A 115,343-nucleotide genomic window follows, 5' to 3' on the forward strand; every position below is an offset into this window, starting at 1 on the left:
AGGACCCGATGTTGAAAGAGTATAGTGTTGTTTGCAATGCCACTATTTACTCCAGATTGATAGCATTTTTGTATGTGCATAACATTGATGTATGGATTAAGTCAGATATCCCAGTAAATAAAGTGTTGTTCCTTGAAGAAGGACTGGAAGCCCCGAAAGAAGAGGGGAATGTATGGATCATCCTGAAAGATATCGAAATGAAAATGGTCCTTGAAAAGATTGTAAAAGTCTTTTCAAACAAGAAGGAAATCAACATGGATTACTCAAGGAACACATTAATCAGTAATGTAAATCTAAGTAAACATGGATCCACCAGCGAGTGAAATCGACCGTAATGAGTTAGATAAAGTGAAGCAACAGCAAACACTCGTACAAAAAGCACTGGATGAGCTAATCGTAACGAGTCCAACTGTCGCGGAGGTAACCGAGTTTAAAGAAAAACTAAAATTAATACAACAAGCGATCGATGAGCTAATTATTGCTACTATCCAATAAAAAGGAGTAGTTGAAACATGGCAGAATACATGGCGCAACGAATCATAGATACAGTCTTTACGTATGAGTATATCATTTCAAAAATGAAGGCGTACAAAGATAGAATTGATAAATATCTAAGAGACAACGGAAGAGAAGATTTAATCACGGATAGCGCACAATAGTGGGCTTTTTTATTTTTAATAATAAGGATTATTTCATTCTTTTCTGTAAAAGTATTTTACGGGTCATTGATATAGAACATGTACGGGAGTCTGCCAAAAATAAGGGATATATACCCTATATAAGGGTATATGGGGAGTGGAGAAAATGATTGAATTATTACTCGTTCCAGCTGCAGGTTTAACAGTGGCATTATTCGGTGAAAAGTTCAAAAGTAAAAATGATGATAAGCGAAAGATACAAGTGTTTTTTGAGGTAGCTGGTATTGCAATCAAAAGAAATAATGAAGAAAAATTACAATACCCAAAGTTCCAAAAACAAATTGATGATGATCGTAGTAAGACTTATGTATATACCTTGCCATTAGGCATGCCGAGTAAAATTATTCAAAAGGTAGAGGATGTTGTGTCTGAAGGATTAAATAAACCAGTACGTATTCAGTACGATAATTACAAATTGAATATTCGTGTATTTCACAGAGAGATTCCGAAGAAGTGGAATTGGTCAACAGGATTAGTGAAGAAAGGGAAATGGCGTGTTCCGATTGGCCAGAGCTTAGAAACACTTATTTATCACGATTTCGATAAAATCCCTCACATAGTATTAGGTGGTCTTACACGAATGGGGAAAACAGTGTTTTTGAAAGTACTACTTACCACCTTGATTGAAGCAAACCCTGAAAATGCTCACGTATATCTAATTGATTTAAAGGAAAAAGGGCTGGAGTTTAGCGAGTTTAGTAATTTGAAACAAGTGGTTGAGGTAGCAGATTCAGTCGAAAAGGCACATCATGTACTCGGAAAAATCATGGAGAAAATTGAAGAGCGCGGGAAACTCATGAAAGAAGATGGTTATAAGAATATAGTTCAGACAAAAGAAAAAGACCGTTTTTTCATCATTGTTGATGAAGGTGCTGTACTTGCCCCGGCAAAAGGATTGCCGCGTCACGTTAATAAGATTCGAGAAGAGTGTCAATACATGCTTAGTTATATCGCGACTGTATCGGGCGGATTAGGATTTCGTTTGGTTTTGGCTACACAGTACCCAATGGTTACATCAATTCCATCTGTAGTAAAACAAATGTCTGATGCAAAATTAGGATTTCGATTACCAACAAGAGTGGCATCTGAGGTGGTTCTTGATGAATCTGGATTAGAAACATTACCATCCTTACCTGGTAGAGCGATTTATAAATCAGACCGACTCACCGAAATTCAAGTTCCTTATATTAGAGATGAAATGATGTGGAAACATCTAAAAGAATATGAGGTGGAAAAACATGAACATCCAGAGTCACATGAAGATCAACCGTCAGATGGCGATACTTGCGACGATTAGGAAGTTGCAGTTTGCAACAAGAAGACATGTAATGAGTGTGCATGATATGGGTGGTATACGGAATGCAAACAGAATTATGAGTGATTTGAAGCCGTATTTGAGTAAGACAATGCAGGGGAAAGAGTATGTGTACTATCTCAATAAAGAAGGGCATGCTTTGTTTGGGGATGACGGGAAGGTTGTTTCGAGAGGAAAGCTTGCACATGCATTATTACGGAATGAAGCGTGGTTACATTTATTCTGTCCGGATGATTGGCAGATTGAAACGGATATACGTTATATAAAGAATAAGGAAAAAAAGAAAATAGTTCCCGATGTGAAATTTCGTGATGAAGAAGGAATACTTCATGCGGTTGAAGTGGATCGCTCGCAGAAAATGAAAGTGAATGAAGAGAAGTTGAAAAAATATGAAGAACTTACGCAAATTTATAAACAAAAGCATAATGGGAAGATGCCAGTGATTCATTTCTTTACAGTGACCAAATACAGAGAAAAGAAATTAGAAGATTTAGCAGCTAAGTATGATGTTTTTGTGAAGGTGTATAGTATAGAAAAAATATAAAAAAGTATTAGTAAGTTCGCAAACGAACTTACTAACACTTATACGAAAAACTTATAAAATCATTCTTCATATCTAAATTTAACAATATGTATTTCTATGATGCTCCATTCCATCTTGGCAGGAAAAAGATGTGAACGTCTCTGTAGATGCAGGATTAGTTAGAATTTACGATTGATACAAAGGTAACTGTCAATGGTTCACCACAATACAAAGTGCACAACAGTAAAGGGAATATATACTATATAACGGCAAATGAAGCATATGCATATGTGAAATAATGACAAGAAGTAGAAGTAGAAGTAGAAGTAAAGATAGAATATTAAGTTACTTGTCCAAACAATTTTTTTAAAAACACATAAAATGCTATTAGTTAGCCAATATTTTTATATTGCTAATTTTTTAGATTAAAAGGGGTGATTTTATGTGTGAGTGTGAAGTTTGTAGAAGAAAGAGAAACCGGAGTCCATTAAACCGGGATTCTGAACCAAAAAACCAGGACTCTGAACCAAAAAACCGGGATTCTGAACCAAAAAACCAGGACTCTGAACCAAAAAACCAGGACTCTGAACCAAAAAACCGGGATTCTGAACCAAAAAACCAGGACTCTGAACCAAAAAACCGGGATTCTGAACCAAAAAACCAGGACTCTGAACCAAAAAACCGGGATTCTGAACCAAAAAACCAGGACTCTGAACCAAAAAATCGGGATTCTGAACCAAAAAACCAGGATTCTGAACCAAAAAACCGGGATTCTGAATCAATAAATTCTTATTCATTTATTAAAAATGCTAATCTTTTAGAAGAAGCTATACAAACAGATGAAATTAATCAAGTTTCTGAGGAATATATTGAAATAGTTGATTCGGCAGATGTCCAAGTTACTACTACAGATACAAAAGCTGCGCTATCTATCCAAGCAGCATTACAAGCAGCAATTGTGGTTGTAGTAAGTATTTCTATAGCAGATAGTGAAAAAGCCGATAAAATAACACAAGAATTATTTCAAAAATCATCTATTAAACAAATTAATAGACAAAGAACACTTATTAAAAATTCCAGAAATGTATCCGTAACAATTACTGATACAGATATTGCAGTGAATATTCAAATCCTTCTTCAAGTTTTATTAGCTTTATTAGTTAAATTAAACATTTTATAAAGTATTTAATCCTGTTTATATTAACTATAAGAGTTCACTCTAGGTAAATATTTACTTTGGTGTAGTATGTGGTACAAGCTTGGACTCTTCATTATGAATGGATTAATATTCAAGATTAATGTGAAAGTAAGTGTAGATAACCACACAATATCAAAGGTGAAATATACTATGTAGCAGTAAAGGAAACCTATGTATATGTGAAGTAAATGAAAGTTGTCTTCGTATTAGAAGACAACTTTTTGCTTTTATTGGAAAAAAAGAAGTGAAAATAAAAGATTAAGTTACTTGTCCAAGCAATTCTCATCAAAGTACATATAATGCTGGTAGTTATTTAAAATTATTATTGTAAATTTGATTGGAGTGAATATTGTAAATGGATGATTTAAACAAATTTTCTTCCTTTAAATTTGATAAGGATCAAAAGAATATAATTATAGACCTTTTACTCTCAGATATTCTTAATAGGCATGGGATAAATGAAGAAAAGATAAAAAATTTAGCGCCAGAAAAAAAGCAGCAAATTAAAAATATTGTTTCTGAAATACAATCGCAGGTTAATAATTATTTGGATTGAAAGGGGGTGATCTCATGGGCAAAGAAGGCCGGTCAGATGAAAATAAAAAGTGGAGTGCATTAGACTCTTCAAATCCTCATCCGTCTTTTAAAGATGCTAACGTTTCAGAAGGAGCTGCACAAGAAAGTAAAACTTACCAAATCTCAGAAGAATCTATCAGAATTGTTGATTCAGCAGATGTACAGGTTACTACTACAGATACAAAAGCTGCATTATCTATCCAAGCAGCATTACAAGCGGCAATTGTAGTTATTTTAAGTATTTCTATAGCAGACAGTGAGAAAGCTGATCGCGTAGCACAAGATTTGTTTCAAAAATCATCTATTAAACAAATTAATAAACAAGAAACTGTTATTAGAAATTCTAGAAATGTTTCAGTTACGACTACTGATACAGATATAGCGGTAAATGTTCAAATTCTTCTCCAAATTTTATTAGCTTTACTAGTTAAATTGAACATTTTATAAAATGTTTATCCAGTTCTCTAAATGTAATGGTTCTTTATATGTGAATATCCACTGTTTTAATTGTAGTACAAGCTATGGATATTTATCATGACTAGATTAAGAATCACCAATGTCGAAGTATTAAAGTAAATTTCTTTTTAATAAAGATAAATCGCCTTTAGAAGGACGATTTATCTTTATTTTTGTTTTATTTCATTAGAAACAACGGTTTTAAAAATGTTCCGTAATACAGAAAACGGGTTTCTAACGTTCATTTGGAACACCCTAACTACAAGTAATACTTTCTCAATCTCTAATGTACAAATATAAATAATATATTCCTAATACTTTGGGATTGACATTCGAATTACTGAATGCACAAAAAATCCAGTTCATAAAAGAGCTGGATTTTTATCAATAGAAGAAATATAAAAAAGTGCTAACAAGTTTGCAAACAAACTTGCTAACACGTATACAGAATAGACATAAAATATCGCTGATATGTCATTTGATAAAACAGTAATAATTTAGTACTTATAATGAACCACTATATATTATAATAAAAATCGTAAAACATATCGTTTTACAAAAGTAAACGTGTTTGGAGGGGGAAACGGTGAAGGGAACTAAAAAGGAAATACATATAGACGACAAAGTCATTCGTTACACACATATTGAAAAAGGTTCTAATACAATCTGTTTTATGTTTTCAGGTTCCGGTTTACAATTATGATAAACCATTATTTTATTATGCAACGATGCTTATGCTTGAAAATAAAATAGATGTAGTTCATATTCATTATTCCTACGATGGACAATTAATGGAAAAACCAATGGAAGAAATAACGAAAGTAATGATGGATGATATTAATCCTGTCATTATTGAAGTGCTAAAAAGTGGGCAATATAGCAATTCGATGTTTTTAGGAAAATCACTCGGAACAATCCCGATTGCGAATGATTTAATGAAGAGAGAAGAATTTCTACGGTCAAAAATGATATTGCTTACACCATTACTAACTGTTGATTCGATTTTTGATTCGATCTTACATAGTCGTCACGACGGGATTTTAGTAATCGGAGACAAAGATCATCAATACAATGCAAGTCAAATGGAGCGATTAGAGCAATCCAATTTAAAGATTGAGATTGTTAAAAATGCAAACCATTCTTTAAATGTTGGGGAATTTGAAACAGGGAATTCAATTGTAGCTTTATCAAGGTTGATAGAGAAACTTGAAGAAATCGTTATGGAAAATTAACTTGATTTGTAGTGTGCAGGGGGATCTAAAGGATTCTCAACATAATGAAAAAGGTTACGCCTATATATCGTAACCTTTTTTTATTATTACAAATTGTTTTTACCAAGTATCAGCATGACTATATTGAATAACTGGTGCATTTGACTTTGAATCTTTCACATTTTCTGATTGTGCAGAGAATGTGAATCCAAATGATAAGATAGCTGAAAGAGATAATCCCATTAAAATTCCAGTAAGTTTTTTCATTATTTTAACGCTCCCTTTTCAAAAGTTTTTTCTTTCGTTTGATGACTCAAATAAAAATATTCGCTTGCTTTAGAGTGATTATCTTCCTCATAGAATGCAAGTGCTAATTTTTCAGTATATTCTTGAGTGTAATTAAACAATTGTTCGTTATTGAAGAACTTAATAGCATTGATAATACATTCTTCGAGAACTTGTGCAGGACTTCCTTTCACTAACAGGGCTAAAATTGTAAAATGATACAAGTATTCTTGGTTATCTATGTTTTTACAAATAGTTAATCCACGAGTAATTAGTTCTTCAGCAACATGCAATTCTTCTAGTTTAAAGTGCTCTCTTGCTTTAAGAAAAATTGCTTTGAAATGATTTGGAAGTTTGTTCGTAACATCAGTTAATTGACGTATAGCTAATTCAGATAAATTTTGACTTGCATATAGGAATCCTAAATTATTACGTACTCTTAAAAGAAGGGTTTCTTCATGTTGTTTATTGTAAATATTTATTGCAGAATTAAAGCTTTCTTCAGCCTGTGGAAATTGTTTTATATCAATACACGCTGCACCAAATATATTATCGCATCCGGCTACATTATTTTCGTGTCCGACATGTTTAGAAAAAATCTCTTTTGCTTTACTTACATATTGAATAGCTAATAGTGGCTGATATGTATGTAAATAGAAGTTAGCGAAACGGTAGTTAAATTCTGCTTTCTCTAGTTCATCTGATGATGAATTTATATAATTTTCTGCTTTTTCGTAATGCTCTTTTGCTACATTGTTATTTGAGAGAATTGTAGAATGAATGGCTTTGAAAAAGTGATAATAGTAAGATAGTGTTTTTTCTGTTTCAGTATATAATGTTTCAATCTTGTCAAAACTATTTGGAGTGATGCTTAAGTTATCATGTAAAACCTTAAAGCGAAAATCAAGAAGATAATAATAGAGTAGTAAATTTTGATCCTTTTCAATTATGCCAATCATTTCTTCAATCTCATGTTTAATCTTGGTAGCTGTCGATATGTGTTGAGCGCGTATTTCATGGTACCAAGTATGTAAAAGATGAGTGACTTGTTCGTATCCCTGTAGCTGGATGCTCATTTCAAACCCCTTCTTTCATTTATATTCTATATACCGATTATTGTAATAAATATGTTAACGAAAATAAATTGTAAATATGGAAATTAAAAATTTCTCGAGTTAAATTAGAAAATTCAGTTATTTATTTAGACTATTTTTAATAGTAAAACACGCTGAGGAGAACCCAGCGTGTTTTACTTAATAAGCCTTAAGCACATGAAGCAAATAATCCTTACGATTTAGCGGATTATTATCAACACGTTTTCGAATAGGGAAGGGAGCCTTCAGTTTTGTGTAACCAGTTGGATTCACTGTAAATATACCGTCTCCTTCTGTAAATGAATGGAGTATTCGCTTAAAATGCTCTGTTTTCGTAACAGGTAATGAGCCTGTTAACTGGTAAGAATCATTGTGTAATATAGGCTCGCTAAAAGTTGCTGGAATGTTTACATCAAAATTTTTGTTTGTGCTTGCACACCTTCCAAGGCAGAAATAACTAAAATTGCACTGTCTAAAACGTGGAATGATGGCTCCACTTCAGCGATAAAATCAGTATGTCCAGGTGTATCAATGACATTTACTATTAATTCATTGATACAGAAAGAAACGACAGAAGCTTTAATCGTAATTCCGCTTTGTCTCTCTAATTCCATTGAGTCAGTTTGCGTATTCCCACATTACAGCCCTTCCCGAACGAGAAAGTCTATCGTCTTTGGCATGAGATGAAAGTGAGGTTGGATATGGAGTACCACTAAAAATTACAAGGTTCGTGGTACTTAAAGTATCTAAATTATAGGGAGTTTATTCGGGTGTATTTATTGGAATATTCCGAAGATAAATGATATAACTAAAATCAATGATGATAGAAGAATATTTCAAAGTGTTTGAGAGGGAAATTTCTTTGTTTCATGCAGTTGTAAACTTTATAAGCACGTTCTGGTTTTGTTATTATTGCTAGAAATGTATCAAATGAACACGATGTTGAAAATCAAAAAACAAGGGGATGAAACGTATGTCACAGACCCTAACAATGTAAGAAACGTAAGTTTCGGTGTATTCGTAAGAAATTAGGAAAAGCCAAAAAAGTGAATGCGATTCGGCGATTAGATGATAAAGAGCAGAGATGGATGCAAGATAAAGATCACAAAATAAGTCGGGAAATCATTGATTTTGCGATTGATAATCATATTTCTGTCATTCGATTAGAACAACTAACGAATATAAGACAGACGGCAAGAACAAGCCGTAAAAACGAAAAAAATCTACACACTTGGTCATTCTATCGTTTGTCACAATTTATTTCGTATAAAGCAATGCTAGCTGGTATTCAGGTTGAATATGTGAATCCAGCGTATACAAGTCAAAACTGTCCGAAATGTGCTGAAAAGAACAGGGCACAAGACAGAAAGTACAAGTGTCAATGTGGGTTTGAGACACACCGTGATATCGTTGGGGCGATGAATATTCGCTACGCAACTGTGATTGATGGTAATAGTTAATCAGCCTAAGCACCTATATGGTCTGGTTTAGGAGGGGCAATGAGATGCCCTCATCTTGAAGGCTGTTCAAAACAGAAATGGACTGAGAACGCTTAGTCATTCAAGGATCCCACCCGTAAATCTGTCAGGATTCGGGCTTGCGACTTTAGTCGTGGGAGTCTCAAAATCACTCTCCAGTCATTTTAAGTTATTATCGTTATCATGCAATTAACACTTTTTGTAATGTGATAAAGTCCCTTGTTTTGGAAAAATATTAATAGGCGAACATTAAAAAAATAAACAGGAAAAACAAAATGCTTGCATTCTAAATCGATATAGATTATATTAATTGACATATCAACTATTGATACATCAAGCGTTTTTGAATTGGATGTAAAGGAGGGGTAATTTGACAAGTTCATGCTCAAAAGAAGCAATTATTTTATATAAATTACACTTTCTAAATAAAGAAGTAAGTTCGAAATTTGAAGGGTGTACGGGTATGAGTCAATCTAGACTAGAACTTATACTTCAGTTATATGAAGTAGGTGAAATTAGCCAAAAAGCACTTCAGCAAGAAGTGAATATTGATAATGCTGCGATTACGAGGCATTTAAAACAGTTGGAAGCAAACGGGATGATTACAAGACGTAAAAATCCAGATGATAACAGAATTACGTTAGTTTCTCTAACTGAAGAGGGACGAAATAAAATTCAAGTGTATCAGGAGGAAAAAGAACGTTTTGCAGCATCTGCATTTAAAGGATTAAGTGAAGAACAGCGCGATAATCTTTTAACAATGTTAGACCGCATTCAAGAAAATATAAAAGAATTATAAAAAAGGGAGAATACAACTATGACTAACTCAGTAAAAATAAATGATTTTAACGAAATTTTAACAGGACGTCGTTCAATTCGTAAATACGACACATCAGTGAAAATTAGCAAAGAAGAAATGACAGAAATTCTTACAGAAGCAACACTTGCGCCATCTTCTGTAAACATGCAACCATGGAGATTTTTAGTAATTGAAAGTGACGAAGCGAAAGCAACACTTGCACCACTAGCGAAATTTAATCAATCTCAAGTAGAAACATCTTCAGCGATGATTGCTGTATTTGGTGATTTAAACAACTTTGATAACGCAGAAGAAATTTACGGTACAGCAGTAGAGCGCGGTTTAATGCCAGCTGAAGTAAAAGAAGATCAAATGAAAAAACTTTCAGCTTACTTCTCAATGGTTACACCAGAAGTCATGAAAGATACAGTACTAATTGACGGTGGTCTTGTGGCAATGCAATTTATGTTAGCAGCTCGTGCTCACGGTTATGACACTTGCCCAATTGGCGGATTTGAAAAAGACCAAATCGCAGAAGCTTTTGGATTAGATAAAGAACGTCACGTACCAGTTATGTTAATTTCAATCGGAAAAGCTGCTGACAGTGGTTACCAATCAGTTCGTCTTCCAATTGAAAAAGTTGCTGAGTGGAAGTAATTTCAAAGAAATAAGTGGAATATGAGAGGGGAAACACCATGATTATTATTCACGCAATATTTCAAGTAGATCCAGCAAAACAACAATCATTTTTAGAAGACATTCGTCCGCTCATTCATAGTTCAAGAGAAGAAAGTGGAAATGTATCTTATGACCTTTATAAAGATACAGAAAAAGAAGATGTGTATACGATGGTAGAAGTATGGAAAGATGCAGAGGCAGTTGCGAGTCATAATACGAGTGAACACTTCACATCTTTCGTTAGTAAAGTAAAACAGTTTTTAACTGCTCCTCTAGATATAAAAGCTTACAATGGAGATTTAGTAAAATAATTTGATGAAAAAGATACCCTAAGCGATTGCTATGGGTATCTTTTTTATTTTAATAGGAATATATTTACTTCTAACTAAATGTGTTATAATTTGGAAATAAATAATTCTAAATTTTCAGAATAAATAAAGTTAGGAGATACATATATGAGTACATTAAAGAAAATTACGAACAATATTTCGAAAGTTATTATAGGAAAAGATGAATCGATAGAACTTGCAGCTATAGCTCTTATAGCAAGAGGGCATATTTTATTAGAGGATGTACCTGGGACAGGAAAAACAACCTTAGCGAAAAGTTTGGCTAAAAGTGTAGACGCTAAATTTCAAAGAATTCAATTCACAGCGGATACTTTGCCTGGAGATGTTATTGGTCTCGAATATTTTGATGTGAAGGAATCGGAATTTAAAACGAGGTTAGGTCCTATTTTTGCAAATATAGTATTAGTAGATGAAATTAATCGTGCTGTACCGAGAACGCAATCTTCGTTACTCGAAGTTATGGAAGAGCGTACTGTTACAATTGCGAAACAGACACATTTATTACCAGAACCTTTTTTAGTTATTGCAACGCAAAATCCGCTTGAATCTGCTGGCACATTTCCGTTACCAGATGCTCAGTTAGACAGGTTTTTACTCACAATACGCCAAGGTTATCCTACGAGAGAAGCTGAAAAGGAAATGATGAATCGGTTTCAAATGAATGATCCGTTAGAAACATTACACTCTATTATTTCAAGTGAAGAAATTATTATGATGCAAAAACGTGCAAGAGAAGTGTTAGTAGGAAATGATGTGCAAGATTATCTTCTTGAAATTATAGAGGCAACGCGTAAACATGAGTTAATTGAAATTGGTGTAAGCCCGCGGGGGACGTTGGCATTTATGAGAGCGATTCAAGCACGAGCAATATTAAATGAAAGAGATTATTGTACGCCAGATGATATAAAGACGCTCGCAGCATCCATTTGCGCTCATCGTTTAACGTTAACGATTGAAGGTGAGATGAAAACGACGAAAGAACAAATCATGAAAGAAATTCTTCATACGATTAATGTGCCAATGGAGAATGTACGATGAATCAACAACTGGTGTATACACCTTTAGCGGAGCCTTTCGTAATGGGAGTTATGTCAGTTGTAGCCGTTATTTTATGTGTATTCTCAAGTAATCTACTTATATTATCACTCGTATTTTTGTATGTAATTTTAATAGGTGCTATGTATGTATACATACGTAAAGTATCTCGTGTTGAATGGGAATACAGCCAAGGAAATTCAAACGTTTTTATAGGTGAAACGAATGTGTGCAAAATGAAAATTTCCAATAAGTCGATATTTCCTATTTTTAATATCGTATTTCGATTTAAGTGTGAAAATAAGCTAACTTGGAATCATGATGAAATAAATAAAAATCATAGTACAGGTTCAAATTATTATATGAATTTTAATATAAAAGGAAGAGAGTCAGTTTCATTTGATTTGCAAGCTGTAGCTGTAAAAAGAGGAATTGCGAAATGGGAAGAAGTTGAAATTGTCATTACGGATCCCTTTGGATTCATAACGAACCATATAACATATAAACAAGTTGAAACGCCGTCTTATTTAGTTTTACCAGCTGTTCCGAAAATGCAAGTTTCTGAATTGCAAGAATGGTCACGAGGATTTCGAAAAGCGATGTCATCACCCTTATATGATGAAACGAAAGTAATGGGAGTGAAGTCGTATGAAAATGAAGATTTTCGTTCTATCCACTGGAGTGCGACAGCGAAAACAGGGACGATAACTGCGAAAAAATACGAGCGAACACAATCAGATAAATATGCGATTTATCTCAACTTGCAAAATAAAAGCGGTATTTCTTTGAGAAATGATATAGAGGAACTCATTGAATTAACGGCAGGCATATGTAAACAATTGCTCATACAAAACTGTTCATTTGAAGTATGGATTAATAGCGTAAAAGATAATGGATTGTTGCATATAAAGAACGGTCATAACCGGAAACATTTGCAAAATGTATTAAAAGTACTTGCCGCGATATCGGACCAAGATACTCCTGTATCTTCTACTTATTTTTACACAGCAGGTTTTCGTCGTAAAGAATTGGATGCAGTTCCTTTAATTCTTGGTACTTCCCCAAGGAAATACACTAGAACGAATAAATGGGTCGTAATTAAAGAATAAGAAGGGGTTTATGCCATGGCTAATAAAGGGCGACATATGAAAGTAAAGTTGTGGAGTATTAGAGTTTTCATAATACTTTTCTTTACGGTTAGTGCGATAGCGTTATCACAAGGTGTTGTACATGTACAAGACATAGTAAAAGAGCGTTTTTTTAGTAAGACGGAGACAATATTGGAAAGAAATTATGATTTTACTAGTATAGATGAACGGCTTGATGAGGCGGAAAGAATTATAGATGAAGAAACAGGAGATGCAGATATAAGAACGAAAATAGATAGAAAAATTCCACTTTTTGTAAGAAAAAATTATTGGAGTGATGTGTTTTCTGTTCTTTCAAATGCATGGATTAGTGTAGTTTTTTATATAATTATTGCATTGGTTATTCTATATGCTTTTTATAAATTAATGAGGAAAAAGGTAACGAAATCAGAAATACAACAGGATAAACAATCGATAACAAAAGAAAATATGGATAGAACCGAAAAGAACAAGAAAGTGAAGTATCAGTTTGAACAGCCGTTACCTAAAGATACGATAAGGAAAACGTTAGTTGAATGGGAAAGAACATTACCATTTCATGAACAGAGAAGGTCTTATGAAACGATGCAACAATGGTTAACGAGAATTTGTAGAACGAGAGATATTATTCCGATATATGAGTCTGTCCGATATGGAGAAAAGACGTATACGGAGTTAGATGTAGAGAAGACTGTACGATGGATAGAGCGAGACGGAAAAGCGTGACATTAATATAAGTAAATAAAATTAACTGTAAATTAATTTTATTTACTTATATTTAATTACGTGGTAATGTATACTTACTTTTTTATATCTCTACCAATGGAAAAAGGTAGCCTTAGTAGAGTTTTGCTCGTTACATTTTTTGTGAGTTTATCTTCATTTCATCAATATAGAATGAAGCCGGTATTGAAAAACATACTCCTTTCCTTTATTTTTTCTGCAGCAGGGATGTGTTGGTTTCTGTTTATGGTAGTTAGAGGGGGCGGAGACTGGTTATTGTCTTGGGTAGGTGTATTATTGGCATTTTTATCTTTATACACGATAATAGATTTATATTGTAAGTATACATACGATAAAAAAACGAGTAAATTGTTTATCAAAGCAACAGTTACTACTTTTAGTTTTGCGTATTGGGAATCACCTTTGGCATTGTACACGAGCTATTACAGCCATGGAGTCTCAGTTTAATGGTTTGGTATTGGTTGTTAGTGTTACTTTTGTTTGTAACGACTATAATATTATTAGTTTTTGTATTATTTGTTAATCGTAAAAATTATAATATTCCTGGAAAATATAGAATACTTATACTGTTTAATCTATTTCTTACGTTAGTACCAGTACTGTGGCCACTACTTCTTACTATTATAGGAAATGGTATGAACGCTAGTGCAGGATGGTAAAAGTTAATAGAGTGCTTAAAAGAACGTGTTTATAAATGAAAACACGTTCTTTTTTTATTTCCATACATAATTTTTTCTCATCTGGTCGCCAAATTTTGAAAGTAAGTATTTCGTAAGGAATGGATAAGAAAAAAGAGAGTTTTATCATTTAGGATGAAAGTATAACTTGAATCAATACGATATGAATAGAGGAGAGAAGATTATGAAAAAATGTAATTCAATTAAGTTAGCAAGTTTGACAGTTTTATTAGCGGGTACTACTATATTCGCACCTGGTTTTACTTTGAAGGCAGATTCAGCTCAAAATATTTCTAGTCCATCACAAGTGCATGATCAAAAGAATCGAAATAGTTTGAAACGAGTAATGGAGGAAACAGTACAGCTTGGCGCTACAGGGATACTAGCTAAGGCGTATAATAACGGAAAAACTAGTAGTTACACTGCTGGCGTTGCAGATTTAAGTACAAAGAAACCGATGAAATCGGACTATCGCTTTCGGATTGGTAGTGTGACGAAGACTTTTACTGCTACGACTGTTCTTCAATTAGTAGGTGAAAATCGTTTGCAACTTGACGATTCAATTGAAAAGTGGCTGCCAGGCCTCATTCAAGGAAATGGGTATGATGGCAATCAAATTACGATACGTCAACTTTTGAATCATACGAGTGGTATAGCTGAATACTTAAAATCAAAAGACGCTGACATAATGAATTCGAAGAAAACGTATGTAGCAGAAGAAATAGTAAAGATAGGACTCGCTCTACCTCCAGATTTTTCGCCAGGTAAAGGTTGGTCGTATTCAAACACAGGATACGTAATACTAGGAATGCTAATTGAAAAAATAACTGGTAATGGTTACGCAGAAGAAATCGAAAAGCGAATTATTGAGCCTTTGGATCTATCAAATACGTTTTTACCAGGTAATTCACCCGTCATCCCAGGAAAGAATCATGCTCGGGGATATGTGAAAATTGACGGGGAAAGTGAGTTGAAAGACATGACTGATTATAATCCAAGTTTAGCTAATGCAGCTGGAGATATGATTTCTAATGCGGACGATTTAAATAAGTTCTTTGCATCTTTACTCGGTGGTAAGTTACTAAAGCAACACGAGCTAAAAGAAATGCTTACTACAGTTCCTGTAGAAGGAAAAGAGGTTGGTGACGGATATGGTCTTGGAATCTATGAAACTAAACTTCCTAACGGTGTATCAGTTTGGGGGCACGGAGGAGGAATTCCTGGATTTACAACTTTTGCTGGTGGAGTAATTGGAGGCAAACATACATTGGCTATCAGTGTTAACTCTATAGGTGGGATCGATATTGTTCCACAATTTAATAAAATGATGCAAATTGAATTTAAGAAATAGATGAAAAGAAAGCGAATGGCATTCTGTTGTATAGGACAGTATTAGCATTCCTAGTATGACATCAAGTGTAATTCAACAATAAAAAAGGATGTCAGTTACACGACATCCTTTTTTATTGTTGTTCAAAGAGGTGTGTTTTTAATTCTGAAAATTGTTATTTTTAAAATCATTCCATATAATGAAGGGTATAGGGGTTATACAGGGGAGTTATGAATGGATAATACTTTAGTTTGTTAATTGTTTTTATTTTAATAAATAAAAGTAAATTGATGTGGAGTGAAATACATTGGGAGAAAATCAGTTTAGATGGAGTAACAAGCAATTAAGAGAACATGTTGAAGTAATAGATGGCAAAAGAAGTCCGCATATTTTATGTAAGAATGCAACTTATTTAAATTCCTATATGCGCGAGTGGGTGCAAGCAAATATTTGGATCTACGATGACCGGATTGTATATGTAGGCGAAAAATTGCCAGCGCAACTGCATGAATGTGAAGTTATTGATTGTGATGGAAAGTATGTAGTTCCAAGTTACATAGAACCGCATGCACATCCATATCAATTATATAATCCTGAAACTTTAGCGAATTATGCGATGCAGTTTGGGACAACGACTTTTATTAATGATAATTTAACTTTATTTTTCACATTACAACGTGAAGAAGCATTTCGTTTATTAGATGAATTTGAAAAGATTCCATCAAGTATGTATTGGTGGTGTCGTTTTGATGGACAAACTGAATTGCAAAACGGGGAATCTTTATTTAATCGTGAAGAAATAATAGAGTGGCTTAAGCGTGACGCAGTTCTTCAAGGCGGCGAGCTAACAGCGTGGCCAAAGTTATTACATGGCGATGATGAAATGTTACATTGGGTACAGGAAACGAAACGATTACATAAAAAAGTGGAAGGGCATTTTCCAGGAGCATCTGAAACGACTTTAGCAAAGTTAAAGCTTTTAGGTACAGATTGTGATCATGAAGCGATGACAGGGCAGGAAGCTTTTGCCCGTCTTATGCAAGGTTACACAGTTTCTCTTAGGAATTCTTCAATCCGTCCAGATTTAGAAGTGTTACTGAAAGAATTGTTGGAACTAGGAGTAAAGCAGTTTGATAGATTTATTCTTACTACAGACGGCTCACATCCTTCGTTTTATGAAAATGGAATGACAAACGTAATGATAGCTACCGCGATAAAACAAGGAGTGCCAATAATAGATGCTTATCATATGGCAAGTTATAATATCGCTCGTTATTATAATATGGAACATCTACATGGTTCAATTGCGACAGGTAGAATTGCTAATATTAATATTTTGGAAAGTAAAGAAAACCCAGTTCCAATAAGCGTAATTGCAAAAGGGAGATGGGTGAAGCTTGACGGAATAAACAAAAATGAATCATTACAAATAGACTGGAGTAAATTCAAAGTAACTCCATTATTATTAGACTGGTCCATAGAAAAAGAGGATATGATTTTTTCTCATAAAATGGGTATACATTTATTGAATAACGTTATAACTAAACCATACACGAGTGAAATTGATTTAAACTGTGATGAACTTTCTCTAGATCATGATGAGTGTTTTCTTATGATGATTGCTCGTGATGGTACTTGGCGAGTGAATACAGTTGTAAAGGGGTTTGCGAAAGAACTAGGTGGTCTTGCTAGCTCTTATTCTGGTACCGGTGACATCATTCTTATTGGGAAGAATAAAGAAGATATGCTTACAGCTTTTCATAGAGTGAAAGAGATTGGCGGGGGAATGGTAATAGCTGAAAAGAATGAAGTATTACATGAAATCGCATTACCATTGCTCGGGATTATGTCTAATTTGAAAATGAATAAATTAATACAGGAAGAGAAACAGATGGTGAAACTACTCCAAGAGCGTGGTTACGCGTATGACGATCCGGCATTTACCATTTTATTTTTTTCTGCGACACACTTGCCTTTTATACGTATAACGCCTATAGGGCTATATGATGTGAAAAATAGTAAGGTAATGGCTTCACCGGTGAATTTGATAAAGAAATGTTAATATGAAAGGCTCTATAAAAGTCCAATTTATAGGGCCTTTTACATTGTTAGCATAAGAATATTGTGAGCCTCAAATAATATAGTATCTAAATTACTTGAGGTGAAACGTAAGTATGAAAAAAATATTGTATATTTTAAGTGTATTTATATTATGTGTATCTATTCAACAAGTTGTACATTCTCAAACAGATGCACCAGAGCTATCTTCTGATTGTCTTGAAAAAAGGAAAATTCGAGATGATAAGCATGTGAAGAATATAATAAGTGATATTAAATCCACATTTAATTTAAATATTGATGAACATAGTTTTTGGGAAGTTAGTAAAAGAAATTTGGAGGCTGCCCATTTGATGTATGGTGGAAGGGAAAATGATTCTTATTATAATTCGCTAACTAAAATTTATGATAGTGGTGGATTTAGTGAGCAGCCTGGCTTATTTGTGAGTGCGCAAGAAGCATTTTTACTTTATAAAGAAAAAGATAATATTAATGTAATGAAACGCCTAAAACTAGACATTGAAAAAGGGGAATGGATCGTTATAGAAACAAAAAAGAAGAAAGGGAAAAAAGTGAAATTCAAGCCGTTGCAATGTGAAAAAGATTATTTGAAAAAGAGAAATGAGTACCATAATGTAAAATGAAATAACGAAAATCTTACAGGAGACTCTATCTTTAATAATTTATAAACGAGACAATAGATTTTATTAGTAATTTTTCTATAAAAAACGTCATTTTAAACATTAAAATGACGTTTTTTATATGCTTAAATCTTTTGCAACGCACTCTCAATCTTTGCGGCTAAATCAGCAGACACTTTATGAAAATACCCTAAAACGATCTTTCTAATATCATCGGAGATAACTTTCATATCACTAGCTAAGTTTTTAGCAAGATGTTCTTTTTCTATCGGTTTTAACTTCGCATAAAATTCACTAGGTTGCGTAAAGTCATCGTGTTTCGTTATAGAAGTTCTTTCAAGTTTACCTTCAACGTATCTTCCGTCACCACTCGTTATTTGATTAGCAGGCGTCCAATTTTGCTGTTTGTTAATCGCCAATTTGCGAAATTCGGAACCAATTCTTCTTCTTTGAGAATCACTGTAAATGTTAGCACGCCCTTGCAGCATTTTATCATCTGATAGTTCTGCACCGTCTAGTAAATTAGAAGGGGAGAAGGCGATTTTTTCTACTTGCTCCATATAATTTTTAGGATTTTTATTTAATACCATTTTGCCTACTGGTATAAGAGGATACTTCTTTTCATCCCATACTTTTGTATCATCTAAAGGGTCATAAGAAAGGTGTGCTTCATCTTTCGGATCCATGAGCTGGACATATAAACCGTATTCTACTGGTTTACCATTTGCAATTGCATCATATAAATCTTTCCCGCTATAATCAGGGTTTTCAGCAGCCAGTTTATTCGCTTCCTCACTAGTAATGTATTGTACACCTTCAAAGGGGTACCAATGATACTTTACATACTTTCGATTACCTTCTGCATTTCTCCATACATATGTATTAACACTATGTCCTGGGATGTGGCGAAGACTTTTGGCCGTACCAGCATCAGAATATAAATGGACAACGAAATGAATGGATTCAGGTGCTCTAGCGACAAAGCTCCAAAATCTATTAGGGTCTATTAAGTTATTTATAGGTGAAGGTAACAATGCTTGAATCGTTTCAGGGAAACGCATCGGATCACGAACGGAAAAGACAGGGATGTGATTACATAAAAGATCGAAAATGCCTTCTTCTGTATAAAACTTTGTAGAAAAACCGCGTACATTTCTAGAAGTGTCAGGTGTTCCTTTCGTACTAACGGCTAATGAAAATCGCACCGTAACAGGAACTCTCGCATTAGAATTTTGTAAAAAACGTAGTTTAGTATGTTCAGACATTGGATAGATCGTTTGAAAATAACCGAACGCACCAAATCCTTTTACATGAACAGGCCTTTCTAAAATTTTTTCGTGAATAAATTCTTGTAACGTCTCATGAAGTACACTATCTTGCTCTAGAACAGGCCCACGTGAACCAACTGTTTGTGAGTGAAGTATAGCTTGTTCATTACGTTCTCCATTTTCATTAAATCCTTTTCCTAGTAAAGATTGCCCCTGTTTATTATAGTTTTCATCCATCGATATAGCCTCCAAATCTTTTTTGTCCATTGTTACTAAATATGATTTTATACCTTTGATTATGTATGACATGCAAAGGAGCAACAGACCGCTAGATGAAAAAAATGCACATGTAGTGGACCTGTTGAAATAGAAGAAATTATGGAAAAATGAATATCGTGAAGAAAATTACTATTAAAATTTTAATCTTAAAAATGAATTTATACATGACTTTATAGAGAATGAACAGAAATAAACAGGGAAAATAATTAGGAGGAATTTAAAATGTCGGATTGGTTTCAATTAGATAAAGAATATATGATGCCTACTTACTGTCGTACGAAGATTGCGATAGAAAGAGGAGAAGGGTGCAAGCTTTATGATGTGGATGGTAAAGAGTATGTAGACTTATTTTCTGGTGTCGGAGTGAACGTATTAGGATATAATCACCCGAAAATCGTGCAAACGACAATGGAGCAAGTTACGAAATCGTTGCATCTTCCATTTCATTTTTTAAATCCAGTTGCGATTGAGTATGCAAAGAAATTAGTTGATTGCTCTTTAAAAAACGGAAAGGTCTTTTTTACAAACTCTGGTACGGAAGCGACAGAAACGACATTAAAATTAATTGATAAATATAGAGCTAATACGGGTGTAGAACGTGAAGGAATCGTAGTGCTGAAAAATAGTTTCCACGGACGTACGTTAGGAGCACTTCATTTTACGAGACAAGAAAGTGTATATCAAAATTTCCCTAAAACATCGATTCCAGTATATGAAGTAGAGCGCGAGAATATAGAGCAATTAGAAGAAATAATCGTTAAAGAAAATCCAATTGCGATTATGCTAGAGCCTGTATTAGGTAGCGGGGGGATATACCCTTTATCAAGTGAATATTTATATGGTGTTCAAAACTTATGTGATAAATATAATGTCATTCTTATCGTTGATGAAGTTCAAAGTGGAATGGGGAGAACTGGTAAACTATTTGCTTATCAAAATTTCAATATTACACCGGATATTATTCAAATTGGTAAGGGAGCAGGAGGCGGGATACCGCTAGGTGGAATCATTGTTGGTGAGAAGTTATGTGATGTATTTGCACCTGGAGATCACGGAACAACATTTGCTCATTCATCTATGGGAACAGCTTTAGGGTTAACGATATTAAACACATTGATTGAAGATGGTTTAATGCAAGAAGCGTATGAAACGTCACTATATTTAAATGATAAATTGCAAGAAATTCAGAAAGAAAATTCTTATTATATTCAGGAAGTACGTCATGCTGGTATGATGTTTGGAATTAGTATGAATGATACGAATGAAAATGTGAAGAAATTACAGGTAGAGCTAATGAAGAAAGGGATGTTAGTTGATGTTACACAAGGGAACATCATCCGTTTACTTCCTCCATATATAATTACAAAAGAAGAAATTGATACATTTATTACTCAATTTATTACTTGTATGGATAAAGTTGCTGCTGTAGTAAGTGCTTAAAAATGAAAAGCTATATTTAATATAAAGTGCACTCTAATTGTTAGAAATAGTTTTACAATTGGGGTGCATTTTTTATAGTTGAATTTTGTAAAATACAGTTTTTGGTAAATGATAACGGAAAAAATAGAAGGAATTTCATTATATTTGATACATTATTGAATGATATTTGAGTGGTGAAGAGAAGGGAAAGTAAGTATAAAGATAGTAGATAAAGCGGATGGTATAAATAACTAATGATAGAACGTTTTGAAAATAATAGCATACGAATATATATATGATAAGAATGAGGTGATATATTGGAAAATAATGATATTCAATTTACTTCTTTACAAATGCGAACTGATAGATTTGGTTGGGCTGGTATTCAATATACAAATAAAAAGCAAGCCATCTTATATACTCGAAACGGAGGAGTAGAATGGGATGTTGTTAATCCTCTAAATTCAATTGTATTATTTGCATATCCAATAAACGCTCGAAGCTCTTGGGCATATGGTTTAACAAAAACGAATGACGATCTATTGCCAGCTATATTTTATACAGTTAATAGAGGGGAAAGATGGAGTGAGTTTATTTTACCGGTTGAAGAAGATTGGGAGAAATCGACTGATGTTCAAGTGCAATTGCATGCTACGAATATGGATAGTATATGGATTGTATTATCTAGAAAGCTTGCATCAAATAAATTTGAACATAATTTATACTATTTGAAAACAAAAGGAAAAGTATGGAAATTAATAAAAAATATAAGTATTAGTGATAGTATTTCAGGGATAACATTTATAAACGATTTAGTCGGATTTATTTCATTACAAAAACATTATGAAACATCAACGGTATTTAAAACAATAAATGGTGGGGAAAGTTGGCAAGCTATAAAAGATATTCCAAGTTTTGAAGGAATTAATAATGGGACTGCTATGGCTTATAAAGCAATCTATAAAAATAACCTATTAGTAATACCAACTAAAATGAATGATGATATATTTTTGATGAATTACTCATTTGATAAGGGCAATTCGTGGCATATTTCAAATAAAACAATAAATACTAGTAAAGTGGCTGTTTCTTTTTTTAGTTCCTATTATGGCTGGGTTATAAATAGTGAAAATGGAAGTGTATATCAAATAATAAAAAAAGGATCAAAATGGATAAAAGTATCAAGTAATCCATTATTAAAAAATGTATTTTGTTTGCATTTTTTTAATCGGCGTAAAGGTTGGGCGTGTAATAAAAAAGAAATATTTACTACAACAGATCGCGGTATAACATGGAAAAAGGTAGTATATAAAATTAATAATATTGATAAATTTGTTTAATAGAGTCCTAAAGAAATTAGGGCTTTTTTTGTGCTTTTTTATGGTGAGAGTTGTAACAAACAATGATAAGAGGAAGGAGGTAAGTGCAGAACTTATATTTTCAAAAATAGACGGTTGTTTTTACACAGTATAATTCACTTTTGAATATGTTAATAAAGTAGCAAATTCATAGGAAATGGTAATACTTAATATTTTATGTCACATGATGTGTAAAGGGGGCGTGTAATGAAATCGTTAACGGTTATTATTTTGTATAGTGAAAGAGAGCAAATATTAGAAGAGTCAATTCAATCTATATGGAAGCTAAATCCTCTTGAAATTATAATTTTAGTTCCTAACGATAGAAGTAATTTTTATGAAATAGCAAAGAAACATAAATGCCATATTGTTTTGATGGATAAATATAGTACGTATTATGATGGGTATGAAGCTTCTGTAAAGGTAGCAAAAGGAGATGTATTGTTATTTGTAGATAGTAATTCTTTATTATCTTCAAATGAAATGAAGAATTTTATTGAGCCAGTCATTACAAATCAGGCTGATGTAGTATTAAACAAAATAGATAAATTTATAGAAGTTGGTAAATGTCCAAATATGGATATTGTTTGGAGAAAAATGTTAAATGAAATTTTATGTCGACCAGATTTAAAAAGCAATTCAATATTTTCATTACCATATGCACTTAAGAAAGAAGTAGTGGTAAATATCGGCTTTGATTATATAAAAGATATCGTTCTAGCTCATATGAACATAGTGAATCAAGGCTGGCGGATTAGCGATCAATATGCAATAAAAACGTTATCTAGAGATGAGACGTTACAGGAAGAAGGGTATTTAGTTAAAAAAGAATTATCAGAAAATGAAAAAGAGAAAGTGGAAAAATATTTAATCGGAATTTCTAAATGGATAGAGAAAAAGGGAAGAAGAGTAGGGTTTACGGATGCAGGAAAAAGAAGAGATATTATTCAAAGATTAGGTGAGAGCAAGCAGTATCCTTCGTATCATCGAGGTTGGGGAATGCATTCTTCAATTTATGACGGGAAACAACTATCTGTCATTATACCAGTGCAAAATGAAGAAGAGACTATAGAACAAGTAATACTTGAAGCAAGAAAAATAGAACCGCTAGAAATAATTGTCGTTGTAAATGGTTCGACAGATCACACGGCCAGTATCGCTAAAAGACTTGGTGCTACTATTATTGAATATAACGAACGACTTGGTCATAATGTTGGACGTGCTATTGGGGCGCTTGAAGCTACAGGAGATATTCTCTTATTTATTGATGGTGATTTTAGTGTTTCAGGAAGTGATTTGCATCACTTTACAAAAGCAGTTTCAGATGGCGTTGACATAGCATTAAATGATTTGAATCCGATGTTACATCCGCCGTTTTATGTTGTAGACATCGTAAAATATATGCTTAATTTAGCATGTAATCGTCCACAATTAAGTAATGGCTCATTAGTAGCAATTCCACATGCTATGAGTAGATCATGCTTAAATGCAATAGGCTGGGAAAGTTTACTATGCCCTAGTCTTGCACAAGTAAAAGCTATATTACAAGGGTATAGAGTAGAATGTGTACATTATGTTGATGTTGTAAAACCGAATAGAATTCGTTTAATGGAGAATGTAAGTCATAATGGACATCCTCCAGCAGTATTAAGGATAATTGGTGATCACGTTGAAGCTCTCTCTTACTTAATAGAACATCTCGAAATGGATGGAAAGGGTGATTAAACTGTTAGACCAGTACAAAAAAATTAACATTTCATATGAAGAATTATGGCAAATGGATTTTCAAACTACGGAACCATTTATACTCAAGGTTGATTGGGATAAAGTAACGTATGAATTTTTAATTCGTATTAAGCCGGGTGCTTCTAACACTATTGTTTTTGGATCCGGAGCAGGTGGATTTCAAGAACAGCCAATTGGTCCACCTATTTTTCATAGACATTCTTGGATGGAAGAATTTGAAGATACTGTTATATATTATAATGATCCTACATTATATCTTGGAAAATTATCTTTAGGTTGGGGACAAGGGGAGGTAGATAGATTTTACTTACAAGATATAGCAAATATTTTAGAAATATTATTTACAAAGTTAAAAATTGATTCGAAAAATGTGTTGTTTTATGGCAGTTCCGGGGGAGGGTTTATGTCTTTAATTTTAGCTGGATTCGTTAAGGGCTCCACAGTTTTAATTAATAATCCTCAAACAAATTTATTAAAATGGATACCTGTACCAATAAATCTAGTTTTCGATTTGTCTTATCCAGGTTTATCAAGAGAAGAAGTTGAGGAGAAATTTGGCGAAAGAATTAATGTTGTGAAATTTTTTAATCACATTAAATATGTACCGAATATTTATTTTTTGCAAAATTTCGCGTGTGAATTTGATGTGCAAAATCATTTAATACCATTCATTTCTGAATTAGAACAACTGGATAAAGATACAGAAGTAAATCAAATTGTAATAGACTTATATTTCGATAAAAAAGCAGGGCATGCAGCTGTAGGTAAGAGTGAAACAATTGAATATATAAAAAAAGTAAAGCCTAATCAGACTGTAAAAAAAGAACAAAAAGAAGTGACACTGTCAGTCGTTATAGTTTTAGGAGAAGAAAAATCGAAATTGAATCAAATTTTAAACAAAGTGCACCATATAAAACCATTAGAAATTATCATTGTAGCTGATGATAGAATGAGTGCGATACAATCCATACCTACATTTGTTGAGAGTAACGTTGTTGTTATTGAAGAGAAAAATAAATGGAAAGCACCAGTTCATGGGGCGAAAATCGCTAATGGAGATGTAATTTTATTTTTAAATGGAGAAGATGTTATTTTTTCGGTAGAATTAGAACGATTTATAGAACCACTACTGAAAAAGGAACAGGATGTAATCTTGAATAACATAGACTCCGTATGTTTTGAAAAGATGAGAGTAGAATGGCCAAGTATTGCTATGGTGTATAGAAAAATAGTAAATGATGTATTGGGGCGTATGGATTTAAAATATGATTCGATGTTATCTATGCCATATGCTATTACTAAAAAAGCAATTGAAGACATTGGGTATGACACCTTGCAAAATCCAGTTCTTTCCCAAATCACCCTTATTGAGAAAGGGTGGCGACTACAATCCTCGCCAGCCATCACTAACACCTCTTTGAATAATATAACCGCAAAAAAAACCTCTTTCTATAAAAATCAATTAACTAAATTAGAAGTATGTGAGATTAAAGAGAACATAAAAGCTTTGGAAAGTTGGTTACAACGAAAAAATGCTAGAGGTAACTATACAGATGGAAGAAGAAAAAGAGAAATTATAGAGCAACTAAACAAACAAAAGAATTATTCAAGTTTTCATAAAGGATGGGGTATGAATTCATCGATTTATAATGGGAAACAGTTATCAATTATTATACCAGCACAAAATGAAGAAGCGACGATTAAAGAAGTTATTCTTGAGGCAAGAAAAATTGAACCGAAAGAAATAATTGTTGTAATTAATGGGTCAACAGATCAGACAGAAGTAATCGCTAAGCAATTAGGGGCAACGGTAATTGTTTATCGAGAAACATTAGGGCATGATGTAGGACGGGCAATTGGTGCACAAGAAGCCACAGGGGATATACTTCTCTTTATTGATGCTGATTTTGCTATTCCAGCAAAAGATCTTCATCCGTTAACACAGGCTGTTACGGATGGTGTTGATATTGCTTTAAACGATTTAAATTTAAATCTTAGATTTCCTCTATATATTGTAAATTTATATAAATATATGTTGAATATTGCTTGTAACCGTAAAGATTTAGGAGTGGGATCTACAATTGCTGTTCCCCATGCTATTAGTAGAAAATGTTTAGAGGGAATCGGCTGGGATACTCTTCATACATCGTGTGTTGCGCAAGTAAAGGCAATATTAGAAGGATATAAAGTCGAATGCGTTCATTTTGTAGATGTAATGAAACCAAATCGTATTCGTCCAAATGAACACTTTGCAACAGTAGGACATCCACCAGCTGTATTGAGAATTACCGGCGATCATTTAGAAGGACTTTCCTATTTATTAAAGCGTAGGGATTTTAAAGACTTATTTTAATTTGGAAGCTACTTTACTAATAAGCGTGGAATAGTAACGGATAGAGTATGAGTTGAGTATTAGAATGAAAATAAAATTAAAAAAATTACTCTTTTGGTTCAGGTGTAAGTGAAAAGGTAATTGAAAAGTAAAAACTTCTTCAAATACATGAAGAGGTTTTTACTTTTTTTATTTCAATTTATTTTAAGTATATAAAGTAAAGAGTAAATAAAGCAGTAACGATATTTTTATTTTTATATAAATTAATATTAGATACAAGAAAGGAGGAAATACTTTGTCTTGCATCAATAAAAGTTGTTTTAATATTTGTTTAGAAACTAAAGTCAATCCAAATGGTGGCGCAGAAATATTCGTAAGGTGCAATGATGAATGTTCATCTAATTTTAATGCAATACCATTTACCGCATGTATTTCTATTTCAGTAAAAGATGATTTGAGTTTCTTAGTTGATTTAGATAGTTTAATCAAACGTTAATTTCCTATTAAACGAATAGTAAAATAGCATCTAATTTATAAAATTTAGTACGAGAGTCGTGTCCGAATTTGATTAACTGCATATATTGTTAAAAGAAAGGAGGGAGAGTTATGGCATGTATTACGAATAATGTTTGTTTAGATGTATGTCTTAAAATTACAATTACCCCTGGTAGTGGAATTGATGCAGTAGTAGATTGTGGGGGCGAATGTGGGACAAGTCCTACAATTATAATTAATCCTAGTGGATCAATTGTTATTACTTTACCATTAGTTGCATGTTTCTCAATTACACTAAATGATGATTTAAGTGTTGAATCTTCATTAACAAGCCTCTCTTTTCAAACTTCTTAAATTGAAAATACAGAAATAAAAAGCCTGCCTTCTACTTTTCTTTTGAACTGATGTAAAGATAAAAAAGATGGTTACAAACCATCTTTTTTATGCTGTCATATATTTGAAATCTAATAATATATTATTAGATAGATAGGATGTATAATTAAAAGCACTTTTCACCTCATTTTTTGTTCGATCAGGTAAGAAATTGCTTCTATATGATCACCAATGATTTGTTGTGTTGCTAATGAAAGGGAACCTTCCTCAGAGAAGTGTTTTTCAGGTCGAACACGATTCAATTTATCAACGTCGACAGAATGGACATTTTGCACATGAAAGCCTGCTAAAATTGTTTTAACTTGACTTAAGGTTGGTGAAAGAAGGGAATCAAACCCAATTGTATGAATGCATTTTCGACTAAAAGCATGAGGGACAGCAATTGTGGATCCCATACCTAAATCTTTCCGATTACATGCTAAGTTAATAGCATATTTACATGCGGTGACGATAGAATACGGTAGACGATACATATAGTAGTACTCTAGTTTATTTAAAGCTAAGTCCGTGCCATTTTGAATAGATTGTACAAATGGTAATAAATCATAACTAGAAATTAAGAAATCTCCATCTGTAAATAATAATATATCGCCTTTTGCAAAATAGGCACCAACTGCACGTCCCGTATCATTTCCAAGTGCTTCTTCGTAACTAATAACTGTTGCACCGCACTCCTTTGCCAATTCCTCTGTTTTATCTGTTGATCCATTAACAATAACGATAATTTCAAAAGGTTTTAATTTCTGCACCTCAAAAATGACAGATTCTATCGTTTTTTCTTCATTTTGAACAGGGATGATAACTGATAATTGTTTATCTCCATAAGTATTCGAATAAAACTCTTTACCTGTAATTATTTTTGGAATGGATTTTTGTTCTCCGTTTTGAAGCCCTAAAATAATATCCCGCTTTCGATTATTATCGGTATAGTTTCCTCTTGGATCTTGCATTTTACTTATCCAATTTGCAATGGCTTCAAGATGATAATGAATGAGTTGAGTTGAAGGAAAAGAGGGAACTTGAGGGATAGAAATGTTTAATTGATCGCAAATCCGAAATTTATGTTCAATAATTTTCATTTGTGCCAATATTGGATTTGATAAACTATCTGGAGTAATTACCTCAAGCAATTCTTTTGTCATTGCATAGGGAGGAAATAATAAGGAGTTAACATGTAAATCTGGACGATGAAAAAAATGATTCGTAACTTGCTGCCAAATTATTGCTAAATTGGGCTGTTGTTTTTGATAAAAAAAATCATCTAAATTATTTAATACGACGTCAGCAGATCCATTTAGTAATGGTTGAAGAAATTGTATAAGTAAGGAGGGGGGAACCATGTAATTTTCATCTAAAAATAAGAGGTACTGCCCCTTTGCTTTTTTTGCGCCAATTACATAACAATTAGTAGGTTCTATCGGTTCTTCTAGTGTAATAATTTCACAATTGTAGGAATCTGCACTCTCAATTGAATTCTGGATATATCCGTTAATAGTAAGGATAATTTCTAAAGGCTGTAGTTGTTCACATGCTTCCAAAATTCCAGGTAAATTTTTTATTTTATGTTGTATGGGGATAATAATAGAAATTGAATTTTTACACATAAGCGGTCTCCTTTTTAATCAGAGGTAGTTGTTAATAAGATTAGATAAAAGAGGAGATATATTTTCTTCTTGTTATAAGCATAACAATCATTTAGTTTTATCAGACTCACAATTTTCTTTACTTGTTTTAGAACCTTTATTTATTCCAGAAGCGAGTAAATTATTGAGAACGCTAAGGTCTAATTGCAGAGGGATGGAGTTTTCGGATGGAATTTTCTCATTTTCTTTTTTTATAGTTAATATAGTCTTTATATTTTTAATTTCTTTATATTGTTTTAAGGTAATGAAAAATCCAGAAATAATTAAGAGAAAAGAAACAGTAGTAAGTGAAAGTATTATTTCCAACATAAAATAGCCTCCTTTAAAACTATAATAATATTATAGTTGAATGTAATAAAACAGAATTCGAGCTAATGAGTTCACTTTTTAAATATATGCAAATCTTTAGTAAAAGTTACTGGTTTCTAAGTTAGAGGAAGCAATTATAGAAACGTTATAAATATAAATAAATGAAAGGTTCATTTGTAGTGTAAAGGTATATATTATATAGCCTAAACTTCATTTTATAAAAAGTTAAATAGGGTGTAAATTTATACAAAAAGAGCATTTAATTGGACAAATAATTAATTATGTGAAATAATAATAACAGACAAGGAGACGTTGATTTTCCTTAAGTGCTTCGAATTAATTTTATTCAATAAGAGAAGGTGTGCTTAAAGAAGTTAAATTAAAAAAGGAGCTGATTTATTATATGCAACAAAATAATGATTTAAATTTTGAACCTCAAGACGTTAATATTGTCAATCCTAAACAAGCCAGGAAAGCAGTAGTTGCTACTGGTATAGGGAATGCAATGGAGTGGTTTGACTTCGGATTATACGCGTATTTAGCGGTTATTTTAAGTCAATTATTCTTCTCAGGTGTTGATAATAGTGGATTGCAACTTGTACTTACATTTGGTACATTTGCAGCAGCCTTTCTCGTTCGACCAATCGGAGGTGTATTCTTTGGTAGAATAGGAGATAAGTACGGCCGAAAAATCGTGTTAAGTACTACTATTATTTTAATGGCACTTTCTACATTATTCATCGCATTACTACCAACCTATGAACAAATTGGTGTATGGGCACCAATACTACTTTTAGTTGCTCGAATGATTCAAGGCTTCTCTACAGGCGGCGAATATTCAGGAGCAATGGTTTATATCGCAGAATCTTCTCCAGATAAAAAGCGTGGTATACTCGGTAGTGGTCTTGAAATTGGAACACTCTCAGGTTACATTGCTGCATCGGTAATTGTTACCATTTTGACGTTATTGTTAACAGATGAGCAAATGCTCAGCTGGGGCTGGCGTATTCCTTTCTTAGTAGCTGCACCAATTGGTTTGGTCGGTTTATATTTACGCCGTCATTTAGATGAATCTCCCATCTTTGAAGAGATGGAAAAAGCACAAGGGGAATCTGAAGACAACGAACAATTTTCATTTATGGATATATTAAAATATCACAAAAAAGACTTCTTATTAAGCACAGTAATTGTTGCCTTCTTTAACATTACAAACTATATGATTCTTTCGTATATTCCTTCTTATCTAACTCAAGTATTAAAAGTCAAAGAAACAACTGGCTTATTAATTATTTCTATTACGATGGCACTTATGATTCCACTGGCACTTTATTTCGGTAAATTAAGTGATAAAATTGGTAATAAACGTGTTGTGCAAATTGGTTTACTTGGTTTAACAGTATTTGCAATTCCAGCATTTTTACTAATAGGTAACGGACATATTGCTGCTATATTTGCAGGTATTTTCGTATTAGGATTCTTCCTAAGTGTGTATGAGGGAACATTACCTTCATTATTACCATCACTATTTTTCACCGATGTACGTTATCGAGCACTTTCGATCTCATTTAATATTTCTGTATCTATATTCGGTGGAACAACACCGCTCGTATGTTCATACTTAGTTCATGCAACCGGTAACCCGCTTGCACCGGCATTTTATTTAGCAGGTGTAAGTATTATTGGATTAGTCGTATTTAGTGTATTATTCGTTACAACTTCAGGACGTGCGCTTAAAGGTTCATATCCTACAGTTGAAACGAAAAAGGAAGCACACCTAATCGCTAAAGAAGACCCTGAAGAAACACTTTGGTGGCATGAAGAGTCGTTAGAAATTGAAGCAGGGAAAAACGCTTCAATTTAAAAAGTAATGTAGAAGTATAAAAAGACTCCTATGAAAATAGGAGTCTTTTTTGTTATGTTATCTCTTTCTTTTCTTCAAACTCTTCTGATACAAGTAAAGTTTATGAATCTCTTCCTTAAATTCACGTAAAAGTACAGTGTTTTCCTCATTTGAATAACGCACTGTATTATAAGCATTTACAATAATATGACTCTCAATATTTACATCTTCTTCACTATTTATTCTTTCTAACCATGCTTCAACAGTTTCTCCTCGTTTTCTGTTTAAAGGAGGAGTTAATTTACTCTCCAGCTTAAAAATTTCTTTTCGAATTTCGTTATGTGGTGGTTTGTTTCGTTTAAAATGTTTTAAACTCATTCCTTCTTTGTCAGTGATAATAGTAGATTCGAAGGCAGGCATATTTGGTAAACTTAAATATTTTCGTTTTTTTATTATTTTCCAAACGACGTAAATAGCAATGGTTGTACATACTATTATTGTAATGCTATTTATGAGTGTTGGATCAAAAGCACGCTGTCCAAAGTCATCCTTAATTTGAGGATCCTTTAAATTCCCTTTATTCGACCAAAAATCGTCTGTTTCTTTTGATTCAGCTGCCGAAAATAACGGATTAATGGCGTATCCAAATCCTAAAGCAACTACTTGTACGGCATAAGAAAAAAGAAGCCGAATGTATGGGGAAATAGGAATGAGGAAAGCACTAATTATTCCAATCGTAATAAGAGAAGCGAAACGTAATAACTGCTGATTACGATTAGCCCCAGTTAACCAAAATGTAATCATAATGTGTATTACTAACAGCAACAGTTTCCACAAAGGTGGAAAGGGCGCATAAAATATAGCTGAAACACCAAACCAAACAATAACGCTTAATGATTTTTGAACTGGATATCCTGGTCCGACTACATGTACGATAAAGAAGAAAAGTGGTAACATTATTGTGCCAAATAGAGAGAAAGAGAGAAAGAGAGAACAACCGATTATTTGAGTAAGTAACAGTATGACAAAACCTGTTGTTTTTTTCTTCATTAGTTTATGGATAAGAAATACTCCCATATAGCCTGTTGCTAAAAATATAGCAATACCGATGAGTTCATCTCTTTCCGTTAATAACGAAAGGAGCAGCAGAATAAAGTCATTAACGTGATAAAGCCAAGTTTTCAAGCTTTTCCACCATCCCTTCGTTATTAATAAGAAACGTAGGCTGAGAGAGAAGAGGGAGTTCATTTCTCTGTAAACCAATGTATATCATTGTAGACGATCGTTCTCTTTTTCTCGTTACATAATGAAGAAATCCTTGTTTCGGAAGTAACGTACTATCATCTGAAATACGCGCTAATTCCTCTAAAGATATTCCGTAATGGGTTTGCCCTTCGTTTAATGGTAAGTGCAGAGGACCACCTTCAGCTAATACACTAATAAATAGTTCAAACGGTATTTGATGCTTCGTTGCGTATTGACAAATGTATGTTGCAAATGAAATAAGGTCTTCTATATTATCTTTCCAACCAAACCCGCGATCAGCAGCTAATGAAAGACAAATCGTCCAACTATAATTTTTTACAGGCTCATATTGCTTCGCCTGTAATGATTGCATTTTAGCAGATGCTTTCCAATGAATAGAACGGAAAGACTCACGTTCATATCGTTTAACTCCAATAATAGATGTTTCATCATTGTAAAAAGAAAAATTCGTTCGATAAGATCCGTTTAAAAGTTGCTGTAGTTCTTGTAGGCCTGCTACTTCTTTAGGAGAAGGGTACACAATAATTTCAGTCCTTAATTTATCAAAAATGGGCAAATGCACAGTTAAAAGATGAAAAGGATCTTTCAAGACACATTCGAACTGTTCAATTTGAAACACACCACGTTTCGTTGCGGTTAATGTTAAATCCCGCTTTTGCGCCGAATGAGCAGGTTGTGAAAACGGGAAAGAGAATAGTGTTTTTGATATTTGTTCAATTCCTTGATCATTTTGTGGTAGTAGTGACGGATTTAAATGAAAATAACAAACACCGTTAACGAGTGGTATATTTGCTCCATTTTTTAAATGAATAAAAAACTGCCCAGATTCATTAGGAAAAAGCCGAGTAGTTTGTTTCTCATTTACGACTTCAAATGTTTTCTCTATGTAAGCGACATATTTATAAATGAAAATCGCAAATAAATAATAGAAGAAAAAGAGAAACATAATGATTCGTTGTGGCATAAAAAATGTAAATAGTATAGCGCCTGGGACAGTTAGTTGAATAATATGGAGTTGGAAAAATAAAGGTACAGTTACAACGCGCTGTCCATTCATGTTTGTTCAATCTCCACTGGTACGTCAACCTCTTTTAAAATCCTTTGCATAATTTCATTTTTTGTCGTACGTAATGCACCTTCCATTGATAAGACGATACGGTGATTCCAAACAGAAGGAACTAAAAATTGTATATCTTCTGGCGTGCAATATTCTCTGTCGCGTAAAAAGGCTAGTGCTTGAACTGCGCGTACTAAAGCTAATGTGGCACGCGGGCTTACACCATTGGCGATGTAATCATGATTTCTTGTAGCGTGAGCAAGTTTAATAATGTAATGTTCTAACGGTTCTGATACGAAAATTTCTTTTACTCGTTTCTGTGCTTCTAAAATATCATCTAAAGAAATAACAGATGTGACACTTTCTAGTGGTACATCGTTACGAAAACGTCGCATCATTTGTAGTTCATCCTCTGGAGACGGATACCCAATTGAAATTGTCATTAAAAAACGATCAAGCTGTGCATCTGGTAGAGGGAACGTTCCTTGTGATTCAATTGGATTTTGCGTTGCAATAACAAAGAACGGTTTCGGAAGAGGAGTAGATTGCTTTTCAAGCGTTACTTGTCGTTCTTCCATCGATTCTAATAAACTAGACTGTGTTCTAGGCATAGCGCGATTAATTTCATCGGCAAGCAAAATATTGGTCATGACTGGCCCAAGTCTTAACTCGAATTCACTCGTTTTCGGATTGAAATATTCAATACCTGTTACATCACTCGGAAGTACATCAGGGGTAAATTGAACGCGAGAAAAATTACCACCAATACTTTTAGAAAGAGTTTTTGCAAGTAACGTTTTCCCCGTACCAGGCACATCCTCAAGCAGTACATGTCCATCAGCAAGCAATGAAACGAGTAATAGATCAATAACATTTTCTTTACCGACAAAAACGGATCCTATGTTTTCTTTCAATTTATTTATCATATGTATCATTCCTTTCAAAATATAAACGGATATTTCTATATTTTAACAAATTATTCAGAAAATTGATATTATTTTTTAATTTAAAGAAATAGATATTAAGTTATTAAATCACCTTGCATATTTTGGAATATGATTATAAAATATCGATATACGATGTATCGTGAGTCGATATATCAGGTAACGATGTATCGGAGGTAGTTATAATGAATGCGAAAGCGAAAAAATATATTCCGTTAACAGAGGCGACATATTACATATTGTTGTCACTTGTGAAGCCGATGCATGGTTACGGAATTATGCAAATGGTAGAAGAGATGACAAATGGAGAAGTAAAGCTCGGTCCTGGTACTTTATATGGGAATACGACGAAGTTACTAAAAGAGAAGTTAATAGTTGAAGTCGCCTCTACAGATAGAAAGAAGTGTTATGAGTTAACACCAATTGGTAGAGAAGTGTTAGAGCTAGAGTATAACAGGTTGCAGAGGTCGGTAAGAAATGGAAACAGTATATTAGGGGAGTGAATAGAAGATGAAGACAAAGAAGGTATTGAAATTTTTCGCGGCATGGAGTTTAGAAAAAGAAGAAGCTTTTTTACGGAGAATGCATCAAAAAGGATGGGCGCTACAAAATTATAATATGATGTATACGTTTAAGAAAACTGAGCCGAAAGATATAATCTATAAAGCCGATTTCAGAATGGATTATAGAGATTCAAAGGAAAAACAAAAAGAATATATTGAATTATATGAAATGTGTGGTTGGAAACATGTAACAAGTTTCACTAAATGGCACTACTTTTGCAAGGACGTAGCTGATGATAATGAGTTGCCAGATATATATTCGGAAAAAGAGACAAAAATCGAAAAGTTTAAAGACTTATTTAAATTTCTTGTATTTGTTTTTTCATTTGCAATGATATGTATGATTCCTACTTTCTTAAGTTCTTCGGAAGTTAGGATTCCAATTTTGATAAAAGGTTTAATTGGATTTTTAGGTTGTATGTATTTGTATATATTTGTGATGTTATTTTGGAAGATAAAAAAGTTAAAAAAAGAAATCCTTTAAAAATATAGAAAGGGGTATTAACATGATTATTTTGACTATGTTATTTATATATTTAATCTTAGGTGAAGGGGTTCTTGGTAAGTGGCTGTACAGTAGGTTGAAAGAAGATATACAAATAAATAAAAATGCTAGAGTTTCCTTTTATATAAGAACAATGAGTTTACTGTGGATATTAACCATCATTATGTTAATAACATCATACTCAATCAATATTCCATTTGAGGAGTATGGACTTAAACTACCATCTGCTAATTATATGGTGAGTAAGTATTTTGAAAATATGAATATATCATTGTGGATAGGTGTATGTATTGGGTTAATAGTGCCGTTGATTATTTTAAAGAAAAATAAACTTTTTCAAAGGTATACAGAAAGACAAATGAGTGATGCTTCAGAAATGCTCCCTAATAATTATCGAGAAACAATACTATGGATTTTTATTTGCATTACAGCAGGTGTAACAGAAGAGCTATTATTTCGTTCTTTCATGATGAATTACTTATCACAGATATTCCCAGCGCTATCGATAATATGGGTGCTAGTTATCTCGTCAATCATTTTTGGTTTAGCGCATTTTTATCAAGGTTGGAAAGGTATAGTGGGGACAACGATTTTAGGTTTCATGTTAGGAAGAGTATATGTTGCAACTGGATCAATTTATCCGTCTATAATTATACATATGCTTATAGATTTACTTGTACTTGTCCGCTTATTTATATTGAAAGGAAAAGTAATATTACAGAGAGTCTAAAGTAAATGTAGAATGAGATTAAAAAAGTTGCTTGAAACACAAGCAACTTTTTTATTAGAAAGACTGATTTTGCGCAGGTTTAATAAATTGTTCTGGGTTTTCAACAAGTCCGCATACAGCACATTGGACTCTGTATGTTGGTCCTTGATAGGACATATGAAAAGCATTCATCGTTTCATTTGTGTATTCTTCTTCTACTTGACCAGTTTGTGGATTTAACTTGACTGGTTTTACTTGTTGCTCAATAATATTAAAGCGAGTACGGTTCGTTTTACAGCTTGGACATAGCATTGGTTCCATATGTATACACCTCCATTTGTAGCATTTCTTAAACTCATTAATTTTATGCAAGCAAAAAAACTTTCTCAATATAAATGGGTATTTAAAGTATTCAAAATTCAGAAAAAATAAAATATAATAAAAGTACGAACTGGTTATGTCCAAACCAAATCTCCTGTTTTATGCCAATAAGCTGGGGGGCCGAGAAATCGGCCTCATTTTTTTGTGCTCGTTGCTATACGAAACAAGGTTTTTATGAGACATTTGTCGAAATTTTAGGGATGGATATAAAGGAGGATGTAAAATGAATTTAAAAATGAAGTACATCATTTTATATGTAGAAAAGCTTGAAGAATGTTTAAGATTTTATAAAGATATTTTACAGTTACCTATAAAAGCAGAGCATGGTACATATATTGAGTTTAATACTGGTTCTACAATTTTAGCGATGAACACGAGGCAAGATGTGAAAGAATTAACAGGACTACCACTTACAGAAGGCGAGTTACAATCTTCTCATTTTGAATTGGGATTCGTTGTTGATCATGTACAAGAAACAATCGAACAATTTAGAGAGCAAGGTATTAAAATCTTAGTTGAACCAATTGTGAAACCGTGGGGACAAACAATTGCATACATTGCCGATCCAGATGGGAATTATATTGAAATTTGCAGTTCATTAGAATAGAAGGAGAAAAAGTGATGGGGTTTCCGAAACTAGAAACAGAACGTTTACAATTAAGAGAACTAACACTGTTAGATGCAGAAACGATGTTCCATTATTTTTCAAAAGAATCTGTTATACGTTATTTCGGAATGGATTCTTTCGAAAATATTGAGCAAGCGAAAACGACTATTCAAACGTTTAAAAACCGTAATGAGGAGGGAAGTGTATTTCGCTGGGGAATAGAGAAAAAAGGGACGGGCCAATTAATCGGAACGTGCGGATTTCATTTAATAAACAAGCATCATAAGCGAGCTGAAATCGGTTATGAATTAGATGATACATATTGGGGACAAGGGTATGCAACGGAAGCGTTACAGGCGATTTTAGGTTATGGGTTTGAAACGTTACAACTTATAAGAATTGCAGCTGTTGTATATGTAGAAAATAAAGCTTCTCAAAAATTATTAAGTAAAGCAGGGTTTCAAGAAGAAGGATTACTTCGAAAACATATGATTCAAAATGGAGTTGCTCATGATACAATTTTATACTCGTTATTAAAAGAAGAGTGGAAGAAGTAATGAATACAAACGAGCTTATAAATATTATGAAGAAGCATAAAGAAAATAGATTCATTTTAGGTATAGATGGTTTAAGTCGATCGGGAAAGACAACATTTGTAACAAACTTAAAGGAAAATATGAAACAAGAAAGCATCCCGTTTCATATTTTTCATATTGATGATCATATAGTAGAGCGTAATAAACGATATCATACTGGCTATGAAGAATGGTATGAGTATTATTATTTGCAATGGGATATTGAGTCGCTTCGGCAGAAGTTTTTTCAGAAGTTACAAAATGAAACAAAACTGAAATTACCATTCTATAATAATGAGACAGACTCAAGTGAGATGAAAAAAGTACAGATACCCATAGTAGGTGTAATTGTAATTGAAGGTGTTTTTCTACAGCGAAAAGAGTGGAGAGATTTCTTTCATTATATGGTGTATTTAGATTGTCCAAGAGAGACACGTTTTCTTCGGGAGAGTCCGGAAACGCAGAAGGACCTTTCAAAGTTTGAGAATAGGTATTGGAAAGCAGAGGGTTTTTACTTAGAAACGGAATTGCCGAAGGATCGGGCGGATTTAGTCATACAATGATTGGAAAATAGAAGGAGAACAGAATGAATATTTTATGGGATTTTGATGGGACGTTATTTGATACGTATCCAGTTTATACAAAAATTCTTTCTCAAGTTTTAGGGAAGGAAATAAGTGAAGAGGAAATCTATACAAAGTTAAAGGTTTCATTTTCTCACGCAATTGATTATTATAAAATATCTAAAAAACAATTAAGTGAAATTGATGTATTAGAGAGTCGCATTATGATAGAAGATATAAAACCATTTGAAAAAGTGGAAGAGGTATTAAAGTTTGCCGATAAAAATGTCATTATGACTCATAAAGATAGAGCGGGGGTATTATCTATATTAAATCATTACGGCTGGAACAAATACTTCGTAGACATGTTTACAATTGACGATGGTTTCCCCCGAAAACCGAACGCTTTATCTTATGATCATTTGCATAAAAAGCACAATATTGATTTAGCTATTGGTGATAGAGAATTAGATTTATTACCTGCAAAAGAATTAGGTATTTCAACATGTATGTTTCAAGGGAACTGTGATGTAGCGAATTATTCTTTATCGCATTACTCGGAATTTTTTAACGTAGTGATTGATAGAGAGGTTATTTTATAAATAATTCAAATAAAACCTTTACTTTTTGCTTGAAAGTAGAGGTTATTTTCTATGCTTTATAAAAACTATAGAAAATTAATACTTTCTAGTAATTAGGAGGAGATTGGTATAACGATTTGAATTAGATAGTTATAGATAAATCTATAGATGAAAAGATTTCAATAAAGCGAGTGATCACATGAGTATTTTCATTTTAGAAGATGATGTCATACAAGCACAGCAAATGAAGCGGCTAGTTGAAGAGATTTGTGAGGAGTATAGGTTGCCTTTTGATTTTATAGAGGTAACTAGTAAAAGTGAAAACATTATTACGAACATTCCTAAGGCAAAGTATATCCCAATCTATTTTTTAGATATAGAGATAAAAAGAGAAGAGCGTAAAGGGTTACAAGTGGCACAAGAGATACGAAAGTATGATACACAAGGAATTATTGTGTTTGTAACGACGCATTCTGAATTTGCACCTATTTCATATCAATATATGGTATCAGCTTTAACTTTTATTGATAAAGGGGTGCCATACGAGGAGAGGCGTAACATTTTTGAACAATGTTTACTACAGTATGAAGCGCGTAATAAGCAAATTATTCCGTCAGATGACTTTATCGTTGAAAATAGTAATGCGACTGTACGGGTTCCGTTTCATGAAGTTGAATATGTTATGACTGATGAACCGCACCGTTTAGCATTAGTGACGTTAGATCGAATCGTTTCTTTTTACGGGACTTTAAAAGAAATTGAAATAATAGATGAACGTTTATTTCGTTGTCATCAATCATATATCGTGAATACGAAGCAAATGTCTTCTTATGATGCGAAGCAGAAAATGATAGTTTTAAAAAGTGGGAAACGCATTCCAGTATCACGGCGTTTAGTGAGTAAAATACGTAATATGTTAAAGGGTGAGATGTAATGTATATTTATGATTTATTTGCAATACTGCTTACTAGTATGAGCCATACGTTTTTATACATTCAATTAATCCGGTACAATAGGTTGTCATATAGAATGTTAATAGCTTTAAGTTCGGTATTTATTATTTTACTTGCTATTGTCGTAACAGTAACGAGATATCCAGAATTGAATAGTACCATTGTGTTGTTTCTAATAAGTTTAGGACTAATGCAAAATGAATTGAAATTGAAGCATAATGTATATTTTGCACTAGTGAGCATGGTGATTATAACGTTAGTGAAAATGTTGCTTTTCGATTTAGGAATGAAAATCTTTATGTTAACGCCATTGAATTTATATTTATGGACAGGTAGCATTATTCATCTTATCGTATCGACACTTACTTTTATCGGTATTCTATTAGCTCGCAAAAGAATCCAAAAAATTGCTCAATATATAGTAGGTAGTCCGCTTTACTATGTAACTTATATATTATTAATTGCCGGATTTATTATTGAACTAATCTTAACTCAGCCATCTTCTGCATTATTAGCACAATTAAATCAACAATACAGTGAAGTAAGTTATATTTCAGCGATTATTGTATTTTTATTATTACTAATCATTGTGCTAATGAGCGCACACTTATCGAAAGAAAAGTTACGAGAAGAGCACGAAAATCGTTTAGATAAAGAGTTATTAGATTATGTAGAAAAATTAGAGGATATGCACGATGAGCTTGCTAGTTTCCGTCATGATTATATGAATGTATTACTATCGTTAGAAGAGGGCATACGTACAAAAAATGTGAAGGAAATTGAGCAAGTGTATTATGACGTTATAGCTCCTACGTTAAAAACAATAAATGATCATGAACTTGATATTGCGAAATTATCTCGCATACATATTCCTGAAGTGAGAAGTGTATTAAGGGCGAAAGTTGGCACTGCCCAGCAGCAACAAATTAAAGTAATGCTTGATATACCGGAGGACATTGAAAGTGTTTCGATGACGATTATTTCATTTATTCGCATCATTTCAGTTTTAGTAGACAATGCAATTGAAGAAGCGGTGCATAGTGAGGAAAAGATATTGCAAATCGCATTCTTTGAAATGGACGCACGACAATATTTTATCGTGCGTAATAGTTCAAAGAGTGAAGCGATTGATTTGCAAAAAATTTATGAGAAAAACCATTCAAGTAAAGAAGGAGCGAGAGGATACGGGCTATTCTCATTAAAACGGATTATGAATAAAACAAATAACGCGACGTTAGAAACAACTTATGTAAGTCCTTATTTCACGCAAACATTCATATTAAAAGAGATGAAATGACCATCTATGATGAAAATGAAACCGAATAGGAAAGAACTACATACTTCCTTCACTCGTTTATATACACTTTAAGTAAGAGGTGAAGCGAGATGAATGGTCTTATTTTTACAACAATGATTAGCTTTGGTTTACCGCTTGTAGCACTTTTATATGCTGTTTGGAAGAAACGCTATATTCCATATATGTTAGGTGTATTGGCTTTTGTTGTATCACAAATATTGATTCGCATACCAATACTGAATTATGTAAATGGAAATAGCATAGATTTTCAAATGTTTTCTGTTATGCAGCCTGTCCTATTTGTACTTTTGCTTAGTTTATCAGCTGGTATTTTTGAAGAGATAGCTCGTTTTATTGCAATGCGTTATTTTATGAAGCAACGAGATTGGCAGTCTGGTTTTTTATTTGGAGCAGGGCATGGTGGTATTGAGGCAATGTTGATAGTTGGTATCCCGGTAATATCCCTATTATTGTCACAAACAGTCATTCAAAATGGTAACAGTTATTATTTCGGCGGTATTGAGCGCATGTTTGCGATGATATTACATGTTGGACTTGCCTTCATTGTATTGCAAGCTGTCGTCCAAAAGAAATTTCGTTATGTTGTATATGCAATTCTCATCCATGGGACTGCAAATACATTAGCGGGCATTATATTGCTATATGTAAAAGGGAAAAGCGGAATCATTATGTCAGAAGTTTCAATAGCAATTTGTGCTTTACTCGTTTTTAGTTATAGTTTCATTTTAAAAAGAAAGGGTGTATGAAAATGAGAAGAATATTACTTATTATGATAAGTGCTATCGCGGCGTTCGCACTTGCAGCATGTACCGGTAATAAAGTAGATGGAAGTACGGAGAAAAAATTTATTCCGAAGGCGGAAGAAATTGTATCATTATTAAATGAGGCGAAGTATAAAGACGTGCATGAAAAATTTGATAGTAAAATGAAAGCGGGATTACCAGAAGAAAAAATGAAAGATCTTACACCTGTAATTGAGAAAGCTGGTACGTTCGAAAAAATTGAGAAACAATCGATTGAAGAAAAAGATGGTTTATATACTGTTATACTTGTAGCGAAATATAGTAAGGAACAACGGACATATATTATAACTTATAATGACAAAGAAGAAATAGCAGGTTTATTTATTAAATAAAAACAGATACAGTGGAAGTCTCCGCTGTATCTGTTTTTTATTTTAACCAAATTATGGTTATTCATGCTAATATAAACACATAGCTATAGAGAGGGGTGGGTTAGTATGAAAACTGAAATAGTTCCTAAAAGGAAGTACAGTATAATAAGTTATATATCTTTACTCATCGGCATTTTATGTTTTTTGTTCGTTTTTATTACCCCGACAAGGATAGCGAATGCAGGTAATATAGTGGGAGATTATATTACAGTTGCCCTCACAGTAGCAGGTATTATACTTTCTGTCATTACGATGACGAAAAAAAACGAGAAGAAGGGAATTGCTATTCTTTCATTCATACTGTCCTCATCATTTTTTATATTTTGGATCATCGCAATTATCCTATTGTTTACTGGTCAAATTAGTTTTGCGCCGTAATAGCGAAAAAAAGAGTCCTTCATACGAGAAGGACTCTTTTTATTCACTTTCTTCTGGTTGATATTCTAAAATATCGCCTGGTTGGCATTCTAATGCTTTACAAATGGCTTCTAAAGTTGAAAAACGAACTGCTTTTGCTTTTCCGTTTTTCAAAATAGAAAGGTTAGCCATTGTAATTCCAACCTTCTCCGAAAGCTCTGTTACGCTCATTTTTCTTTTCGCTAACATTACATCAATATTAATAATAATTGCCATATTATTCACCTCAGACCGTTAAATCATTTTCTGATTTTATATCTATCGCATCTTTTAATAGTCTTTGGAGAACGGCAGCAAAGACCGCGATTACCATTGAAGCAAAAATCATAATCATTCCAATAATAATAATGCCAGGGGCGTCATCTCTCTCTGCCACAAGATAGAAAAGTGGCAAACCTAATACATATAATACACTAATTGCTAGTGCACTGTACTTAATATTTTTTAAAGCTTTAACAGATAACTCTGAGAATGCGTTGTTCTTATCAATATAGTTTAAAAGCTTAAATGTTTGATACAACGCAAAATAATAAGGTATTGCTGTTGCGTATAAGTTGATAAATACAAGATATTTAATATATGCAATATCAGGATATAGTTCTGCAGCGAAATTTCCTATTTTAGGGACTAAAAAAATGCACATAGCAAGAACAGGGATACCCATTAGAATCACAGCTGTCTTTAGGAAGAGTGTTGATCCTTGTTTCATAAAAAGCACCTCATTTATTTAATATCTTATTAATTTACCATGAAATTTATTGTTTAACAATAAATTTTTATTTATTTCAGTTGGGGATTTATTGTTAAACAAGTTAATAATGAAAAATCTTCTTTATTAAGATAGATGAACTATAACGACATGTAATGAATGAGAAAGTTACGATTGTTAGCTTTATAAGAATTGGGAACTAATAAAACATATGTAGGTTGTGAAAAGTAAAGGAAAATCAGACCTTTGTATGTAAATGAATGTGAAATAAATGGAGGCGCAATAATGTCGGAATTAGCTTTAAAGATGAAGAGATTGTTGTTATTAGGAACAATCACAATAAGTATGGTATGTACTGAAAGTTTGGTGAATTATCATACAGTGGAAGCTAAAGTGAAAAAAGTAGAACGTCAACCGAAAAATGTAATCATAATGGTTATGGACGGAACGAGTTCTTCAGCAACTACATTAGCTCGCTTGTATAAAGGGAAACCACTTGCATTAGACGAAATGGTAACAGGAGGTGTTCGTACCTATTCGGCTGAATCAGCTATAACAGACTCAGCCCCAGCAGCTACAGCTTTAGCGACGGGGAATAAATCGAATTCTGGATATGTAGGTGTATTACCTTCAATTGTAAGTTCACCTAGCTTAAAATCAATAAAAGAAGAGGACAAGTTACGGCCAGTTGCCAATGTTTTAGAAGGTGCTAAACGCACTGGTCGCGCAACTGGAATAGTTGCTACAGCTGAAATTCAGCATGCTACTCCCGCTGGATTTTCTGCTCACCATATTAACCGTAAGCGTTTTGACGTAATTGCGGAGCAGCAAGTGTATCAAAATATAGATGTCGTATTAGGTGGGGGAAAAGAGGCACTGCTACCTATAAAAAGAAAAGATGGTGAAGATTTAGTAAAGGTGATTCAAGACAAAGGATACGACTTTGTTGAAACGAAAGATGCATTATTGAACTCTAAATCTAAGAAAATTTGGGGCTCTTTCTCACAAAATGCTTTAGCATTTGATATGGATCGTGAAGCAACAAATCCGGAGCAACCAACACTTTCTCAAATGACGGAAAAAGCAATTCAAACACTATCAAAAGATAAAGATGGTTTCTTTTTATTTGTAGAGGGAAGTAAGCCAGACTGGGCAGCTCATGTGAACGATCCAATAGGGATGATTAGTGATGTATTAGCATTTGATAACGCAGTTGCAGAAGCATTGGAATTTGCAAAAAAAGATGGTAATACGATGTTAATAGCTGTAACTGATCATGGTAACAGCGGTATTTCTATTGGGAATGCGAATACGACAAAAGGCTATAATATTACGCCGGTCTCTGCATACATTGGTCCATTAAAAAAATCAAAAATGACACTTGAAGGTGCTACAAATAAACTGAAATCTGATTTATCAAATGTAGAAGATGTAGCTAAATTATACGGTTTGGACAATTTAACTTATGATGAAAAAGAAAGAGTAAAAGCAGCAAAAAAGAAATCGGATGTAGGTCCAATACTTACTACATTATTGGCCAATCGTGCGAACATAGGCTTCACAACAGGAGGCCATACAGGTGAGGATGTGTTTTTGTATTCTTACGGTCCTCAAAAGCCAAACGGTTTGATCCAAAACACAGACATTGCGAAGACGATGGCGAAAGCAATGGGCTTTAACTTAGAAGAAGTAACAAACAAATTATTTGTAGAGAGTGAATTAGCCTTTAAACGAAAAGGTGCAACAGTAATAATAGATAATACTGATGCAGAAAACCCAGTGCTCATAGTAAAACGTAATAATGTAAAAGCTCAATTATTTGTAAATAAAAATATAATTCGTATTAAGAATAAAGAATATGAATTAGGTAGTGTCGTTGTAGAAAGCAATGGCAAGTTCTATATACCAGAAGAAGCAATCCATTTATTCATAAAATATTCTCATTAAAAAAGCCAATTCCTTAGCTAGTACTTAGGAATTGGCTTTTTTTGTGTAGATGAAATTTCATTCGAAAACAAGAGTAAAGAGAATCACAAATTCTAAAATGGACTTCTTGTAAATTTATTTATCATATGTTTTTTACCCTGAAAAATATTTCTCAACATTTTAGCTCTTCGAAAAGATTGAATATTCGTATTATAACGAATATTATGTTCCTATCGGCAAAAAAAACGATAATTTGCAGACACTGGGGAGGAAAAGCATTGAAAAAGAATAAGAAGTTAAAACCATTATCAGTTTTAGCAACAGCGGCAGTGCTAAGTAGTACGTTTGCTTTTGGAAGTCATGCAGCGTATGCTGATACGCCACCATCTTTACCAATTGATGAGCATTTAATACCAGATGAGCGTTTGGCAGAAGCGCTGAAACAAAGGGGAGTAATTGATCAATCTGCATCACAAGCTGAGACATCAAAGGCTGTCGAAAATTATGTTGAGAAAAAGAAAGGGGAAAACCCTGGGAAAGAAATCTTGACAGGAGATAGTCTTACGCAAGAAGCTTCTGATTTTATGAAAAAAGTAAAAGATACAAAAATGAAGGAAAATGAACAAGCGCAGCAACCTGAAGTAGGACCAGTGGCTGGACAAGATGCAGGATTGAATTCTAGAAAACTAAATGGAAAAGTACCTACTACACCAGCGAAGCAAGAAGAGTACAATGGAGCTGTTCGAAAAGATAAAGTGCTTGTTTTACTCGTAGAATTTAGCGATTTTAAGCATAATAATATTGATCAAGAACCGGGTTACATGTATTCTAAGGACTTTAATCGTGAACATTATCAAAAAATGATATTTGGTGATGAGCAATTTACGTTATTTGATGGATCGAAGATTAATACTTTTAAACAATATTATGAAGAGCAATCTGGCGGAAGCTACACAGTTGATGGCACTGTAACCGAATGGCTTACTGTTCCAGGAAAAGCTTCAGATTATGGTGCGGATGCGGGAACTGGTCATGATAATAAAGGTCCTTTAGGGCCACGCGATTTTGTGAAAGAAGCATTAAAAGCAGCTGTAGCAAAAGGCATTAATTTAGCTGATTATGATCAATTTGATCAATACGATCAAGATGGTGATGGAAATAAAAACGAGCCAGATGGAATTATTGACCACCTAATGGTTGTACATGCGGGCGTAGGTCAAGAAGCTGGCGGTGGTAAATTGAAAGATGATGCGATTTGGTCCCATCGTTCAAAACTAGGATCAAAGCCATATGCGATTGATGGTACAAAATCTACTGTATCAAACTGGGGCGGAAAGATGGCTGCATATGATTATACAATCGAGCCTGAAGACGGAGCAGTTGGTGTGTTTGCGCATGAGTATGGTCATGATTTAGGCTTACCAGATGAATATGATACAAAGTACTCTGGACAAGGTGAACCTGTTGAATCATGGTCCCTTATGAGCGGCGGTAGCTGGGCTGGAAAAATTGCGGGAACAGAGCCAACAAGTTTCTCACCGCAAAATAAAGAGTTTTTCCAAAAGAATATGAAGGGGAACTGGGCGAATATCGTCGAAGTAGATTATGATAAACTTCGCACGGGAATTGGTACTGCAACATATTTAGATCAAAGTGTTACAAAATCAAAACGACCAGGAATCGTTCGTGTTAACTTGCCAGACAAAGATATAAAAAATATCGAATCAGCATTTGGTAAGAAGTTTTATTACAGCACAAAAGGAAATGACATTCATACAACACTTGAGACACCAGTATTTGACTTAACGACTGCAACGGATGCTAAGTTTGATTATAAGGCATTTTATGAATTGGAAGCGAAGTATGATTTCCTTGACGTAAATGCGATTGCAGAAGATGGAACGAAGACACGTATTGATAGAATGGGCGAAAAAGATGTAAAAGGCGGCGTAGATACAACAGATGGTAAGTGGGTTGATAAATCATACGATTTAAGCCAATTTAAAGGAAAGAAAGTAAAACTGCAATTTGAGTATGTAACAGATATTGCAGTAGCTTATAAAGGATTTGCATTAGACAATGCAGCATTAACTGTAGATAGAAAAGTTGTTTTCTCTGATGATGCAGAAGGCCAGCCAGCAATGACGCTAAAAGGATTTACTGTGTCTAACGGATTTGAACAGAAAAAACATAACTACTATATCGAGTGGCGAAATTATGCTGGGTCTGACACGGCGCTACAACATGCACGTGGTCCAGTATTTAATACAGGAATGGTTGTATGGTATGCGGATCAAAGCTTTACAGATAACTGGGTAGGCGTTCATCCAGGCGAAGGATTCCTTGGGGTAGTAGATTCTCATCCAGAGGCAATCGTAGGAACATTAAATGGACAACCAACTGTGAAGAGCAGTACGCGTTATCAAATTGCCGATGCGGCATTCTCATTTGATCAAACGCCAGCATGGAAAGTAAATTCGCCAACCCGCGGTATTTTTGATTATAAAGGATTGCCAGGCGTTGCGAAATTTGATGATTCTAAGCAATACATCAACAGTGTTATTCCAGATGCCGGACGTAAGTTGCCGAAACTTGGATTGAAGTTTGAAGTAGTAGGTCAAGCTGAAGACAAGTCTGCAGGTGCAGTTTGGATCCATCGCTAAAATAAAATGAAAAGGAGCTGCCATAAGTCGGTGAAACCTGACTTATGGCAGCTCTTTTCTTCTTGTGAGAAAAAACTGTTACATAAATACAAATCGAAAAAAATTACCATTAAAAAAAAGAAAAGATGTGCAGAAGTGAAAAAGTCCTCTGCTTTTATATATATTTATTGGAAAAAATAGATGTTTCTTTTATAATTGAAATGCTCCATCAGTCCGATTATATAAGATTTTTTGACCGTAAGTAATTTGTAAGTAATGAGTAAGAAAAAAGAGATTTTTATATTATATAATATTTATTACAGCTACTTTTAACACCTGATACTAATAGTATGCTATAATGTGAATTAGCAACATAAAGGAAAGGAATTAGACCAATGACATTAGAAAATACTAAAAATTTAAAAAAACAAGTTGCTCCGTATGAAAAATCAACGATTAAAAAAAGTGTGTGGCAACTTATTAACACAATTGTGCCGTTCATTATTTTATGGTACCTTGCTTATAAAAGTTTGTCCGTTTCTTATTGGTTATCGTTAGTTCCATCTCTGTTAGCCGCTGGTTTTATGACACGGATTTTCATTATTTTTCATGATTGTACCCATTATTCATTCTTTAAAAGTCGACCTGCAAATAGAATCGTAGGGACATGTATGGGTGTGTTAACTTTATTCCCGTTTGATCAATGGGGACATGAGCATTCTATTCATCACGCTACAAGTGGTAATTTGGATAAGCGAGGTACAGGAGATATTTGGACGCTTACAGTTGATGAATATTTAGCTGCTCCATTTAGACTGCGTTTAGCATATCGCTTATATCGCAATCCATTCGTTATGTTTGGATTAGGTCCGATTTATGTTTTCTTACTTAAAAATAGATTTAACCGAAAAGGTGCTAGACAGAAAGAACGTATGAATACGTATTTGACGAATATTATAATCGTTGCTTTAATAGCTATACTTTGCTGGGCAATTGGGTGGCAATCGTTTCTGTTAGTGCATGGTACGATATTCTTAATAGCAGGTTCAGTAGGAATTTGGCTGTTTTACGTACAGCACACATTCGAAGATTCTTATTTTGAAGAGGATAAAGATTGGGAATATGTGAAAGCGGCAGTGGAAGGAAGTTCATTTTATAAACTTCCAAAAATCTTGCAATTTCTAACTGGTAATATTGGATTCCATCATGTTCACCATTTAAGTCCAAGAGTACCTAACTATAAACTAGAAGAGGCACACAATAATACGCTTCCGTTAAAAAATGTACCAACGATTACACTTGCTACAAGCTTACGATCACTCCGTTTTCGTCTTTGGGATGAGAAAAGTAACAATTTTGTTACCTTTAAAGAATTCAAAAAAATAATTAAAAACAATGTTTCTGTTCGAGTGAAATCTGAACTATAATTTCATCGTATATAAAAAACTCTCCTTAATCATTTTCGATTTAAGGGGAGTTTTTGTTTAATTATTATATGATCGATATTGAGGAGGAGGAATGCTTATGTGTAGGTATAAATATAAAGAGACAGTAATTATATTATGTAAACAAAATGAATCATTATAATTTTTTTTATAGTGAAGGATATAGTACATATATAATGGAAATCAGAAGGTGGAAGATAGTAATTATAAGAACACATACAACGTAATAAAATAATTCTTTCAAAAGGAAGGGGACATGAAAGATGTTGAAATTACAAGGAAAATACAATGAAGCAAAAGTATTTACGAATAACGTTGATGAGACTGCAACTGGGCAGATTATTGATCTTTGTAACCAAGAATTCGTAAAGGATAGTCAAATTCGTATTATGCCAGACACACATGCAGGAGCAGGTTGCACGATTGGGACAACGATGACAATACAAGATAAAATTGTTCCTAATCTTGTAGGGGTAGACATTGGTTGTGGTATGGAAGTTGTTGTGATTGATAAGAAAAAAGAAGAAATTAATTTCGATTACTTAGACGAAACGATTCGTAAATTTGTTCCAAGTGGTTTTCGTATCCGAGATAAAGAACATCGATTCTCAAAAATGATTGATTTTGATGGTGTGAAGGCCCCATATACATTACAACGAGCTCAAAAAAGTATAGGTACTCTTGGAGGAGGAAATCATTTTGTCGAATTAAATGAAGATGATAAAGGAAATGTATATATTGTCATTCATAGTGGTTCTCGTAATTTAGGTAAACAAATTGCAGAGTATTACCAGAACTTCGCGTATGAACAACTAATTCATGTTACATCAATGAAGGATGAGATTATTAAGAGATTAACTAAAGAGGGGAGAGAAAAAGAAATACAAGAAACTTTACGTGGAATTAAGAAGCCACAGATTCGTAAAGAACTAGCTTATTTAGAAGGAGAAGGATTCAAAGATTATATGAATGACATGAATATTGCCCAAAAGTATGCTGAGTTCAATCGTAAAGCAATGATTGATGAAATTGTCACTAAAATGGATTGGAAAGTAACTGATCAATTTACTACAATACATAACTATATTGACATGGAAAATATGATTCTACGAAAAGGTGCTATTTCAGCTCAGAAAGATGAACGAGTAATTATTCCAATTAACATGAGAGATGGTTCAATTATTGCATTTGGTAAAGGTAATCCAGACTGGAACTTTTCTGGTCCGCATGGGGCAGGACGTATCATGAGTCGTAAGAAGGCTAAAGAATTATTGAGTCTAGAGGACTTCCAAAATACGATGAAAGAGGTTTGGACTACATCGGTAGTAGAGAGCACAATTGATGAGGCCCCAATGGTATACAAGCCAATGGATGAAATTATAGAAAATACAAAAGAAACAATAGATATAAAGCACATTATTAAGCCATTATATAATTTTAAAGCGAATTAGAAGGGATAAATAAGCAGCCAGAAAAAACTATTTTTCGTATCTTTTGTTCGAAAACAATCTAATCAAGGGAAGTAGTTCCATTTTATTGCGATGGGATAGAAGAAGTCGATTTCCTGTGGAGTTAAGGAATCGACTTTTTTATTTATTTTGTTGAATGAAAGCAACCGTTAGCTTAATAGCAAAGGATTATAACCGTCTATTTCTCCCAAAGCTCAATTAGACGACCTTCAGGATCTTTAATCCAAATAAACTTTCCGAACTCACTAGTTTCTTCTTTCTTTTCAAGAGGTACACCAATATGTTCAAGATGCTGAATAGTCTCATTTAAATTATGTACTTCAAAATTTAACATTACTTGCTGTTCTATTGGAAAATAATTATCATTTTCGGTAAAGAAAGAAAAAATAGTCTCATTTCCTAATTGGGGTTTAATCACAGTCCCATTCCAATTTTCTATTTCAATTTTCAACACTTCACTGTACCATTTTTTTATAACATCAAGATTGTTAGTTCTCCAAAATATTCCCCCGAAACCTTTTATCATTGTAGATAACTCCTGTCTTTTTTAAAACTTTTAAGCAATATATATTCAATATATCAAAACAGTAATAGTAAGGAAAATCAATAACGTATAAAAAGTGAAAAATTCCAATTACTAGTATTGTAGTATTTACCACATTATAGAAATTGGTATCACTTTTCAAAGAACTTGCAATCCAAGTAAAGGTATATAGCAATACTGACTCGTATGAGGTAATGAATGAAAAGGGAATAGAACAAATGACAATGATAAAAGACCGCATATGAAATGAAAGCCATGTGCGGTCTTTTATATATAAGTATAGTATTACATAGTCTCGCTAATTTTACTTTCACTATGAGTGTTAGTAGCAATTCTTTTCTTAACTTTAAAGTGATAGTAGGTATAGCAAAAAACGATAAACGGTACAGTGCAATAGATTCCAAGTCGTTGTTCTGGGATAAAAATAAGACTGATTAATATAATGCCATACAATCCAAAACCAAGAATTGGTACAAGTGGATAAAGTGGAGTTTTAAATTTTAAGTCTTCTAATTTTCCACCGTCTGCTAAATAATGTTTACGGAAAAAGAATTGAGAGACACAAATTGACATCCAAACAATGATTGTAATGACGCCAGAAATGGAAATTAACCATAAGTAAACTGTTTCAGCAGCTACAACGCTTGTTAAAAGAGAAAAAGCAGAAATAGAAATTGTCAAAATTAAAGCGTTTAAAGGTATTCCTCGTGAAGATAATTTTTTTAAAAAGGCCGGAGCCATTTCATTTTTTGATAATGACCAAAGCATGCGAGTTGCGGCGTACAGTCCAGAGTTTGCGACAGAAAGAACAGCAGTAAGAATAACAAAATTCATAATATCAGCTGCATATGGAATACCGATATTATCAAATACAGCAACGAATGGGCTCTTTGTTAATCCTGCTTCTTCCCAAGGAATTAAAGCAACAAGAACAAAGATTGCTAAGACGAAGAAAAACATCGTGCGCCATATAATATTTCTAATAGAACGAGGTAAAGTTTTTGCTGGATCTTCACTTTCACCTGCTGCGATTCCGACAAGTTCTGTACCTTGGAAGGAATAATTGACTGTAACCATTGTTAATAGAATAGCTGCAAGTCCATTTGGGAATAAACCGCCATGATTTACGAAATTTGATAATAACGGGGCTGGTTCGTCGCCTTTTAAGTCAATAAAACCGAACATAGCGGCACCGCCAAGGATAATAAAAGCTATAATGGCAGATACTTTTATACTTGAAAACCAAAATTCTGTTTCTGCATAACTACGAGCAGATAATGCGTTAATAGTGAAGATAGTAACGCCAAATATTAAACACCAAACCCAAACAGGAATATCAGGAAACCAGCGCTGCATTGTAATGCCGGCAGTGGTAAATTCAAGACCGGTCGTATTCGCCCAGCTTAACCAATACAACCATCCGATTGTAAATCCAGTTGCAGGATTGATGAACTTAGTTGCATATTCCTGAAAAGAACCTGAAACAGGCATGGCTACAGCAAGTTCACCAAGACAAAGCATAACGAAATACATTAATAATCCACCAGCCATAAAGGCAAGTACGGATCCACCAGGTCCAGCTTGACTTATAATAAAACCAGATCCGTTAAATAATCCCGTTCCAATCACACCACCGAGTGCAATCATGAATAAGTGTCTACTTTTCATCGTACGTTTTAATTCATTGTTTGTATTACTTACTTGCGTCATTGTTTTCCTCACTTTCGTAGTTGATAGAATGAAGTTTGATGTTTTTCCGTATTGTGGAATGTATTCCGTGATGTGAAATCTTGTTATAATTTTCAGATAATTAAAAAGAAAAGTCAATGTTTTTTTGTTCACGCTTACAAATTGTTATCAGTGGCACATTTTTATTTTTAGAAAATTGAATAAATAGATTGATTTCATTTTAAATTTTTGTTAAATTGATAGGTAATTGAGCGAACTAGCATATTACAAGTCAAGCTGAGGTGAGTTATTATGGTGCAGTCAATTGATAGAGCCATAAGTATTATAAAGTTGTTAAATTCTACTAATGAAAAAGAGTATTGGGCTATTTCTGATATAGCGGACAGAACACATCTCCCAGTTAGTACAGTACATAGATTACTTAACTCTTTAATCGAGCATGGGTTAGTTACGCAAATTTCAGAAACGAAACAGTACAAAATTGGGCCAATGTGGATGGAAATAGGATTACGTCAATTGGAGAAGGTAGACTACAGATCAGTTGCAAGAGAAGTGATGAAGCGGTTAGCCTCTGAAGTGGAAGAAAGTGTTTATTTGAACATTCCAAATGGAACACATTCTATTATCATTGAAAGAATAGATAGCCCTTTAAAAATTCGAGTTATTGATAACTTAGGGGAACAAATTCCACTTTCAATTGGTGCCGCAAATAAAACGATGCTTGCCAATATGAAAACGAATGAAATGGAACATATTGTAGAACATTTACTTTCTTCATTACCAGAACAAAAGCACATTCTTTTAGATCAAATAAAGCAAATAAAAACTGAAGGATATGCGGTAAGTTATGGTGAAAAAACAGAAGGGACAGCTTCAGTAGCTGCACCTATTATCGGATTTAATCATAAAGTAGTAGGAGCATTAAGTGTTGGGTTAATTAGTCATCGCATAAATGATGATCGACTATCTTTTCTTATTAGTAAGATAAAACAAGCAGCTCATGAAATATCAATAAAAATCGGCAGTACATCAGAACTATAATTTTGATAACTGTCGTCATTTTTTATTCATATACTGGAATTCATTTTCATAATGCGGAAAAATAGGGGGATTTATATGTCAAAGTGGCAATCAAAAGAACAATTGATTCAATTATTAAGCAGTCTTGTTGAAATTCCTAGTATTACAGGTACAGAAGCTGAAGTGATATTGCCAGACTTTGTTGTGGAACAATTATCTGATTTACAGTACTTCAAAGAAAACCCGCATCATTTGCAAAAAAATCCGACGGGGGACGGACGATATTTTGTTACAGCCCTAGTAAAGAAAAGCGATAGTACAAAAAATACCGTAATTTTAGTTAGTCACTTTGATGTTGTAGATGTGCAAGATTACGGAGTTTGGAAAGAAGATGCATTTAATCCTAAAAAGTTAACATCTATGTTTTATTCTCATAAAGATGAATTACCAGACCATGTACGTGAAGATATAGAACAAGGAGATTGGCTGTTTGGCAGAGGAACAATGGATATGAAATGCGGCCTCACATTACAAATGGCAATGATTGAGCAAGCCTGTGAAGGAAGATTTGACGGGAATGTTCTTTTATTAGCTGTTCCAGATGAAGAAGTAAACTCTGTAGGGATGAGGGCTGCTGTTCCAAGACTACTAGAGTTAGCAAGAGAACATAACTTGGATTATAAAACGGTATTAAATTCAGAGCCTATGTTTTCACGACATCCTGGTGACCAAAATAAGTATATTTATACTGGTTCTATTGGTAAAGTGTTACCTGGATTTCTTTGCTATGGTAAAGAAACACATGTAGGTGAACCATTTGCAGGTTTAAATGGGAGTTATATGGCTGCTTTATTAACGGCTGAATTAGAATTGAATACGGACCTTTGTGATGTTGTAGAAGGAGAAGCAAGTCCTCCGCCAACAAACTTACTTCAACGGGACTTAAAGGAGGATTATTCTGTACAAATTCCGCATCGTGCAGTCACATTATTCAATTTGTTTTTACTAGAAAAAACGATGACAGCTGTCGTTTCATTGTTACGTCAAAAAGTAACGAAAGTAGCAGAGAAAATAGAAGAATCATACGAGAAGCAAGCATATCGTTTTTCTAAATATAATCCGTTTATACCGCCTAATATGAAAGTAAATGTTTTAACGTATGAAGAGCTTATCGCTTATGCAATTGAACAACATGGGCAAGAGAAAATAGATGATATTCAATCTAGTATAATAAAAAATAGAGAAGATAAAGATGATCGTGCGGTAACAATTGATTTAGTAGATAAACTATCTATTTTATGTAAAGAAAAGGCGCCGATGATTGTACTTTTCTTTGCTCCACCATATTATCCAGCTGTAAGTTCACGCAACAATCCGTTAATTAAAGATGTAGTTGCAGAAATGGAAAAGTATGCTCACTACAATCATAACATTACATTTGAAAACCAAAACTATTTTGGAGGGATTTCAGATTTGAGCTATGTGGGCTTACAGAATCCACTAGATTCAATGAGTTCACTTGTAGACAATATGCCATTATGGGATAAAGGTTATTCGATTCCACTTCAGGATCTAGAAGAGTTTGACGTTCCGGTATTAAATATGGGGCCGGTAGGAAAAGATGCACATCAATGGACAGAACGTTTAGATGTAAATTACGCATTTGAAACGCTATTAGATATGTTACCGAAATGCATTGAAAAATTATTAGTTTCTAATAAAATTACACAATCATAGTAGGGAATAAGGAAGGGATAAAACTAAAATTTCAAAAGAAGATACAAATGAAATTATTGTAGTATAATCAAAAAAACGGACAAACTCAAGTATCTATGAGTTTGTCCGTTTATCATTTAGTGCAAGCGAGAGAGTATGTAATCCACCGTTTTCTAACTAAATTCAAAGCTAACGTGATCTCTTTTATAGTTTTACTTTTTCGTTTGCCCAGATAGTTCAACAGACTTTTGTGTACAGCGCTGCATTGCTGAAATAATTGCAGCTCGTAATCCTTTTTCCTCTAATGTTGCTACAGCTTCTATCGTTGTTCCGCCAGGAGAACAAACCATATCTTTCAATTCACCTGGATGTATGCCTGTTTCTAGTACCATTTTTGCAGAACCTAACACAGCTTGAGCAGCGAATTTATATGCTTGATTTCTAGGCATACCATCTAATACAGCTGCATCTGCCATCGCTTCTATAATCATATATACGTATGCTGGCGACGAACCACTTACAGATGTTACAACGTTCATTAATTTTTCGCTTACGATCTCTGTTTGACCAAAGCTATTGAAAATGTTTAGCACATCTTCTAAATCTTTTTCTGTCACCATTTCATTAGGGCATAATGCAGACATTCCTTCTCCAACAAGAGCAGGGGTGTTAGGCATTACTCTTACAACCTTTAATTTTTTAGCAAAAGCTTCTTCAGTACTTTTAATGCTTTTCCCAGCAGCGATCGTTACGATGATAACATCGTTTTTGATTACTTCTTTTATTTCGTTAATGATTGATGTGTATAGGTCTGGTTTAATTGATAAAATTAAAATATCAGCATTTTTAGCTACTTCATTGTTGTCAGTAGTTGTAGTTAGCCCATATTTTTCACTAGCATTTTTTAAATTCGTAGTGTTTAAATCCGAACAAATAATATTATTTGCAGACACTATCTTTTTGTGTAGCATCCCACCAATCATAGCCATTCCCATATTTCCGCAACCGATAAATCCAATTTGTTTATCCATAATAACTCAATCTTGCTCCTTTTATAATAAATTATATCATTTCGAAATTGCTATCTTAAAATAACAATAACATCTTTATGTAATATAAAGAAACATTCTAAGAGAATATATTCCTTTTTGCAACACCAAAAGATAAAAATCAAATATATTCGACATTATGTAAATATATACACTTTAATTTTAGGTTTTATGTTGATGAATATGAGTTAAACTTATATCGATTTGTATTTTCATTCAGTACGGTAATAATTTCATACAAGTAACTTACCGCTCTATTTATTTTTAAAAATACTTCTTGACACCAAATCAAATTATATCGCATAATATAAAAAATTAAACCGAAAATCGTTGAAGGGAAATAGTACATATGTCTTCTTGCGAAAGAGAGTGGAATTCACCGGCTGAAAGATTCCTCGTATAGAATATATCGAACCTATCCCTGAGTCTTAAATGAAAGTTTAGGCGTTCGCCTGCGTTATAGGCGCCAAGTGGATATCTATGTATATCAATTAAGGTGGTACCGCGGAACAATGACCGTTTCGTCCTTTTTATTTTATTAAGGGCGAAGCGGTCATTTTTATTTTGCTCTTAAATAGGCTAGGCGCAGCATTGAAAAGAATAGAATCGCTGCAAGCTATATGAATAGAAGTGTAATTTATAAAAAACTTTGATTTTAGACTTGGGGGATAAAAAAGTGAAAAAACAACGAATTGTTGTAAAGATTGGGAGTAGTTCCTTGGCAGATAGTCACGGAGTCATTTCTAAAGAACAACTTTCAGATCACGTTGCCGCATTGGCTCGATTGAAAGAGGAAGGGCATGAAGTTTTGTTAATTACATCTGGGGCTGTCGCTGCAGGTTTTTCGGCTCTAGGATATCCTACCAGACCTGTGACAATTAAAGGAAAACAGGCTGCTGCGGCTGTTGGACAAAGTTTGTTAATGCAGGCGTATACGGAGGAATTTCGTAAATATGGCATCGTTACAGCGCAACTATTGCTGACGAGAAGTGATTTTTCTAGAAAAGAACAATATAGTAATGCTTACGCTACTTTAGGAGAGTTACTAAACCGTTCTGCTCTACCAATAATTAATGAAAATGATTCCATCTCATTAGAGGAGCTAACGTTCGGTGATAATGATATGCTGTCAGCTTTAGTAAGCGGACTTGTTTCGGCAGATATGCTTATGATTTTTACGGATGTGAACGGTTTATATGACAAAAATCCACAGAAAAATGCGGATGCGAAAAAATATTATTTCCTTCCTGAAGTTACGGAAGAGATTGCTTCTCTTGCAGGAGATGCTGGGTCCAAACTTGGGACTGGCGGTATGAAATCAAAAATTGATGCTGCGAAGACAGCACTTTCTCTTGGTGTGAGTGTATTTATCGGAACAGGACGTGGACAAGAGAAGTTTGTAGATGTTTTGAAGGGCAAAGGTGATGGTACGTATGTCGGAAATGCCCCTCAAAAAGAGATGAAGATGAACAAGCAATGGATCGCGTTGCATTCGCTTGTTAGCGGACAAATTGAAGTAGACGCTGGAGCAGCTACTGCTATCATTCAGCATGGTAAGAGTCTTCTTCCTGCTGGCGTTACAAATGTTTCAGGATTTTTCCAAGTTGGCGATGTCGTAGAAGTAATGACGCAACAAGGGCGCGTAATTGGAAAAGGACAATGCACATATAGCGCAGAGGAATTAAGAGAGATAAAAGGTATGCAAAGTCAACATATTCAAGCAAGAGGCGAAAGGCATAATTATGAAGTCATTCATAGAGATTATTGGGTGTCACTTTAAGAATAGTGATGTTAAAAAGGAGGAAATGAAGATGAATGAAGTGTTGGCAAAGGGAAAAAAAGCGAAAGAAATTGCTAGAGAACTTGTACTAAAATCTACAAATCAAAAAAACGAAGCACTTGCTGCTATTGCTGAAAGGCTAATAGTAGAAACAGCTTATATTGTAGAGGAAAACAAACGTGATATCGAAGAAGGTAAGGCAAAAGGATTTTCTGATTCACTCCTTGATCGACTTATGCTAACTGAACAACGAATTGTTGATATGGCAGAGGGGATTAAGCAGTTAATCGAATTACGTGATCCAGTTGGAGAACGTGTAAGTGAATGGGAGCGACCAAATGGACTATCTATTCAGGAGATGCGTGTACCACTTGGTGTTGTTGGGATGATTTATGAGGCAAGGCCAAATGTAACAGTAGATGCTGCTACAATTTGCTTGAAAACAGGAAACGCAGTTATATTACGTGGTAGTTCTTCTGCTATCAATTCTAACAAAGCCATCGTTTCCGTTATTCACCGAGCGCTTAAACAAACAAGCTTGCCAGAAGAAAGTGTACAGCTTATAGAAGATACAACACGGGATAGCGCAAAGCAGTTGTTTACAATGAATGATTACTTAGACGTTCTTATTCCAAGAGGTGGCAAACAATTAATTGATACGGTAGTGAGAGAAGCTTCTGTTCCAGTACTTGAAACAGGTGCAGGAAATTGTCATATTTTTATTGATGAAACGGCAGATAAGCAAATGGCAATTGATATTATTATAAATGCAAAAACGCAGCGTCCATCTGTATGTAATGCCATTGAAACGATTGTACTTCATGAGAAGTGGGCACAGCAATTTGGTAGCGAGCTGTTTTCAGTTTTGAAGGAAAAAGGCGTGGAGCTACGTGGTGATCAGAAAGCATTGGCAATCGATTCGTCAATTGTACTTGCTTCAGAAGAAGATTGGGAAACAGAATTTTTATCACTCACGTTGGCAGTGAAAGTAGTTTCTTCTATAGAAGAAGCGATTCATCACATAAATACGTATGGTTCTATGCATTCCGAAGCGATTATTTCAGAAAACGAGGAAAACGTCAGCAAATTCTTCACAGCTGTAGATGCGGCTGCACTGTATCATAATGCATCCACTCGTTTTACTGATGGATCTGAATTCGGATTCGGCGCTGAAATTGGCATCAGTACACAAAAGTTACACGTAAGGGGACCAATGGGACTACCTGCATTAACTTCTACTAAATACGTGATTCGTGGAAATGGTCAAATTCGAAAATAAAAATAAAAGACACTCAATTCGATTGGGTGTCTTTTATTTTAAAGAGTATTTACCATACAAATAGCCCAACAAGCATAGCGCTTAATAAGGAAACAGCCATTCCGCTCACAAGAAGCTTCCAAACATTTTTCCCGATGACTGATGATTTTTCGCCGCCAAATAATGAATTGTAAGTTCCATAAATCATACCTACTGTACTAAAGTTAGCAAAAGAAGCTAGAAATGTTGTGGCAACCGCAACCGTATGCGGTTGTAAAGACTTTAAGTTTGATTTTAAATCCATCATTGCAACAAATTCATTCGTCGTTATTTTGATCCCCATTAATTCAGCTACATACATCGCATCACTGCCCGATAGACCGAGTAAAAAAGCAAAGGGGCTAAAGATAATGGAGAAGATTTTTTGAATTGTTAAACCTGTGACGAAAAAGCCTAAAATTCCATTTAAACATGCAGTTAATGCAACATAACCAATTACCATAGCTAAAATAACGATAACCATATTCATCCCGACTAACATACTGTTTGAAATAGTAGAAAAGAAATCTTTTTTTTCATCTTTTGAAGGTGTATATATGACATCTTCTTCTTTCGTAATTTCTACAGGATTTAAAACATTGGCTAAAATTAATGCGTTAATACAGTTTAAAGGGATTGCGCTGAAAATATATGTTGCTGGAACCATTGATAAATAAGCGCCAAGAATGGAGCCGCTAACGCTACTCATACTCATAATTCCAAAAGTTAATAAACGATTATCTTTTAAAACAGATAACTGATCACGAACAACCGCAAGTGCTTCGGTGTTTCCTAAAAACATCATTTGAATCGAAAAGAAGCTTTCTAACTTTGGTAAACGAGAAATCTTTGAAATAACGGCACCTACTTTATCAATAATCCAAGTTAAGATTCCAAAATAAGAAAGAATATCAAAGAAGGTGATAACGAAAATGATAGGAAGTAATGCGCTAAAGAAGAAATCAATTGTTTGATTTTCCATAGCGGAAGGAAAGGCAAACCGAATACCTTCATTCGCGCATGACAGTAGCCAACTGAAAAATGACGCAATTTTATTAATGATAATACTACCGAGCTTCGTACCTAACATAAACCACGTAATAAAGAGCTCTAATATGATTAGAATAACGATTGGTCTCCATTTTATTTGTTTTTTATTAGGCGAACATAGGAAAACGATTAATATGACAACGAAAATCCCTAACATATTTAATATAAAATACATGTCAACAACTCCTTGAAAGTTATTATTTGTATATAAAAAAGCTCCTATTCTTCTTAATTTAGAATGAATGTATTTCAACTTAAATTTCATTAATTCTAAAAGTATAGAAGGTATAATTCGATGAAAATAGAATTTAATATATAGTAAACAGGGAGGGGATAAAATGGAGGTCTATCACATAACGAGTAGAAAGAGGGAAACTTACCATGTTCAAGTGAAGTATTCGATACTTTTCGAATGCGCACTTGGCATTGCGGCAATCACTCATAAAAGGTTAATCGATACCCTTGAAAAGAGTCAAAATGAATGGGAAGAAATTAAGGAATCATTAACAGAAGAAATGAGAGAGCACTTACAGTTTGTAGAAGAACATAATACGTGGAAAGCGTTACTTCAGTTGTTGTATAAAGAGGATTTTCAGGACTTAGCACAGTTTTATGCTAAAATCGATTCGCTTTCAGAAGTAGATTTGAAATATATATGCTTACCGTTTTTAGGTGAGAAGCATGAAAAGAAAAGATATTTAGCAGCAAGTGGAGACGTAACTGCAATATATGAACTAGAGGAGCTGACACAAGATCATCAGTTTTTCTCTACGTATCTTCGTTTTATATGTAATATCGATGTGCAAAAACTAAAGGACCATTTAGTAGCCGTTATGACAGGGTGGTATGAGAGTGTTATTCAGAAAGAGGAGGAGCAAATACTTTCTATATTACAAAGAGATTATGAAGCGAAAAATGAAATGAATAAAAAGATGAAACCAGAAGAGTTTGTCGAGTGGGCGACTGGCGGTGTGAACTATATGCCAGAACCAAGTGTTCATTATGTACTTCTTATCCCGCAAATGACGTACAGACCGTGGAACATTGAGGCGGATATTGAAGATACGAAAGTATTTCATTACCCAGTCGCAAACGAAAGCATCCATCCTGAAGATCTATATGAACCGAATTATTTTTTAGTTCAAAAACATAAGGCACTTGGGGATGAAGCGAGGTTACGCATTGTAAAATTGTTGTTCGAACAAGAACGGACTTTGCAGGAAATTACAGAAAGACTGCAACTCGGTAAATCGACTGTACACCATCATTTGAAATTGTTACGTGCAGCGAAGTTAGTAGATATACATGACGGGAAATATGTATTGAGAAAGAAAGCAGTACAGTCGTTAGCGAAAGAATTAGATGCGTTTTTAAATAGATAATATGCAACTAGAATGCACATAGAGGGAGGAATTTAGTAGAAAAGTTGGTGTGTGAAATTGAAAAATGTATTGAAAAACCGTTCGTTCTTTTATATGTGGATTGGCAGTGCAATTTCAGAGTTAGGCGGGGCTTTCGGAACGTTATGTAATTCGATTCTTGTTTACGAATTAACAGGATCAAAAACAGCATTAAGTAGTATGTGGCTACTATACTTTATCCCATCTCTTATACTACAACTAATAAGTGGCCCATTTATTGATAAATGGAGCCGGAAGTGGATTATGATTTTTTCGCAATGGGTGCGCGGGTCTGTATTTTTATTACCTTTGGCGATGCTAGTTACAGGTAATATAGAAGTTTGGCACATTTATGTTGTTCAAATTGTAGTGGGACTTATTACACCGCTTTATACACCTGCAAGTCAAGCAATTACACCGAGTATTGTAAGCAAAGAACAACTTCAAGACGCAAATGCATATATTGATGGAATGACTCGTCTTATGATGTTTCTTGCGCCTGTATTAGGCGGAGTAGTCATTCATTTAATTGGAACAGAACTTACATTATCTTTCGTATGTATGTGTCTATTTGTTAGTGGCGCTTTCTTACTTTATATAAAAGAAAAGAGAACTACAACAGATATAAGAAAAACGTGGATAGAACAATTTATTCATGGTTTTACATACTTTTTCACAAAACCAGTTATCGTTTGGCTCGGTCTATTTCTTACTTTCGTGCAATTTGGAGTTGGGGTAACGATGGTTACAAATCTTCCTTATATAAAAGACGAGTTGTCCGCAGGCTATGCGGAGTTTGGTTATTTTATGGCCGGTTTCCCGCTTGGTTATGTAATTGGATCTATACTAGTTGGCAAAGTAACATATAAAAGCCGGCGTATGCTTATGCTTGGAGGATTGTTTTTAGGAGGACTCACCTACATTTCTCTAGGGTTCAATCATAGTATAGTAATTGCGGTGTTCATTGAAGTAGTTGCCGGTATTTGCATTGCCTTTTTTAATGTTCATAACACAACAATATGCCAACAAACAGTACCAAACAATATGATAGGGCAAGTATTTTCAGTGCGATTATTTTTCATACGATCCGCTATGCCATTAGGTGTGTTATTAGGAGGCATACTGAGTGAAATGTGGGGAGTGAGAGCACTATACTTGATCATCGGTGCGATTATATGTGTCACCTCTTTAATAGGAATATTACTTCCGTATTTCAAATTTTTAGATCAAGTGATAGAAGAGAAATCAGCCTAATTCAAAAAATTAAAACTTTATAATTGAAAATAATTATCATAATCAACTATAATAGAAGAATACTAGTAATCGTATTATAAAGAGGGAGTGGGATATATGTTTATTGAAACGAAAACATTTACAGTAAAAGAAGGTACATCAAATATAGTTGTAGAACGTTTCACTGGAGAAGGTATTATTGAAAAATTTGAAGGCTTCATTGACTTAAGTGTTCTTGTGAAAAAAGTAAGACGCGGCGATGAAGAAGTTGTCGTTATGATTCGCTGGGAATCTGAAGAAGCATGGAAAAACTGGGAAACGAGTGAAGAACATTTAGCAGGTCATAGAGCGAGTCGTGGTAAACCAAAACCAGATCATATCATTAACGTGGATCACGCAGTTTATTATGTAAAATCATCGAAAGCGGCTTATCAACAGTCGTAAAATATAATTAAAGGTAGAGGATATTTGTTTATTAATAAACAAATATCCTCTTTTTTTGACTTATAGTAAAATATGGATGTGATATATATTTAATTGTTTAGTTATAAATGGAGGTAAATGAAATGAAAAAAATGTTATTAATGACAGCTTTAGCGGCAACATTATTATCAGCGTGTAGTAATAATAATGTGAAAGAAGAAGTATCTAAGAATGAGGAAGAAAAACGTGAAAGTAGTGCAAAAATAGTAGAGCAGAAAGAGTATATTATTATTGATAAGAATTATAATGAAATATTTCTAAAAGATGCTAACTCAAATAAAGAAGAAAGTGTGAAGGTAAGTTTAAATGATTTAAATTCAACAAAATGGGAGGCACCTGTAAGAAACGGTATCCCAGATATAGGTGATCATATTTCTTTGGAAAAAGAAGAGGGTAAATATACACCTACATTAGTAAAAGATCTTGTTGGTGAAATAAAATATGATGGTACAATTAAATACAAAATTTTAGAAGCAACTAATAAATTAGTAAAGTGGCTTCCACTAAATAAAGAGAACAATGGAGGGGGTGTTCCACCAGAAATGGTAAAAGTAGTGAACGCTTCGAAAATAAATGCTGGAGATATTGTTACGATTCAAGATAAAACAAAAAGCAGTAAAGACGCAATTGTATATGAACTAACAATTATTGAATAAGTATGTAGAAGATTATAAGAGAACTACAATATATTTAGGTAACGAATAACTTCATAATAATATGTTTGGAGGTTACGAATGTTAGAAGCACAAATATCTATTAAACATGAACAACATAAAAAATTAGTGCAAACCATAGTAGCTGAAATCTTATCTATAAATAAGATAACTGGATTTATGCTTATCGGATCTGTCGCAAGAGGTGATGCATATCCGGATTCGGATTTAGACTTCTATATTCTTTTAGAAGACGGACAAAAGAAGAAATTTCATTCTGAAATGAGAGAAGGTATTTTAGTTGAATATAAATATGCTGATTGTAATCAAATTCAAGTAAACTTTAAAAATAATCCGATGGAACTATACTCATTTTTAGAAGGGAAAATTTTGTTTGATAAAAGCGGCGAGTTGAAAAAGTTAAAGGAAATAGCTGCATATGAATTTGAAAACTATCGTGTTTCTAGCGACAAAGTGAAAGGTATTTCTCATTGGTTGCGTAGTTCGCTCATTAAAATTCAGTCTGCTTTGAAAGCACATGATGAGTTAAAAGCTTTATACATTGTTCATACGTCAACTTGGACATTGTTAGAAGGGATATGGGCTATTAATAACAAGCCTACACCGCCAGCGGGATCTGTTTTAAGGTATATACAAGTGTTGCCTAATAAACCAATTCATTTGGAGGCATTACTTCATAAACTATTTGTAGGGGATACAATAGAACGTATTGAATCGGCAATCGTGTTAATGGAGTGGGTGTTATATAAATGATTTTGTCTAATTATGTAAATATATCGATATCTTCTGTCGGGTTATCGATATATCGAAAAGCATTGATGTAAATTTTATACATCGTATAAGTACAAAATAAAAGAGCGTAATCTAGTCTGATTTTCAACTAGATTACGCTCTCTTTAATCCAAGCGAATTTCAAATTCAAGTACAGCTTGATCTTTTCTAAACGGCATATTGAGTTCTTTAAATCGTAAGCTTATTCCAGACAAATTATCAGGAAGGGCAGGAGATATAACGAAATGATGACTAAAATGTCCATCAGTGCCACCACCACCTTCTGGCCAGCAGTCATATGTATCATCTATTGATAATTGGAAGAAACTATGAGGCTTATTTTCATTAAAAACTTCATCAGTGGAATCCCAATCGCTATATAAATAAACTACACTAGCATTTGCATATTGCCGAATAAAAGTTACGGTATACATGATACCATTATGTTCATAAGATTTAAAAACAGGTATATGTTTTTTGAATGTAGTTGGTTCGACGCGAGGTTTAAATTCACCTTCGTCCATCATGGAAGAGAATAATGAATTTAGATAGTCTGGATAAAATCCGTATTGCTTTGCCCATTTATAAATGGCTTCATCATGTGGAAAACCTGGATCACCACCTGAAAGTTCTTTTCGTTCTTTTAATAGGGCACAAATTTTTTCATCGATAGTATATAACCTTTCATCGTAATAATCAGTAGGCCGTTCAAAACCCATTCGTTTCATAATCATTCCTCCTTTTCTTTATTTTAACAAAAAGAAAGTGCGATACATTTTTAAATGTAAATTTAAACTCATTCATAAATCAAATATTGTAGACTTAAAATGAAGTTTGATAACAAGGTCTATTTAGCAGAGGAATTGCTTATGCATAAAATAATAATAATGTATGAATCAAGCAGGTTTCCCATATGGTAAAGTACGAAACTATTATAAGTAGTACAGTGAAATCAATAGGAGGTTACCGCTATGACAGCTGTTTTTAAAGATATGGGGTTCCAGTTAAAAACGGAACGACTCGATCTGAATATGTGGGAGGAATCTGATGCAGTCTGGCTGAGACAATTAATTGGTGAACGTGGTGTGGACATGCCAACCATTGAATCTGTTCGTAGCTCTCTTATCGAAATGCGCAAGAAAGCAACTGAAAATGGTATTTCTCTTCTTACTATACGTAGGCGAGAAGAAGGGGATTTCATCGGATACTGTGGCTTAATCATCGGTCGTTCCACGCTTGAAGAGCCAGAGATTGCATATGAGTTGTTCCAAAGTGTTCATCGTAATGGTTATGCGACAGAGGCAGCATCAGCAGTGCTTGAGGCCGCGATCGCTACGGGGCGCCAAAGACTTTGGTCAACTGTAGGCGCTTGGAATACAGCGTCTTTCCGGGTATTAGAAAAGATAGGGTTTCATCGGCATCACAGTACGTGGGGGGAGAGCGGTGAGATTGTTTGGAACGTACGCGATCTGTAAAAATCTGACTAAATCCGGAACAAAAAAATGTAAAAGAAAACCTCTATGTTAGGTTACTTAGTAATCTAACATAGAGGTTTTTCTTTATAGTAAATATTAATTCTGTATATATTTAAGAGTAATAGTCTGTCGTTTATTTTAATTTTTTACATCTTCGAATAATTGGAGTGCCTCTTTCACATTCAATCCATTCTTCACAATGCCATGAATCGCTTGAATCATTGCAGCAGGATGTTCAGATTGCCATATGTTTCGGCCCATATCTACGCCGATTGCGCCTTCTTGCAGTGCATTGTACGTAATGTTTAATGCGTCTTCAATTGAATCGAGTTTTGGACCACCAGCGATTACAACTGGGGCAGGGCAAGTGCTGGTGATTTTTTCGAATCCTTCGCAGTAATACGTTTTAATAATGTCAGCACCCATTTCAACACATACGCGGGAAGCGAGTGCTAGAAAGCGTGCTTCACGTTTTTGTAATTCTTTCGCAACAGCGGTAATACCGAGTACTGGTAGACCGTAATCGTGAGCTTCTGAAACTACATTTGCGAGATTTGAAACAGTTTGTGTTTCATAGTCTGATCCGACGAAAACAGAAACACCGACGCCAATTGCGTTTTGTTTTACTGCTTCTTTTACTGGTGTAACAATTGTTTCATTCGCTAAATCTTTACCGACGACAGTAGCTCCACCTGAAACACGCATAACCATCGGTGTGCTGCAGTTTTCAGGAATACAGGAGCTAAGTACACCTCGAGTTAAAAAGAGGGAATCTGTGTAAGGAAGTAAGTTTTTAACTGTTTCAAGTGGCTGTTCTAGCCCGTGAATGGGTCCTAAAAAGTAGCCGTGATCTATCGCTAACATAACCGCTCTTCCATCAGGTAAAATTGTATTTAATCGATTTTTAAATCCCCAAGTCATTAGAAATCACTCCTTCGTTAATGTTGGATTTTCCGTTTGTACCGTATCTTTATTTGGTAAATGTGGTGACTTAATAAAAACTGCTTTAAAAGGTTTGTCAGAATGGTTAATAAGATAGTGAGATTCATGAGGGCGAACTTGCAATACATCGCCTTGTTTAATCGGAACTTTTTCGTTATTCACATAGAAATCAATTTCACCTTCTAATGCATAAAAGACTTCCTCGCACGTCGTATGGTAGTGATTTTGAAACTCTTGCCCAGGCTGAATGACAACAAGGCCAAGATCAATATTCGGACCGTGTATTAAATATTTCGGCCCATTATCACCGAAGCGATAGGAGAAGTCATTTTCATTCGCTTTTAACATACTTTTTCACTCCTTTATGTAATGTGTTACAGAGCACCAGGCGCAATCCACATATGTGAGGTGAGCCCTTTATCAGCTAAAGCGAGTTGACTGTTATACACAGTTTTCCATGTTTCATAGAATTCTTTATATAGTTCATGATTTTCAGTAACTGGTTCAAATGTGTGCTCCCACTGTACAAACTGTTCAGCAGTTTCTTCCATAGCTGAATATATGCCAGCGCCAACTCCAGCAGCAATCGCAGTTCCTAAAGCAGCTGCTTCTTTCACAACAGGTACTTTTACAGGAATACCAAGGACGTCCGATAAAATTTGTGGCCATAGTTTTCCTTTAGCAGCACCGCCAGCAAAAATGACTTCAGAAGGGAATGTCCCTGTGAGATTTTCTATTAATTTTAAGTTGCCAAGTGTAACGAAGGCAGCATTTTCTTCAATAGTACGGAACAGTTCCTTTTTTCCGCATTTGTCTGCATCTAAACTTAAATTTAAAAAAGAAGGTGCGGCATGACGCCAAGAAATGTAGTTCATAACATTTGAAAAAGTAGGGATAATGCCATGTGAACCAACAGGTACGTCTTTCGCTTGTTCTTCTAATAATTCATAAGCATCTACACCGAGTTTGTCAGCAAGTTTCTTTTCCTCTTGGCAAAAAGCGTCTCGAAACCAGCGCATAACAAGGCCTGGGAAAAAGGCAATCGTTTCATATTGCCAAAGGTTAGGTATAACGTGACAATTTACCCGAATGGAAGCATGTGGATCTGTTTTTGGTTCTGTAACATTGACTTCTTGTTGCCAAAAACTACCTCCGCATATTAACGTTTGATTAGGTTTCACGACTCCTGTTCCAAGTGAGGCCATTTGTGCATCTCCGCCCCCGGCGACGACAGGAATTCCTTCACATAATCCAGTTAATGCTGCACACTCTTTTGTGACGTTGCCAATTACTGTACCCGCTTCATTTACTGTTGTTGAAAATGGTAACGTTAAACCGCACTCGATAGCGACATCGTTATCCCATACTCTATTTTGCAGGTCAAAAATACCGGATGTACATCCATTTGATGGATCGATTTGCAGCACGCCGCTTAATTTATATAAAATCCAATCGTTTAACATCGTAAAAGAGTGAATAGCATTATAGACGTCTGGTTCATGTTTTTTAATCCAAAGTAGGCGGGGTAAAGCACCTAATGAAAAAGTTTGACCAGATCTTGTATATAATTCTTCTTCAAGATGTGACCGAATTTCTTTTAGTTCACTAACTTCGGCGGATGCACGCCCATCAACATTTGCACAAGCCCAAATTTCTTGCCCATCTTTATCATATAAAACAAAACCTTCTCGCATACTAGTAGCGCTAATAGCTTGAATAGAAGAGGGCGAGACATTACTTCTTTGTAAAACTTCTTTCGTGCATTGTTGTACAAGTTGCCAGTTTTCTTTTACATCAAAATTCATAGAGCCTGGATAACAAGGATCCGTTTTATGAACCCATTCTTTTTGACTAACCGCAATTTGATTACCTAGTAAATCAAAAAGAACAGCTCGAATGCTTCCTGTACCAGCATCAAAAGCTAATAAATGAGACATTAACAATCACCATCCTTTCGTAATAAGGAGAGGGCCGTTTCCTCATCGGTAATTAATGTATGAATGAACTTTCCTTTTAAGGCACCATAAATTGCATCTATCTTTTCTATACCTCCAGCAACACCAACGACATGTTTCATTTTGCGCAGAATTGTGAGCGGCGTACCAATTAGTCGATTATGATGTGGGAGCTTTAATAAATCACCATTCGTATTATAAAACTGCCCTAAAATATCGCCAGCACCGTTTTGACTACGAATATATGTCATCTCACGTAGTGTTAATTTTTCTTCTTTTACAATAGTTGCATCTTGAGATATCCCGCCAATACCAACAACTGCAGTATGAGCAAGTGAAGCGACATGAAGCATATCTTTTACACTCGGTTCTGATAGAATCCTTTGTGCCATTTCGGTTGTAGATGCTAGAAACGGCGTAGGGATAATGTGAAGATCGCCTTGCATGTAGTGTAAATAGTTTTGTTTTCTCGGGAGATAGTGATTTACTCCTCCAGTTAGCGTCACAATTGAAAGATTAATAGAAGGTTCAAAATGAATGTTTTCTAGCATTTTGCTAATCGTTTCGCCCCAGCCAATGCCGAGCAAATCGCCTTGTTGGAGCTGAGTTTCTAAATATTGTGCAGCAGCTTTTCCGAGAGAAGCGTGATAATTGTTTATTGGAGTAGGGATAATGAAAGCATCTTTTAAGTGGAATTTTTTCATTAGGTCACGCTCAATACTTAAACAGTGTAAACCAGTCCCTTTTACATGAAATGTAACGATACCTTCACTGCGCGCCTTATCTAATAATCGGACAACTTTATTTCTTGAAATGTGAAGAAGTGAAGCAATTTCCTGTTGTGTTAATTGGTCTTTATAATAGTACCAAGCTACTTTAGTTAATAAATTCTCTTCAAAGTTCAGCTGTGTCATACGCGTCATCCCTTTCAACAATTGACCACTGCTTAAACATATGTGCCATATATTTTGTTTATTCCAGTTGAAACTTGAATCAGTGGGGGGGATTCATCTCTGCAGATTATTAACTAACTTCTTTGTTCAAGCCGTATATTGAGAAGTGAGTCTTACTGCACGTTAATGTGGGATAAATAGTTGGGTGAAAAGAATATGCAAAGCCTTTATCAGTAGGGGATAGCCTAGAAGTAAGGGCGGGAAACATGTATGTCGAGAAGAGTTCTATTGATGAGGATAATTTTGGGTTGATAGTTAACATCGGCTTGTCGTTTCTTGTCGGTAAGTTGATATCCATTGTCGAATCGCTTATATAATTTCATTCACAATAATTCTTCGTCAGATAAATAAAAAAACGTCCGAATAAATCGGACGTTTTTTAATAACTTCTTTAATTATGAACCGTTTCTTTTTCATTTAATCCAAGCGTACGACCTGTAGAAGTGTGAAGGTCTTGGAACAATCTTGGATTTTCAGTTAGTGAAATGCCATAAGAAGGAATCATTTCTTTTATTTTTTCTTCCCATTCTACCATGCGGCTTGGGAAACATTTTTCTAATACTTCAAGCATGACGTGAACGGCAGTAGAGGCACCTGGTGAAGCACCTAGTAATGCAGCGATTGAGCCGTCAGCTGCACTAACAACTTCAGTACCGAATTGAAGTGTACCTTTACCGCCAGCATCAGTATCTTTAATTACTTGCACACGTTGCCCAGCAACTACAATATCCCAATCTTCACTTTTCGCGTTCGGAATGAATTCGCGTAATTCTTCCATACGTTTTTCGTGAGATAACATAACTTGCTGAATTAAGTATTTTGTTAATCCCATTTCTTTTACACCAGCAGCTAACATCGTTAAGACGTTATTTGGTTTTACAGAACCAATTAAGTCAAGGTTTGAGCCAGTTTTTAAGAACTTAGGAGAGAACCCTGCGAACGGTCCAAATAGTAAAGCTTTTTTATTGTCTATATATCTCGTATCAAGGTGAGGTACAGACATTGGCGGAGCGCCAACTTTAGCTTTACCATATACTTTCGCATGATGTTGCTCGACAACTTTTTGGTTTTTACATACCATAAATAGTCCACTTACAGGGAATCCACCAATATGTTTTGATTCAGGGATACCAGTCTTTTGTAGTAGAGGTAGACTACCGCCACCGCCGCCGATAAAGACGAATTTTGCAGTGTGATGCTCAATTTTACCACTATTCATATCGTGTACTTTTACTTCCCACAAACCATTCTTTGTGCGTTTAATATTTTCGACACTATGTTTGTAGTTTAGCTCGACATTTTTCGTTTGTAAGTAATCAAACAACATACGTGTTAATGCACCGAAGTTAACATCTGTTCCAGAATCAATCTTCGTTGCAGCCATTGGTTCGTTAGGTGTACGTCCTTCCATAATGAGTGGAAGCCATTTTTTTAATGTTTCAGGAGCATCGGAAAATTCCATACCTTGAAACAGTGGATTTTTTGAAAGCGCTTCAAAACGGTTTTTTAGAAACTCAACATTTTTTTCACCTTGTACTAAACTCATATGAGGTAGAGGCATAATGAAATCTTGTGGATTACGAATTAATTTACTTTTTACAAGATATGCCCAAAATTGTCTTGAAAGCTGGAATTGCTCATTCACTTTTACAGCCTTACTAATATCTATAGATCCGTCAGATTTTTCGGAAGTATAGTTCAGTTCGCATAGCGCAGAATGCCCTGTACCTGCATTATTCCATTCATTAGAGCTTTCTTCCCCGGCACTTGCGAGTTTTTCAAAAACTTTAATTTCCCATTCAGGTGCTAATTCTTTTAGTAATGAGCCTAACGTTGCACTCATAATTCCTGCACCAATTAAGATAACGTCTGTTTTTTGCTGCATGTTGCTCATGATAATCTCTCCATCCCCTATATTGGCAAAAAAGAGTAGGTGTTTTCTATGTCTAAGCCGTAAAAGAGAAACACCGCCTAGGCCCCACCTAGGTATTTACCTTTTTTGTCTCAATTGTATAACCATCTCATACTCTATTATAATAATTAATAGACTAAAATATCTAGTGTTATCTGATAATTTTAAACTATTTAACGTTTTATTCGCCAAAAATCTTATTTAACAAGCTCTTTTAAGGTGATAAATAGAAAAAAATCACAGTTTGAAATTATCCCGAAAAAGCTTACGTATACGAAAGTGGGTAGAATGGATACCTTTTTATGGAATTTCTGGGCTTTAAATAGTAAGATTATTCCGTGATATTAAAAAAGAGGGATACCGATGCGTACACAAGAACAAATCGCAAACTTATTTCGAAATTTTTCAATAAAGGAATGTAAAGGGTCAAGTGAATTATATGAATACTTATCAATACAAATTGCTGAAGATGAGGAAGTACTTACACTATCTTCCTATGCTCAAGTAGGCCAACCAGTCCCAAGCTTACTATTAGGAGCCGTACATTATTTATTACTAACAGGGAAAGAACATCCTTTAAAAACGTATTACAGTAGTTTAGTTGAAAATAAGAATACAAATTTAGATAAAGCTTTTGATCATTTTAAAGATTTCTGTAAAACGTACCGAGAAGAAATCATTACTTTATTACAAACGAAACTCGTTCAAACGAATGAAGTAAGGCGATGTGCGTACTTATACCCAAGTTTCTGTTACATATTTAATAAAGTGAAAAAGCCGTTAGCGTTAATTGAAATTGGAACAAGTTCTGGATTACAACTGTTCTGGGATCAATATAACTATTCGTACGGAACAGATGAAACATACGGAAATATAAATTCAAATGTGCATGTAACTTCTGAAATAGTAGGGGAGAATGTGCCTCATTTTCTAAAAGAAAGTCCAGCTGTCGTGGAAAGAATTGGACTAGACTTACATGTTAATAATTTACATAGTGATGAAGATTATTTATGGCTACGTGCACTCATTTGGCCAGAGCATAAAGAAAGACTTGAAATGTTTGAACAAGCAGCATCTTTAGTGAAAACTGAATCTGTTCAATTAATAGAAGGAGACGGTGTGGAGCTATTGCCATCTATCATCGAACAAATAAGTAAAGATGCTGTAATCTGTATTTTCCATACACACGTCGCAAATCAAATACCTGAACAAGTAAAACGTAAGTTAGAAAAACAAATCCAAGAAATCGGTGCAAAACGTGATGTATTCCACCTATATAACAACATGTGGGACCGGGACCTTCATATTGATTATTATATTAACGGAAACGAATATCGTGAAACGGTTGGAGAAACCGAAGGGCATGGGAGATGGTTTAGCTGGAAGCTTGGGGAGGAGACGCTTTGCTAGTGTTTCTTCAAAATAAAAATAGCTAATGGGACTATACCATTAGCTATTTTTTATTACATTCATCGGGAATGCAAGTGGAGATATCATTACAAGGTGCAGCAACTACAAGCGAATCCTCACATTGGACACCAGCTTGCCAACATTCATAATCATCATGAAAACCATTTACATAAATAATTTGTCCGTTCCTTAATGTAATGATTAAATGAGGGCTTTCTATGCCGAGTTGTATATCGGTAACTTTTTGTCTTCTTATCTTAAATATTCTTTCATATTCTGCTTCCTCAGAATAACCTTCAAATTCATCTTCATTTAATGGGTATCTTTTTTGAGGTTTATTAAATAAACACCATTTCGTCTCGATATTGATATATAATTGCCCCTCATAATGAACAGGATCATGAAAATTTGTAAAATGAATTTTTATTGCGGTTGAAGAAATTCCAAATTGTAATCCATCAACTTGCGCTCCTATGAATAGATTTTTTAGTACGTTTTTAGCGTGAATTTTACCCTCTAAATTCATTCTTAAAATCCTCTTTTCCTTAAAAATATAACTTATATTTTTATTGTAATAAATAAATTTCCATGTAAAATGAACTTTTTGTGAGAAACGGGCGAATATAGTGTGAAAGATCATGAGAGGGGAACGCAATTTTGGATGAAGTACAATTAAAAGAATGGCTGTATAAAATGGAGTCTGGGGACCAAGAAGCCTTTCAAGTTATTTATGAATACACATGTAAAGATATTTATAAAACAGTAGTATTTTTAGTAGGAAGTCAAAACGAAGATGTAGACGATATAGTAAATGAAGTGTACATACACATGTGGAAGTCCGTAACAAACTATGATATAAATTGTTCGTTTCGATTTTGGTTACATGGACTAGTTGTGAAGCGAGTACAGGATTGGCGTCGTAAATCGTGGCGAAGGTTTCGGATTTTTGAAAAGAAAAAAATGTATGAACAAGATCGCTCTTACATAATGCATGAAGATATTTTACATAAGGAAACACGTAATGAATTAGTGGAGATTGTACACAAATTATCTTATAAGCATCGTGAAGTAATAATTATGCGTTACTTCCATGAATATAGTATGGAGGAAATTGCTGCACTTCTTCAAATCCCTATCGGTACAGTGAAATCCCGGTTACATACTGCACTAAAACGATTAAGAGCTGAAATGGAACATATGCCAGACATAAGAGAGGGAGAAGTAAATGGATTTTGAAAAATATGTAACGAATGAATTGAAAAGAAAAGCAGCGAATATAGAGACTTCTCCTAATCTGGAAGATAAAGTACAAGCTTCTTTTTATAAATACCAAAAGATGAGGAACAAAGAGAAAACTTCTATGAAGAAAAAGTTATTACTTGGCTTTGTTGCTGCTGCTATTTTAATACCGACTGGTACTTTTGCAGGTACAACATTAATGGATAAAATTGTAGGGACACCAGAAAAAGCAAGGCAAGATATGGGAATGACTGAGGATGGTTATAATTTAGTAATGGAACGTATAGAAATTGCTAAAAGTATATTTACAGAAGAGGACTTTGAAAAGTATGTAGCTTTATTACAGGAAACGTACCATTTTTATAAGAAAGTAAGTGTCGTAGAGAATGGTGAGAGACAATATACAGCTACAAATCGTTTAAATGCTGATGAAGAAAAAAGAGATAGAGAAGTAATGGAACAATTAAATATATATGAAGAAAGAATAGATCAACATTTTACCTATACATTTGAACAAGCTGAAAAAATAACTGGTTTTCCAATCAAGCATCCAACATATATTCCGGTTGGACATCAATTAGTATTTGAAGAAGTAAAAGCAGAAGCGACATTAGACAAACCTATGCCGTTTATTATGATGAGATATGAAAATCGTAATGTAAAAAAAGAGCCACATACTTCAGATGTAGAATTAGGTTTTACAATTCATCAATTAGAAATCGTTAAGGGAGAATATAAAGATTTCTTTCTTGATAGACCATTTGATAAACCAGCTAAAAGAGGACATAATTTTACTGGAGATATAAAAAAATATACATTAAATGGCTATGACGTAACATTCGGTGAATATAAAGAATCGAATGTACGGGCTATGAAGATAGTGGTACCTGCAAAAGAAGGGAAAAATGCATATCAAATCTATATAAATGGTAGTATGCTTTCTAAAAAAGAGCTTGAGAAAGTTTTACTTTCGATGGTTGAATAGGACGTTATATGTAAAGAAATGCTACTTTTAGTTCAAATGTAGCATTTCTTTTTTATGTAGTTAAATATTTATACTCAAAATCTCCCCAGGCAATCCATCAATCTCGCAAATTTTCTCCGATGTAAAACCTACTACATGTATTAAAACTTTACGTGAGGGGATATTGCTCGTATCAATAATTGATTTTAGAACGTTTATGTCTGTCTGCTTCGCTATATTCATTAGTTCCTTTGCAATCCTACTACTATACCTTTTTTCCCAGTGCTCTGGCAAAATTATATAACCAATTTCAGCCTCTTTAACATTATCCTCGTTTACCGTAACATGTCTAAGACCAACATATTCATTTGTAATAGAATCATATATTTTATAAGAGCCGAATAGTTGATGGTTTTCATTGTGCTTTAGGCTTTCACTTTATAAAAATTGTTTTTGCATTGCAAGAATTTTGATTGGGTGTTAAAGGTGTTATTAATTTTTGGTTATTTGTGAGCATACAATATGTAATTAAGTAAAGGAGAAGCATAGTAATTAAAGAAAAAGGTGAATGAAGCATATGAATCCATTTGAGCAAATGATGTACGTTGGTGTCATTATGTCTATTGTACTATCTGTAATGATTTTAGGATCTTTATATTATAATCCTCGTCTTTCGTTAACTGAATATCCGAAAGATATTCAAAAGGTAGTTTTTCCAAAATCGATTCATGAAAAAAAGCAAACAATCTACTTTAATATTGCATATAATGCTATTCTTTTCGGTACGCCTGTCGTTTCTACATATATACTACATAAACATGAAAAATTATTATATGTTGATGCCTATTTACATACTTTTGGTATTTTAATGATTTTCAATTTAGTAGATTTGTTTATAATTGATTGGCTAATCTTTTGCTGGATTACCCCAAGATTTGTTGTTATTCCTAGTACAGAAGGGATGAAGGGTTATAAAGATTATAAGTTTCATTTAAGAGGGGCTATAGTCGGAACAAAATTTTTAGCAATCGTAAGTTTGTTTTTGGCAGGAATTGTGACAACTATTTAGTATGAAGAGTTTTTAGAAGATAGTGAGATTTATAATATATAGAATTAAAAATGAGAATTTGATAGTATTGGAGTAAGGAGTTTTAATAGCAGCATATTAAGTCGTATTAATATGCTGCTGCAAATGCTTTCCTAATTTTATGGAAGCATTTGATAGAATTCAAAAAAAATAATGGAGGCTAATATGAAAAAAATAATTGGCGCAGCAACAGCAACTGTTTTTGGATTGGGAGCATTTACTACAACTGCTACCGCAGAAACAATCGTAACAGCAGATGTACTCAACGTACGTGAAAAACCGACTACTGAATCAAAAGTTGTCAAAAAAGTAAAAGAAGGAGAAAAGTTAAAGGTTATACATACGGAAGAAGGATGGTCCAAAATTGATTTAAATGGTAAAGAAGTCTTTGTAAGTGCGGAGTTTACAAAAGATGTGTATTATGTAACAGCGAATTTGTTAAATGTCCGTTCTGATGCAAGTACAGAATCAGAAATACTTGGCAGACTAAAAACAAATGATGTAATTGAATCAACGCATCAAGTAAAAGACGGTTGGTTACAATTTGAGTATAAAGGAAAAACAGCTTATGTTAATGTTTCTTTCCTATCAAGTACAGCACCAGTTGAAAAAACAGCTAAAGAGAAAACGAAGCAAGTAGCGAAAGTACACAAAACAGCTAAAGCTAAGGATGAAGTTAAAGCACAAAAGATAGCAAAGCCTAAGGAAGAAGCGAAAGTACAAAAAGTAACAAAGCCTAAAGAAGAAGTGAAAGTACAAGAAGTAGCAAAGCCTAAAGAAGAAGTGAAAGTACAAGAAGTAGCAAAGCCTAAGGAAGAAGCGAAAGTACAAAAAGTAACAAAGCCTAAAGAAGAAGTGAAAGTACAAGAAGTAGTAAAGCCTAAGGAAGAAGTGAAAATACAAGAAGTAGTAAAGCCAAAAGAAGAAGTGAAAGTACAAGAAGTAGTAAAGCCAAAAGAAGAAGTGAAGGTACAAGAAGTAGTAAAGCCTAAGGAAGAAGTGAAGGTACAAGAAGTAGTAAAGCCTAAAGAAGACGTGAAAGCCCAAGAAGAAGCAAAAGCTAAGGAAGAGGCCGAAGCAAGAGAAATAGCAAAGGCTAAAGAAGAAGAGAAAGCAAGGGAAATAGCAAAGGCTAAAGAAGAGGCCGAAGCAAGAGAAATAGCAAAGGCTAAAGAAGAAGAGAAAGCAAGGGAAATAGCAAAGGCTAAAGAAGAGGCCGAAGCAAGAGAAATAGCAAAGGCTAAAGAAGAGGCCGAAGCAAGAGAAATAGCAAAGGCTAAAGAAGAAGAGAAAGCAAGGGAAATAGCAAAGGCTAAAGAAGAAGAGAAAGCAAGAGAAATAGCAAAGGCTAAAGAAGAAGAGAAAGCAAAGGAAATAGCCAAAGCAAAAGAAGAAGAGAAAGCAAGAGAAATAGCAAAGGCTAAGGAAGAAGCAAAAGCAAGAGAAATAGCAAAGGCTAAGGAAGAAGCAAAAGCAAGAGAAGAGTCTAAAAATAACATACAGTCTGCTAAACGTGAATTAACGGTAGTTGCGACAGCATATACTGCTGATCCAAGTGAAAATGGTACATATGGTGGACGTGTTTTAACTGCGATGGGGCATGATTTAACGGCTAATCCGAATATGAGAATTATCGCAGTAGATCCGAAAGTAATCCCATTAGGATCTAAAGTATGGGTAGAAGGTTATGGCGAAGCAATTGCTGGTGATACTGGAAGTGCTATTAAAGGAAATCGTATTGATGTTTTAATGGGTTCAAAAAGTAAGGCTATGAATTGGGGAAGACAAACTGTTAAAGTTAAAATTCTTTAATAAATAAAGTTATCTAGATAGAAGTCAGTTCTCTTTATTGAGACTGGCTTTTATTTTTGTATCGCAACATCATTAAGAATCGCATCAAATATATCTTTTTGCGTGAAGGTATCTGTAAAAATAGTTTCTCTAGCAACTTCAATTGTATCGTGCAGATTATACCATTTTTGTAGGGAATCCTCACCAAATTCATGCCGTTTTTCCCTTGTGTTATGTCGTCGAATCGTTTCTTTTAATGATAAATCAAAGTAATATGTGTAGGCGTTTCCTTCAAAAAATGTATTAATTCTGTCAGCATTTCACCGTATCTTCGACTGTTTAAAATACCTTCTAAAATAACAAACTCACATTTTCCTTTTCCGTACTTCGTAATTTCAAATAGTAAATCATGCGATAAATTCCCCATTGTGTCGTGTACGCTAAGCATATCTCTACGTACAACATCTTGTGATACTAAAAGTGTACCTTGTCCGAAATGTTCTTGTAGTTGCTTTGCGATTGTTGTTTTCCCACTTGCGGAGTTTCCTCTAAGAATGATTAATGTTGATTTATGTATAGGATTAGACATAATGAATTCCCCCAGCACGAATGATTATATAGAAAATTTTAAAAAATAAACTATGGAAAGTGTATAATTAATAGGATGGAAATAAAAAGGTGGGAGCTAGATGGAACATGAATTAAATAAGGCGCAGCTGATTTGGAAACGGACATGGTTTCGCTATCTAGGGGCATTTATAATTGTTCAATTACTATTTATTATTTGTGAAATTACAGGATGGACACCAAATTTTAAGCCAAGTGGATAGTTTTTAAATAGAATTTTACATTCTGAATTTTTCACGGAATGGTTCACTCCATATGAAATTCCTCATTTTAATGTGTTTACAGCATTTTTTGCGATTACATTGTTACCATACGCACTAATAGGTGCAATGAAAGATTTCACAACAAGAAAAAATATAAATAATTAAAAAGAGGTACTATATGCTATTTCAAAAAGATAATATATCGATTAGATACGTAATAGAAGAGGATGCACCAATCATTTCAAAATGGTTAACAGACCCAGAAGTCTTGCGGTATTACGAAGGACGCGATAATCCGCAATCTGTAGAGATGGTACTGGATCATTTCATACATAATCCAAACAGTCATGAAAAAAGATGTTTAATAGAGTTTGATACCATTCCAATCGGTTACATACAAATGTACCCAATTGATTCTGAGTGGAAAACATTATATGGCTATGAAGAATCGCAACATGTATGGGGGATGGATCAATTTATCGGGGAGCCTACTTATTGGGAAAAAGGAATTGGAACGAAACTCGTTCAGGCAGCAATTACATATATAATGGAGAACACGAGAGCAGAAGCAATCGCAATGGATCCGAAAGTAAATAATGAACGTGCGTTAAAATGTTATGAAAAATGCGGATTTAAAAAGGTGAAGATTTTAAAAGAACATGAGCTGCATGAGGGGAAATTAGAGGATTGTTGGATGATGGAGTATAAATCTATAGGAGGATAGGTGATAGAAATGAAGGCGCTACTTGTATTAGATATGCAGAAGGCGATTTTAGAGTGTAAAGATTTTTCTGTTGAAAAAGAGTTAATCACAAATCTTTTAAAACGATTTAAAGCGGAAAATGAACCTATTATTTTCTTAAAACACCGAGATAATAATCCAGAAAGTACTTTGTATTTTGAAGCAGCCGGCAGTGAATTAGTAGAAGAATATGCCGAGTTTGCGGATTATGTAGTTGAGAAGACAACACCTAGTGCTTTTAAAGGTACAAGTGTTGAAGAAGTATTAACAAAACATAAAGTTGATCATGTCGTAATCGTTGGATTTAATACGGAATTTTGCTGTTTATTTACAAGTATCGCTGCTTTTGAAAAAGGCTATAAAGTTACGCTCATTGAAGATGGGACAGGAACTGCTAACGATGAAGAAGTATATGAAATGCCTGGGCTTGATATAAAAGATTTTATCGGATCAGTTTTGAATTGGTCTAATGTAATTGAAGTTTTGTATTATGATGAATATATAGAGACATATACAAACAAAGGGAGCTGCGCGAAATGAAAAAAGCATTACTAGTAATTGATGTGCAAGCAGGTATGTATACAGCAGGAATGCCAGTACATAATGGGGAAAAGTTTTTAGAAATATTGCAAGAGCTTATTGGGGAATGTCGTTCAAATGATATTCCAGTTATTTATGTACAACATAACGGACCAAAAGATCATCCGTTAGAAAAAGGTACAGAGGGCTGGAAAGTGCATGAGGCGATTGCTCCGCAAAAAGGGGATCGTATCGTTGAAAAGACGACGCCAGATTCTTTCCATAAGACAAACTTAGACGAAGTATTACAAGAAAAAGGCATTGAACACGTTATTATTTCAGGAATGCAAACAGAGTACTGTGTGGATACGACAACGCGAAGAGCGTTTAGTGAAGGTTATAAAGTAACGTTAGTGAGTGATGCACATAGTACGTTTCATACAGACGTGTTACGTGCGGAAGACATTGTAAAGCATCATAATGTAGTGTTTGGAGCGTTTGCTAATGTTGTTGCATTAAAAGATTTGAAAGAAACTGTCTCTAAATAAGAGGCAGTTTTTTTATTAGAAGAAATCATGTCGATAAGTCGATATAATTTCACGTACCATAATGAAAACATGAAAAAGGAGCACCACATAATTAAAAAGGGCGCTCCTGCATCAAAATGTTATTTCTTCTTATCTTTATCCAATACATTCTGTTCTTCAGCAAATTCCGTACCATATGCAAAGCGGCGATTAATATGAATGTTATCGTTGTTGTGCCTTGTGTGTGAGTTAGAAAAGCGATGAACGATTACTTCAGATAATGTAAAGACAGTAGCGGAAAGGAAACTCCCCCATGCAATTTGCATGTAATTGTCTAATAAAATATTACCGAAAATCCATACGCTTAAATACGTTAGTAAGAAATCCGACATAATGGCACCGGTATTGCCTATTCGGTTTAATATGATTTTATCGACGAACATATAGGAAACGATTGTAACAAAGAGACTAAATGAAATAATTTGGACGAACGTTGCAGGGAAAAATAAAGCGAGTCCAATACTAAATGCGATAATGCACGATATAAATTTGATAAGTACTACAGTAAAACCATTCAATATTTACACCTCCGATTTATACATAGTTTTACAATAAATTTAGGAGTTCATACATTGTAACGAATATATTTACATAAAACTTTTTCATGTTCGTTTTTTGTCTAAATATTAAAAAAACAAAGAAAAAATGTTATAGTAAAATGAGAGTATATGACATTTTTAGGTAAGGGGGAATCCATGATGTGGATTACTTCAGAAGTAGAAATTCCAGAGGAGTTAATTGATCATCTTGAACAAGGAAAGTTAGTACTATTTGTTGGAGCGGGAGTTTCTATGAAAGGGAAATCAAACTTACCGAATTTTGATGATCTAGTTGATGAGATTGCGAAAACGTTATATGTAGAAACGCGTGAAATAACAGAACCTCATGATTATTATCTTGGTAAAATTGCGAAAACAAAAGATATACATCAAGTTGCAAGAGATTTAGTTCATATTGAAAAATCAAAGCCGAATCCGCTTCATTATGCGATTCCGAGGTTGTTTCCTTTAGATACGGAAGTCCGCATTGTCACGACAAATTTTGATCGGCATTTTACAACTGCGATGAAAGAAATGAATAGAGAATTAAACGTATATTACGCACCTGCGTTACCTACAGGTAGAGCGTTTAAAGGACTCGCTTACATACATGGCAATATAGAACAAGAGAAAGAAGCTTTAATTTTAACAGATGGTGATTTTGGAAGGGCTTACTTGACCGAAGGCTGGGCAAGAAGATTTTTAGTTGATTTATTCTCGAATTATACTGTTTTATTCGTTGGATATAGCCATAATGACCCAGTAATGAAATATTTGGCTACTGGTTTACCGCCAAGTACAAGGCGTTATGCATTTGTTGCACAAGGGGAAAATACGTACCATTGGGAGCATTTAGGAATACGGCCGATTGTATACCCGAATAAAGGTAATAATCATCAATCTCTTGTTAAAGCAGTGAAGCGATGGGCAGAATTAATGGGAGATAATTATATTACAAAACGAATGCGAATTCGTGACATAGTAACAGTTCCACCGTCAGTAGAGCAGGAACAATTATCATACATAAAACAATCCATAAAAAAAATTGAAACAGTCCGCTACTTTGTTGAATTTGCTCATGATTATGAATGGGTGGAATGGCTTGAAGCAGAAGGGAAATTACAAAATTTATTTTTAGTTACATCAAACGATAATGAGGTAGATGAATTACTTGCAGAATGGTTGGTGGAACAATTTCTTTTTAGTCATCAAAAAGAATTATTTCAATTAATTTTTAAAAATCATTCTAAAATATCTCCGTTATTATGGAGAACAATTTGTAGCTACTTAAACGAAACGAAAATTAAAATGGACCCGTTGTTGTTTGCAAGATGGACACTTCTTTTATTAGAAACAGCTGAAAAAGATAGTAAATCTATTGAAAAAATTTCTTGCTTACTGCAAAAATGTTCTTTTCCTGAGCATAAAGAAATTGCTTTATTATTACTAACGTTTATTTTGGACGGAAAACTGAAATTGAAGCGGGAAAGAAAATGGGGAAATGATACGCAAGAATCAATAGAACTTGAGGAATCGAGTCGTTTACCAGTGTCTACATTTTCTTATGTGGAGCAAATTTGGAATGAGAAGATGAAACCTCATATTTCCTATTACGCCGTACCAATTATGATGATGGGAATAGAGAAGATGCGAATGTTATCACTACGACAAACGGCACTGAAAAAAAAGGATAAGGAAAATGTTGAAAAAGAGTTTCAGCAAAATGATCTTGCATTTTTAATTCAAATTGTAAAAGAGTGTTTAGCCTATTTGTGTGAAAAAAATGAAAAAAAAGCAAATTATTATATTACAGAAATGATAGAAGCAAACAGCATGCTTCAGAACCGAATTGCAATTGATGCGATGAATAAAAATATATTCGTTAGCGCCGATGCCAAAATGAAATGGTTGTTACAGGAAGGACTTCTTTTAGATGTCACGTATAAACATGAAGTTTTTCAACTTATAAAAAATCATTTCGCACACTCTTTAGAAAAAACAAAGGAAGTGGTTATTCAAATTGTATTGAAGGACCTTGCAGAGGAGAGAGCATTTGATGCTTGTTTAGTTTTAGATTTATTATTCACTTGTGATTCGAATAGTCCATCTACAGCAAAAGGTTATGAGGTAATGAAGCAAAAACATCCTCACTTTCATTCTGATCGATATAGTGTACAAAAGAAAGAGACGGCAGATCAAAGTATTACTTGTAATGTAACTGCTGATGGATTATTGCAGTTGAAAGACGATGAAATTATGAAGCAAGTTCGTCAATTTTCTCAAGATGGTGTTTTTGAACAACGCCATTTTTTAGAGATGTTATCGAAAGCATGTAAGTTGAATACAGAATGGAGTATTTCATTTGCCTATCAATTAGTTGGTATGCACGAAATAAGTAATGAAGTATGGTTTGTTTGTATTAGAGAGTGGCGAAATAATCGAGGATTGACAAATAAACAAATCCAAAAAGTAATTCCGCTATTACAGAAATTTGTTAGAAATACTTCTTTTCATTGGTTAATTAGTAGCTTTCTATATGAAATTAGTAATCGATTAGAAGAGTTAGAGGAAAATAGTATACGCAATGTGAAACGTTTTGCTTTTTCGGTATTCCCTCAAGTAATGAAAAGTGATACAGATTTTAAGCTTGGAAAACAAGACTTTTACAATGAATCGATTCAGCATCCTGTTGGAAAAATGACAGCTGTATTATTAAAACTGTTATCATATGATCATTTATACGATCGTAATGTATATGAATATTTATTTTTATTTGAAGAACAAGTAAGAGTTAGTAAAGAACGGACAAATTTTATGTTAGCTCGTTTAGTAGCAGATGTTACATTTCTTTATCATATTGAGAAGCAATGGTGCCGAAAATATTTGTTACCGTGCTTAGATTTAAAGAAAGAAAATGAGATTACGAAATATGCATGGGCAGGCTTATGTTACACGCAAATCAATTTACCTTTATTTACAGAAATGAAACGATTTATTAAGTATGCGGTAGAACATTTGGAAGTATTACATCCGCATACGAGGGAAGCTTTCTTGAAATGGCTCAGTTTTGTATTTATTAAATGTGTACTATATTGGGAGCAAAAAACAGATTGGTTATACCCGTTACTTATACATGAAAATGAAGAAAATAAAATTAAATTTATGCAGTTTTTATGCTATTACGTCAAAACGTTAAGTGCAAAAGAACAACAAAAATTTTGGGCATCTTGGCTCAGTGTATTTTTGCGAGAGCGACCGAAAATGGGTGAAATCACAGCTAGAGAATATGTAATGCTTTTGCGTATTATTTTATTTATGGATGAAATAGTAGAAAGAGGATTATCTATAATAAAAACATTTTCAGGTTTGGTTGGAAAAGGGAATCAAACGGAGTTAAAACAGTTGTTTAATGAAATACTTGAAAAGACAGAAAGTATAAAAATGTATAAAGAATTGTATGCAAATGTATTTTTCACTTTACTACAAACGCTTCAAGAAGCCGATTTACTTGAAAATGAAATCATTCAAATAAAAGAAATATTAATCCAGTATGGAGTAGAAAAATATGTATTAAATGCAATAGATAATGAGATAATTCGCATCGGAATTGTTATGGAGAATTTACAAGAAGAAATGTAGGGCGGAAGTGGAATTTTAAAAAAAATATAAAAAGTTGTTGACAGTGTTTTGAAAAGCGTTCTATAATACGAATCATACTTATTCAATTTCAAAAACATTTGAATAAACAAAGTGCAATGAAGAGATCACAGTAGTGGTTAGTCTTACTGTAACAGAGAGCTGGTGGTTGGTGTGAACCAGTACAGGGATAATCATGAATTACAGTCTTGGAGCATCTTTTTCGTAGTAAAGATAGTATTGTCTTTATGAAGAAAAAGCGGTCAATTGATCGTTAACAGTGAAGAGAGGTAGACGGAAAGTTAGTCTACAACTAGGGTGGTACCGCGATAAATATCGTCCCTACTGATTTATTCAGTAGGGACTTTTTGTATTTTAGTGGTCTAACTTGAAAATTAAATATATATGCGTTGAAAGGAAAAGCAGTAGTTGTTGTTTCCCTGTAACAGAGAGCTGGTGGTTGGTGCGAACCAGTATAAAAACAAGAGCGAATTACAGTCCTAGAGCATCTTTTTCGTAGTAAAGATAGTATTGTCTTTATGAAGGGAAAGACGGTCAGATGATCGTTAACAATGAAGAGAGGTAGACGAAATAAGTCTACAACTAGGGTGGTACCGCGATAAATATCGTCCCTACTGATTGGATCAGTAGGGATTTTTTGTACAAAAAAGTGGGTTTTGATTGAGTTGATAGTGTCCTTATAGTAAGTATTCGTTTAAAATAAGAAGAGGTATCGATTCCACTTAAATTTTGTATAATTTATCAGTTCAGAAAATAGAGAATTTTTCATTCTCTTACTATACTTTTAAAACATTAGAGGAGGATTTCCAAATGGCAAATCATGAATTAGATCAATTACGTAAACAGGTAGATGAAATTAACTTACAACTATTACACCTTTTAAACAAACGTGGTGAAATCGTTCAAAAAATTGGGGAGCAAAAGCAAGTACAAGGTACGAAACGTTTTGATCCAGTACGTGAGCGTGAAGTACTGGATATGATCGCAGAGCATAACGAAGGACCATTCGAAACGTCAACAGTTCAACACATTTTCAAAACAATCTTCAAAGCTAGCTTAGAATTACAAGAAGATGATAACCGTAAAGCATTACTAGTATCACGTAAAAAGAAACAAGAAAATACAATCGTTAATGTAAAAGGTGAATTGATTGGAAACGGAACACAAACGTTCATCATGGGACCTTGTGCGGTAGAAAGCTTAGAGCAAGTTCGCCAAGTAGGGCAAGCGATGAAAGACCAAGGTCTAAAATTAATGCGCGGTGGTGCTTTCAAACCCAGAACATCTCCATACGATTTCCAAGGTTTAGGAGTAGAAGGATTACAAATTTTACGCCAAGTAGCAGATGAGTTCGACTTAGCGATCATTAGTGAAATCTTAAATCCGAACGATGTTGAAATGGCGCTAGACTACGTTGATGTCATTCAAGTTGGTGCACGTAACATGCAAAACTTCGATTTATTACGAGCTGTAGGTAAAGTTAACAAGCCAGTATTATTAAAACGTGGATTAGCAGCAACAATTGATGAGTTCATTAACGCAGCTGAGTACATCATTGCACAAGGTAACGACCAAATTATTCTATGTGAGCGTGGTATCCGCACATACGAAAGAGCGACACGTAACACACTAGACATTTCAGCAGTACCGATTTTAAAGAAAGAAACACATTTACCAGTAATCGTTGACGTAACGCATTCAACTGGACGCAGAGACTTATTATTACCAACAGCGAAAGCAGCGCTTGCAATTGGCGCAGATGCAGTAATGGCTGAAGTACACCCAGACCCAGCGGTTGCATTATCAGATTCTGCACAACAAATGGATATTCCAGAATTCCATAGATTCATGGATGAGTTAAAAGGTTTCAAAAATAAATTATCTTAATTCCATATCATATATGCGCTGAAGAGGAAACAGTAGTGCTTATCTCACTGTTAAAGAGAGCTGATGGTCGGTGTGAATCAGTACAAAGATAAGCGTGAATTACAGCCTTGGAGCATCTTTTCCGCCAACTTTTGGAGGGAAAGACGGTCAAACGATCGTTACAGAAGAAGAGAGGTAGACGATAATTGTCTACAACTAGGGTGGTACCGCGATAAACATCGTCCCTACTGAGCGCTCAGTAGGGACTTTTTTGTACAAAAAAATAGTAAAGGGGCAAGAGAAATGAGATACATTACAGCTGGAGAATCACATGGACCGCAGTTAACAGTTATTTTAGAAGGTGTACCAGCAGGTTTAACATTAACAGCGGAACATATTAATAAAGAATTATTAAGAAGACAAAAAGGGCACGGACGCGGAAGACGCATGCAAATAGAAACTGATACAGTTGAAATTGTAAGTGGTGTTCGTCATGGGATGACACTTGGCTCACCAATAACGTTAATCGTTAAAAATGATGATTTCAAACATTGGACGAAAGTAATGGGTGCAGAGCCAATTTCGGAAAAAGAAAGTAAAGATATGAAACGTACAATTACAAAACCACGTCCAGGACATGCAGATTTAAACGGTGCAATTAAATATGGACATCGTGATATAAGAAACGTATTAGAGCGCTCATCTGCAAGAGAAACGACAGTTCGTGTAGCTGCTGGTGCAGTTGCGAAACAAATTTTGAAAGAATTAGGCGTAGAAATTGCAGGGCATGTTCTTGAAATTGGTGGGGTACAAGCGAAACGAATTTCAAACTTACCAATAGAAGAAATTCAAACGATTACTGAAAATTCACCAGTTCGATGTTTAGATAAAGAAGTAGAACAAGAGATGATGGATGCGATAGATAACGCTAAAAGTAGTGGGGATTCAATCGGCGGTATTGTTGAAGTCATTGCAGAAGGTATGCCAATTGGTGTTGGTAGTTACGTTCATTACGATCGTAAATTAGATGCAAAACTTGCTGGTGCAATTATGAGTATTAATGCATTTAAAGGTGCTGAAATTGGCGTTGGTTTTGAAGCAGCAAGACAGCCAGGAAGTAAAGTACACGATGAAATATTATGGGATGAAGAAAATGGATACACGAGAAAAACGAATAATGCCGGCGGTTTAGAAGGCGGTATGACAACAGGAATGCCAATTGTCGTAAGAGGTGTTATGAAGCCAATACCTACATTATACAAACCGTTAGCAAGCGTTGATATTGATACGAAAGAAGCATTCCAAGCGAGTATTGAAAGATCTGATAGTTGTGCAGTACCAGCAGCAGGTGTAGTAGCTGAATCTGTTATAGCATGGGAACTTGCACATGCACTAGTCGAACAATTCGGAAAAGATCGTATGGATTTAATTCAGCAAAACATTACGCAACATAATAAATACGCAAAAGAATTTTAATAAAAAGGAGGTTTTAACATGCAAGTAAAAGATCAACTATCATCATTACAACCATATAAACCAGGTAAATCACCTGAACAAATGAAAGAAGTGTACGGAGATCATTCATTTGTGAAATTAGCATCAAATGAAAATCCATTCGGCTGCTCACCACGTGTTTTAGATGAGTTGCAAAAATCGTGGTTGGAACATGCTTTATATCCTGACGGAGGTGCTATAGCGCTTCGTCAAACAATTGCAAATAAGTTACATGTTCAAATGGAACAAATACTTTGCGGTAGTGGTTTAGATGAAGTCATTCAAATAATAAGCCGTGCAGTACTTAGAGCAGGAGATAACATCGTAACGGCTGGTGCAACATTCCCGCAGTACCGTCATCATGCAATTATTGAAGGTTGTGAAGTGAAAGAAATCCCTTTAAATAACGGTGTATACGATTTAGACGAAATTTCGTCAGCAATAAATAATAATACGAAAATCGTATGGATTTGTAATCCGAACAACCCGACAGGCACATATGTGAATGATCGAAAATTGACTCAATTTATTGAAAGTATTAGTGAAAATACGTTAATTGTCATTGATGAAGCGTACTATGAATACGTAACAGCAAAGGATTTCCCAGAGACATTACCGCTTTTAGAAAAACATAAAAACATTCTTGTACTTAGAACATTTTCTAAAGCGTACGGATTAGCTTCTTTCCGCGTTGGATATGCAATTGGACAGGAAGAGCTAATCGAGAAATTAAATGTCGTACGTTTGCCATTTAACGTATCTTCATTAGCGCAAAAAGCAGCGACGATTGCTTTTGGTGATGTCGAGTTTATTGAGGAAATAGTTCGTGTGAATACAGAGGGATTACAACAATACGAAAGCTTTTGTAAGGAAAATGAAATTCCGTTTTATCCATCGCAAACAAATTTCATCTTCTTGCCAGTTGAGAATGCTGGGGAGATTTATGAAGCTTGTGCACACGCAGGATTTATTATTCGTCCGTTCCCAAATGGTGTCCGTATTACAGTCGGAACAAGGGAGCAAAATGAAGGAGTGATTTCAGTGTTAAAACAACACTTTGAAAATAAAAAAAGAAAGTCTCGAGATGAGGGAAATGCGTAAAAAGGTAGTTTTAATTGGAACTGGTTTAATCGGAGGCTCTCTCGCATTAGCAATTAAGAAAGAGCACAATGTAACGATAACAGGTTATGATATATTTCAAGAACAAGTAGAGCGTGCAAAAGAATTACACGTAGTAGATGAAGTAGCAGTAGATTTACAGCATGCATGTGAAGAGGCGCATTTAATTGTGTTTGCTTCTCCTGTTGAAGAAACGAAGAAGTTATTACACAAATTAGCGTCATTTCATTTACGAGAAGATGTTATTGTAACAGATGTTGGTAGTACAAAAGGGACGATTATGAATGAAGCGGAAGCTTTATTTTCAAAGGAAGTTTCTTTCATTGGTGGACATCCGATGGCAGGTTCTCATAAAACGGGAGTTGAAAGTGCAAAAGCACATTTATTTGAAAATGCATTTTATATTTTAACGCCGATGAATCATGTGCCAAATGAACATGTGGAAGAACTAAAGCGTTGGTTACAAGGAACAGGGTCTCATTTTCTCGTTCTAAATACGGAGGAACATGATTATGTAACAGGGATCGTTAGTCATTTTCCGCATCTTATCGCAGCAGGATTAGTAAAGCAAGTGGAGAAACATGCAGGAGATAATCCGCTCATTCATCAATTAGCTGCCGGAGGGTTTAAAGACATTACACGTATCGCATCTAGTAGCCCAAAAATGTGGAGTGATATTGTTAAGCAAAATCGCGAGCATTTAATGGTATTATTAAAAGAGTGGATCTCTGAAATGGAAAATTTATATGATACAGTTTCGACCGGAGATGCAGGCGAGATTCAAAACTATTTTGCAGACGCGAAAGAATACCGTGACTCTTTACCAGTACGAAAGAGAGGGGCAATTCCTGCCTATCACGACTTATACGTCGATGTTTTAGATAAAGTAGGGGCATTGGCTCATATTACGAGTATTTTGGCACGTGAAGAAATTAGTATTACGAACTTGCAAATATTAGAAGCACGTGAAGGGTTGCTTGGGGTATTACGTATTAGCTTCCAAAGAGAAGAAGATCGTATGAAAGCAAAGCTAGCGCTTAGAGAAGAAAAATACCAAACTTATGAAACAATTTAAATGAGAAGGTGAAAACATGAAGGAAAGAACAATAGAACCTGTTAATAACGGATTAAATGGTATTATTACAATTCCAGGAGATAAATCCATTTCACACCGCGCTGTCATGTTCGGCGCGATTGCAGAAGGAAAAACAACAATTAAAGGTTTCTTGCCCGGTGCAGACTGTTTAAGTACAATTTCTTGCTTTAAAGAAATGGGAGTAGAAATCGTGCAAAATGGTGATGAAGTCACTGTAGTTGGTAAAGGATTAGAAGGTTTACAAGAACCGAAAGCTGTATTAGATGTTGGTAATTCTGGTACAACAATACGTTTAATGTCAGGAATTTTGGCAAATACACCATTTTTCTCTTGCGTACAAGGTGATGCATCTATCGCAAAAAGACCGATGAAACGTGTTACAAATCCATTAAAACAAATGGGTGCAAACATTGATGGCCGCGAAGAAGGGACGTTTACACCGTTAACAATACGTGGTGGAGATTTAAAAGCAATTGAATACACTTCACCTGTAGCGAGTGCGCAAGTAAAGTCAGCTATTTTACTTGCAGGTCTTCGTGCAGAAGGTGTAACAGCTGTTACAGAACCACATATTTCACGTGATCATACGGAAAGAATGCTTGAAGCATTTGGTGTTAACGTAACGCGCGAGGGAAAAACAGTGAAACTTGCAGGTGGACAGAAGTTAACAGCGACAGACGTTCAAGTACCAGGTGACGTATCATCAGCAGCATTTTTCTTAGTAGCAGGTGCAATTATTCCAAATAGTAAACTAGTATTACAAAATGTAGGAATGAACCCAACTCGTACAGGTATTATTGATGTTTTAGAGAAAATGGGTGCTACGTTTACTGTAGAGCCAATTAACGAAGGATCATCAGAACCAGCTGCAAACATTACGATTGAAACATCTTCATTAAAAGGAACTGAATTTGGCGGAGATATTATCCCAAGATTAATTGATGAAATTCCTGTTATCGCCTTAGCGGCAACGCAAGCAGAAGGGATTACAGTTATTAAAGACGCACACGAATTAAAAGTAAAAGAAACGAACCGTATTGATACAGTTGTTGCAGAGTTAACGAAACTAGGAGCTCGCATAGAAGCAACTGATGACGGGATGATTATTTACGGAAAATCAGCACTAAAAGGCAATACAGTAAATAGTTACGGTGATCACCGCATCGGAATGATGCTTGCAATTGCCGGCTGTCTAGCAGAAGGAAAAACAACAATTGAAGACGCAGAAGCAGTAGGCGTATCATATCCTACATTCTTCGAAGAACTTCAAAAGTTAGCAAAATAAAGTAATAAAAAGCAGATACGGGATGTATCTGCTTTTTATATTGGATTCGTGTCGTTAAGTCCATATAATTTCATTCACCGCACTGGAATATTTCGAATTATGGTACAATTCGAATAAGGAATGGAGGAGAAATATATGAACGTTATACGATTAAAGGAAGATAAATTTAGAGAAGTATTACGTTTATCAGAATACGCTTTTCAATATAAAGTTGATGAAGATCGATTGCATCAACAAATTACAAAAATGAAAGAAAGTCATGAAGTATACGGTATTATGGAAGGGGAGAACTTAGCAGCAAAACTACACCTTATTCCATTTCATATATACATAGGCAAAGAAAAGTTTAAAATGGGTGGCGTTGCAGGGGTAGCAACGTATCCAGAGTATAGAAGAAGCGGTTATGTGAAAGAATTGCTTCAACACTCACTTCAAACGATGAAAAAAGACGGATATACAGTATCGATGCTACATCCATTTGCCGTTTCATTTTACCGTAAATACGGTTGGGAACTTTGTGCGAATCTTCTCGTGTGTCATATGACAAAAAGTGATTTAGTTATGAAAAAACAAGTGAATGGTACGGTGAAACGTTTCAATAAAGAAAATCACCCGGAAGAGGTCGAGAAGCTTTATGAAACATTTGCAGAACGTTTTTTTGGTACGCTAGTTCGCAGTGAAAAGTGGTGGTTACAAGCTGTTTATGATGATTTAACATTAGCAATTTACTACGATCAAAATAAAACTGCAGCTGGCTATATATTATATAAAATAGAAAACTATAAAATGACAGTAGATGAATTTGTTCCACTGCATAATGAAGCACGAAATGGTCTGTGGAACTTTATTTGCCAGCATGATTCTATGATTAAAGATCTTGAAATGACAGTAAGTGAAAACGAACCGTTGTTATATACATTGCAAGAGCCACGTGTGAAGATAGAAATAAAACCATATTTTATGGGAAGAATTGTAGATGTGGAGCAGTTCTTAAAACAATATGAGTTGAATTGGAACAATGCACAGCAAGAAGTGATTTTACATATTATAGATTCATTTGCACCGTGGAATAACGTTACAGTGAGCCTTGCAAATCATGAAATAACAATTATAGAAGAAGAAATAAAGGATAAAGGAATTAGGCTAGATATAAATGCACTATCTACAATAATGTTTGGATACAAACGTCCGTTAGAACTTAATGAACTAGAATTAATTAGCGGAAGCGAAGAGGAAATACGAGCGTTTGAGGATATAGTTCCGGTACGAGAAGCATTTATTTATGATTTCTTTTAAAAAATAGGGCTGTCCAAAATCAAATTTGGGGACAGCTTTCTCTTTGGTTGTCGGTTTTTGTCGGTAAGTCGATATATTTTGAAAATCGCTGATATAATTAGATTTGCGCTGATATATTCTAATAATCGTTGATATGATTTTTTCACTAAAACGCAACCATACTTTGTCACGCACTTGACTTTTATTCCCTGTAATTTATAATTAAAAACGGAATGAATTTTCATTCCTGAAAATAGAGGTGGAAAAAATGGCTAAAAATAAACAAGAGGATATTTTTGATGCTGCGATGCAACTTTTCGCAGAGCGTGGTTACGATGGTACGACAATTCCAATGATCGCTGAAAAAGCAAAGGTCGGTGCGGGTACTATTTATCGCTACTTTGAAAATAAAGAGGCGCTTGTTAACTCGTTATTTTCAAAAAGTATGTTAGAGCTTTCTGAAATGATAAAAACGGATTTTCCTGTTGAAGCAAATATTCGTGAACAGTTTAGTCATACGTACAACCGTTTATTTGAATTTGCGAGAAACAATGTGGACGCTTTTTTGTTTACTAATTCTCACTGCGATAGTTATTTTCTTGACGAGCAGAGTAAGAAAATATTTGACGATTTTATAGGCTTCTTTATGAAGATTATTGAAGATGGAATCGCAAAAGGTTTTCTTCGTCCATTGCCTCCAGTTGCTTTAATTATTATTGTATATCAACCGCTAGAAAAACTAACGAAGGTAATTGCAACAGGGCAATTAGAATACTCAAAAGAATTAGTAAAAGAATTGGAAGAAAGTTCTTGGAACGCTATTAGAATCATTTGATTCTATAGCTAATAAGTATAGGAATGAATATTCATTCCTGGATATATTTAAAACATGAGAGTAGGAGAGGATATTTGTGTAACAAAAGGAATGAACGTTCATTCCAGAAAAGCTAGTTTAATAGAGTTTAAAAAATAATGTAATAGAATGATAGGAATGAACGTTCATTCCCTTTTAATTTTCAAAATGGGAGTTGATTAAAATGAGTAAGCTGAAAAATTGGAGAAGTTTATCTTTTCTATTATGGATAGTTATTACTATTACAATGATCGTAACGATGCCTAATATGGATAAATTAGTGAAAGAAAAAGGGCACATTACGATTCCTAATACAGAACAAAGTAGTATTGCTGACAAGATGATAAAAGAGATGGATAAAGACGGGACTGAAAAGTATGAAATTATAGCTGTTTTTAATAGTGGAAGTAAAATAGCTTTAACAACTGAGCAAAAAGAGGAAATCGTAAAAACAATCCATGCTTTACAAAATGAAAAAGAGCAATTAGGAATTAAGGAAGTTGTTTCACATTTAGATAATAAAGATTTGGAAAAACAATTGATATCTAAAGACAATACGACCATTTTAACGCAAATCTCTGTAGATAAAAAAAATGGTGAAATATCAAAAGTTGCAAATGGGCTTCATAAAAAAGTGCAAACGAAAGGGGTAAAAACGTACTTAACAGGAAGTGATTTAATAGCGGGTGATTTTCTTACTTCCTCTCAAGAGGGAGTGAAGAAGACAGAAGTTATTTCTATCATTTTCATTCTAGTTGTATTAATCATTGTATTTCGTTCACCAATTGTTCCAATTGTATCTCTTCTTACAGTGGGTGTGTCATATTTAGTTTCAATGGGGATTATTGCCCATCTAGTAGATCAATTTAATTTTCCGTTTTCTAACTTTACACAAGTGTTTGTAGTTGTTGTCCTGTTTGGAGTTGGAACAGACTATAACATTTTACTATATACAAGATTTAAAGAAGAATTAAGTAAACAAGAAAATGCATTTTTGGCTACGAAAGAAACGTTTAAATCAGCAGGGAAAACCGTTTTATATAGCGGGATAGCAGTACTAATCGGTTTTGCATCTCTTGCTTTAGCAAGTTTTAAATTATATCAATCTACTTCAGCAGTAGCAATTGGTGTCGCAGTATTATTACTCGTATTAACTACGTTAAATCCATTTTTCATGGTGCTTTTAGGAAAAGGAATGTTTTATCCAGTTAAAACATTTAAAGGTCATGAGGATAGTCGATTATGGGGATTTCTTGCGAAAAACTCAGTAGAAAGACCATTTGTCGCTTTAATCATTGTATTTGTGATATCGATTCCTTTTGTAATGAAATACTCTAACACACTAAATTACAATGATTTATTTGAAGTAGATAATAAATATGAATCGAAAATGGGGATTAACGTAATAGAAGAGCATTTTCCACCAGGTTTTTCTTCACCAAGTACGTTAGTCATTCAATCAGATAACAAGTTAGATGAGGCGAGTTCGCTTCAAACTTTAGACGAACTAACTGATAAGATTTTGAAAGTGAAAGGTGTTTCAGAAGTATATTCACCGACGCGTCCAACCGGTGAAAGGATAAAAGAACTATATATAAATAAACAAGCGGGAGAACTAAATACAGGATTAGGAGATGCCAATGGTGGTATAAAGGAAATTAATGATGGATTAACTACTGCGAAAGATAAAATGGGTAGTAAAGATTCAAATAGTCTTGCAAACGTTCAAAAATTAATTGATGGAACAACGGAAGCAAAAAATGGTGTAACAGCATTAGGAACAGCTTTAAATCAACTTTCAAATGGCATAAATGACGGAGCACAAGGTGCGCAGCAAATTGAGAGTGGGTTAACTTCAGTAAATGAAAATATTAGTGTATTATCTAATGCAACTTCACAACTTCATGCTGGTTATTCGCAGTTAGAAAAAGGTTTAAGTTCCTACGATCAATACTTCGGAAGTATTTCTCAAGCGATTGATGGTGCGAAAAAAGGCTATGAACAAATTGAAATGTTAATGACGAATTTCATTCAAACGAAACCAGAATTAGCAAATGATCCGAACATACTGCAAACGATAGGGATCGCTAAAGAGGCTCAAAAGCAATTAGGTGAGCTTTCAAATGAATTAAATAAATTAGCAACGCAACATAAAGCGGCATTGGGTTCATTTAAAGAAGCGAATCAAGCGTTATCGAAAGTGGATAACGGCTTAAAAGGCATGAGCGATGGAGTTACTAAGTTACAAAAAGGAGCAGCTGATCTTAAAAATGGATTAAATGAAGGTGCTACAGGTTCAAAACAAATTGCGAACAAGTCATCTGAGTTACAAACCGGATTAACAAAAATAAACGACGGGCAAGGTCAGCTATTAACCGGGCTGAAAGACTTGCAAGAACAGATGGGGCAATTACAATCAGGATTATCTAAAAGTACAGAAGGGCTTGAAAAGGTAAGTAACGGCCTAGGAGATGCTCAAAAATATTTAGGGGAACTAAATGAATCAAAAAGCTCTGAGAAATTTTATATCCCAAAAGAAGTGTTAGAGGGAGAAGCTTTCCAAAAAGCATTGAATACGTACATGTCACATGATAGAAAGACTGCTAAAATGACAATCATTTTAGACGTAAATCCATATTCAAAAGAAGCGATGCCAATCATTGAAGAAATTAATAAAACGATAGACGGTACGTTAAATGGTACAGAATTAAAATCGGCGAAAAAAGCAATCGGCGGCACAACAGCTAGAAACGTTGATTTAAAAGAAGTAACAGGCCAAGATTTCTTACATACAGCTACAATTATGTTAATTGGAATTGCGATTGTATTAATCATTATTACACGGTCATTTTTAAATACAATCTTTATTATTGGATCTTTAATATTAGCTTATTTTGCATCACTTGGCATAAGTGAACAAATTAGTACACACGTATTAAACGTAGAGTCATTAAGCTGGAATGTGCCATTCTTTAGTTTTATTATGATTGTCGCTTTAGGTGTGGATTATAGCATTTTCGTAATGATGCGATACAATGAGTTAGAAGGGGATCCCGCAACGAAAATTGTAAATGCATCTCGTCACATAGGAGGAGTTGTATTATCGGCGGCATTTATTTTAGGCGGTACATTTGCTGCATTAATCCCTTCAGGCGTATTGACGCTTATACAAGTAGCATCTGTTGTTGGTGTTGCACTGTTACTATTAGCGATAATTGTTATGCCAATATTATTACCTGCTTTAATAGGGTTAACAAGTAAAATAAAGAATTATACAAAGAAATTAAGCAAAAGAAAATAAGAAAAAAACCCCTTTTCAAAGGGGTTTTTTCTTATTTTATAAACTTGTCCATCACATCTTTATATTTTGCAAACTTTTCATCTTTCATTTCGCCATTTATTTGTATAGGAAGTGAGCGATAAACATTATGCTCCAATTATAAATATTTTCTTCAAAATAAAGGCTCCTTAAATTGTATAATGTGCTTCTATCATAATATTGTTTCGTTAAAAACATACATTTTATTCAAGGTAGAAAAGGGATGAATAGCAATCAACCGTTGCTATTCATCCCTTTTCTACTATATAATAGCTATAGTCTACAATAATTGAGTCGTAATATGCGATTTTTTAAGACAATCGGTGAGAAAACGCTGAAATAAGCGGTATTAGTAGGAGGACACAAATGATTACAGTAAGTAACGTTAGTTTGCGTTTCGCGGATCGCAAATTGTTTGAAGATGTTAACATAAAATTCACGCCAGGTAACTGCTACGGTTTAATCGGAGCAAACGGTGCGGGTAAATCAACATTTCTAAAGATTTTATCTGGAGAAATCGAACAATCAACAGGTGATATACATATTACGCCAGGTGAGCGTCTAGCAGTATTAAAACAGAACCACTTCGAATATGAAGAGTTCCCAGTATTAGAAACAGTAATTATGGGTCACACGCAACTTTATAAAGTAATGCAAGAGAAAAATGCCATTTACATGAAAGAAGACTTTAGTGATGAAGATGGTATGCGTGCTGCTGAACTTGAAGGTGAGTTCGCTGAGCTTAACGGTTGGGAAGCAGAATCAGAAGCTGCAATCCTTCTTAAAGGTTTAGGTATTGGTGAAGATGTTCATGATAAGAAATTGTCAGAATTAACTGGGGCAGAGAAAGTAAAAGTATTACTTGCTCAAGCATTATTCGGTAAACCTGACATTCTATTACTAGATGAGCCTACCAACCACTTGGACTTAAAAGCGATTCAATGGTTAGAAAACTTCTTAATGAACTTTGAAAATACAGTAATCGTTGTATCCCATGACCGTCACTTCTTAAATAAAGTTTGTACGCACATGGCTGATCTTGATTTCGGTAAAATTCAACTTTATGTTGGTAACTATGACTTCTGGTATGAGTCAAGCCAATTAGCTTTAAAATTAACACAAGATGCTAATAAGAAAAAAGAAGAGAAAGTAAAAGAGTTACAAAACTTCATTGCACGCTTTAGCTCAAACGCATCTAAAGCGAAACAAGCAACTTCTCGTAAAAAATTATTAGATAAAATTACATTAGATGATATTAGACCATCATCACGTCGTTACCCATTTGTTGGCTTTACACCTGAGCGTGAAATAGGAAATGACTTATTAACTGTTGAAGGTCTTTCTAAAACAATTGATGGTGAAAAAGTGTTAGATAATGTGTACTTCACTTTAAATAAAGGTGATAAAGTTGCATTTATCGGTCGTAACGATATTGCGATGACAACATTATTTAAAATCCTTATGGGTGAAATGGAGCCAGATAGCGGTTCATTCAAATGGGGCGTTACAACATCTCAATCTTACTTCCCAAGAGATAACTCTAAATACTTTGAGAACAGTGACTCCAACTTAGTTGATTGGTTACGCCAATTCTCTCCACAAGATGAGTCAGAAAGCTTCTTACGTGGTTTCTTAGGCCGTATGTTATTCTCAGGTGAAGAAGTTAAGAAGAAAGTTTCTGTATTATCTGGAGGCGAAAAAGTTCGTTGTATGCTATCTAAAATGATGTTAAGTGGTGCGAACGTAATCACACTTGACGATCCAACGAACCACTTAGACCTTGAGTCTATCACTGCATTAAACAACGGTTTAATCGCATTTAAAGGTACAATGTTATTCACATCTCATGACCATCAGTTCGTACAAACAATTGCAAACCGCATTATCGAAGTAACGCCAAACGGTGTAATCGATAAAGAGGCTACTTACGATGAGTTCTTAGAAAATGAAGAACTTCAAAAACAAGTAGAAGCAATGTACAAAGGTCAATAATAGATGATGAAAAACCTCGCTCTCTTTATGAGAGCGAGGTTTTTTTATAATCTTTTATTTTATGAATTGTGAATAATTATACAGAAATAACTTTAGAGAAGAAAAGACCTTTTGATGTTATATATAGAGAAAGGACTGTATTAAGAATAAACTTGAAATATATGAAGGAATTTAATATACACAGAAAAAAACAAATACTATCTATTGTGAATTTCATTATATTACATTAATGTTCCAGAACTGGAGACATATTTATTTGCGAAGCAGTAAAGAAAGGTTTATAGTATGTGGAGTCATAATTAGTTGATGAGACTTGGGAGAAAACAGAAAATGTTACAAATTTATTTTATTAAATAGAAACCAAGGTCAAACTGTCTAGAAAGAAATAGTTGAATAAATACTAGCTTCAAATTATAATTACTAATATTCTTCATTTAGTTAAACAAACAAAATCTATTTGAAGATAAAAAATTGAATAGAGACAGACTTATAAAAAAATAAGCCTTGGATGATCAAAAGAGGTGGAGAGATGAAACAATTACTATTAAAGAGTAAGCGAGTGTTAAGCAATCACTTTGGATTTTTCGTGTTTGCCATTATTTTATTCTGGTTAAAAACATACGCAGCATATGTGACAGAATTTAATTTAGGGATATCCAACACAATCCAAAAGTTTTTACTGTTTTTCAACCCGTTAAGCTCAGCAGTTTTATTTTTAGGGCTCGCATTATTCGCAAAGGGGAAACGTGCTTACATTTGGTTAATTGTTATTAATTTGTTAATGTCTATACTGTTATACGCAAACGTAGTATATTATCGCTTTTTCAGTGACTTTATTACGTTCCCGACATTAACACAAACGAATAACTTTGGAGATTTAGGTGGTAGTATTTTTGCATTGCTACACGCATATGATCCACTATATTTCTTAGATACAATCATTTTAATCGTTTTAGTTGCAACAAAATTTGCAAATCCAAAACCAATTCGTGTTGCGAAACATAAAGTATCACTAGTATTTGTAGCAGGTATTTTATTATTCAGCATTAATTTAGGTCTTGCAGAATCCGATCGTCCTGAATTATTAACAAGAACATTTGACCGCAATTACATTGTGAAATATTTAGGGGCATACAACTATACGATTTATGATGGCATTCAAAGTGCGAAAGCATCAACAGAACGAGCGTTAGCTGATGGAGATAATATGACAGAGGTTAGAAATTATCTTGCATCAACATATGCAAGTCCTAATCCTGAGTACTTCGGTAAAGGAAAAGGAATGAACGTAATTTATATTCATTTAGAGTCATTCCAAAACTTTTTAATTGATTATAAATTAAACGGGCAAGAAGTTACACCGTTCTTAAATTCATTTACAAAAGATGCGAATACGCTATACTTTGATAACTTCTTCCATCAAACAGGACAAGGTAAAACATCTGATGCTGAGTTCATGCTAGAAAACTCAATGTATGGGTTACCGCAAGGATCTGTTTTTACAAATAAAGCTCATAACACGTATCAATCAGCACCAGCTATTTTAGGTCAACAAGGATACACATCAGCTGTATTCCACGGTAATTACAAAACGTTCTGGAACCGTGATGATATTTATAAATCATTTGGTTTCAATAAATTTTTTGATGCGTCATACTATGATATGAATGAAAAAGATGTAGTAAACTATGGATTAAAAGATAAACCGTTCTTTAACGAATCCATTCCGTTATTACAAACATTGAAACAACCGTTCTATACGAAGTTCATTACGTTATCGAACCATTTCCCTTATCCAATTGATAAAGAGGAAGCGACGATTGAACCAGCTAAAACAGGTGACTCTTCAGTAGATACGTATTTCCAAACAGCACGTTATTTAGATGAGTCTGTAAAAGGATTCTTGGATTACTTGAAACAATCTGGTTTATACGATAACTCAATTATCGTTATGTACGGTGATCATTACGGTATTTCAGATAACCATGGCGCAGCAATGTCTCAAGTAATGGGTAAAGAAATGAACTCATTTGAAAATGCACAACTGCAACGTGTGCCATTAATCATTCGTGTTCCAGGAATGAAGGGCGGCGTACAACATCAATACGGCGGAGAAATTGATATTCTGCCGACACTATTACACTTACTAGGTACAGATACGAAAAATTATGTCCAGTTCGGATCAGATTTATTATCACCAGAGCATAAACAAGTTGTTCCATTCCGTAACGGTAACTTCGTAAGTCCAACAGTTACTGCACTGAATGGAAAATACTATGATACAGCTACTGGTGAATCTGTAGAATTAACAGACGAAATAAAACAAAATGAACAAATGGTTCAAAAATCACTGAAATACTCTGACCAAGTCGTAAACGGTGACTTATTACGATTCTATACACCGGAAGGATTTACACCGGTCGATCGTTCGAAGTACAACTATAACCATCGTGATAAAAATAAAACTAAGGTAAAGACGACTGAAGACGGAGAAACGAAATAAATATTAAAAAGCGCTACTCATATGAGTAGCGCTTTTGTTTGTACATATAACGTTGTCATTATATTGAATTATCTTTCGTTTTTTGTTTCATCTTTCCAAAGAATACTACACCGGCAATGATAATAATGATAAATGCCCATTTTATGAAAGGATTACTTTCGAAAAATCCAGCGAACCATTTCTCATCTACAATCATTTTCGCGGCAGTATAAGCTAAAACAGCAGCTCCAATCGTAATGATGACAGGGAACCGGTCCACCCATTTTAAAATTAAGGTACTGCCCCATACTACTACTGGAATAGATACTAATAGTCCAATGATGACTAAAGAAAAATTGCCATGCGCAGCTCCTGCAACAGCAAGTACATTATCAATACCCATTAACGCATCAGCAATAATAATGGTTTTTATAGCAGACCAAAATCCTTCTTCTGCCTTAATATCATGATCTTTACCTTCAGCAATTAATTTGTAAGCGATCCATATAAGGAGTACACCACCAATTAGAAGTAGCCCTGGTATTTTTAATAACCAAACGACAACTAAAGTAGCGAGGGCTCTAATCGCGATTGCCCCGATAGTTCCCCAAATAATAACTTTCTTTTGCTGATCTTTCGGTAATCGCCTTGCTGCTAACCCAATTACAATGGCATTATCACCGGCTAACACTAAATCAATTACAATGATGGCAAGTAAGGCAGACAAATATTCGGTTGAAAGAAAATCCATATACACATCACTCCTTAAGAGTAATATGTGCTAAAGTGTTGATAATATAAAAAATAGGATTGAATTTGTATAATCAATCCATAATTTCTTACTGTATTTTGATATATATGTTTTAATTCCGTATAAGTCGCTTTTGCAATTTTTTTGCTTTTCGTTTCTTTTTCTTAATTTTCGATTCATCTTTTTGATACGGTTTTCTTTTCTATTATCCCAGTTATCACTTCTGATTTCATTAATAGATTTATCTTTCTTAACACGAAAACGTCTGACTTTTTTTACAAAGGAAAGGGGGATTTTGCCGATAACACCTTGTTTTTCTAATGAAGTCTCTTTACCTTTATACCAATCAGGATGAGATAATAAATAATCGAAGTCGAATATTAATCTGTACTCTTCATCCATAAAAGTAAACCAGTCTTCTAATGTTCGTTTATTTGTTTGATGAAAATACATAGAGCTAGCAGTCATGGCACAACACCAGTAACTAATATCACTCCATAGTACCCATTCATTCGGCACATCAAGTGTTGAAATTACCATTTTTGAATTTTCTCTACCCCAGGCTTTAGCATTTCAATCTGGATAATTATTTGCTTCCCAGACCCAAATAGGATAGTTACCTTCGTAGTGGGGTAATCTTTTTTTAGCTACACGTACCATCCAATCGTATGAATATATAAAATCGGGATTGATGTTTTCTTTACTTCCTTCTAAATAACCAAGTTTTTTAAATTGTTTCCATGCTGCTTCAGTTTGAACTGTATATACTATCATGTGACACCTACTTATTTAAAATAGCCTATAGTATAACATGACATGTTTTTAAGTTAAATTAATTTGATTCTTAATTTCTATGGATATAAAGGAAGGAGGAATTTGAATTGAATATACGAGAAGTAATACCCAAAAACGATAAAAAAAGACTCAATAACCTACTAGAGGAAATCAAGTCTTTTTCATTACATACGATTATCATGCCAGAAGTTTAATGGGAAGTGTTCGTTCTCATTATAGGCTTCTAATTCATATCCTTTTTCTTTCAGTCCTTTTATAATTCCAGGTACTGCTTTAACGGATTGAGGATGAATGTCGTGCATAAGAATAACTTCTGTCGGTTTGTTAGCAACGTTTAGAACGTTTTCGACAATTTTAGCTGATGCAGCGTCAACAGGCATTTTGTTATATTTCCAGTCTAAAGAATCAATTGTCCAATCCCAAACTTTCAAGCCATTTTCAACAACTTTGTTACGAAGAGCTTCATTTAATCCTGGCATTGAGCCGTAAGATGGACGAGTCAATACTGGCGATTTACCTAGAACGCCAGCGATTAAGCCTTGGTCTTCCTTCATTTCATCTACGTAATGACCTTCTGTGTAAAGTTTCTTGTAGTTATGAGTCATACTGTGCATCCCAACGTAGTGGCCTTCAGCATCTTCACGTTTTACAAGATTAGGGAATGCTTTTACGTTTGAACCAATTAGGAAAAATGTTGCTTTTGCATTTTCTCTCTTTAACATATCTAAAAGCTCAGCTGTGTATTTTCCAGGACCATCATCAAATGTTAAATAAGCTACTTTTCTAACTTGCCCATTATATTGTTTTGGAGCTTCTTTCGGTGCAAGAGATGATTGAATTTCACTTACAAGTTGAACAGATTTTGCTTCATCCTCTGTACTTGCTAGAGCAGTATGTGCTGATCCTAAAGCCGCTTCGTATGTAAATAATACCCCCGCGCAAATCAACATAGCCCTTTTCACTAAAGTTGTCATTCGAATTCCATTGTGCATAATTTTCCTTCTCTCTATAAAAGTTCTACTCTACTATATTAGCAATTATAGGTAGGTAAATGCAAAAAAACTTTTTTACAAGTGCAAAAAAGTTTGTCCAAAAGTATGCAAGATTTGAAAGGAAAGACACTTTTAAAAAAGGAACAAAAAAAAGGATAGTTTTAATCTTTAATTGGAACACTACAACGGAAATTAATTTTAGGAGGTGCTTTAATTGAATTATAAAAAAATGTTTTCAATATTAATGACAAGCATATTTACAGTAGGATTATTAATTGGCTGTAATCCAGCTCCAAAAGACGAAAAGGAGCCAGATCCAACGGAGGAACCTTCTGAACAAAGACAGGAGGAAAAAAATGAAAAACAAGATCCTTCTATGGAAAAGAATAATGAATTAAACAAAAAAGATGAACAAGAACCAGATCCAACGGAAGAGCCTTCTGAGGAACAAAAGAAGAAAAAAGAAAATGAGTAGTTGTAGTTTAGTGAAAAATGTAGCGTGATTTTGTAACAAAAAATTTTGAAAAAGATACAAACCACTTTTCTTATATAGGAAGGAAAGTGGTTTGTATAATATTGTATATGACTTTAAGCATTTCATGTATATAACTTTTGCTTTAAAGTTATTTTCTAATTAATGTCTTTTAACATATATATTGCTCTTTAAATGAAGATTGGCCGCGTATTAATCCTTCTTTGTAAATTTTTCAAGCATTAAAGTTAATTAATCCCTTAATTTTAGCAATAAATTTTTTGTTGATACTGCTTGCTATAGCAAATACTTCGTACAGACCAATAGCATCTAATGCAGTAATTCCATCATAAAGCATAATAACGATTTCTATTAGAATCTCTCCTTAAATTAAACCTACTATCTCCCTGATGTGTATTAGTTGATATTGTTGTGTTAAGGTTTTGACAAAAACTATTAATAGATTATTTTATTTCATTATGATTAACTTTTTAATTTAATGATTAAAGAGTTAAAAGGAAGGAGACTAATCGTACTTTCGTATGATTTGATTTATATAATTCATTTCATAGTTTGGTGGAAGATGCGAGTAAGGCTGTACAAAGATCTGCTGATCGGTATATAAAAGCCCTGCAAGGATAACTTTTTCATATGTAATAAAATTAACTATAGAAATATTTATTTTAACTTAATATTTCTATAGTTAATTTTATGTGGATTTAATACTAAAGTCCTACTATTTATAAATTAATAGGTCTTTCAACATAGGCAGCTCTCACTCTAATGAGGGATGTTAAAGGAAATATATGTAACCTATAATGATTACTATAAAGCTTTGGAAAATGAAAAGGAGGAGATTTGCATGAAGAATTGGGTTCAATTTAGAATGGCAAGACCAACAGATAAATTTGAAGAAGTTATAAGTTTTTATGAGACGGGGTTAGGGTTAAAGCGTATAGGAGAATTTCACAATCATGAAGGATATGATGGGGTTATGTTTGGATTACCGGATGCCAAGTATCATTTGGAGTTTACAACGCATGTTAATGGAAGTCCATGTCCGGCACCGACAAAAGATAATTTACTAGTTTTTTATATGCCTAATAAAGATGAAATTGAAAAAATAGTGAATCGATTAAGTAAAATGGGCTATCATGAGGTAGAACCAGAAAATCCGTATTGGATAGAGAAAGGGACCACAATAGAGGATCCAGATGGTTGGAGAATTGTGCTTATGAACGCATTTGAATAAAGAAGCTCTTTTTGTATGAAATAGCACGTTTTTATAATGAAACTGGTATAAAAATAGGAACGTCTGCGGCAGCGAATTTATTAGCTACTAAACAAATCGGAAAAGAAAAAGGTGCGAATTTTAATGTAGTTACAGTTTTTACGGACGCAGTGTCTATAGAAGAGTGGTCAGATATAAAGAGCTTACAACAAATATAGAGAAAATCGAATGAATAAAAGTTCTTTCATATTCTATTTCTTATACTTTGGGAAATTGATGAAATGAAAACCTGTATATGTAAAATGTACAGGTTTTTCGTGGTTGTTTTAGTTATCTGTAGAAATTTCAAAATTTCACATACCGTATTTTAAAAAAAATATAGGAAAACCAAAAAGTAATGTAGAATATATCGTACATACATATATGAAGTCAACATAAAAGATAAAGAGGTGGGCATATGTTACTTGAAGAAGTAATGCAGCAACTAGAGAAATATGGAACAGAACAAAATCGTAAAACATATAAAAACCACGGAGCGAAAGAGCCACTATTCGGAGTTAGTTTTGCCAATTTAAAATTGTTAAAAAAGAAGATAAAAAAAGATCATGATTTAGCAATTTCATTATGGAAAACAAAAAATATGGATGCAATGACTTTAGCAACAATGATTTTAGAACCAAAGCAAGTTACGACAGAACAGCTAAACAAATGGGTACAGGGAGTTGATTATTATTGTTTAATGGACGTTTTGATGACGGCTATTTGTACGTCGCCAATCGCGATAGAAAGAATGGAAGAATGGACAAAGTCTGATGATGAATGGATTGGAAGAGCAGGATGGTCTCTATTAGCAAATATAGCGATTAAAAATAAAACGTTACATGATGAATTCTTCACTCCGTATCTAGAAGAGATTAAAGCAAATATACATAATGAAAAAAATAGAAAAAAAGAAGCGATGAATAGTGCTTTAATCGCGATAGGAATTCGTAATGAAGACTTAGAGAGAAAAGCGATTGAAATTGCACGTGAAATTGGGAAAGTACAAGTTGATCACGGGGCAACGTCATGCAAAACACCAGACGCAGAACCGTATATACAAAAGGCGAGAGAAAGAGCTGAAAAAAAGAAAGTGAAATAAGAAAAGGGGAACGGTTATGAAACCAATGGAAGCAGCACAAAGCATAATTACATCACAATTTCCGAATTGTGATGTAGCTTTACTGGGAGGAAGCGTTGTAAGAGGAGAAGCGACAAAAACATCTGATCTGGACATTGTTATAGTTGATCAAAATTTACCGTCTTGTTATAGAGAATCTTTCTATAGTAATGGATGGCCTGTTGAAGTGTTTGTACATAATTTTGAAACGTGTAAAACTTTTTTTAAAATGGATTGTGACCGAGGGAGACCTTCGTTACCACAATTAGTTTCAGAGGGGATTGTATTAAAAGGAGAAAATGAAATTGTTGAGAAATTAAAAAGAGAAGCAAATGATTTACTAAATAAAGGGCCAGCTAAATGGACTGAAGAAATGATGAAGCAAAAACGGTATTTTATTACGGATACTTTGGACGATTTTATTGGTGCATCAAAAAGGGAAGAAGAATTGTTTATCGCGAATTTATTAGCTGATTTATTACATGAATATATATTAAGAGTAAATGGGAAATGGCTTGGAAGTTCAAAATGGTTTATAAGGGTACTTAGAAAATATGATGAACATTACGCAGATCAATTTGTAGAGGCGTTCGATCATTTTTATACAACGGATCAGAAAAGAAACTTAATTACTTTTGTAGAAAAAACGCTAGAACAGTATGGAGGAAGAATGTTCGAAGGGTTTTCTATAGGAAAATAAAAAGGGGATAGCATAATGAATGTACCAATCGTTCAATTAAGAGAACTGACACTAGATGATGTAGAAGAGCGATATCAATGGTCATTAGATAAAGAAGTGACAAATCATTTAGTTGTACCGGATCAATATCCACCGTTCACTCGTGAAGATACGAAAAAGTGGATTGAAGCATGTATAAATCGAAAAAATGGTTATGAACAAAGAGCTATCACTACAGAAAACGGCATACATATTGGATGGGTAGATCTTAAAAACTTTGATAAAATAAATAAAAATGCAGAACTGGGAATCGCGATTGGTAATAAAGAGTATTGGGGTAAAGGGTATGGAATCGCAGCCCTATATAGAATGTTACATGTGGGATTCTTTGAATTTGAATTAGAGAAAGTTTGGCTACGTGTAGATGAAGATAATTTTCAAGCTAGAAAGAGTTATGAAAAGGCTAGTTTTGTTTGTGAAGGACTAATGAGGAATGATCGATTACGTCAAGGGAAGTTCATTCATCGTTATCGTTATAGTATGTTAAGAGAAGAATACGAATCTTTAAATGGTAGTTTATAAAAATATTATGTTAACTTAAAGGGGCTGGAGAAATATGATTCGATTACTTACGAAAGAAGATGCGAAAAAATATTGGGACTTACGTTTACAAGCATTACAAGTAAACCCAGAGGCATTTGTAACAACTTATGAAGAGGCGATTCGCCAGGAAAATCCTATTAAACGAGTGGAAGGTAATTTAACAGCTACTACTAGTTGTACATTTGGTGCTTTTAATGAGGATCATCAATTAGTTGGAGTTGTCACTTTACTAACTGAAGAAAAAGAGGCGTATAAACATAAAGGTCATATCGTTGCGATGTATGTAGATGCAGGTAATCGAAGAAGTGGCCTTGCACGTGAGTTAATACGTAAGGCAATTGGAAAAGCAAGAGAAAAGAACTTGGAACAATTGACATTAGGTGTTGTGTCCACAAACGAGCCAGCAAAAAAATTGTATGAATCAATGGGCTTTAAAACGTATGGAATTGAAAAGAGAGCTATAAAGATGAATGGTGTGTATAGTGATGATGAACATATGGTCTTGTTCTTTTAATAGAGGGAGTTTAGTATGAAAGATCTCCATTTAGAAAAAAATATGAACCCGCAAGTAGCGATTTTGTATGCGACGGTTACTGATACATTTAAACGACTGCAAAAGTTAGTAGAAGGTACTGATGAGAAAGAACTGTCCTTCAAAGGGGCAGAAAATAATGAAAATAGCATCGGACAACTACTTCAACATTTGGCAGTGGTTGATTTGAACTGGGTGTATCGCTTAAAAGGAGAAGCAGTTCCCCTCGCGCTTGAAAATAAATACGGAACTATGTTAAATGATGTAGGAGAACTACCAAGTTTAAGAAAACAGACGTTGCAACAATTAATGCAAGATTATGAAGCAGTGCAACATATGCTTTATGTGGAATGCATGAAACTAACAGAAAATGATTTAACACGAGAAGTTTTTTATGAGAAGGGAGAAACTGCGACTATAAGGTGGGGAATATGGCATATAGCCGATCATAATCGGTACCATCAAGCTCATATTAGTCAGTTAAGAAAACTATATAGAGCTAGAATAGATGCGAGATAAAGATTTCGAATTTTAATTATATTTAATTTGTTGTATAGTATAAGAAGAAACTAAACAAGGGGTTTTATAATGAAAGCTATTGCAGTAGGGATATTGGCATCATTTTTCTTTGCCTTTACCTTTGTTTTAAACCGGGCGATGGACTTAGAAGGTGGAAGCTGGATTTGGAGTGCTTCATTACGGTACTACTTTATGGTTCCGATGCTTGTACTTATTGTCATGTATAGAGGGAACTTAAAGCAACTCTTTCAATATATGAAAAATAATCCGAAAGAATGGTTAGTGTGGAGTATCGTTGGATTTGGTCTCTTCTATGCACCACTTAGTTTTGCCGGAGCTTTTGGACCTGGTTGGCTTGTTGCATCAACTTGGCAAATTACGATTGTCGCAGGAATTTTGTTAACACCATTTTTTGCAGTAGATCCATTACATAAAAAACTTCCAATGAAGGAATTAGTTATGTCTGGGGTTATTTTATGCGGTGTTGTACTCATGCAAGTAGAACATGCTTCTTCATTAGGAATTCGAGAAACCGTTTTATGTGTAGTTCCTGTACTCATTGCAGCGTTTGCGTATCCTCTTGGAAATCGAAAAATGATGCAAGTTTGTAAAGGTGAATTAGACGTATTCCAGCGAGTTCTCGGTATGACATTAGCAAGTTTACCATTTTGGTTTTTACTATCTGGTTATGAAGTATCAACAGGCGGATTACCGTCAAGTAGCCAAGTTTTCCAATGTTTTATTGTAGCAGTTAGTTCTGGTTTAATCGCGACAGTACTATTCTTCTTTGCGACAGATCTTGTAAAAGATGATCCACAAAAACTAGCAACAGTAGAAGCAACACAGTCCGGTGAAGTTTTATTTGCGCTAGTAGGAGAGCTTATCTTACTATCTGCGCCAATTCCGTTATCTTTATCTTGGATCGGAATGAGTCTTGTTATTGTCGGAATGATACTACATAGTTATGTAGCGGTCGTTGTGAAAAAAGAAGAAAAAATAACAGCGTAATGAGATTAGCTCTTTATAGATAGAGCTAGTCTTTTTTCATGGAAAGGGATGTAGAAATGAATTTGCAACGCGTGGAACAAATTAAGAAAAATCCAATTTTAAATGTGTTACAGTATGCAGTCGGGCCAAGTGAAACTAGCTTAAAGAAAGCAGTTTTATATTATGAGAGTAATAAAGGGACTTTGTACAGATATGAAGAAGAGGCTTGTATAGGTATTGAAATAATCAGAGCAAATAAAGCGAGAATATGTCATATAGCAGTCGCTCCACAATATCGTCATAAAGGAATTGCGTTGCAAATGATAAAAGAAGTAGTAAAAATGCTTCAATTAACTTATATAGAAGCAGAGACAGACAATGAGGCAGTAGAATTTTATGAAAAAATTGGTTTTCAGGTTAAAAGTTTAGGAGAAAGATATCCCGGGATTGAAAGATTTCATGTGTATTTTAAAAATAAAACATATTAAAATCATCTTAGAATATAATATCCGGAATAGGATTTGAAGAAATAGTTCGTTTTATATGTATCCCGCTATTTGTGGACAGTAAAACTCCCACCTCAAAATTCGGCTGGAGTAAGGAAGCTAGGTGGAAGCCCTGAAGCTCGTAAAAGCCCGATTGGTACGGAATAATAATTAGTGGGTGATGAACGAAACCGCCACTGCTTAACGTTTCACTTTATTTGTTTTAATTTTAATAGCAACTAGTTATTAGTTTTTGACAAAAATGTAAGAAAGGTCGGAATGGTTAGTTGATGCTAAGGAAGGAAGTAAAATATGAGTAAGTCAATAAATAATGTAACAATTGAGAAGAAGCGTGCAGTCTCTTTAGATTTAGCAAGAGGTACTATGTTACTATTAATCGTACTTGCCCATGCACCGCTTTACTTGTATGCTGCAGATCCTGGAATTATGCATAGGGTGGAAAGCGGAAGTTTCTTTGATCAAATTGTAAACCTTTTTGGTATATTCATAATTGATAACCGTGCAAGAGCGATGTTTGCCGTATTATTAGGCTACGGTTTGGTTCTAGCACTTGAAGGGCAGATATCAAAAGGGAAAAATGAAAATCATGCTGTAAAAATAGTAAGAAGACGCTCTTGGTATTTAATACTGTTTGGGGTTGTGTTAGCAGTCTTAATTGGAGGGCAAGATATTCTTATGGCCTATGGTGTAGCGGGGCTTCTTGTTAGCCCGCTATTAAAGTGTAAAATGAAAACATTAATTCGAACATTTACGATTATCACTATATTGTATATCATTTTTATTCCAATAATATGGGGATTTAATATGCAAGCAATAGGCGATTACGGTTTTTCACCAGATGTTTCAGCAAAAGACACGTATCTAAGTACTACAATGTTGCGATTACTTTTCTTTCCTGTTATACCTGTTCTCGTTCATTTTATGTTCCCGATTCTTCCTTCGGTAATTCTTGGTTTGTGGATTGCTAGATATCAGTTATTAATAAAACCAGAGCAAAATTTGAAAAAATTATATTATGTAACAATTATAGGATTAGCAATTTCCTTAATAGGTGCTTTGCCTCTATCTTTTATAGGGACTTTATGGTATCCAAGTGTATTTACAGCTGGAATGATAAATGGAATCCATATTTTAACTGGAATTGTTGGAGGATTAGCATATGCAACAGGTTTCGGTATAATAGGGAGTAGATTGAAAAATCTAGGGTACTTTAGCCTTTTATTAATTGCTTTGGGAAAGCGCTCATTAACATTTTTTGTTTTGAATGAGGCACTGCTTGTTATACTTTTATCACCTGTAGCATTTGATTTAGGAGGGCATGTAAGTAACGCTCTTGCTGCATTGATAGCTATAAGTATTTGGATATTGTCCGTCATATTAGCCACAATAATGGAAAAAAACAATCTGAATGGACCATTAGAGATTTTATTGAGACGTTTAATATATAAAAATAAAACAATTGAAAGACGACCCGGGTATTAGGTCGTCTTTCAATTTATTATAGTCTATAAATAAAATTATAATCTAATGATAGTTTGTTTTTGTTCGTGGAATAAAAAGTATAAAAAGTATAAAAAGTATAAAAAGTATAAAAAGTATAAAAAGTATAAAAAGTATAAAAAGTATAAAAAGTATAAAAAGTATAAAAAGTATAAAAAGTATAAAAAGTATAAAATATGCAAATATGCATCTAAGGTATAGTTTGAAAAAAGTAAGATTTACATTATATAATAAAGGTATCTGGAAAAATATAGATAAAAGAAATTAGGTGTATAACACATGAGAATGGATAAAAGTAAATTTATAAAAATTGCTACTTCAATAGGGGTATCATCTTTTTTATTAACTGGATGTGGCGATTATGAAGAAGATACTGCTCAACAAGAAAGTACTGCTGTTAAAACGGATGGTGGAAAACAAGGAAATGAACAAGAAACTTTACATTGTGATGATAAAACTCCTACCAATGAAAATGTAGAAAATGGTGAATTATGCAAGGAAATTAATCCATCGTTTTCATCGTATAATGAAAACTCACATTTACCGATACTGCCATTCGTAGCGGGATATTTATTAGCAAGCAGAACTTCAAATATGAATTATTCAGCAAAACCCAATGTAATGAAGAAACCGTATGCAAATAATATTATTCCATATCGTGAAAAAGACCAAAGTAGAACTGGTGGCAGCGGTAGTGGTGGATACTACGGTGGAACTAACAGGAACAACAATAATTCTTCCAATAAAGTAGATTTAAACAAACAACAGCCCAATTCCTCAAATAAAGTGACGCCAGATACAAATACGCCGAAATCATCTACGACTCAAACGCCGAAAGTGAATTCAGGTTCAAGTGGAATTGGAAACGCAAAAGCGCCAGCCGGATCATAACACGAAAGGATAATAGGATCATGTATACAGAACAAGAGCAGAAAGAGTATATGAAAGTATGGTTTTCACTTGCGGAAGAGGCTGGTCGGAATGGTTTTACATGGCCGAGTCTATTAGAAAATGAAGAATGGAATCAATATATGGCAACAGGTATGTATCGTATGCAAGTAAAAACTTATACTGCTATTTCAAAAGCGACAGAGGAAGTTATGTACGTGTTATATAGAACGTATCAATATATTGTCAATACGACAGAAGATTTTCAAAAACTAGGATTTCCAGCTGAAACGTGGGAAATTGCGAGAATGAAACATACTGGTTTGTTTTCATATTTTACAAGGTTTGACTTTATCGTAAATGGTGAAGATATAAAGTTAATAGAAGTAAATTGTGACACACCAACAGGTTATTTAGAGCCGTCTGTCGCAAATGAAGTGTTATGCCGTTATCACGATGTGAATCACCCAAATCATATAGA

The 115,343-nt window shown here is 34.1% G+C and carries 105 protein-coding genes, 13 pseudogenes and 4 other annotated features (2 of these 122 cut by a window edge); of the genes and pseudogenes, 86 read left to right on the plus strand and 32 right to left on the minus strand.

Features of this window, described 5'->3' with window-relative positions:
- Nucleotides 1-89 (minus strand): annotated as a pseudogene (locus tag QCI46_RS12455) (tyrosine-type recombinase/integrase); its annotated part reaches 697 nt to the left of the window's first position; the annotation flags it as partial.
- Between the two features lie 214 nt (nt 90-303).
- Here QCI46_RS12455 and QCI46_RS12460 point away from each other — a divergent pair.
- From QCI46_RS12460 to QCI46_RS12500, 9 genes and pseudogenes are all read left to right on the plus strand, one after another.
- Nucleotides 304-495, plus strand: coding sequence for a hypothetical protein (locus tag QCI46_RS12460; RefSeq protein WP_353840399.1), 192 nt, complete (start codon nt 304-306; stop codon nt 493-495).
- A gap of 17 nt (nt 496-512) precedes the next feature.
- Entirely contained in the window at nt 513-659 is a 147-nt protein-coding gene (locus tag QCI46_RS12465; RefSeq protein WP_353840400.1) for a hypothetical protein, read from the plus strand.
- A 145-nt stretch (nt 660-804) separates the two neighbouring features.
- A complete protein-coding gene (locus tag QCI46_RS12470; RefSeq protein WP_353840401.1) occupies nt 805-1,995 on the plus strand; it encodes an FtsK/SpoIIIE domain-containing protein in 1,191 nt (396 codons plus the stop codon).
- A complete protein-coding gene (locus QCI46_RS12475) occupies nt 1,937-2,557 on the plus strand; it encodes a replication-relaxation family protein (protein WP_353840402.1) in 621 nt (206 codons plus the stop codon). Before QCI46_RS12470 ends, QCI46_RS12475 begins: the two co-directional genes overlap by 59 nt.
- Nucleotides 2,558-2,625: 68 nt before the next feature.
- Nucleotides 2,626-2,835: pseudogene (locus QCI46_RS12480) on the plus strand (N-acetylmuramoyl-L-alanine amidase); the annotation flags it as partial.
- A gap of 143 nt (nt 2,836-2,978) precedes the next feature.
- Nucleotides 2,979-3,716, plus strand: a complete 738-nt coding sequence (locus QCI46_RS12485; RefSeq protein ID WP_353840403.1) for a spore coat protein — start codon at nt 2,979-2,981, stop codon at nt 3,714-3,716.
- A gap of 373 nt (nt 3,717-4,089) precedes the next feature.
- The gene (locus QCI46_RS12490) at nt 4,090-4,290 is read left to right on the plus strand and encodes a hypothetical protein (RefSeq protein ID WP_048560569.1); all 201 of its coding nucleotides are present in this window, start codon (nt 4,090-4,092) and stop codon (nt 4,288-4,290) included.
- 14 nt (nt 4,291-4,304) lie between these two features.
- Nucleotides 4,305-4,757: a spore coat protein gene (locus tag QCI46_RS12495; RefSeq protein WP_048560570.1), complete on the plus strand. Its 453-nt coding sequence runs from the start codon at nt 4,305-4,307 to the stop codon at nt 4,755-4,757.
- A 595-nt stretch (nt 4,758-5,352) separates the two neighbouring features.
- A pseudogene (locus QCI46_RS12500) lies at nt 5,353-5,998 on the plus strand (alpha/beta hydrolase).
- A 99-nt stretch (nt 5,999-6,097) separates the two neighbouring features.
- Here the strand turns inward: QCI46_RS12500 and QCI46_RS12505 are convergent.
- The 4 genes and pseudogenes from QCI46_RS12505 to QCI46_RS12520 form a co-directional block, all read right to left on the minus strand.
- The gene (locus tag QCI46_RS12505; RefSeq protein ID WP_237980086.1) at nt 6,098-6,244 is read right to left on the minus strand and encodes a Phr family secreted Rap phosphatase inhibitor; all 147 of its coding nucleotides are present in this window, start codon (nt 6,242-6,244) and stop codon (nt 6,098-6,100) included.
- Nucleotides 6,244-7,338: a response regulator aspartate phosphatase gene (locus QCI46_RS12510; RefSeq protein WP_353840404.1), complete on the minus strand. Its 1,095-nt coding sequence runs from the start codon at nt 7,336-7,338 to the stop codon at nt 6,244-6,246. The genes QCI46_RS12505 and QCI46_RS12510 overlap by 1 nt, the downstream gene beginning before the upstream one ends.
- Before the next feature lie 177 nt (nt 7,339-7,515).
- Nucleotides 7,516-7,761, minus strand: a pseudogene (locus QCI46_RS12515) (tetracycline resistance protein); the annotation flags it as partial.
- Between the two features lie 8 nt (nt 7,762-7,769).
- A pseudogene (locus tag QCI46_RS12520) lies at nt 7,770-7,991 on the minus strand (GTP-binding protein); the annotation flags it as partial.
- 354 nt (nt 7,992-8,345) lie between these two features.
- Between QCI46_RS12520 and QCI46_RS12525 the strand changes: the two are divergent.
- From QCI46_RS12525 to QCI46_RS12575, 11 genes and pseudogenes are all read left to right on the plus strand, one after another.
- Nucleotides 8,346-8,816: pseudogene (locus QCI46_RS12525) on the plus strand (RNA-guided endonuclease TnpB family protein); the annotation flags it as partial.
- Between the two features lie 388 nt (nt 8,817-9,204).
- Entirely contained in the window at nt 9,205-9,633 is a 429-nt protein-coding gene (locus QCI46_RS12530) for a MarR family winged helix-turn-helix transcriptional regulator (RefSeq protein WP_087955847.1), read from the plus strand.
- Nucleotides 9,634-9,651: 18 nt separating this feature from the next.
- Nucleotides 9,652-10,290, plus strand: coding sequence for a nitroreductase family protein (locus QCI46_RS12535; RefSeq protein WP_353840406.1), 639 nt, complete (start codon nt 9,652-9,654; stop codon nt 10,288-10,290).
- Between the two features lie 38 nt (nt 10,291-10,328).
- Complete coding sequence (locus QCI46_RS12540; protein WP_353840407.1) at nt 10,329-10,622, plus strand: putative quinol monooxygenase; 294 nt, start codon at nt 10,329-10,331, stop codon at nt 10,620-10,622.
- Between the two features lie 144 nt (nt 10,623-10,766).
- On the plus strand, nt 10,767-11,699 hold the full coding sequence (locus QCI46_RS12545) for an AAA family ATPase (protein WP_353840408.1): 933 nt from the start codon (nt 10,767-10,769) through the stop codon (nt 11,697-11,699).
- Nucleotides 11,696-12,805, plus strand: a complete 1,110-nt coding sequence (locus QCI46_RS12550; protein WP_353840409.1) for a DUF58 domain-containing protein — start codon at nt 11,696-11,698, stop codon at nt 12,803-12,805. Before QCI46_RS12545 ends, QCI46_RS12550 begins: the two co-directional genes overlap by 4 nt.
- A 15-nt stretch (nt 12,806-12,820) precedes the next feature.
- Nucleotides 12,821-13,549: a signal peptidase II gene (locus QCI46_RS12555; protein WP_353840410.1), complete on the plus strand. Its 729-nt coding sequence runs from the start codon at nt 12,821-12,823 to the stop codon at nt 13,547-13,549.
- Nucleotides 13,550-13,720: 171 nt separating this feature from the next.
- Nucleotides 13,721-14,226: pseudogene (locus QCI46_RS12560) on the plus strand (DUF3902 family protein).
- A 202-nt stretch (nt 14,227-14,428) separates the two neighbouring features.
- Entirely contained in the window at nt 14,429-15,595 is a 1,167-nt protein-coding gene (locus QCI46_RS12565) for a serine hydrolase domain-containing protein (RefSeq protein WP_353840411.1), read from the plus strand.
- Nucleotides 15,596-15,881: 286 nt separating this feature from the next.
- Nucleotides 15,882-17,636, plus strand: coding sequence for an adenine deaminase C-terminal domain-containing protein (locus tag QCI46_RS12570; protein ID WP_353840412.1), 1,755 nt, complete (start codon nt 15,882-15,884; stop codon nt 17,634-17,636).
- Between the two features lie 112 nt (nt 17,637-17,748).
- Complete coding sequence (locus QCI46_RS12575; RefSeq protein ID WP_088080972.1) at nt 17,749-18,276, plus strand: hypothetical protein; 528 nt, start codon at nt 17,749-17,751, stop codon at nt 18,274-18,276.
- A gap of 122 nt (nt 18,277-18,398) precedes the next feature.
- On the opposite strand, the gene QCI46_RS12580 is transcribed toward QCI46_RS12575, so the two are convergent.
- A complete protein-coding gene (locus tag QCI46_RS12580) occupies nt 18,399-19,778 on the minus strand; it encodes a catalase (protein WP_088080971.1) in 1,380 nt (459 codons plus the stop codon).
- A gap of 264 nt (nt 19,779-20,042) precedes the next feature.
- Between QCI46_RS12580 and QCI46_RS12585 the strand changes: the two genes are divergently transcribed.
- From QCI46_RS12585 to QCI46_RS12610, 6 genes are all read left to right on the plus strand, one after another.
- The gene (locus QCI46_RS12585; protein WP_088080970.1) at nt 20,043-21,260 is read left to right on the plus strand and encodes an aspartate aminotransferase family protein; all 1,218 of its coding nucleotides are present in this window, start codon (nt 20,043-20,045) and stop codon (nt 21,258-21,260) included.
- 296 nt (nt 21,261-21,556) lie between these two features.
- Nucleotides 21,557-22,579, plus strand: coding sequence for a hypothetical protein (locus QCI46_RS12590; RefSeq protein ID WP_353840413.1), 1,023 nt, complete (start codon nt 21,557-21,559; stop codon nt 22,577-22,579).
- Nucleotides 22,580-22,804: 225 nt separating this feature from the next.
- Nucleotides 22,805-24,322: a glycosyltransferase family 2 protein gene (locus tag QCI46_RS12595; RefSeq protein WP_088092437.1), complete on the plus strand. Its 1,518-nt coding sequence runs from the start codon at nt 22,805-22,807 to the stop codon at nt 24,320-24,322.
- Nucleotides 24,323-24,374: 52 nt separating this feature from the next.
- On the plus strand, nt 24,375-26,696 hold the full coding sequence (locus tag QCI46_RS12600) for a glycosyltransferase (protein WP_116892049.1): 2,322 nt from the start codon (nt 24,375-24,377) through the stop codon (nt 26,694-26,696).
- 274 nt (nt 26,697-26,970) lie between these two features.
- Nucleotides 26,971-27,171: a hypothetical protein gene (locus tag QCI46_RS12605; protein WP_353840414.1), complete on the plus strand. Its 201-nt coding sequence runs from the start codon at nt 26,971-26,973 to the stop codon at nt 27,169-27,171.
- Between the two features lie 110 nt (nt 27,172-27,281).
- On the plus strand, nt 27,282-27,524 hold the full coding sequence (locus QCI46_RS12610) for a hypothetical protein (RefSeq protein ID WP_075307656.1): 243 nt from the start codon (nt 27,282-27,284) through the stop codon (nt 27,522-27,524).
- A gap of 158 nt (nt 27,525-27,682) precedes the next feature.
- On the opposite strand, the gene QCI46_RS12615 is transcribed toward QCI46_RS12610, so the two are convergent.
- Together QCI46_RS12615 and QCI46_RS12620 are read right to left on the minus strand one after the other, a co-directional pair.
- On the minus strand, nt 27,683-29,167 hold the full coding sequence (locus tag QCI46_RS12615; protein WP_353840415.1) for a glycosyltransferase: 1,485 nt from the start codon (nt 29,165-29,167) through the stop codon (nt 27,683-27,685).
- Between the two features lie 87 nt (nt 29,168-29,254).
- Complete coding sequence (locus tag QCI46_RS12620; protein WP_353840416.1) at nt 29,255-29,515, minus strand: hypothetical protein; 261 nt, start codon at nt 29,513-29,515, stop codon at nt 29,255-29,257.
- A gap of 403 nt (nt 29,516-29,918) precedes the next feature.
- Here QCI46_RS12620 and QCI46_RS12625 point away from each other — a divergent pair, with 403 nt between their 5' ends.
- A complete protein-coding gene (locus QCI46_RS12625; RefSeq protein WP_098115065.1) occupies nt 29,919-31,376 on the plus strand; it encodes an MFS transporter in 1,458 nt (485 codons plus the stop codon).
- Between the two features lie 57 nt (nt 31,377-31,433).
- Here the strand turns inward: QCI46_RS12625 and QCI46_RS12630 are convergent, their stop codons facing one another.
- The 3 genes from QCI46_RS12630 to QCI46_RS12640 are packed head-to-tail and all read right to left on the minus strand — an operon-like array spanning nt 31,434 to nt 34,604.
- Entirely contained in the window at nt 31,434-32,540 is a 1,107-nt protein-coding gene (locus QCI46_RS12630) for a DUF4018 domain-containing protein (RefSeq protein ID WP_353840417.1), read from the minus strand.
- Entirely contained in the window at nt 32,515-33,678 is a 1,164-nt protein-coding gene (locus QCI46_RS12635; RefSeq protein ID WP_353840418.1) for a DUF58 domain-containing protein, read from the minus strand. The genes QCI46_RS12630 and QCI46_RS12635 overlap by 26 nt, the downstream gene beginning before the upstream one ends.
- On the minus strand, nt 33,675-34,604 hold the full coding sequence (locus QCI46_RS12640) for an AAA family ATPase (protein WP_353840419.1): 930 nt from the start codon (nt 34,602-34,604) through the stop codon (nt 33,675-33,677). Before QCI46_RS12640 ends, QCI46_RS12635 begins: the two co-directional genes overlap by 4 nt.
- 203 nt (nt 34,605-34,807) lie before the next feature.
- Here QCI46_RS12640 and QCI46_RS12645 point away from each other — a divergent pair, with 203 nt between their 5' ends.
- From QCI46_RS12645 to QCI46_RS12655, 3 genes are read left to right on the plus strand one after another with little or no spacing between them, the layout of a single operon-like run.
- Entirely contained in the window at nt 34,808-35,125 is a 318-nt protein-coding gene (locus tag QCI46_RS12645) for a PadR family transcriptional regulator (RefSeq protein WP_098091342.1), read from the plus strand.
- Nucleotides 35,126-35,132: 7 nt separating this feature from the next.
- Nucleotides 35,133-35,669, plus strand: coding sequence for a DUF2812 domain-containing protein (locus QCI46_RS12650; protein ID WP_332297227.1), 537 nt, complete (start codon nt 35,133-35,135; stop codon nt 35,667-35,669).
- Between the two features lie 22 nt (nt 35,670-35,691).
- A complete protein-coding gene (locus tag QCI46_RS12655; RefSeq protein WP_098150917.1) occupies nt 35,692-36,420 on the plus strand; it encodes a CPBP family intramembrane glutamic endopeptidase in 729 nt (242 codons plus the stop codon).
- Between the two features lie 54 nt (nt 36,421-36,474).
- On the opposite strand, the gene QCI46_RS12660 is transcribed toward QCI46_RS12655, so the two are convergent.
- Entirely contained in the window at nt 36,475-36,720 is a 246-nt protein-coding gene (locus tag QCI46_RS12660; RefSeq protein ID WP_353840420.1) for a DNA alkylation repair protein, read from the minus strand.
- A gap of 283 nt (nt 36,721-37,003) precedes the next feature.
- On the opposite strand from QCI46_RS12660, the gene QCI46_RS12665 reads away from it, so the two are divergent.
- From QCI46_RS12665 to QCI46_RS12705, 9 genes are all read left to right on the plus strand, one after another.
- The gene (locus tag QCI46_RS12665) at nt 37,004-37,387 is read left to right on the plus strand and encodes a VOC family protein (RefSeq protein WP_001049874.1); all 384 of its coding nucleotides are present in this window, start codon (nt 37,004-37,006) and stop codon (nt 37,385-37,387) included.
- A gap of 14 nt (nt 37,388-37,401) precedes the next feature.
- Complete coding sequence (locus QCI46_RS12670; RefSeq protein ID WP_327961488.1) at nt 37,402-37,944, plus strand: GNAT family N-acetyltransferase; 543 nt, start codon at nt 37,402-37,404, stop codon at nt 37,942-37,944.
- Complete coding sequence (locus QCI46_RS12675) at nt 37,944-38,525, plus strand: kinase (RefSeq protein WP_327961490.1); 582 nt, start codon at nt 37,944-37,946, stop codon at nt 38,523-38,525. The genes QCI46_RS12670 and QCI46_RS12675 overlap by 1 nt, the downstream gene beginning before the upstream one ends.
- A gap of 23 nt (nt 38,526-38,548) precedes the next feature.
- Complete coding sequence (locus tag QCI46_RS12680; protein ID WP_353840421.1) at nt 38,549-39,127, plus strand: HAD-IA family hydrolase; 579 nt, start codon at nt 38,549-38,551, stop codon at nt 39,125-39,127.
- Between the two features lie 178 nt (nt 39,128-39,305).
- Nucleotides 39,306-40,040 carry a LytR/AlgR family response regulator transcription factor gene (locus QCI46_RS12685; protein WP_353840422.1) on the plus strand — a complete coding sequence of 245 codons (735 nt, stop codon included), beginning with the start codon at nt 39,306-39,308 and terminating at the stop codon, nt 40,038-40,040.
- Nucleotides 40,040-41,356 carry a GHKL domain-containing protein gene (locus tag QCI46_RS12690; RefSeq protein ID WP_353840423.1) on the plus strand — a complete coding sequence of 439 codons (1,317 nt, stop codon included), beginning with the start codon at nt 40,040-40,042 and terminating at the stop codon, nt 41,354-41,356. The genes QCI46_RS12685 and QCI46_RS12690 overlap by 1 nt, the downstream gene beginning before the upstream one ends.
- 89 nt (nt 41,357-41,445) lie before the next feature.
- A complete protein-coding gene (locus QCI46_RS12695; RefSeq protein ID WP_327959977.1) occupies nt 41,446-42,123 on the plus strand; it encodes a YhfC family glutamic-type intramembrane protease in 678 nt (225 codons plus the stop codon).
- Nucleotides 42,124-42,125: 2 nt separating this feature from the next.
- Nucleotides 42,126-42,512 (plus strand): DUF3887 domain-containing protein, encoded by a 387-nt coding sequence (locus QCI46_RS12700; RefSeq protein WP_353840424.1) that lies wholly within the window; start codon nt 42,126-42,128, stop codon nt 42,510-42,512.
- 105 nt (nt 42,513-42,617) lie between these two features.
- On the plus strand, nt 42,618-42,929 hold the full coding sequence (locus tag QCI46_RS12705) for a hypothetical protein (RefSeq protein ID WP_327959975.1): 312 nt from the start codon (nt 42,618-42,620) through the stop codon (nt 42,927-42,929).
- A gap of 39 nt (nt 42,930-42,968) precedes the next feature.
- On the opposite strand, the gene QCI46_RS12710 is transcribed toward QCI46_RS12705, so the two are convergent.
- Together QCI46_RS12710 and QCI46_RS12715 are read right to left on the minus strand one after the other, a co-directional pair.
- A complete protein-coding gene (locus QCI46_RS12710) occupies nt 42,969-43,184 on the minus strand; it encodes a helix-turn-helix domain-containing protein (RefSeq protein ID WP_000974621.1) in 216 nt (71 codons plus the stop codon).
- Nucleotides 43,185-43,194: 10 nt separating this feature from the next.
- Complete coding sequence (locus tag QCI46_RS12715) at nt 43,195-43,677, minus strand: DUF2975 domain-containing protein (RefSeq protein ID WP_166704644.1); 483 nt, start codon at nt 43,675-43,677, stop codon at nt 43,195-43,197.
- 285 nt (nt 43,678-43,962) lie between these two features.
- Here QCI46_RS12715 and QCI46_RS12720 point away from each other — a divergent pair, with 285 nt between their 5' ends.
- The 4 genes from QCI46_RS12720 (at nt 43,963) to QCI46_RS12735 (ending at nt 51,141) form a co-directional block, all read left to right on the plus strand.
- Nucleotides 43,963-45,624: an alkaline phosphatase gene (locus tag QCI46_RS12720; protein WP_353840426.1), complete on the plus strand. Its 1,662-nt coding sequence runs from the start codon at nt 43,963-43,965 to the stop codon at nt 45,622-45,624.
- 257 nt (nt 45,625-45,881) lie between these two features.
- Complete coding sequence (locus tag QCI46_RS12725) at nt 45,882-48,266, plus strand: immune inhibitor A domain-containing protein (RefSeq protein ID WP_353840427.1); 2,385 nt, start codon at nt 45,882-45,884, stop codon at nt 48,264-48,266.
- 374 nt (nt 48,267-48,640) lie between these two features.
- Nucleotides 48,641-49,672, plus strand: coding sequence for a Delta(5) desaturase DesA (desA, locus tag QCI46_RS12730; protein ID WP_116891975.1), 1,032 nt, complete (start codon nt 48,641-48,643; stop codon nt 49,670-49,672).
- A 281-nt stretch (nt 49,673-49,953) separates the two neighbouring features.
- Nucleotides 49,954-51,141 carry an RtcB family protein gene (locus QCI46_RS12735; protein ID WP_353840428.1) on the plus strand — a complete coding sequence of 396 codons (1,188 nt, stop codon included), beginning with the start codon at nt 49,954-49,956 and terminating at the stop codon, nt 51,139-51,141.
- A 196-nt stretch (nt 51,142-51,337) separates the two neighbouring features.
- Here QCI46_RS12735 and QCI46_RS12740 read toward each other — a convergent pair whose 3' ends face one another.
- Entirely contained in the window at nt 51,338-51,685 is a 348-nt protein-coding gene (locus tag QCI46_RS12740) for a VOC family protein (protein ID WP_327959971.1), read from the minus strand.
- A 303-nt stretch (nt 51,686-51,988) separates the two neighbouring features.
- Nucleotides 51,989-53,413 (minus strand): amino acid permease, encoded by a 1,425-nt coding sequence (locus QCI46_RS12745; protein ID WP_088063805.1) that lies wholly within the window; start codon nt 53,411-53,413, stop codon nt 51,989-51,991.
- Nucleotides 53,414-53,683: 270 nt separating this feature from the next.
- Between QCI46_RS12745 and QCI46_RS12750 the strand changes: the two genes are divergently transcribed.
- Both QCI46_RS12750 and QCI46_RS12755 read left to right on the plus strand, forming a co-directional pair.
- Nucleotides 53,684-54,433, plus strand: coding sequence for an IclR family transcriptional regulator (locus QCI46_RS12750; RefSeq protein ID WP_327959970.1), 750 nt, complete (start codon nt 53,684-53,686; stop codon nt 54,431-54,433).
- Between the two features lie 75 nt (nt 54,434-54,508).
- Nucleotides 54,509-56,149, plus strand: a complete 1,641-nt coding sequence (locus QCI46_RS12755; protein WP_353840429.1) for a M20/M25/M40 family metallo-hydrolase — start codon at nt 54,509-54,511, stop codon at nt 56,147-56,149.
- Between the two features lie 191 nt (nt 56,150-56,340).
- On the opposite strand, the gene proC is transcribed toward QCI46_RS12755, so the two are convergent.
- Nucleotides 56,341-57,159, minus strand: coding sequence for a pyrroline-5-carboxylate reductase (proC, locus tag QCI46_RS12760; RefSeq protein ID WP_353840430.1), 819 nt, complete (start codon nt 57,157-57,159; stop codon nt 56,341-56,343).
- A gap of 339 nt (nt 57,160-57,498) precedes the next feature.
- Nucleotides 57,499-57,709 (plus strand) — a binding site (T-box leader).
- 144 nt (nt 57,710-57,853) lie between these two features.
- Between proC and proB the strand changes: the two genes are divergently transcribed.
- The gene (proB, locus tag QCI46_RS12765) at nt 57,854-58,957 is read left to right on the plus strand and encodes a glutamate 5-kinase (protein ID WP_075307612.1); all 1,104 of its coding nucleotides are present in this window, start codon (nt 57,854-57,856) and stop codon (nt 58,955-58,957) included.
- Between the two features lie 31 nt (nt 58,958-58,988).
- Nucleotides 58,989-60,236 (plus strand): glutamate-5-semialdehyde dehydrogenase, encoded by a 1,248-nt coding sequence (locus QCI46_RS12770; protein ID WP_327959967.1) that lies wholly within the window; start codon nt 58,989-58,991, stop codon nt 60,234-60,236.
- A gap of 49 nt (nt 60,237-60,285) precedes the next feature.
- On the opposite strand, the gene QCI46_RS12775 is transcribed toward QCI46_RS12770, so the two are convergent.
- On the minus strand, nt 60,286-61,479 hold the full coding sequence (locus tag QCI46_RS12775) for a nucleoside transporter C-terminal domain-containing protein (RefSeq protein WP_353840431.1): 1,194 nt from the start codon (nt 61,477-61,479) through the stop codon (nt 60,286-60,288).
- Nucleotides 61,480-61,642: 163 nt separating this feature from the next.
- On the opposite strand from QCI46_RS12775, the gene QCI46_RS12780 reads away from it, so the two are divergent.
- From QCI46_RS12780 to QCI46_RS12800, 5 genes are all read left to right on the plus strand, one after another.
- Entirely contained in the window at nt 61,643-62,686 is a 1,044-nt protein-coding gene (locus tag QCI46_RS12780; protein WP_353840432.1) for an ArsR/SmtB family transcription factor, read from the plus strand.
- A gap of 51 nt (nt 62,687-62,737) precedes the next feature.
- Entirely contained in the window at nt 62,738-63,958 is a 1,221-nt protein-coding gene (locus QCI46_RS12785) for an MFS transporter (protein WP_353840433.1), read from the plus strand.
- Between the two features lie 96 nt (nt 63,959-64,054).
- Nucleotides 64,055-64,381, plus strand: a complete 327-nt coding sequence (hmoA, locus tag QCI46_RS12790) for a heme-degrading monooxygenase HmoA (RefSeq protein ID WP_000469503.1) — start codon at nt 64,055-64,057, stop codon at nt 64,379-64,381.
- 107 nt (nt 64,382-64,488) lie between these two features.
- Nucleotides 64,489-65,076, plus strand: a complete 588-nt coding sequence (locus QCI46_RS12795) for a hypothetical protein (protein WP_353840434.1) — start codon at nt 64,489-64,491, stop codon at nt 65,074-65,076.
- 78 nt (nt 65,077-65,154) lie between these two features.
- On the plus strand, nt 65,155-65,847 hold the full coding sequence (locus QCI46_RS12800; RefSeq protein ID WP_353840435.1) for a nucleotidyltransferase domain-containing protein: 693 nt from the start codon (nt 65,155-65,157) through the stop codon (nt 65,845-65,847).
- Nucleotides 65,848-65,990: 143 nt separating this feature from the next.
- Here QCI46_RS12800 and QCI46_RS12805 read toward each other — a convergent pair whose 3' ends face one another.
- Nucleotides 65,991-66,593 (minus strand): hypothetical protein, encoded by a 603-nt coding sequence (locus tag QCI46_RS12805; protein ID WP_353840436.1) that lies wholly within the window; start codon nt 66,591-66,593, stop codon nt 65,991-65,993.
- A gap of 243 nt (nt 66,594-66,836) precedes the next feature.
- On the opposite strand from QCI46_RS12805, the gene QCI46_RS12810 reads away from it, so the two are divergent.
- Entirely contained in the window at nt 66,837-67,340 is a 504-nt protein-coding gene (locus QCI46_RS12810; RefSeq protein WP_353840437.1) for a GNAT family N-acetyltransferase, read from the plus strand.
- 138 nt (nt 67,341-67,478) lie between these two features.
- On the opposite strand, the gene lsrF is transcribed toward QCI46_RS12810, so the two are convergent.
- From lsrF to QCI46_RS12835, 5 genes are all read right to left on the minus strand, one after another.
- Nucleotides 67,479-68,261 (minus strand): 3-hydroxy-5-phosphonooxypentane-2,4-dione thiolase, encoded by a 783-nt coding sequence (lsrF, locus tag QCI46_RS12815; RefSeq protein WP_000219776.1) that lies wholly within the window; start codon nt 68,259-68,261, stop codon nt 67,479-67,481.
- A gap of 6 nt (nt 68,262-68,267) precedes the next feature.
- Nucleotides 68,268-68,630, minus strand: a complete 363-nt coding sequence (locus QCI46_RS12820) for a cupin domain-containing protein (RefSeq protein WP_353840438.1) — start codon at nt 68,628-68,630, stop codon at nt 68,268-68,270.
- A 26-nt stretch (nt 68,631-68,656) separates the two neighbouring features.
- Nucleotides 68,657-70,219: an autoinducer-2 kinase gene (gene lsrK / locus QCI46_RS12825; protein ID WP_353840439.1), complete on the minus strand. Its 1,563-nt coding sequence runs from the start codon at nt 70,217-70,219 to the stop codon at nt 68,657-68,659.
- Nucleotides 70,219-71,151, minus strand: a complete 933-nt coding sequence (locus QCI46_RS12830) for a sugar-binding transcriptional regulator (protein ID WP_353840440.1) — start codon at nt 71,149-71,151, stop codon at nt 70,219-70,221. Before QCI46_RS12830 ends, lsrK begins: the two co-directional genes overlap by 1 nt.
- A 430-nt stretch (nt 71,152-71,581) precedes the next feature.
- Entirely contained in the window at nt 71,582-73,084 is a 1,503-nt protein-coding gene (locus tag QCI46_RS12835; RefSeq protein WP_000069156.1) for a malate:quinone oxidoreductase, read from the minus strand.
- A 381-nt stretch (nt 73,085-73,465) separates the two neighbouring features.
- Here QCI46_RS12835 and QCI46_RS12840 point away from each other — a divergent pair, with 381 nt between their 5' ends.
- Entirely contained in the window at nt 73,466-74,512 is a 1,047-nt protein-coding gene (locus QCI46_RS12840; RefSeq protein ID WP_353840441.1) for a DUF2332 domain-containing protein, read from the plus strand.
- Nucleotides 74,513-74,555: 43 nt separating this feature from the next.
- On the opposite strand, the gene QCI46_RS12845 is transcribed toward QCI46_RS12840, so the two are convergent.
- A complete protein-coding gene (locus QCI46_RS12845; RefSeq protein WP_353840442.1) occupies nt 74,556-75,038 on the minus strand; it encodes a hypothetical protein in 483 nt (160 codons plus the stop codon).
- A 131-nt stretch (nt 75,039-75,169) separates the two neighbouring features.
- Here QCI46_RS12845 and QCI46_RS12850 point away from each other — a divergent pair, with 131 nt between their 5' ends.
- Nucleotides 75,170-75,748 (plus strand): sigma-70 family RNA polymerase sigma factor, encoded by a 579-nt coding sequence (locus QCI46_RS12850; protein ID WP_353840443.1) that lies wholly within the window; start codon nt 75,170-75,172, stop codon nt 75,746-75,748.
- Entirely contained in the window at nt 75,738-76,736 is a 999-nt protein-coding gene (locus QCI46_RS12855) for a hypothetical protein (protein ID WP_353840444.1), read from the plus strand. The genes QCI46_RS12850 and QCI46_RS12855 overlap by 11 nt, the downstream gene beginning before the upstream one ends.
- A 60-nt stretch (nt 76,737-76,796) precedes the next feature.
- Here QCI46_RS12855 and QCI46_RS12860 read toward each other — a convergent pair.
- Nucleotides 76,797-77,144, minus strand: a pseudogene (locus QCI46_RS12860) (GNAT family N-acetyltransferase); the annotation flags it as partial.
- Between the two features lie 148 nt (nt 77,145-77,292).
- Between QCI46_RS12860 and QCI46_RS12865 the strand changes: the two are divergent.
- Nucleotides 77,293-77,784 carry a nitroreductase gene (locus QCI46_RS12865; RefSeq protein WP_075307578.1) on the plus strand — a complete coding sequence of 164 codons (492 nt, stop codon included), beginning with the start codon at nt 77,293-77,295 and terminating at the stop codon, nt 77,782-77,784.
- A 183-nt stretch (nt 77,785-77,967) separates the two neighbouring features.
- On the plus strand, nt 77,968-79,614 hold the full coding sequence (gene entB / locus QCI46_RS12870) for a cell wall-binding protein EntB (protein ID WP_353840445.1): 1,647 nt from the start codon (nt 77,968-77,970) through the stop codon (nt 79,612-79,614).
- Nucleotides 79,615-79,664: 50 nt separating this feature from the next.
- On the opposite strand, the pseudogene QCI46_RS12875 reads toward entB, so the two are convergent.
- Nucleotides 79,665-80,182: pseudogene (locus QCI46_RS12875) on the minus strand (kinase).
- A gap of 100 nt (nt 80,183-80,282) precedes the next feature.
- Between QCI46_RS12875 and QCI46_RS12880 the strand changes: the two are divergent.
- The 4 genes and pseudogenes from QCI46_RS12880 to QCI46_RS12895 all read left to right on the plus strand — a co-directional run bounded on the left by QCI46_RS12880 (nt 80,283) and on the right by QCI46_RS12895 (nt 82,232).
- Nucleotides 80,283-80,588: pseudogene (locus tag QCI46_RS12880) on the plus strand (YfzA family protein).
- 13 nt (nt 80,589-80,601) lie between these two features.
- Entirely contained in the window at nt 80,602-81,147 is a 546-nt protein-coding gene (locus tag QCI46_RS12885; RefSeq protein WP_353840446.1) for a GNAT family N-acetyltransferase, read from the plus strand.
- Nucleotides 81,148-81,156: 9 nt separating this feature from the next.
- The gene (locus tag QCI46_RS12890) at nt 81,157-81,705 is read left to right on the plus strand and encodes an isochorismatase family protein (protein ID WP_353841867.1); all 549 of its coding nucleotides are present in this window, start codon (nt 81,157-81,159) and stop codon (nt 81,703-81,705) included.
- Nucleotides 81,702-82,232: a cysteine hydrolase family protein gene (locus QCI46_RS12895; protein ID WP_353840447.1), complete on the plus strand. Its 531-nt coding sequence runs from the start codon at nt 81,702-81,704 to the stop codon at nt 82,230-82,232. Before QCI46_RS12890 ends, QCI46_RS12895 begins: the two co-directional genes overlap by 4 nt.
- A gap of 119 nt (nt 82,233-82,351) precedes the next feature.
- Here QCI46_RS12895 and QCI46_RS12900 read toward each other — a convergent pair whose 3' ends face one another.
- A complete protein-coding gene (locus QCI46_RS12900) occupies nt 82,352-82,789 on the minus strand; it encodes a YndM family protein (protein ID WP_001013096.1) in 438 nt (145 codons plus the stop codon).
- 180 nt (nt 82,790-82,969) lie between these two features.
- Here QCI46_RS12900 and QCI46_RS12905 point away from each other — a divergent pair, with 180 nt between their 5' ends.
- The 11 genes from QCI46_RS12905 to ltaS all read left to right on the plus strand — a co-directional run bounded on the left by QCI46_RS12905 (nt 82,970) and on the right by ltaS (nt 103,269).
- A complete protein-coding gene (locus QCI46_RS12905; RefSeq protein ID WP_353841868.1) occupies nt 82,970-86,449 on the plus strand; it encodes a DUF4020 domain-containing protein in 3,480 nt (1,159 codons plus the stop codon).
- 107 nt (nt 86,450-86,556) lie between these two features.
- Nucleotides 86,557-86,793: a binding site (T-box leader), on the plus strand.
- Nucleotides 86,794-86,847: 54 nt separating this feature from the next.
- Nucleotides 86,848-87,083, plus strand: a binding site (T-box leader).
- 194 nt (nt 87,084-87,277) lie between these two features.
- Entirely contained in the window at nt 87,278-88,354 is a 1,077-nt protein-coding gene (locus QCI46_RS12910; RefSeq protein ID WP_001273578.1) for a bifunctional 3-deoxy-7-phosphoheptulonate synthase/chorismate mutase, read from the plus strand.
- Nucleotides 88,355-88,363: 9 nt separating this feature from the next.
- Nucleotides 88,364-88,583: a binding site (T-box leader), on the plus strand.
- 53 nt (nt 88,584-88,636) lie between these two features.
- Entirely contained in the window at nt 88,637-89,809 is a 1,173-nt protein-coding gene (aroC, locus tag QCI46_RS12915; RefSeq protein ID WP_048560705.1) for a chorismate synthase, read from the plus strand.
- An 18-nt stretch (nt 89,810-89,827) separates the two neighbouring features.
- Nucleotides 89,828-90,928, plus strand: coding sequence for a histidinol-phosphate transaminase (gene hisC / locus QCI46_RS12920; RefSeq protein ID WP_353840448.1), 1,101 nt, complete (start codon nt 89,828-89,830; stop codon nt 90,926-90,928).
- Nucleotides 90,921-92,021 carry a prephenate dehydrogenase gene (gene tyrA, locus QCI46_RS12925; protein ID WP_353840449.1) on the plus strand — a complete coding sequence of 367 codons (1,101 nt, stop codon included), beginning with the start codon at nt 90,921-90,923 and terminating at the stop codon, nt 92,019-92,021. Before hisC ends, tyrA begins: the two co-directional genes overlap by 8 nt.
- Nucleotides 92,022-92,037: 16 nt before the next feature.
- Nucleotides 92,038-93,327 (plus strand): 3-phosphoshikimate 1-carboxyvinyltransferase, encoded by a 1,290-nt coding sequence (gene aroA / locus QCI46_RS12930; protein ID WP_353840450.1) that lies wholly within the window; start codon nt 92,038-92,040, stop codon nt 93,325-93,327.
- 135 nt (nt 93,328-93,462) lie between these two features.
- Nucleotides 93,463-94,623, plus strand: coding sequence for a GNAT family N-acetyltransferase (locus QCI46_RS12935; protein ID WP_353840451.1), 1,161 nt, complete (start codon nt 93,463-93,465; stop codon nt 94,621-94,623).
- Between the two features lie 247 nt (nt 94,624-94,870).
- Nucleotides 94,871-95,437, plus strand: coding sequence for a TetR/AcrR family transcriptional regulator (locus tag QCI46_RS12940; protein WP_147787714.1), 567 nt, complete (start codon nt 94,871-94,873; stop codon nt 95,435-95,437).
- 202 nt (nt 95,438-95,639) lie between these two features.
- Entirely contained in the window at nt 95,640-98,756 is a 3,117-nt protein-coding gene (locus tag QCI46_RS12945) for an MMPL family transporter (RefSeq protein WP_353840452.1), read from the plus strand.
- A gap of 384 nt (nt 98,757-99,140) precedes the next feature.
- Nucleotides 99,141-100,766 (plus strand): ABC-F family ATP-binding cassette domain-containing protein, encoded by a 1,626-nt coding sequence (locus QCI46_RS12950; RefSeq protein ID WP_000633870.1) that lies wholly within the window; start codon nt 99,141-99,143, stop codon nt 100,764-100,766.
- Nucleotides 100,767-101,295: 529 nt separating this feature from the next.
- On the plus strand, nt 101,296-103,269 hold the full coding sequence (ltaS, locus tag QCI46_RS12955; RefSeq protein ID WP_353840453.1) for a lipoteichoic acid synthase: 1,974 nt from the start codon (nt 101,296-101,298) through the stop codon (nt 103,267-103,269).
- 58 nt (nt 103,270-103,327) lie between these two features.
- Here ltaS and QCI46_RS12960 read toward each other — a convergent pair whose 3' ends face one another.
- The 3 genes and pseudogenes from QCI46_RS12960 to QCI46_RS12970 form a co-directional block, all read right to left on the minus strand.
- A complete protein-coding gene (locus QCI46_RS12960; protein ID WP_088082048.1) occupies nt 103,328-103,999 on the minus strand; it encodes a TerC family protein in 672 nt (223 codons plus the stop codon).
- Between the two features lie 112 nt (nt 104,000-104,111).
- Nucleotides 104,112-104,773: pseudogene (locus QCI46_RS12965) on the minus strand (DUF3841 domain-containing protein).
- Nucleotides 104,774-104,958: 185 nt separating this feature from the next.
- Nucleotides 104,959-105,786 (minus strand): peptidoglycan-N-acetylglucosamine deacetylase, encoded by an 828-nt coding sequence (locus QCI46_RS12970; RefSeq protein WP_353840454.1) that lies wholly within the window; start codon nt 105,784-105,786, stop codon nt 104,959-104,961.
- Nucleotides 105,787-106,000: 214 nt separating this feature from the next.
- Between QCI46_RS12970 and QCI46_RS12975 the strand changes: the two genes are divergently transcribed.
- The gene (locus tag QCI46_RS12975; protein ID WP_353840455.1) at nt 106,001-106,261 is read left to right on the plus strand and encodes a hypothetical protein; all 261 of its coding nucleotides are present in this window, start codon (nt 106,001-106,003) and stop codon (nt 106,259-106,261) included.
- Between the two features lie 235 nt (nt 106,262-106,496).
- On the opposite strand, the pseudogene QCI46_RS12980 reads toward QCI46_RS12975, so the two are convergent.
- Nucleotides 106,497-106,631 (minus strand): annotated as a pseudogene (locus QCI46_RS12980) (DJ-1/PfpI family protein); the annotation flags it as partial.
- A gap of 489 nt (nt 106,632-107,120) precedes the next feature.
- Between QCI46_RS12980 and QCI46_RS12985 the strand changes: the two are divergent.
- From QCI46_RS12985 to QCI46_RS13040, 12 genes and pseudogenes are all read left to right on the plus strand, one after another.
- Complete coding sequence (locus QCI46_RS12985; RefSeq protein ID WP_098189752.1) at nt 107,121-107,510, plus strand: VOC family protein; 390 nt, start codon at nt 107,121-107,123, stop codon at nt 107,508-107,510.
- Nucleotides 107,511-107,521: 11 nt separating this feature from the next.
- Nucleotides 107,522-107,707: pseudogene (locus tag QCI46_RS12990) on the plus strand (cysteine synthase family protein); the annotation flags it as partial.
- Nucleotides 107,708-107,946: 239 nt separating this feature from the next.
- Nucleotides 107,947-108,630: a DNA alkylation repair protein gene (locus QCI46_RS12995; RefSeq protein WP_353840456.1), complete on the plus strand. Its 684-nt coding sequence runs from the start codon at nt 107,947-107,949 to the stop codon at nt 108,628-108,630.
- A 16-nt stretch (nt 108,631-108,646) separates the two neighbouring features.
- Complete coding sequence (locus tag QCI46_RS13000; RefSeq protein WP_353840457.1) at nt 108,647-109,348, plus strand: nucleotidyltransferase domain-containing protein; 702 nt, start codon at nt 108,647-108,649, stop codon at nt 109,346-109,348.
- A gap of 15 nt (nt 109,349-109,363) precedes the next feature.
- Nucleotides 109,364-109,909 carry a GNAT family N-acetyltransferase gene (locus QCI46_RS13005; protein ID WP_353840458.1) on the plus strand — a complete coding sequence of 182 codons (546 nt, stop codon included), beginning with the start codon at nt 109,364-109,366 and terminating at the stop codon, nt 109,907-109,909.
- A 34-nt stretch (nt 109,910-109,943) separates the two neighbouring features.
- On the plus strand, nt 109,944-110,444 hold the full coding sequence (locus tag QCI46_RS13010) for a GNAT family N-acetyltransferase (RefSeq protein WP_353840459.1): 501 nt from the start codon (nt 109,944-109,946) through the stop codon (nt 110,442-110,444).
- Between the two features lie 15 nt (nt 110,445-110,459).
- Nucleotides 110,460-110,981 carry a DinB family protein gene (locus QCI46_RS13015; protein WP_353840460.1) on the plus strand — a complete coding sequence of 174 codons (522 nt, stop codon included), beginning with the start codon at nt 110,460-110,462 and terminating at the stop codon, nt 110,979-110,981.
- Nucleotides 110,982-111,050: 69 nt separating this feature from the next.
- Nucleotides 111,051-111,989, plus strand: coding sequence for a DMT family transporter (locus tag QCI46_RS13020; RefSeq protein WP_353840461.1), 939 nt, complete (start codon nt 111,051-111,053; stop codon nt 111,987-111,989).
- Nucleotides 111,990-112,045: 56 nt separating this feature from the next.
- Nucleotides 112,046-112,456 (plus strand): GNAT family N-acetyltransferase, encoded by a 411-nt coding sequence (locus QCI46_RS13025; RefSeq protein WP_353840462.1) that lies wholly within the window; start codon nt 112,046-112,048, stop codon nt 112,454-112,456.
- A 309-nt stretch (nt 112,457-112,765) separates the two neighbouring features.
- On the plus strand, nt 112,766-113,956 hold the full coding sequence (locus QCI46_RS13030) for a DUF418 domain-containing protein (RefSeq protein WP_353840463.1): 1,191 nt from the start codon (nt 112,766-112,768) through the stop codon (nt 113,954-113,956).
- Between the two features lie 297 nt (nt 113,957-114,253).
- The gene (locus QCI46_RS13035; protein WP_353840464.1) at nt 114,254-114,865 is read left to right on the plus strand and encodes a hypothetical protein; all 612 of its coding nucleotides are present in this window, start codon (nt 114,254-114,256) and stop codon (nt 114,863-114,865) included.
- 20 nt (nt 114,866-114,885) lie between these two features.
- Nucleotides 114,886-115,343: the 5' end (the start) of a glutathionylspermidine synthase family protein gene (locus QCI46_RS13040; RefSeq protein ID WP_353840465.1), read on the plus strand. Its footprint extends 790 nt past the window's final position; the window shows 458 of its 1,248 coding nt (coding positions 1-458); the start codon lies at nt 114,886-114,888; its stop codon lies beyond the right edge, outside the window.

The sequence above is a fragment of the Bacillus cereus group sp. RP32 genome, assembly GCF_040459735.1.
GTDB lineage: Bacteria > Bacillota > Bacilli > Bacillales > Bacillaceae_G > Bacillus_A > Bacillus_A wiedmannii.

Bases quoted from the DNA above. Each gene is read 5' to 3' on its own strand.
- QCI46_RS12720 (WP_353840426.1), top strand. From the start codon at position 43,963: ATGTCGGAATTAGCTTTAAAGATGAAGAGATTGTTGTTATTAGGAACA.
- QCI46_RS12795 (WP_353840434.1), top strand. From the start codon at position 64,489: ATGGAGGTAAATGAAATGAAAAAAATGTTATTAATGACAGCTTTAGCG.
- QCI46_RS12800 (WP_353840435.1), top strand. From the start codon at position 65,155: ATGTTAGAAGCACAAATATCTATTAAACATGAACAACATAAAAAATTA.
- QCI46_RS12580 (WP_088080971.1), bottom strand. From the start codon at position 19,778: ATGGATGAAAACTATAATAAACAGGGGCAATCTTTACTAGGAAAAGGA.
- QCI46_RS12680 (WP_353840421.1), top strand. From the start codon at position 38,549: ATGAATATTTTATGGGATTTTGATGGGACGTTATTTGATACGTATCCA.
- QCI46_RS12780 (WP_353840432.1), top strand. From the start codon at position 61,643: ATGGAGGTCTATCACATAACGAGTAGAAAGAGGGAAACTTACCATGTT.
- QCI46_RS12485 (WP_353840403.1), top strand. From the start codon at position 2,979: ATGTGTGAGTGTGAAGTTTGTAGAAGAAAGAGAAACCGGAGTCCATTA.
- hmoA (WP_000469503.1), top strand. From the start codon at position 64,055: ATGTTTATTGAAACGAAAACATTTACAGTAAAAGAAGGTACATCAAAT.
- QCI46_RS12755 (WP_353840429.1), top strand. From the start codon at position 54,509: ATGTCAAAGTGGCAATCAAAAGAACAATTGATTCAATTATTAAGCAGT.
- QCI46_RS12970 (WP_353840454.1), bottom strand. From the start codon at position 105,786: ATGCACAATGGAATTCGAATGACAACTTTAGTGAAAAGGGCTATGTTG.
- QCI46_RS12640 (WP_353840419.1), bottom strand. From the start codon at position 34,604: ATGATAAATAAATTGAAAGAAAACATAGGATCCGTTTTTGTCGGTAAA.
- QCI46_RS12685 (WP_353840422.1), top strand. From the start codon at position 39,306: ATGAGTATTTTCATTTTAGAAGATGATGTCATACAAGCACAGCAAATG.
- QCI46_RS12945 (WP_353840452.1), top strand. From the start codon at position 95,640: ATGAGTAAGCTGAAAAATTGGAGAAGTTTATCTTTTCTATTATGGATA.
- QCI46_RS12600 (WP_116892049.1), top strand. From the start codon at position 24,375: ATGGATTTTCAAACTACGGAACCATTTATACTCAAGGTTGATTGGGAT.
- lsrK (WP_353840439.1), bottom strand. From the start codon at position 70,219: ATGTCTCATTTATTAGCTTTTGATGCTGGTACAGGAAGCATTCGAGCT.
- QCI46_RS12865 (WP_075307578.1), top strand. From the start codon at position 77,293: ATGAATCCATTTGAGCAAATGATGTACGTTGGTGTCATTATGTCTATT.
- QCI46_RS12995 (WP_353840456.1), top strand. From the start codon at position 107,947: ATGTTACTTGAAGAAGTAATGCAGCAACTAGAGAAATATGGAACAGAA.
- QCI46_RS12830 (WP_353840440.1), bottom strand. From the start codon at position 71,151: ATGACACAGCTGAACTTTGAAGAGAATTTATTAACTAAAGTAGCTTGG.
- QCI46_RS12620 (WP_353840416.1), bottom strand. From the start codon at position 29,515: ATGTTGGAAATAATACTTTCACTTACTACTGTTTCTTTTCTCTTAATT.
- QCI46_RS12700 (WP_353840424.1), top strand. From the start codon at position 42,126: ATGAGAAGAATATTACTTATTATGATAAGTGCTATCGCGGCGTTCGCA.
- QCI46_RS13030 (WP_353840463.1), top strand. From the start codon at position 112,766: ATGAGTAAGTCAATAAATAATGTAACAATTGAGAAGAAGCGTGCAGTC.
- QCI46_RS12805 (WP_353840436.1), bottom strand. From the start codon at position 66,593: ATGAAACGAATGGGTTTTGAACGGCCTACTGATTATTACGATGAAAGG.
- QCI46_RS12670 (WP_327961488.1), top strand. From the start codon at position 37,402: ATGGGGTTTCCGAAACTAGAAACAGAACGTTTACAATTAAGAGAACTA.
- QCI46_RS12715 (WP_166704644.1), bottom strand. From the start codon at position 43,677: ATGAAACAAGGATCAACACTCTTCCTAAAGACAGCTGTGATTCTAATG.
- QCI46_RS12595 (WP_088092437.1), top strand. From the start codon at position 22,805: ATGAAATCGTTAACGGTTATTATTTTGTATAGTGAAAGAGAGCAAATA.
- QCI46_RS12550 (WP_353840409.1), top strand. From the start codon at position 11,696: ATGAATCAACAACTGGTGTATACACCTTTAGCGGAGCCTTTCGTAATG.
- QCI46_RS12885 (WP_353840446.1), top strand. From the start codon at position 80,602: ATGCTATTTCAAAAAGATAATATATCGATTAGATACGTAATAGAAGAG.
- QCI46_RS12770 (WP_327959967.1), top strand. From the start codon at position 58,989: ATGAATGAAGTGTTGGCAAAGGGAAAAAAAGCGAAAGAAATTGCTAGA.
- aroC (WP_048560705.1), top strand. From the start codon at position 88,637: ATGAGATACATTACAGCTGGAGAATCACATGGACCGCAGTTAACAGTT.
- QCI46_RS12635 (WP_353840418.1), bottom strand. From the start codon at position 33,678: ATGAATGGACAGCGCGTTGTAACTGTACCTTTATTTTTCCAACTCCAT.
- QCI46_RS12660 (WP_353840420.1), bottom strand. From the start codon at position 36,720: ATGGAACCAATGCTATGTCCAAGCTGTAAAACGAACCGTACTCGCTTT.
- QCI46_RS12565 (WP_353840411.1), top strand. From the start codon at position 14,429: ATGAAAAAATGTAATTCAATTAAGTTAGCAAGTTTGACAGTTTTATTA.
- QCI46_RS12460 (WP_353840399.1), top strand. From the start codon at position 304: ATGGATCCACCAGCGAGTGAAATCGACCGTAATGAGTTAGATAAAGTG.
- QCI46_RS12775 (WP_353840431.1), bottom strand. From the start codon at position 61,479: ATGTATTTTATATTAAATATGTTAGGGATTTTCGTTGTCATATTAATC.
- QCI46_RS12855 (WP_353840444.1), top strand. From the start codon at position 75,738: ATGGATTTTGAAAAATATGTAACGAATGAATTGAAAAGAAAAGCAGCG.
- QCI46_RS12845 (WP_353840442.1), bottom strand. From the start codon at position 75,038: ATGAATTTAGAGGGTAAAATTCACGCTAAAAACGTACTAAAAAATCTA.
- QCI46_RS12540 (WP_353840407.1), top strand. From the start codon at position 10,329: ATGATTATTATTCACGCAATATTTCAAGTAGATCCAGCAAAACAACAA.
- QCI46_RS12705 (WP_327959975.1), top strand. From the start codon at position 42,618: ATGAAAACTGAAATAGTTCCTAAAAGGAAGTACAGTATAATAAGTTAT.
- QCI46_RS12710 (WP_000974621.1), bottom strand. From the start codon at position 43,184: ATGGCAATTATTATTAATATTGATGTAATGTTAGCGAAAAGAAAAATG.
- QCI46_RS12695 (WP_327959977.1), top strand. From the start codon at position 41,446: ATGAATGGTCTTATTTTTACAACAATGATTAGCTTTGGTTTACCGCTT.
- QCI46_RS12835 (WP_000069156.1), bottom strand. From the start codon at position 73,084: ATGAGCAACATGCAGCAAAAAACAGACGTTATCTTAATTGGTGCAGGA.
- aroA (WP_353840450.1), top strand. From the start codon at position 92,038: ATGAAGGAAAGAACAATAGAACCTGTTAATAACGGATTAAATGGTATT.
- QCI46_RS12585 (WP_088080970.1), top strand. From the start codon at position 20,043: ATGTCGGATTGGTTTCAATTAGATAAAGAATATATGATGCCTACTTAC.
- QCI46_RS12475 (WP_353840402.1), top strand. From the start codon at position 1,937: ATGAACATCCAGAGTCACATGAAGATCAACCGTCAGATGGCGATACTT.
- QCI46_RS13000 (WP_353840457.1), top strand. From the start codon at position 108,647: ATGAAACCAATGGAAGCAGCACAAAGCATAATTACATCACAATTTCCG.
- QCI46_RS12555 (WP_353840410.1), top strand. From the start codon at position 12,821: ATGGCTAATAAAGGGCGACATATGAAAGTAAAGTTGTGGAGTATTAGA.
- proC (WP_353840430.1), bottom strand. From the start codon at position 57,159: ATGGATAAACAAATTGGATTTATCGGTTGCGGAAATATGGGAATGGCT.
- QCI46_RS12690 (WP_353840423.1), top strand. From the start codon at position 40,040: ATGTATATTTATGATTTATTTGCAATACTGCTTACTAGTATGAGCCAT.
- QCI46_RS12890 (WP_353841867.1), top strand. From the start codon at position 81,157: ATGAAGGCGCTACTTGTATTAGATATGCAGAAGGCGATTTTAGAGTGT.
- hisC (WP_353840448.1), top strand. From the start codon at position 89,828: ATGCAAGTAAAAGATCAACTATCATCATTACAACCATATAAACCAGGT.
- QCI46_RS12735 (WP_353840428.1), top strand. From the start codon at position 49,954: ATGTTGAAATTACAAGGAAAATACAATGAAGCAAAAGTATTTACGAAT.
- entB (WP_353840445.1), top strand. From the start codon at position 77,968: ATGAAAAAAATAATTGGCGCAGCAACAGCAACTGTTTTTGGATTGGGA.
- QCI46_RS12745 (WP_088063805.1), bottom strand. From the start codon at position 53,413: ATGACGCAAGTAAGTAATACAAACAATGAATTAAAACGTACGATGAAA.
- QCI46_RS12935 (WP_353840451.1), top strand. From the start codon at position 93,463: ATGAACGTTATACGATTAAAGGAAGATAAATTTAGAGAAGTATTACGT.
- QCI46_RS12650 (WP_332297227.1), top strand. From the start codon at position 35,133: ATGAAGACAAAGAAGGTATTGAAATTTTTCGCGGCATGGAGTTTAGAA.
- QCI46_RS12470 (WP_353840401.1), top strand. From the start codon at position 805: ATGATTGAATTATTACTCGTTCCAGCTGCAGGTTTAACAGTGGCATTA.
- QCI46_RS12740 (WP_327959971.1), bottom strand. From the start codon at position 51,685: ATGATAAAAGGTTTCGGGGGAATATTTTGGAGAACTAACAATCTTGAT.
- QCI46_RS12465 (WP_353840400.1), top strand. From the start codon at position 513: ATGGCAGAATACATGGCGCAACGAATCATAGATACAGTCTTTACGTAT.
- ltaS (WP_353840453.1), top strand. From the start codon at position 101,296: ATGAAACAATTACTATTAAAGAGTAAGCGAGTGTTAAGCAATCACTTT.
- QCI46_RS12545 (WP_353840408.1), top strand. From the start codon at position 10,767: ATGAGTACATTAAAGAAAATTACGAACAATATTTCGAAAGTTATTATA.
- QCI46_RS13035 (WP_353840464.1), top strand. From the start codon at position 114,254: ATGAGAATGGATAAAAGTAAATTTATAAAAATTGCTACTTCAATAGGG.
- QCI46_RS12675 (WP_327961490.1), top strand. From the start codon at position 37,944: ATGAATACAAACGAGCTTATAAATATTATGAAGAAGCATAAAGAAAAT.
- QCI46_RS12820 (WP_353840438.1), bottom strand. From the start codon at position 68,630: ATGTTAAAAGCGAATGAAAATGACTTCTCCTATCGCTTCGGTGATAAT.
- QCI46_RS12905 (WP_353841868.1), top strand. From the start codon at position 82,970: ATGTGGATTACTTCAGAAGTAGAAATTCCAGAGGAGTTAATTGATCAT.
- QCI46_RS12910 (WP_001273578.1), top strand. From the start codon at position 87,278: ATGGCAAATCATGAATTAGATCAATTACGTAAACAGGTAGATGAAATT.
- QCI46_RS12940 (WP_147787714.1), top strand. From the start codon at position 94,871: ATGGCTAAAAATAAACAAGAGGATATTTTTGATGCTGCGATGCAACTT.
- QCI46_RS12750 (WP_327959970.1), top strand. From the start codon at position 53,684: ATGGTGCAGTCAATTGATAGAGCCATAAGTATTATAAAGTTGTTAAAT.
- QCI46_RS12655 (WP_098150917.1), top strand. From the start codon at position 35,692: ATGATTATTTTGACTATGTTATTTATATATTTAATCTTAGGTGAAGGG.
- QCI46_RS12895 (WP_353840447.1), top strand. From the start codon at position 81,702: ATGAAAAAAGCATTACTAGTAATTGATGTGCAAGCAGGTATGTATACA.
- QCI46_RS12950 (WP_000633870.1), top strand. From the start codon at position 99,141: ATGATTACAGTAAGTAACGTTAGTTTGCGTTTCGCGGATCGCAAATTG.
- QCI46_RS12495 (WP_048560570.1), top strand. From the start codon at position 4,305: ATGGGCAAAGAAGGCCGGTCAGATGAAAATAAAAAGTGGAGTGCATTA.
- QCI46_RS12960 (WP_088082048.1), bottom strand. From the start codon at position 103,999: ATGGATTTTCTTTCAACCGAATATTTGTCTGCCTTACTTGCCATCATT.
- QCI46_RS12625 (WP_098115065.1), top strand. From the start codon at position 29,919: ATGCAACAAAATAATGATTTAAATTTTGAACCTCAAGACGTTAATATT.
- QCI46_RS13025 (WP_353840462.1), top strand. From the start codon at position 112,046: ATGAATTTGCAACGCGTGGAACAAATTAAGAAAAATCCAATTTTAAAT.
- QCI46_RS12575 (WP_088080972.1), top strand. From the start codon at position 17,749: ATGAAAAAAATATTGTATATTTTAAGTGTATTTATATTATGTGTATCT.
- QCI46_RS12510 (WP_353840404.1), bottom strand. From the start codon at position 7,338: ATGAGCATCCAGCTACAGGGATACGAACAAGTCACTCATCTTTTACAT.
- desA (WP_116891975.1), top strand. From the start codon at position 48,641: ATGACATTAGAAAATACTAAAAATTTAAAAAAACAAGTTGCTCCGTAT.
- QCI46_RS13010 (WP_353840459.1), top strand. From the start codon at position 109,944: ATGATTCGATTACTTACGAAAGAAGATGCGAAAAAATATTGGGACTTA.
- QCI46_RS12535 (WP_353840406.1), top strand. From the start codon at position 9,652: ATGACTAACTCAGTAAAAATAAATGATTTTAACGAAATTTTAACAGGA.
- QCI46_RS12615 (WP_353840415.1), bottom strand. From the start codon at position 29,167: ATGTGTAAAAATTCAATTTCTATTATTATCCCCATACAACATAAAATA.
- QCI46_RS12610 (WP_075307656.1), top strand. From the start codon at position 27,282: ATGGCATGTATTACGAATAATGTTTGTTTAGATGTATGTCTTAAAATT.
- QCI46_RS12505 (WP_237980086.1), bottom strand. From the start codon at position 6,244: ATGAAAAAACTTACTGGAATTTTAATGGGATTATCTCTTTCAGCTATC.
- QCI46_RS12840 (WP_353840441.1), top strand. From the start codon at position 73,466: ATGCGTACACAAGAACAAATCGCAAACTTATTTCGAAATTTTTCAATA.
- QCI46_RS12645 (WP_098091342.1), top strand. From the start codon at position 34,808: ATGAATGCGAAAGCGAAAAAATATATTCCGTTAACAGAGGCGACATAT.
- lsrF (WP_000219776.1), bottom strand. From the start codon at position 68,261: ATGACTTGGGGATTTAAAAATCGATTAAATACAATTTTACCTGATGGA.
- tyrA (WP_353840449.1), top strand. From the start codon at position 90,921: ATGCGTAAAAAGGTAGTTTTAATTGGAACTGGTTTAATCGGAGGCTCT.
- QCI46_RS12665 (WP_001049874.1), top strand. From the start codon at position 37,004: ATGAATTTAAAAATGAAGTACATCATTTTATATGTAGAAAAGCTTGAA.
- QCI46_RS12490 (WP_048560569.1), top strand. From the start codon at position 4,090: ATGGATGATTTAAACAAATTTTCTTCCTTTAAATTTGATAAGGATCAA.
- QCI46_RS13015 (WP_353840460.1), top strand. From the start codon at position 110,460: ATGAAAGATCTCCATTTAGAAAAAAATATGAACCCGCAAGTAGCGATT.
- QCI46_RS13020 (WP_353840461.1), top strand. From the start codon at position 111,051: ATGAAAGCTATTGCAGTAGGGATATTGGCATCATTTTTCTTTGCCTTT.
- QCI46_RS13005 (WP_353840458.1), top strand. From the start codon at position 109,364: ATGAATGTACCAATCGTTCAATTAAGAGAACTGACACTAGATGATGTA.
- QCI46_RS12985 (WP_098189752.1), top strand. From the start codon at position 107,121: ATGAAGAATTGGGTTCAATTTAGAATGGCAAGACCAACAGATAAATTT.
- QCI46_RS12810 (WP_353840437.1), top strand. From the start codon at position 66,837: ATGACAGCTGTTTTTAAAGATATGGGGTTCCAGTTAAAAACGGAACGA.